This is a genomic window from Ochrobactrum sp. AN78 (assembly GCF_029909885.1).
Classification (GTDB): domain Bacteria; phylum Pseudomonadota; class Alphaproteobacteria; order Rhizobiales; family Rhizobiaceae; genus Brucella; species Brucella quorumnocens.
In genome coordinates this window covers 112,857-228,199 of sequence record NZ_JASAMU010000004.1, presented here as the reverse complement: position 1 = coordinate 228,199, position 115,343 = coordinate 112,857, and the positions used below count along the sequence as shown (strand labels likewise).

Sequence of the window (115,343 nt, the reverse complement as noted above, 5' to 3'; positions counted from 1 at the left end):
TGCAACAATCCTCACGGCATGATTGCGAGGGTGAGGAGAGCGCCAGCGACAAAACCGGTCAAGACGGCGGCGAGCACGAAAAGGACTTTGATATCTCCGCTGCTTCTTTTACGCACGTCTTCCATACGCTGTTCAAGACCGGCAACGACGCCGTCCATGCGCATGATATGCACATCAAGCTCGGTCATGCGCTGGTGCAGATCGGTACGCAGGGTATCGACTGAACCAGCAATGTCGAGGAGGTCAGTGGGCGAAGTATTGCCGGTGCTGTCTATGGTAGGGGCTGCGCGTTGCAGCGAGCGCTGATTCACTTGCAACTGGCGCTGGGCTGCCATCAGCATGTCGAGCTTATCGAGAATGCGTGTCATTGGCGCTGCGATCAACGCTTCTGCCGCCTGCTCATCGGGCTTTGGTACGCGCAGCTTCTGTTCTATGCCCGCTGCATTGGCAGCAATCACGACCAGTTCACCTGCGCGGGCTGCTGCAAACTGAGGTAACATCACCTCAAATGCGTGCATTCCGTCGCCGATGCCATTGCGCTTCAGATCAGGCCTATCCTTGTCCGCAGGCGCTTCGGCAATTGGCTTGTCATCAAGTAGAACCCGAATAATGAGCCGCTCGGTCGGGTAGGAAGGATCGAACGCCCAGCCGTAAAGGCGGCCTTCTTCGATGGCGTCAACGCGTCCTTTCATGGCTTCGGTCCTTTGAGGTGTCGGCGAAGCACTCTGTGCTTCAACCGGCTTTTGTGCCCCCTCGGATGGAATTTGGGTCGCGATGTTCATGATCTACCTCTCATGCTGCCTCGACACGAGCCGCGCGCAATGCCCCGATCATGTCGAGATAGCGGACTGCTGTGGTGTCGATGGTGTCCGGGTGCCGCGCATTTTCGCCAAGCGATTGGCGCAGGTCCGGGTTTTCCGCCATGCGTCGCATTGCTTGGGCAAGCGCCAGCGGATCATTGGGCGGAACAGTGAGGCCATTGATGCCATCAGTGATCATCTCGGCCATTCCGCCAATATTGCTGCAAATGACAGGGCGGTTCTGTCCCTGTGCTTCCTGAATGACGAGCGGCGCATTCTCCCACCAGATCGAGGGCATGATTGCGCAATCGACAGACTGGATGAGTTGAGCGATGTCTTCGCGGCGATAAGCGCCGCGACGCTGCACGACCGGCCATGTATTCGCAAAAAGCTGGTCGATTTCGCTGACAAAGCTTTCGCTCTGAAAAGGTGCTGCTCCGTGAACACGCAGCTCGAAATCAAAGCCTTCGGAAATCAGTTGTTGAGCTGCCTCCAGCAAGACTGTTGCGCCCTTCCATGGGTTGAGATTGCCGAAATAACCGAAGGTTGGCTTTGTCCATTCCTGCTGTCGAAATTCGACTGCTGGCCGTTCGGGCTGGCCATTGGGAATGACCTCAATGCGATCTTCTGCAAGACCCCATTCGACATAGCGCTGTTTGAGAAATTCACTTGGTGAGACGAAGGCATCGACGGCGCTGAGCAGCGATTTGATGTGCCTTTCCCGCAATACGAACTTATCGAGTGCAATGTCTTTAAAACAGGCATGGCAACGGTCGGGGCTTGCACCATGGCACAGCTCTTTGCCGGTGGTGCGTACCATCAACCCATCATGGTGGCAGATGGGATAATAGTCATGCAAAGTCAGAACGATGCGGCAATCTGGCAGTGTGCGGCGCACGATATGTGGGAACTCTGCACCCAGCAGCAACAAATGATGCAGATGCACTACGTCCGGCGTGAAATCGCGCAGCAGTTCGACGATATCCGGCACAATGCCGTAAAGATCGATCTGGCTCATGTAGAAGCGATCGAAGTGCCCCGACCAGAGCAGAATTTCATCGCTGCCATTGCCGATGCTCTGAAAGCTTGTGCCGGGACGTGCTTCACGATGCACCTTGTTGGTGGCACCCATAAACATCGCTTCGCATCCTGCACGCTGATAAGCGCGGAACAGGTCATGGGCGAAAATTTCCGTTCCGCCCGGATGAAGCGATGGATGATTGTGAGCTGCGATGAGAACGCGAGGAGCCATCAGGCGGCACCTCCGCGCGAAGCGATGAAAATATCCTGATAATGATCGGCATCGATGCCACGCCAATGCCCGAAGGATTTCGTTTCAAGTTCCAGCTTGGCACCTGCAAGAGCGCGGTCGAGAAAGCCGTTCTCAAAACCAACAGCTGCAAGAGGAGGAAGCTCTGGCACAAACCAGCATGGCCCGACTCCATGACGTTCAAAGGCGAGGCGCTTGTCACGCTTACCGAAACGGTCGCGGGCGGCGATATCATCAACGACAAATGCGGTCATGAAGAGCTTGCCGCCCGGTGCAAGTACGCGTGATACCTGCTCGAGGTAAGTCTTCACTTCATCAGACGGCAGATGCGTGACCACAGACGTCATGATAACAAAGTCAAAGCTTCTGTCCGCAAACGGAAGTGTTAGGCTCAGACCGTTCACAGTGCCTTTCGGATTGTAGAGGTCATGCGCGATATCGATATGACGGAACTCGAAATTCGGGTAGCGCACGGTGATATTCTGACGGCACCAGTTGACGCCGCCAGATACCGGATCGATACCGGCATAGCGCGCTTTCGCCATATCGAGATATTGGGTCAGTGGCACCGCCATGCGGCCAATGCCCGATCCAATATCAAGCACGCGTGCGTCGGGCTTCAGGCCGCCTTTGCGGATGAAATGGCCAAGAAACTCCGCGCCGACCGCACGATAATCTCCATCGCCAACGAAAACGCTGCTCGGGTCGGGTGAAGGCAGAAAGCGGTTCTTCAAAACAGATTGCATCAGCCAGTCAATCTGTTCTTCGGGTATTGCTGGTTTGGCTTCAGGTTCTGGCTGTTTCAGCATTACCACTTCGGTCAAGCGGCGCTCCTTTCAGATTTGGCCACGATCACATTCGAAGGAACCGCCATTGGGTTCTCATCTTGGGGTGGCGTCATCAATTCTGTGATTTCTTGGTCCCAGCGCTGCGTGTGCAGCCAGGAATTATATTGGCTGGCGAGGCCGCGCATGTAGTCGACGCTGCGGCGGATGGAGCGGCGCTCGAAATGGTAAAGGGCGACACCTGGTTCGTAGAATATCTGGAAGCCAAGCTGGCGGATTTTCAGACACAGATCGCTGTCTTCGTAGTCACCAATGACATAATCCTCGCTATAGCCGCCCACGAGATCGAAGATATCCTTGCGGGTAATCAGGCATGCACCGGTGACGCCCGGAACGTAGCGCGCACGGCGCGCAGGTGCATAATTACCGGGCATACCCTTGTGATAGTGATGATTGAGCCAGATGCCCTGACGATCACGGGCGAAATAGAGCCCGGCATGTTGCAAAGAACCATCTTCGAACAGCAAGCGCGGGCCGATTGCGCCGAGCTTGGGTTCATCAAACAAGGGCTGGATCAGCTGCTGTAACCACCCATGTTCGGACGGCACCACATCGGAGTTCAACATGACGATGGTGGCGCCGGTTGCAAGGCTTGCGCCCGCATTACAGGCGCGAGCATAGCCACTATTGCGGTTCATGATTGCAAGCTTGAAGGGCATATCATGAAGGATGTGCAGGCCACCCAGCATGTGCTCGCTGTCATCCTGAATTTCAGGAGAATCGAGCACGAAAATGAATTCGGCGTTTTCCATCAGCCAGGGATCGGTTGCCATCGACGAGAACTGAAACCGCAGAAAATCGAGATTTCGATAAAGTGGGATGACGATGGAAGCGAGCGGAGAAGCGGGCGTCTCTCCAAACTCTTTGATTTCAGCAATTCTTACTGTCGCGCCAAGCTTCTTCTCAATTTCCGTCAGGGCAGGAGCCAATATCTGCTCAAACACATGGGGCCGCGCGTGCTGTGGCGGAACCGAACGCAAAATTCTGTTGCGTTGGGTTGAAGCTTCGAAGGGTTGCGGCGCAGGGACCAGAGGTGCGGTTGCGCCGGATGAGAGACGCATCTGAAAGCGCGGCTGTAAAAGCGGCCCGAGATTTTTAGCCGATGGCAACCAGGCAACAAAGCCCGTTACATCTTGCTGTGGCGTATCTTCACGCTTTGCAATCTTGACCGCGAATTTATGGAAATGCGGCTTCAAGGAAACTGCGCTACCGCTTTCAGGCAGATATTCGATATCAGCAAGCAAATTGGCAGGATCGTGCATCCAACCACCAACGATCAGCCCGCCATCCAATGCCAGAGCAAGGTCGATTTCGGCTGCCGGATGGGTTGCTGATTGTGCGATTTGACGAACAGGGAGCGGAGAACGTGTCTGCAAATCAATCGCCACGGCAGTGCCCGCAGCACTGAGTTTTCCCAATTGGCGAACAAGGAACTCGCGTAAATCGCCATTTCCCTGCCATTTGCTCCACCATTTGGCGAAGTTTGTCTGTTCAGCTGAGCGTGCCGCCAATTTGCGGACGGCGACACCTTTTTGCCCCGCCAGGATCAGCAACAGTGAAGACGGCAGATCCTGGGGAGCTTCCACCAGCAAATGGCACGGTTGCCACGCGTTGCGCGCTTGCTTACCCGCGACAAACCGCGGTGGGATCACCATCACACTGCCGGCTGTAACGCCGTAAATAGCTGAAACTTCGCCGAGCATCGGATCAACAGCGGTCTCCAGCAGATGATGCCCTTGAACAGGTTCGCCGCAATATTGCGCTTCACGCGGTTCTGGTGTTAGCGCGAAGGTCAGATCACGCACGAGGGATGCAAATGTCTGATTACGCGAGAGCCTGAATGTGCTGCGCCATGTCGTAAGAACATTGGTCAGAAGCTTGATATGGCCGAGCAAAGTGAGGTCGCTGACGACGTGATGCACGTCGAAAGCTGCAAGTTCATTCGCCGGATAAAGGATCGCTTGCGCCGTAGGCCCGAGTGAGCCTGCCGACAGCGATAATTCGATTGGTTCGGTGCCAGTCCGCATGGCCCAGAACATGCGCACACCACCACTTTCGAGCGGAATGCCAATGCTGAGTAGGGGAACGGGCTGGACAGGCATGTCCAGCGTGCATTTGGTCGTTGAGCGAGCCGGGCCGGGAATATCCCAGATGACCACAGCCACATCGGCGCAAAGACGGCAAATGGAGAGGTTCTCAGTTTTGCTTTCAGTGTCCGCCGAATGGTCGAGGTTCAATGCGAGCGCCCTTTCATTCTTGTTGGAAATGCAAACCCGGACGCATTGCTAGGCAGAATGCGGCAGGCCAAAGATTGAGGTCAGAAGGCAGTTGAGGAAGGAACGTGCCCGACGGGAGGATGTCGGGCACGAACTCAATCGTTCAATCAGTGAACAGTGAAGTACTGGTCGGGATGAGCCTGTACGTCGTCTGCACTGGTATTCACGAGGGTAACGGTGTCGCCGTTGCCGAGGTCGACAACAACATTTCCACCAACCTGCGTGACGCGATCTGCGAGGTCATCCGCCGAATTGACATCAAGGCCGTTAATGCCCTGCTGAATCTGGAGGATGTCTTCACCTGGGTTGAAATCAAGGATGACGTCGTTTCCGCCGCCGCCATTGAACAAGAAGACGTCACTACCGGCGCCGCCGATAAGGATGTCATCTCCGGCACCGCCATCAAGGATGTCGTCGCCGTTTCCACCTTGCAGGACATCGTTTCCGTCGCCGCCAAAGAGGAGGTCCGAGCCGTTGCCGCCCTGGAGAACATCGTCTCCAGCACCGCCAAACAGCACATCATTCCCATTGCCGCCGCTTAGGACGTCATTTCCTGCATCACCGAATAGAACGTCATTACCATTTCCGCCGAAAAGGAGGTCATCACCGTTTCCGCCGAAGAGGATGTCATTCCCGTTATCGCCGAAGATGGTGTCATTGCCATCACCTCCGAAAACGAGATCATCACCGCCATGGGCGCGGATGAAATCGTCAAAGCGGGAACCGAACAACACGTCGTCGTAGGCGCCGCCTTCTAAAGTGGCCATCTGCTTCTCCTTGTGTTCCTGTATGGGGTGTTCCTGTATGGGTTTACAAAAAGGCCGGAAAATGGTCCGACCATTATGCTTGTAGTAGTCTGCGCCGCATCATTTACAATTGCAACATTATTAGTTGGTATAAATTTGGCAGCTGTAAGTAACAAATTATTACGAATAATTTATATTACAGTTCTATAAACAGAAATATAATGTATATTTAAAATCATTATAATTTCTATTTACATTGTATTTCGCTGTAAATTATTTCCAAATTTGAAATATCGATCATGTGAAATAATAATTAATATATTTCAATAGCATGGTATAAGGCGCATCGCGTCACATGCTAACTGAGCGCGGCGGAGAATTTCAACCTATGGATGATCTGTATTGTGAAATACTCTTCCTGACGGGCTATCGATCTGAAGCTCAGAACAGTAGCCTGATTGAGGTGAAGCATTTCCAGCAAAGGTGCGTAGCGGTCATCGTCAGCACAAAGGCTTGAACAATCGGGCCTAGAATTCTCATCAGCCGATACGACGGCGAGAGCGGATTATGAAGCGCTTTAAATCATCACGGTATGTGCAACGGTTTACGTCGATACATGATCCGATTTACGACCTAAATTACTTCCCGCGCAAATGCCGCTGATCACCGTGAATTACGACAAGCCGCCAATAACATGTGGCGTGAAATCGCTTGCCTGAAGTCCTCATAAAAGAGGCGTCAAAGTATGAGTTACGTCTACACTCTCGTTAAAGTAACAGTGCCGTTCAAGGTCATCAGTGAGCGTCGGGATGATTGCCGATCCTCATCTTCTTGACTGGCATCAACGCATCGCGAAAGTGTCTGAATGGCTAGTTGGCCGGTACCATTCTGTGCGACGAGGACAGCATTGATGTACTCATTTTTTATACGACGCATTAGATCAAAACCTAAAAATTCTCGATCGATCATCATGCATACCATTTGAAAAACGGTACTACTCTTACGTCCCTGCGGATGATAACAACTTTCAAGGCTTATCAGTTGTGAAAGTGGCATGGCTCAGAAATCGACGACCCTTAAAGATGTGGCGGCACTGGCGAACGTATCGCGCGCCACTGCCGCCCGCGCACTCAACAGTTACGGCTATGTTGGTGATGAAACGGCACAGAAGGTTCAGGCTGCTGCGGAGAAACTGGGATACAGAGGCAATCGACTGGCCCAGGCTTTGCGCAGCGGGCAGTTACCGATTATTGGCTGCGTTCTTGGTGACATACAAAATCCGTTTTTTGCAAAAATTGCCCATGATGTCGAAGTGCTGGCGCGAGAAGAAGGGCACAATCTCATCATTGCGAGCAGTGAAGAACAGCTGGATCAGGAAAAGTCGCTTCTGGCCAGCCTGCAGTCGTTGAGCATTCGCGGTTTCATTGTGGCGCCGACATCAGCCGAAGACAGTTCGCATCTGCAACGTCTGATCGACGAAAACGTACCCTTGGTCCTGATCGATCGCGCAGCGCAGGGTGTCGAGTGCGACAGTGTTGTGGTCGACAATGAAGGTGGCGCGCGCAAGGCCATTGAATATCTGATCGAAATGGGACATCGCGATATTGCTCTTTTGCAGGATGATGCGCGCATCTTCACATCACGTGAGCGTTTCAACGGCTATAAGACTGCGTTGCTTGCCCATGGCATTGAGCCTGGTGAAAAAATGATATCAGTCGCGCAGTCGACGGTTGAGCACGCCATTGATGCGACCATACGTCTATTCAGTCGCAGAAATCCTCCGACGGCGTTGTTCACCGTCGACAGTTTGATGACGCAAGGTGCGCTTTTGGCGTTCAGATCCATGGGAATAACGATTCCCTACGATGTGTCATTGATTGGTTTTGACGATTTTAATCTGGCCACTTTTACCGATCCGCAGATCACTGTCATATCTCAACCGGTGTCGGAAATTGGCCGGGCAGCAGGGCGGCTTTTGCTGGAAAAAATTGCAGGAAAAAAGAGGCCTTCTCAGAAAATAAGCTTTGAAACCAAGCTGATAATCAGGGGTTCAGTTAGCCGTCGATGAGCTGACGACGTCGAAAAACCGGTCTTCAAAAAAATTCAAAAACCTACTTGTCATGAGAAAATTCTTGTGCGTTAAATATATATGAGATCGATCTCATATTGTCGCAACGGGTTACAGGCGCAAAACCGGTTCGGGCTTGTCCCGAGGTTTCAACTGCGCAAACGGGAAGGTAGTAATGCTCAACTTTGATAAAGATCGCTTTGTGAAAATACAGGGCGGCGCGGTCGCAATTGCAGAGGATGTACGCGCTCTGATGCGCGGGCTGCTCGATGATGGCCTGGAACGCATTTTTTTCATGGGCACGGGCGGCGTGCAGTTTCTGACCCAGCCCGCAATCGAGATTGCCCGCAACGCAACCGTTTTCCCAGTGTCATCGGCATTTTCGGCGCAAGTTGTTTTAGAAGCACCCGCCGGGTTGGACGAAAAGGCGCTTGTCATCCTTCCGTCATTGTCCGGAACGACCAAGGAAAGCGTGCAGCTTCTGGCATTCTTGAAAAAGAAGGGTGTCAAAACGCTCTCGCTCACCGGTCACAAGGATACGCCCCTGGGCCTTGATGCCGATTACAACTTTACCAATTTTGCAGAGGACGACACGTCTTCAGAATCGTTTTACCTGCAGACCCTGTTGATCGTGCTTGCACTCCTGGCCGAGCGCGGCGAGTTTGAAGACTTCGATGATACCGTCTCCGAATTGAAGCGCCTTCCAGAACTACTGGCTTCGGTGAAGGAGGACTTTGAAACGAGCGCAGCCGCACTCGCGCAGGAAATCAAGGACGAGAAATATCACATCTTCACCGGCGCTGGCACTGCGTGGCCAGAGGCTCACTATTACGGCATGTGCATTCTCGAAGAAATGCAATGGATCCGCACGCGTCCGGTTCATGCTTCCGACTTCTTCCACGGCACGCTCGAACTGGTTGAGCCAGGCGTCAGCCTATTCATATTCAAGGGCGAGGATGCATGCCGTCCGTTGACGGACCGGGTCGAGAATTTCGCAAAGCGTTACACGGATAAGGTTCGTATTCTGGACGCCGCTTCAGCGAGTCTTCCAGGCATCTCCCAAAAGACACGCAGCCTGATCTCCCCAATCATCCTGGCAACCATGCTGGAACGGTTGAGTGCTCATCTGGAAGTGCTGCGCGATCACCCGTTGACCACGCGGCGCTATTACAAACGTGTCGAGTACTAAGAGCCTTCCCCGATCTGGTTCCACCGGATCGGTTTCCTGCATTCTGACGAAATAAAAAACAATAGCTAAAAGAGAGGAACTTCGAGATGAAATGCAAAACGTTTTTGAGCACAACAAGCCTTGCGTCACTCCTGATGTTTGGATTGTTAGCTGTCAACATAAATGCTGCTCTCGCCGGTGATGCCGTCGTTGCCCAACTTGATGCTCCCGTCGAATATTCTGGCACTTTGAGCATTTTGACGAAGTTTGGACTTCAGCAGCTTTCGCCCTATTTCGTCAATGCCGCTAAGGAATATGAGAAGCTTCACCCTGGCGTCAAAGTCGAGCTTATTCAGGAAAGCGACGATAGCGTGAAGGGCAAAACCAAGGCTCTCGTTGCATCTAACTCATTGCCAGATATCTACTTCACCTGGACTGGGAGCTGGGGTGAGAATTTTGTGCGAGGCAATCGAGCTGTCGATCTGTCCCAGATTATTGGTCCTGACACGCCATGGGGCAAACAGTTCGCCCATGCTGCCGTCAGCGCCTTCCAGTATAATGGCAAATTATACGGTATTCCTCTTTATCTGGATGCAAAGTTCATGGGTTATAACAAGGCCCTCTTTGACAAGGCCGGTGTAGCAGAACCGAAGAGCTTCGATGAACTAATCCGTGCGTGTGCTGCCCTGCGTAAGTCCGGTGTAACACCCATTTCGTTCGGTAACAAAGAAGGCTGGCCTGCTGTGCATTTTGCCGGACAGTTGCTCGCCTATAACGTGCCGCAAGCAACGCTGGAAAAAGATTTCAACCCAAAGACAGCCGAATATTCGGATGCAGGCTATGTTGAAAGCCTGACACAGTTGAAGAACCTCATCGACGATTGTTCGGACGGCGCAGGTACAAACGGCTCATCCTATGCTTCTGCGTTGCAGCAGTTCAGCAACGCCAAATCCGCAATGTACTATCAAGAAATTATCGAATTTGATCAAAGCACGGCCGATGGCGCACTGAAGAAGGAAGACTTTGGTTTCTTTAAGCTGCCGGCAGGAGAAGACGCAAAAGGTGATGTCAATTCAATCGAAGGTGCACCTGAAGGCTACATGATCAATTCAGCGTCGAAGAATATTCCGCTGGCTTTGGACTTCATGAAGTTTGTCACCTCGCCCGAAAATGGGAAGGTTTTGTCAGCTCCACCTTATGGGCAGCCAAGCGCCACTGTTGGTGGCTACTCTGCTGAAAGCATGAACCCTTCTGTTGTTGAAGGTCTCAAGGTTATCGCGGATTCATCTTATCTGATGCCGTGGCTTGATACCGCTAATCCACCGCGGGTTGCATCTGTCTGGCTTTCGGGCCTCCAAGCCTTGATTGGTGGATCCATGACACCGGAGCAAGTCATGGAAAAGGTTAAAAAGGCTGCCGCCTCTTCCCGATAAGGATGTTATTGGCCGATGACTGTCATGAAGCGTGAATATAGAGGGGAGGCGGCCAAAAACGGCTTCCTCCTGCCGGACGGGTCGCAACTCGACAAGTCCGGTTTGCTGGCGAAGTTGCTGTCGTTCCGCTGGGTTCTGATCGCGTTCGTTTTGATCCTATGGTTTGTCTACTATCCCATTATCGACAATTTTATCGTTAGCACGACAAATCAGGATATTTTTACTGGTGAAACTGCATTTGTCGGATTGGATAACTATAGGCGTCTTCAAGATGATCCGGTGATCTGGACGGCAATCTTGAACAACACGCTTTATGCGGTTGTCTCGGTCGTGTTCCAGGTGTTCGGTGCTTTCGTGCTCGCAGCGATTATTGAAGGTCTGCAGCATGAGGCCTGGCGCAGATTCTGGCGCGCCGTTTATTTCATACCATCAGCGATATCGATTACAGTCACGGGGCTGCTGTTCTACTTTATTTATCAGCCCGATATCGGCCTGCTGGATTCCGCTTTTAACCATCTCGGACTTGGCGCGTGGTCTCGGTCATGGCTTGGAGAAGAACAGACCGCGGTTTACTCGATCATTGCCATGAGCCAGTGGCAAGGCTTTGGTTATTCGACCCTTCTATTTGCCATAGCGATCCAGAAGATTCCGCGCGAACTTTACGATGCGGCGACTATGGACGGTGCCGGTATGTGGCGTCGGCTGTGGAACATAACCTTTCCACTGACACGCGAAATGACCGGTCTCATGGTTATCGTTACGATTACCGGAGCATTTCAGGTCTTCAACGAAGTCATGGTTATGACAGGCGGTGGCCCCAACAACAGCAGTCAGGTGTTGGGAACATGGCTCTATCAACAGGGCTTTATTGAAAATGACTTCGGGTATGGCGCTGCTATCGCTTCGGTGATTTTTATCATCACACTGCTGACGGGCTTTGGACAGCTCTGGTATACCAGAAAGCGGAGGGTGGAACTATGAGCAACGCCTCCTATCAGTCGCGCGAGATGCAACCCACGGATTTTGTGCAGACGCTTGTACGTGTCTGTCTGGTTACTTTCCTCATTAGTCTTGGTATCGTTGTAATCTATCCGCTGGTGTGGATGGCCCTGAATGGTTTCAAGACTAACTCCGAGATATTTGGTGAGCCCTTTGCGCTGCCAACTGGCTTCACGCTCGACAACTATATCTCAGCCTGGAACCAGGGCATCAGGAACTATATTGCAACCAGCATCATCGTCACGCTGGTTTCGGCTGTCTGTACGGTACTGGTAAGCGCCTGGACTGCTTATGGCCTGACGCGTTCCAAACTGCCGGGCAAGCCGTTCTTTGTCGGTCTGGTGCTTGGCGGATTGATGTTGAGCCCAACGGTTGCGGTCATTCCGCTGGTGCGGATCATGCAAAAGCTTGGTCTCTACAACACCTATTGGGCGCTTATCATTCTCTACACCGCGTTTCGCATCCCGTTCACCACGTTTCTTATTCGCGCCTATATGCTTGGTCTTCCGCGCGATCTGGACGAAGCCGCAGTTATGGACGGAGCAAGTGAAGGTCAGATTTTCTGGCGTGTGACCTTACCTCTTTGCAAGCCGATACTCGTCTCGTGCGTAATCTTGCACGTCCTGTTCGCCTGGAATGAATACCTCTTCGCCATGATCTTCACCAGCGGTGCGGATGTGCAGACCCTGCCCGTCGGCCTTACATCGATCATGGCAAAACACGGAACCAATTATGCCGTTGTCTTTGCTGCAATGACACTTTCGGCACTTCCGATCCTGATCGTCTTCTTCGCCGCACAGCGTTTTTTCATTCGCGGGCTGGCGGAAGGCATCGGCAAATAGCGTGGTGGAAAATGTTAAAACGTGAACAGTTGATCGGTGCCAACTTTTCGTTCCAGCACCATCCCTTTCAATGGGTTGTCGAACAGCTTCGGCTGATGGGCTTTCAACGTATGGAACTATGGGGAATAGCGCCCCATCTTGATCTATTTCATTCTGACCGGGCACGGCTTTCAGGTGTCCGGTCAATTCTGAATGATAACGGGATCAGCGTGCATTGCTTCACTCCGGAACAGGTTCTCTATCCGGTCAACATAGCCTCAGGCGACGAAGCTTATCGTGAAAAGAGTGTTGAATGCTTTCTGCGAGCAGCCGATTTAAGTGCCGAACTGGGTGCGAACTACCTCTTCTTGACACCCGGACGGGGTTTTGAGTGCGAGAGCCGCGAAAGCGCGTGGAGCCATTCCCTTCAGTCGTTGGAGAAAATTACGGCACATGCGGCAAATCTGGGGCTTCGATGTTTGCTTGAGCCCCTACAGCGCACTGAAAGCAACATCGTCAATAATGCCGCCGCTCTTGAACGTCTCTGGCAGGATCTGAATGCGGAAAATGTCGATCTGGTACTTGATCTGGTTGCCATGGCAGCGGCCGAAGATAAGGTCGGTGATTACTTTTCGAGATTTAGCAAACGTCTTGTCCATGTTCATGTCGTCGATGGAACACCGACGGGACATTTGGCATGGGGGGACGGAAATTTGCCACTTGACGGCTACCTTGCTGAAATCACCCATCATTCATTCCAGGGTACATTGACCTTCGAGCCATTTGGCAACGGCTCATATGCACTGGATCCGGTTGCAGTCTGGCGGCGCTGCCTTGATGCGATTTCCCCCCACTTTGATACTGCGGAATGATGATGAAGAACGCAAATCTCAATCTTGTTGCTGTGGGTGACAACTGCCTTGATGCTTATTTGAATAAGGGGGTCCTTACTGTTGGTGGAAATGCCCTTAATGTTGCTGTGCAGTGGAAACGGCTTGGGGTCGGCGCCCGTTATATGGGCGCACTGGCACCCGACAGGGAAGCAGAGATCATGCTTGGTGTGATCGAAGATGTCGGACTTGCGCCAAGTGATATTGAAACTATTCAGGGGAATTCAGCGGTCACGCTTTTGACCGATAATGACGGTGAAAGGCATTTCCTGTTTGAATCTCTGGGTGTCGGCGAAAGCTACATTCCAGACCAGCAGCGATATCAGGCATTGCTCTCATCCGATTGGACCCATCTTGGGACCAATTCCAGTGAAAAACTGGTGCGTCAGCTTGTAGAGGATGGTGCCAGGTTCAGTGTGGATGTCTCTACCCGGCATTTTGACTTGACGCTTGAGGGCGTCCCGTTGGTTTTTGCATCAGGACCAGACGATCCGAACGAGCCGGTGCAGCCATTGATTACACAATTCAAACGGGCTGGGGCTCAACAGGTCGTTATTACCTGCGGCAAACGCGGTTCTTTCTATGACAATGGACGCCAATTGTATTCCGCAGGTTCCGTACCCGTGAACGTGGTCGACACTTGTGGAGCTGGTGACAGTTTTATCGCCTCATTTCTGGTGGCGCTTTTCTTCGAAGGTTGTTCTGAAGAAGAGGCGCTGCAAAAGGCAGCTGTCAGTGCGTCTGAAACATGCACACATCCGGGGGGCTTTCCCCAGCCCTTGCAGTCAATCCCGCAATGGCTGCTCGACAAATACCACGAAGTGATTGCAACAGCGCAGAAGGTCTGACTATGAGCTCTATCACAATGAGACCCCCCGTTGTCGCGGCGAAGCAGGATCGTTCCTTCTGGCTGCAAAGTATTGGCGCCGATCCTGTCACCGCACCTTTAACGGGTGAGCAGCAATGCGATATTGCAATCGTTGGCGGGGGATATGCCGGGCTTTGGACGGCACTGCGGATAAGAGAACGAGAACCAAATGCGCGTATCACAATCCTGGAAGCAGATTTTTGCGGTTCGGGCGCATCCGGGCGTAATGGCGGGCAAGTCCACAGCTGGTATGCTGAAATCGATATGTTGCGGGACCTTGTGGGCGACGAAGATGCGCGCATGCTTTGTCAGGCAACCTGCGATGCAATTGATGAGCTGAAAGCGCTGCAAGATTGCGGAACCATTGACATGGATCTGCGTCTTGATGGCTGGCTGTGGACCGCAAGTTCTGTCGCACAGGAAGGTGCATGGGCGGAAGCACTGGATATTTGTCAGAAATCCGGGTTCAACCCGTTCCAGACACTGAACGCGCACGACATTGAACGGCGAACTGGCTCTAGCGCATCATATGTCGGTATTGTCGAGGAGCGGGCAGGGACTGTCCAGCCCGCCAAGCTTGCTCTTGGCCTTCGCAAGCTCGCGCTTTCCAAGGGGATTGTCATTCATGAAAAAAGCCCTGTTTTGGAGATCGTTCCGGGCGAGCGGCCCGAACTTAAAACACCAGACGCGACATTGATTGCCACCAAAGTTGCTTTAACGGTCAATGCTTGGGCCTCCGCGATCCCTGAGCTTCATCCCTATCTTTATGTGGTGAGCAGTCAGCTCGTTGCGACAGCGCCTGCTGGAGATATACTCAAGCGTATTGGATGGACTGATGGTGCTTCGATCTGCGATGCGCAGCATCACGTGCTCTATTATCAACGCACGACGTCGGATCAGGTCGTATTTGGACGGGGAACGGGTGGAATTGCCTATAATGATCGGATTGACGAGCGTTTTAATCGCAGCGGCGACGGCGGTGCAGACAACAGACGTGAACTGCACCGCGTATATCCTCAGCTAAAGGACGTGCCGATCCTTCATGACTGGAGCGGTCCGATTGACTGTATGGCGCAGCATCTGCCGGTGTTCGATCATTTGAGACACCATTCGAATATTTTCTATGCTCTGGGTTTCAATGGGACCGGCATTGCCCAGACGCCTGTCGCAGGTCGGATCCTCGCAAGCCTGATCCTGGGACGCGTGGATAAATGGAGCAGTTGTGGTTTGGTGGGGATCAAAAACCGCACCAAGCTTCCGCCCGAACCTGTGCGTTATCTGGGTGCTAAAATCGTCCGCGCGGCTATTCGAAGAAAGAACGATACCGAAATCCTCAACCGAGTCCCGGGTCCCATAACAAGGCTTCTGGCAAATTTGGCTCCGTGAGCAACACAACCCAAGCGAAATAATAATAAAAGGAACGGGAACGATGGCCGACCTGTCGCTGAAGAATATACGTAAATCCTACGCCAATCTGGAAGTACTCCATGGCATTGACCTTGATATCACATCGGGGGAGTTTGTCGTTTTCGTCGGGCCGTCCGGTTGTGGAAAGTCAACGCTGTTGCGCTCAATTGCAGGCCTTGAGACGATAACGTCGGGTGATCTTGTCATCGCCGGGGAACGTATGAACAACGTCGCTCCGTCGAATCGGGGTATTTCGATGGTCTTCCAGTCATATGCACTTTATCCTCATATGACAGTTTATGAGAATATGGCTTTCGGTCTGCGTATTGCCGGCGTGACGAAGGCAGAGATAGACAAACGGGTCAAGAAAGCCGGCGAAATTCTCCAGCTTAGTGGATATCTGCAACGCTTGCCAAAGGCTCTCTCGGGAGGACAAAGACAACGTGTTGCGATTGGACGTGCAATTGTCAGAAACCCGCGTGTTTTCCTGTTTGACGAACCCTTGTCCAATCTTGATGCAGCCCTGCGGGTGGCCACACGCATCGAGCTGGCAAAACTCAAGCAAAGCATGCCCGATGTCACGATGATTTATGTGACCCACGATCAGGTGGAAGCGATGACACTGGCGGATCGGATCGTTGTGTTCAAGGATGGCAATATCGAGCAGATTGGAACACCGGTAGAGCTTTACAAAAAGCCAGCCAATCTTTTCGTAGCACAGTTTATCGGTTCCCCAGCAATGAACATACTCGCGGGCACCATAGCGGAGGCCTCGGGACGTAGTTATACCTGTCATCTTGATTGCGGGACGAAACTTGCCCTTGAAGCCAGTGATGGAACTTTCGCACTCAATGATAGAGTTAGCGTTGGAATTCGACCCGAGAATACCAGGATTGCGAGCGAGGAAACTGGCGGCCTCCTCTTTTCGGGAACCGTGGATCTTGTAGAGCATCTGGGCGAGGCGCAAATCCTTTATATCGACATGGTCGGTTCCGACACCAAATATCTGATCAAAACCCCTGAGGAAGCGGATTTTAGGCTATCAGATACATTAACGTTTACAGCTTCGACGAAGGACATGCATATTTTCTCCGTCAACGGAACAGCGGTTTCGGCCCAAGTAATATAGGGTTTAGAGTGTCAACTTTGGGCGTTGAATTCGGAGCAGCGGCGTGTAGTGCGGTTTTGCAAAGGTATTGCAGTGATCTCTGGTAAACGCAATTGATTGTCGTACGTTGCCAGTTGGTCGGAAAAGATCGTAGACGGCGAGCTCTGCATTATGGAGGACGTTCATCAAATAGCGAGTAGCCAGCCATGGCAACGTCGGCTAAGTTTCCTATAGCCGTTTAGATTAGTATATAAGGGGACTTGCCCTTATTTAGTGGAGAGGATCTGTCTCAAAATTCCGGTTCATGATCTCGAACTGGATCGGAGATTTATACCCGAGGGCAGAATGTCTGCGCACGGGATTATAGAACCCGTCAATATATTCGCCAATGGCTTTGGTTGCGTCATTTCTGTTCTGGAATACAGTGCGCCAGATCAGTTTCGACTTGATCGTTTTGAAGACGGTTTCCACCATTGCATTGTCATAGCAATTTCCTTTTCCACTCATGGATGGAAGCATTTTGTGAGCTTTGAGGATTTTGCGATACTCATAACTGGCATATTGGCTTCCCCTGTCCGAGTGCTGGATCAGCCCCGGCTTTGGTTGCCGGATTGCAATAGCTTTCTTTAAAGCACTTATCGCCAGATCCTTTTTCATCCGATCCCGCGCTTCCCAGCCGATAATGCGACGAGAATACAGATCGACAACGATTGCCAGATATAACCAGCCTTCGGCGGTCCATATGTAACTGATATCGACACCCCATTTCTGATCCGGTGCATTACAGGTAAAGTCCTGATCCAGAAGATAGGGAGCGACGGGTTCACCATGATTGCTGTCGGTGGTGCGTTTGAAGCGCGTTTTCTGCCGGGCTTTAAGGCCGTTTTCGCGCATCAGTCGCGCCGTGCGGTGACGTCCTGCTCGAATACCTTCTTCATTCAGTTCAACATACATTCGAGGGCTGCCATAAGTTTCACGTGACAGCTCAAACTGATTACGAATGTGAGCCAGAATGATCATATCGTCGAGTTGCGACGATCGGGCAAACGATGCTTCCATGCATAATAACCGCTGATACTGACGCCTGCCAAAGCACATAGCCGTGACAGACACATGTGGGCCTTCTCCGTGTCGATAACGCAAACTTCATTGACTTGTCTCCCGAGCGAAGAAGGCCGTCGTTTTTTTGCAGATCACGTTCCTTTCGCAAAAGTTCGTTTTCTTTACGAAGACGGGTAAGCTACTGGCTCATGTCCTCATGCGGACCAGAAAGCAGACCCTTCTCAGCAAAATTACGACGCCAGCGGTCAAGTGTTGATTTGCCAATGCCAAGGTCCTCGGCAACCGATGAAATGCTTCGATTACTCGTCGTTAAAATCCGAACAGCTTCGCGTTTGAACTCTTCTGTAAATTCTCGCTGCTTCAACTCTATGTCTCCTGTCAGTCTTATCTAACAGATGCCCTCCACTTTTGAAGGGGAAGTCCAAGGAACCTGGGAATTCAAACGGGGCAATCGTCTCCTGCATTACCAGCTCACAGTTTCAGACATGGGGTGATGGCCGGGTGCGCGGCCCGACGACACTCCGCTTAAAGAACCAGTCATGACCGAAGATTCTCATCAGCGATGGAACAATGCCAAAATTCGAATTCCAGCTGAAAACAATCATTTTCTGCGTGGCGCTAGGCTCGTCGACGGTGGTCCATGCCAGCGGCCAGTTGTCACTGCCACCGGTCGGCGAAGAATACGGGTCCCACAGTGCGTGCGTCGTTGCTCTCGACGCCTATCACAAGGAAAATCTGGCACAGATCAGGTCAAACAGAACCGCGCCTAACGGTGACGTGTCGGAGGTACGCCTGATCACTGACGGAGTTCGCCACACTGCCCATGATAGTGCGACTTACGACGCCACCATCTGGTGTCACAACGGCCACCGCCGTGACGATCTCAAGTAAATGGAATACAACAACAGCTATGCACGCCGGTTGCGCATCTGTGAGGGCAACGTCATGCGGACGACCGGGAGGATGGCTATACGCAGAGCACGTTCGGGCCGCTACCCGTCGCAGCAAACCCTGGGAACGATTAATACCACATTCAGGAAATATCGATGCGACTGTCTTGGGATGCGCAGGGCAGAAAGATATTTTCTGCAATAATGGATGACGTGTTAATCAAGGACCAAGTGTTATCGAATTCTCACAGACAGGAAAGATCCAAATTGAATCGTGCCTTTCGCTCATTTTTTGTTTTTGGATTACGCGGATTGTTTTTGGCGTTGATCTTTTTCGCTATCGGTTCTGGTATTCCAGGTTACGCCGCAGGGCAGACAGCCCCTGATACCAAAGTCATCGGTTCCAAGCCTCCTTTGCGCAAACTCAATCCGAACCCGAAGCGCGCTTATGAAATTCGCATGAAACTTGAAAATGTTTCCTATATCTCGTCTGCGGATCGAGGTGGCGCGCTGTTTGCAACGGTAGAGGGTACTATGCAGTTCGATGTCAGCAATGCGGCTAGATGTGGTAAGACCCGTTGGCTCGCCGGCAACGTACCCGTTATATCGAGCCACGAACCATTCCGCCTTTCGCCGATTTCGGCGACCGAATATGTCGGTACAGTGTATACCGATATGATTCTGGATGAGGATTACTATGGGCGTGGCGTGTGCCACTGGCAAATGACCGAGGCTCGCGTCGCGCTCTCAGCACGCAATCAAGCAAATGCCACCCGCTTTGTCGCTGGCTTGTCTGCGCAAAAGATGCGCGCCGGTGATACGCAGCGGCGCTATTTCTGGAAAGGGTATTATCCGCAGTTTGAGCAGGGGGAATTCGCCGATTACGGCATATCCCAATTGTCGACCGTTGAGAAAAACAAGCGCGATCAGTACTTCACGATTACTTTGTCGGCCAAGGCGGTGGGCCCGTAATTGGATTTTTGTACGACTGGTACCAAGGCAAAAATGGCGACTGTCGATGCGACAGCCGCCATTTTTCTTTTAACCTCTAAAGTTCTGATTTGTGGCCGATTTGCAGGCCTTGGCTAAATTCCGCTCGCTTCATGCATGACGGTGCCATTAAAATCGCAGCTGGCACCATGGTAGTAAGAGCAACCGGAAACTTCTTCCAGCTTCAACGTGTATTGATCCATGAACGTAAAATTCACCTTGCAAAAACGACTGTTCTGCAGGGTTTCTTTTTTGCTTTCAATGAACCCTTCGTTAGGGATCGACATGGTCGCGCTGGCACCGGGAATGGTGACATTGCCTTTCAGACTTCCACCGCAACCGGGCAATTTATCGGTCATTTCAACCGTCGTCGAAATAGCGGCAGAATAATCATTGCCCGACTTATGGGTCAGCTCCACGGTGAGAGACGCTCCACCTTCGCTTTCGTAACGACCTGAGCGATTGTTTTCGTCACCCTGAGCCAACGCTGGCATGGCAAGGACCGCAAGCGATACAGCCAATATCGATGTTCTGATCATGTAATCTCCAAAACCAATTAGAATCGGGGCAGATGAGGTGTTTTCCCGAGTTGTCCGCCCAAATTACGCTGTATCATCAAACGTTCAAGTCTGAACTTCGCCTTTACAGCCCCTCAATTTTGGCTCGCGGGTATCCAGCCGTTCCACAACTCCCATCGCTCCCAGGCACAAGAAGCACCTGGCGAATACAGCCGCTAACTTCTTTTCCAGAGTGGCGACCGCATCTGCGGGACCTAGTCCTATTTCGCCTCCGGCCAGGCGTTTGAAGGCAGGGTGTAGCGTATGCCAGCTCGGAGACCAAAGCGCAGCGCACGCAAGTTTGCGGCCGACCGGGCTCGGAGACCGACAGCGACTGCGCGGAAGGCTGGCAACAAATTGATAAGACCCTGGAGCTTTGTGGCGGCAAGCTCAGCGACATGGTGGGAGCAGACGGAACCTGTTTCGCAAACTATGAAGCTTTTCCCGCGTCACAGGCCGAGCTTGCAGAGCTGGAAGTGCAGCCCTGGTTGAAGACCTCTCTCGCAACGCCCCCCTGACGTTAACAGGCCCGGTTGGCCCGAAGCTGGGAAAATGGCCAACTCACAGACCAAAGATAGAATCTGATCGATTACGGCCTGGCTGCCTGCCGTACGTTAGGGGCTATATCGGGCGTCAGGTCTCAACCTCGTCGTCAACGCCATTATCCTGTGGAACACCATCTATCTCAGCCGCGCTGTCGATTATGTGCGCGCCCAAGGCATCGATATCCCCGCCGAGCTGCTCTCCCAGGCCGCACCGCCTCCCTGGGCGCATATCGCACTCACCGGCGACTATCTCTGGAACGAAATTGACCGCCCCCTCGAACGCTTCAGGCCACTCCGCACTAACCGATTCAATCCAAACAACTTCGCTCTCCCTTACAGCGCGACTCAAAACTCGAGCTTTGCGATACGGCGTGTCATTCGCCTGATGGATGAGATGAAGATCCATGCCTCTGACGATGCAATGGAGGTCTCCCAATCCTTTGCCAGACGCCGACAGCGGTTGAGCCAGGCAAAGGTTCGCTCCACGATCCACCGCCTGGATAGAATTACAAAGCCTTTGGCCTGATCGGAGCGCTTGACGATTTCGATTGCCAGCTTTTCGCCAGCATAGCCGCCATCGGCAAAGAGCTTCGCCACGGTGGGATAAGTCTGGCAGGTGCGCTCGATCAGATCGGGCGCACCGTCACGGTCCTGAACGTCGCCACCATGCACGATGCCTTCCAGCATATCGCCGCTCATATCGGTGACGATATGACGCTTGCGCCCTTTGATCTTTTTGCCTGCATCATAGCCGCGTGGTCCGCCAGCTGCCGTCGGCTCGACCTTGCGGCCTTCCGCCAGCCGTGTCACCGCGACCAGCATTTCATTGATAAGATCGAGCAAGCCGTTATCGCGCATCCCGTAGAAATGGTACTGCACCGTCGTAAATTCCTTCGACAATTGCGCCCATTGGCAACCCGTCGTGGCAATGTATTGGATTGCGTTCCACAGTTTGCGTGGATTATGTTCGCGCGGACGGTCGACCTTGCCCATCGGCTGTAAAAGCGGGGCAATAATAGCCCATTCATCGTCCGTGCAGTCACTTGCATAGCGCAAACCTCGTCTGGCATAGTCCCGTCGGGCGGTTTCAGTCCAGGCCATCTGATCCTCCGTAGTCTTTGCAAACACAGAGAATCATAAACTCCTGAAATCGCTCGACTTAATTTTCGGTTCGGCTCTTAGCGGGTATTATTGCAGAAATTCCCGCGGAGCCCCACATATCCCGCACAACGCCCCGCAAATGGGGCCAAATTATTGTTAGGCCGCTATGACAAGACATAGAATCTTTGCCGCTATTGTTGCGCTGCTATCCGCCGGATGGATCGCCCCGCTGCTTCTCGGCGTAAACGCATATCTGTCGTTCTGGCAGGCCGAGGGCTGGCCATTGCTACGGGGAGAAGAGCCTATGAACTCATTCCCGTTCCTGAGTTTCTCAGCCCAGTGCATCCGTGTAGCGCTAGTTTGGTTCGGGGTTGTTGTATTTTTCTGGTCATACCTGGGCTACAATTATGCAGGGACAACCGGTCGCAAAAATCAGGTGCGAAAGTCAAACTTGGTCGACTGATTTTTGCGACACGTCGCGGCCCGGATTCCGGGTCGCTGCGGACGTGGCGCAGGTTTCAGATTTTCGCGCCCCCTGCTATCGAGAGCGATCTTTACAAAAAGGTTACCTCACTACTCAACGTGTCCCGTTTCCAGGAGATCGCATAGCCGCTGACGTAGGATTTCGCCGTCTCCCGCAAACGACCCCAACTGGAATTATGAGAAGCTCGGGATTATACGCAGGTTCACAGTCTTACGAGTAAGTATCCCTGGGTTTGCGGCAGTCACAGAAACAGCGTGACGAATTCAACTAGGCATAATTTCATTCTCCCTGTTCCAATCAAAGGAAAGGGAGCTTTTCCATGAAGCCTGTTATTTTGCAGCCCGGACCTCAAGCATGGCTGTCGTCCAGTGTTTTATCCGCCTATCGGGACAGCTACGTCACTCGCTTGCCAGAAGATCGATATGCGCACAATGTAATCCGCGTCTATCTTGCAAGGGTCGCCCATTTCGCACGCTGGCTTGGCGAAGAGCGAGTCGATCTTTCATCGCTCGGCACTGCGGTGCTTGATCACTTTCTTAACAACCGTCTACCGGTCTGCAGTTATCCTCAGCCAGTGCGCCGGACACGTATGAACTGCGAACCGCCATTCGCCACTTATTGAGGCTGCTGGAGTCCGAAGGGGGCATTCGATCTGCCGGCAAGCAGGAAGGGTTAAGGAGGGAATTGGCTGCATTCGATGCTTACATGCGTGATGTTGCAGGACTGGCTGAGACCACGCGACGGCAACGCGGATTGATTGTCGGAACGGGGACTATCAGAATCGCTCGCTCCAAGACGCATTTCACGGATTGCCTTCCGCTGCCAAAGATGACCGGAGAGGCAATCGCCGACTACCTGAGGCATGAACGGCCCGAAACGGTAAACCGGGCAATTTTCGTGCGCGATGTTGCGCCCTATGATTGTCCTGTTCAGGCAGGTGTAGCCAAGCGGGCAGTCATCGCGGCGCTTCGCCTATGCGGTTGGGATCGATGCGACCCGCATGTTCTGGGCCATAGTGTGGCGAGCAGACTGCTTCGAGAGGGCACACCGATGAAGCACATTGCAGATATTCTACGCCATCGCAGTCTCAACCTCAAAGATCTATACCAAGATCGATCTCGACCGTCTTTCGGCTGTTGCTCTTCCTTGGCCAGGGAGGGAGTGATGGTGATGCAGACAACAATGACGCAGCATGTCGTTGCCTATCTGGCGGAACGCTCCTTGCTCGGCTTCAACGTAGACGGGCCCGACGCTCGCCAACTGAGATCCTTTGCAAGTTTCGCTGACGAGCAGGACAGCGGAACGGTGACCAACGAACTTGTCACCCAAGGGGTAAAGGACTGGTCGCGCATCGCTAACCCTTTCACCTGCGCTGGACGGCTATCGGTCGTGAAGCCTTTTGCGGCCTACATGAAGTGCCTGGTCCGATGACCGCGTTTCCGGAAACACAGATATTCGCCTACCTGACCGCCACACTCACTGCCATCGTCAACGGCCACAAGCAGGGCCAGATGCATGAGCTTTTGCCTTGAAACAATTTACCCTTAGAGCGGAGCAACAGGCAACAGTAGTAGGACAGAGGGCTGCGCACGAAGGTACGCAGCCAAATTGTTCAGTGTAGTGAGGCGCTTGCCGCAAGCCGCTCATCCTTGTCGTGCAGCGCGAAGCGGTCAATCATATCAGCACTCGCTTCGTTGAAGCCGAGAATCTCGACCTCGTCGCCCGCCTGACGGAACTTCAATACGATCTTGTCCAACGCACCAATTGCGGTGATGTCCCAGAGATGGGCCTTTGTGAGATCGATGATGATCCGCTTACCCTTATCGGTGAAGTCGAACGCATGGATAAAGGCTTCCGCCGACGCAAAAAAAACCTGCCCCACCACTGCATAGGTGACACTGTTTTGTTCGGGCTTCTCCAGACGCGTGACCCTGAACAGACGGGCTACCTTGCCAGCAAAAAAGATACCGGACAGCAGGACGCCAACGATCACGCCTTTCGCCAAATCATGCGTTGCGACGACGGTGATGACCGTCGCCAGCATGACGACAGATGATGGAAGCGGATGGCGTCTCAGGTCGAGGATCGACCGCCAGGAGAAAGTGCCAACGGAAACCATAATCATAACCGCAACAAGAGCGGCCATGGGGATGATCTGGACGAGGTCATTAAGGACGACGATTAGGAACAACAGGAAAGCACCCGCGACGAACGTTGAAAGCCGTCCTCGACCACCAGATGTTACGTTGATGACCGACTGTCCGATCATGGCGCATCCGCCCATGCCGCCGATCAGTGCCGAGGCGATATTGCCCGCGCCCTGTCCAACGCATTCCTGACTCTTGTTGCTGGGCGTATCCGTCATGTCGTCGACGATCTGCGCGGTAAGCAGCGATTCTAGCAGTCCTACGGCAGCGAGCGTCACTGAGTATGGGAAGATGATCTGCAGCGTTTCCCAGGTCAACGGAATCTGCGGAAGCATCAGGTATGGGATCGAAGACGGAAGTTCGCCGAGGTCGCCGACGGTGCGTAGGTCCATGCCAAACCACCATGCCATGGCCGTGAGGACCGCGATGGCCACGAGCGGCGATGGGATCGCCTTGGTCACGTATGGAAAGAGGTAGATGATGGCGAGGCCGCCCGCGATCATCACGTAGGTGAGCGTCGGGACCCCAATAAGTTCAGGCAACTGGGCCATTAAGATCAGGATCGCAAGTGCGTTGACGAAGCCCGTGATGACCGACCGTGAGACGAAGCGCATCACGCGACCGAGCCTCATCCATCCCGCGACGATCTGGATGACGCCCATCAAGATGGTGGAGGCGAACAGATACTGAAGGCCGTGCTCTTTGACCAACGAGATCATGACGACAGCGGTCGCGGCAGTCGCAGCAGAGATCATGCCCGGTCGACCGCCCACAAAGGCCGCCACGCAGGCGATTGCGAAGGAGGCGTACAGGCCGACCTTGGGATCGACACCCGCAATCACCGAGAAGCCTATCGCTTCCGGGATAAGCGCGAGAGCGACGACGATACCCGAAAACACGTCGCCACGGATGTTGGAGAACCACTCCTGACGGTAGTTTGAAAGAGTTCGCATGGGAGATTTTTCACAGTTGAGGCAACGGGCCGAGCAAAACTCGGTCCTCGAAAATGGAATAGGTTGCGTTGCTGTGTTGTCTGGCGGATCGGCGGCCAGAAGAGCCACCCGGAGTTTCACCGGGTCCTTGTGGATGACGCTAAGTAGCCCACGCAGACCAGTTTTGCAATTATGTCTCGGTCTGAACCAGCCACAAAACATAGGACGCGGCGGTGAAGGTGCGGATGCGACACCGGTTACATCACAGGTAAAGTCCTGATCCAGAAGATTGGGAGCGACGGGCTCACCATGATGGCTGTCGGTCGTGCGCTTGAAGCGCATCTTCTGCCTTGCTTTCAAACCATTCTCTCGCATCAATCGCGCTGTGCGGTGACGTCCTACTCGAATACCGTCTTCATTTATTTCGACATGCATGCGAGGGCTGCCAGAAGTTTTACGCGACAGCGCAAACTGATTGCGAATGTGCGCCAGGATAATCATATTATTAAGCTGATGGCTGCTGGGGCCGCGATGCTTCCATGCATAACAACCGCTGATACTGACGCCTGCGAAGGCACATAGCCGTGACAGACACATGTGGGCCTTCTCCGTGTCGATGAACGCAAACTTCATCGACTTGTCTCCCGAGCGAAGAAGGTCGTCACTTTCCTAAGAAACACTCACTGCATCGGGGATGGGATAAAGTTGATATCCCAAAGCTCAAGCACGGAGCTGGAGGTTTTCCGGGCATTTGCGGGAGGGGGCGAAATGACACCCTACGCGTTTGACTGCCGCAAAGATGGCTACTCCGAAAAGTGAAATTGAAGCCTGTCTAAGGGTGGCGTCAGAAGACAAGCATCATGGCAACCCGACGAAGCGGGTCCAGCCCTTGGGTCTTTTCCGCTGCGAGAATTGCGCCAAGCCGTTCAGGACATGCATCGCCTTCAATAGCATGGAACCCGATCGACGTGTAAAACGGCGCATTGAAGGGCGCCAGGCGATCGGTCGTAAGAGTTGAACCTCTGAGTTTCTTTGTGCGGCCTTCATTCAGCATAACATTCATTATTTGCCTTCCAAGGCCCTTTCGCTGCCAGCTTGGATGCACGTCCACTTCGCCGATATGCAGCCAGTTTTCCGCTATATACCCTCCGCCATAGCCAACCGGAATGGCCGCCTCATCGAATGCGGCGTATAGGAAGTCGGCATCGAGATATTGTTGCAATTCTTCGTCACTACTGGCTGTCGCTTTCCCAGTAACAGCACCGGCTGCGAGCAAGGTCTCAAACGAAGATAATTCTATCGCGCGCAACGCCGAAAAGTGATCTTGGTTGGCTTTTCCGATACGGATATTCACATCGACCTCATCTATTTGTAACTTTTAATAATATCGCCAACGGTGTTTTTTTACTGATGCCTAGATCGTATGCGACCCAGCGGTAGCTGCGGCCCTCAGCAATTAAGCCATAAGCCCTGTCGGATTTGGGGCGTTCTCCGGTTTGACAACCGAGCGCTTTACCCATCACCTTTGCAACGGCTAGCCCGGACTTGACCCCTTGACTGATGAGGTCACGTTCGTACTCGGCGATTCCAGAGAGAACCGTCGCAAGCATGCGGCCATGTGGCGAAGACAGATCTAACGCCATTCCGTTCATGGCTATCACCCACACTTTCCACCCTTCAACTCGCGAAGAGTGTTAAGCAGGTCGACCGTGGAGCGGCCCCAGCGCGGAAGTTCGGTAACAAGCACCGCGTCAATCTGCCGAGCTTGCGCCAGTGCCATAACCTTGCGGCGCTCGGCACGGTCGAGCTTAGTGCCGGAACCGGTCTCCTTGAATACCGCGGCCAACTCATAATCTGCGAGGTCGGCGAACGCAGTCAAGTCGCGCTCTTGGCGCTCGCATGACTGGTCGGCGGTCGAAACACGGCAATAAAGTGCGGCGCGCTGTCCCAATTGAACCCTCGTGATGCCGGAAGGCCTTCATTTTTAAGGGGCAATTGTTGTCCAAAACAGACTATACTTCAACAGGGGCAATCCTGCATGCCAAGACGACAAATTCTGACTGACCGGCAACGTTCTACCCTTCTGGACCTGCCAACAGATGAGGCTTCTCTGCTTAGATTCTACACATTGGCTGACGATGATCTGGAACACATTCATCACCGCCGCCGCCCCGAGAACGGGTTCGGCTTTACTCTCCAGCTTTGTGCTCTGCGTTTCCTTGGCGCGCAGCTTGGGCTGCCTGAAGAAGCGTTGCTTGATTATGCGACACGTCGGCAGACGCGCTGTCAGCACTCGGTAGAACTGCAATAGATTTACGGATTCCGCCCATTCGAAGAAAATGTCCGCTGTGCATAACTGTCAATGCGGTCGCGCCAGGACCAACGAAAACGGAACTCTTCGCAAACTCGACCTGTCGCTGGTAAAGCGGAGAAGACCATAATAGCTACAATTCCGATGCGACGGCTGGGAACAACGGATGAAGTTGCAGCCGCGATCCGCTACTTTCTTTCCCGCGATGCCAGCTTCGTGGCTGGACAGATTCTGTCAGTCGATGGCGGTGGGAGCCTAGGTGGACGACGAAGTGTCTATTGATAAGGCATTACCGCCCATCTATGGAGTGGCATAGGATAGTGCAACGCATCGGTCGCGATTGATCCTAACGATAAAGTTCGATGGTTGTCCAATGTCGCCATCAGCTGCCCATTGCAAAGCAGCCGCAAGCCGGGCGGCACCGAGTGGCGATCGAGACAGCGGATGCCGCCCTTCTGAACAGTCGTGTCACCGAGGCCCAATCCTGCGATTCAATTTTATGCAGAAACCGGTTTCGCGATGAACGGACGATTCAAAATCCACGTGAGCAAGCCCGTCATTATTTGCCGTGTGACCCGGCTTGGCCGACCGCATTCGCTTAGATCAGGGATGAAGTCGTTACGGCCCGCCGTCCACCGCCCAGAACAGAATCAGATTTCGGCCTTCTTCGGAGTCGTTGCTGATTAGATGAGCATTGCTCTGGTACCGGTGCGAGTGAGGCAGCTCGTAGATCAGACCGAATTCGGGCTCAACAGCGCCATTTCCGTCGAACAACGCGAGATAGCGATCATGATGTCGGGGTTTGGCCAGATGAATAAATGGCGGTTCGGTTGCTATAAGGTCTTCCAGCTTTGCGACGAGATTCTCCGGCAAATCGGCGCGTACCCCGAAGATATTGCCCTCCGCGCATCCGCCCAGCCAGAAACGTGGTCCGGGCGAACAGTCTGGATCGTTTTCTCGTTCTATCCGCCCGTCCGATTTCCTAGCTGAAGCTCCATAGGTCAGCCAGTTTCGCCTTTGTGCCCGTTCTAAATATTTTCCGGTTCTCGCATGTCTCCGCTAAATAGGCGACGTCCGCATTTTCGTTGCTTGTCGCGAAGGGGAGTGGTTGACATCATGATGTCATGATGTCATGATGTCGCTATGAGCAGTGAATATGACCGCAGCCCACTATATGCAAAACTCGAAGCGGCCCTGACCTCCGACATTTTAACTGGAGTCCTTCCTTTAGGGGCCCAGCTCCCGCCCGAAGATCGCTTGATCGAGCGTTTCAACGTCAGCCGTACGACGGTGCGCAAGGCGATTGAAAACCTTGTGGCACGCGGTCTGGTCGAAATCCGGCGCGGCAAGGGCACCTTCGTTGCGCCACCCAAGATCACCCAGGAGTTGACCGAGCTGACCGGCTTTGTCGAGGACATGCAGGCGCTCGGCCGCAGCCCGACCGCCAAGCTGCTCGATAAACGGCTTGTGCCTGCCGATGCGGACGTTGCCCGGCAACTGGCCGTGCCACCTGGCAGCCTCGTCATGCGGATACAACGCGTCCGATTGGCCGATGGCGTCACTATGTCCTTTGATGAGACGTATTTACCCCGCGAAATTGGAGAGAAGGTCATCACGCATGATCTGGACGCCGAGCCGATCTTCTCACTATTAGAAGATAAATACGCCTTGCCGCTCACAGAGGCGGAGTATCGGCTTGAAGCCGTCACCGCCACACCAGATGTAGCGCATGCCCTTGCCGTCGATTGCGACAGTGCGGTCTTCCTGATCGAGCGCACGTCCTACACCGAGGGGCATCGGCCCATCGACTACGAAAGGCTCCACTATCGCGGTGACCTGATCAGATTCGTAACTCGCTTGGCCCGACGTCCGCGCGAACGTTCGTAACGCGGAGGCCGGCAATGGAAACCTTATGGCTGTTTGTGGCCGCTTTCGGCGCAAGTGCCCTCGGCGGGGTGCTTGGCATGGCAAGCGGCATCTTCATCGTGCCGATCCTCACGCTGCTTTTCGCCGTTGACATCCATGTCGCGATTGGCGCGAGCATCATTTCGGTAATCGCCTGCTCCTGCGGCAGCGCGGCACTGTTCCTGAAAGGTCGCCTGACCAACATCAGGCTTGCCATTGTCCTTGAGACAGCCACCACGCTCGGCGCGCTGACTGGGGTGTTTCTCATAGGCATCGTCTCGACGTCGGTTCTGTTTGGCCTGTTCGCGGCCATCCTCGTGCTTTCGGCGAAGCAGATGCTGGCTCGGCGGCGCGAGGTGATCGACGCGAGCGCTCCGAACGCAAGGAGCTGGGCTACGGTCCTGCGCCTGCACTCCAGCTTTCCCGACTATGTGTCGGGACAGGAGGTACCCTATCAGGTCGGTCGCGTCCCGCTCGGCCTTGTGCTGATGTACGGGGCGGGCCTGATCTCTGCGCTGTTAGGAATCGGCTCCGGCGTCCTGAAAATTCCGGCGATGGACACCGCCTTGCGGCTCCCCATCAAGGTCTCCTCCGCCACGTCGAACTTCATGATCGGAGTGACAGCGGCCGCCAGCGCGGGTGCCTATTTCGTGAGGGGAGATATCGACATTAGCATTGCCGGTCCCATCGCACTTGGCTCGGTCGGCGGTGCGCTCGTCAGTGCACGCCTGCTGATGCGGCTTCCCGCTGACAAGTTGCGCATTTTCTTCGTGATCATTCTCACTTTGTTGGCGGTTCAGATGCTTCTGAGCGCCTTCGGTATCCATATTCTCGGAGGTTCAGCATGAAGCCGACAGTAGACAATTTTGAGCGTTGCGACCAAATAATCGCGGGGCTGCTCTGGTACGGAACTTGGTTTGCGTCCGCGCTGATTGCTGCCGGCTTGCTCTTAACGTTTATCCCGCCGTTTCCGGTTGGGCTCGCCCTTCCGCTGAGCGGGTACGACGCGGTGAAAGCTGGCGTTGCGGTGTTCATCCTCCTGCCGGTTGCCCGGGTTGCACTGATGCTGACCATCTTTATGCGCGAACGCGACTACGCCTACACCGCTATTGCGGCACTTGTACTGGCAATCATCGCGACCGGTATTCTCGTTGAGGTATGAGCATCTACGACAGCTTGGGATTCCGCAGCGGCGCTCCCGAGTCCGACCGCCTCATCGATGTTGCCCATCGGGCAAATCTGTACGCGTCGCCGCACGCATAGCAGGCGCTGAGGTTAGGTTCCGGGATGATCGGTGTGAAGGGCAGGATCCATCGCGAGGGGGAAGTGGTGCACATTGTAGCGCACGAACTGACCAAATTGGCCAGCGTCGCCGAGCGGGGGGCGACACACCACCCGGCGGCTGTGAATCCGATGAAGCATCGGTGGGGCCGGAGCCGCGCGGTGGGAGAAGGGCAGCGATCTTGGGGCTCACCCGCAGCGACCGTGACCGGCGTATTCGTTCTCGGAGAGATTCCAACATTCACCCAATTTTTGGCCATCGACCATGGTTGCGGGCATGGCCCTTCCTGCATTAGAACGGTCATGAATTGTCGCATAAATTCTACAGACTGTGTGGAAACTCGTAATCGGCGCTGGCTAGGGGCGAATCTTCGGCCAATCCGTCCAGCTCTACACAAAGAGGTGCTGGGACTCGTCAGCCGCCCCACATTTCGCCACTTCATGATTTTTGCGCGGGCGCGGGGTTTTCACTGGCCGCAATCATAACTTCTCACGCCGTCAATGCGGAAATCATCCCCGGAACGGGGACAACGTTGATATTGTAGGCTAGCGCCGTCAGATTGAATTCGCCGCGGACATTCTCCAGTCTTCGCATCAGGAGCGCGCCCCGTTTCATCCATTGTTTTATCGTGCCGAACGGATGCTCGACTCTCTCCCGGCGTCGGGGGCCGGAACAAGAGCAGTTATAATTCGCTCATGAGAGGGTATGATTTATAACTGCTCATGTGCCGACCCATTTAAGAGGTTGCGCGAAAAGTCTATGCCAATGAGGTCTCACAACCAGATAGCTAGTCTTCACGGAAGGCCCTGTTGAGGCTGTCGGTAATCGGCGAAACGAGGTAGTCAATTGCCCGACGCTCTTTGTGAACGATAATGATTTCGGCAGGCATCCCAGGATAAAGCCTCGCCGTCGGATTGGCAGTCATCGCTTCAGGTGTAATCTCGGCTCGCGCCACGAAATAAGCGGTATCTGTCTTTTCATCGAGCGATTGATCGGCAGCTATATAGGTCAGTCTGCCATCAAGTGGAGGCATTGAACGCTGGTTATAAGCGGTCAGACGGATCTGCGCGCTCGCGCCTACCGAGATACTGTCGATATCCCGTGGGCTTATCTTCATCTCAACGACCATCGGTTCGTTTTCAGGCACGATATCCATGATGGGTTCGCCCGGTGCCACAACGCCGCCTGGGGTACGAAGCCGGATATTGGCGACAAAGCCTTGCTGTGGAGAGCGAACTTCGACACGGCGCATGACGTCCTTGGCTGCAACGATCCTCTCTTGCACGTCCGAAAGCTCAACCTGACTTGAGGTGATTTCGCCTGCTATTTCTGACTGCAGGTCGCTCTCGATGCCAGTCAGTGCAAATTCCGCACCGGCTTTTGCCTGTCCGGCTTTTGCCTTGTCGCCAGCATATTCGCCGCGATCACCTGCAAGCTGGCTCAAGCGCGTGTCGATTTCGGTGAGCTTCGACTTCTGAGCGAAACCTTTTTCGACAAGGCTCGCGATTGCCCGCCGCTGTTCACTGATAAGCTCGATCTGGCGATCGGTGGCTGTAATCTGCGAGGTCGAGGCTTTCTCCTGTTCGGTATATTGTTCAATGGTTTTCTGCTGAATGTCGATTCTGCTCAGCTTCTGAGCAAGGCGCTTTTGAAAGAAGATATTCTCGGCACGAATTGCGTTTTCCGCATTTTCCCCGCCCTCGGAAAACTTGTCCGGAAAGGTGATTTCCCTGGCACCTGACTGTTCAGCACGAAGACGTGCAAGCTTGGCAATTAATCCGATGCGACGGCTTTCAAGCGATTGTAGTTCTGAGCGTGCTTTGGTTGCATCAAGCCTGAGAAGTGGCTGGTTAACGGTGACGATATCGCCTTCCTGCACCAGCAGTCGATCAAGAATTCCGCCCTCGAGATGACTGATGGTCTTTCGCTTGGAATCAACAATGACGGTGCCAAGCGCTACTGCAGCACTGCCCAGATTTGCTGAATATGCCCAGGCGAAGAAGCCACCAAACGCAACGCCTATCGTGGCAAGACCTGCGATGATGAGACCCCGCAGAGGCGATTTGGAGTCTTCCTGTTCAATGTCATGCGCCCATTCAGGCTTTACGGAGCCAAATCGGGTGAGCGACTTGTGATCGGATGATTCTGCACGTGGCGCGAGCAGACTGGAAATACGACGCGGAATAACGGACTTGCCTATCATGCGCTTGCCGCTCCCATTTGAGGGCCATTGCTGGCCGGTGTGAGTGAGGAAACCACATCCGTTCTTGGACCGAACTGCGTGATACGCCCATTGTCGAGCACCAGAAGCTTGTCTGCCACCTGCATGATAGACGGGCGATGTGCAATCATGATGACGATAGCGCCATCGTCGCGCGCATGTTCAATGGCGCGCATCAACGCGCGTTCACCGACCGCATCGAGATTGGAATTCGGCTCATCGAGAACGATCAGTCGGGGGCGATTGTAAAGGCAGCGTGCTAGTCCGATGCGCTGACGTTGTCCGCCGGAGAGTGTCAACCGGCCATCGCCAACCGGGGTGTCATAACCGAGCGGCATGCGCCCGATCATTTCATGCACATCGGCAAGGCGCGCTGCTTCAAGAACCCGTTGCGGATCGCTGTCGCCCATGCGTGCGATATTGTCTTTGATCGTTCCGTCCAGCAGAGAAACCGATTGCGGAAGATAGCCCGCAATCTCACCAAACGAGCCGCGTTCCCAGAGATAGACGTTGTTGCCATCCAGAAAGACGCCGCCTGACGTTGGTTTGACGATGCCAATCAACAGTCGTGCTAAGGTGGATTTGCCTGCGGCAGAAGGCCCAACGATCCCCAGAACCTCGCCGGGTGAAATGGCGAAGGAAATCCCCTTGATGATCGGGACATCGACGCCGGGGGCCGCATAAATCAGCTTGTCGATAACCAGATCACCATTGGGGCGAGGAGTCGGCATGGTCTGGCGAACAGCGAGATTTTCAGAAAGCAGCGATTGAACCCGTTTCCAGCTCGCGATCGCACTCACCCACTGGCGCCAGTTTTCGACGATGCGGTCGAAAGGCATCAGCAAACGCCCGATGATAATGCTGGTCGCGATCATCGCGCCCGGTGTGATTTCCTGCTGCATGGCGAGCAGTGTGCCAGCGCCCAGCGAGCCGATCTGCACGATGAAACGTGCGGTGCGTGCGATGGACGACATGGCGCGTGCGCGTGTTCCACCGAGATCAAGCACTTCCAGCGCCTGCACCTGCATCGTGCGCCAGCGTCTCGCCAGTGCGGGGAGCATACCCATGGCTTCGATTGCTTCTGCATGACGAAGGCTGCTGCCAATTTTGGCAATGGATTCGACATTCGCCTGATTGGCTTCCTGAATGAGATTGCGGGTCAGAAGATCGGTCAGTACGCCGCAAGCGACCAGAATGATCACTGCAACAAGGCCGATCAGACCGAGCAGTGGATGCAGCATGAACAGCACGCCAAGGAAGATTGGCGACCAGGCAGCGTCGAGCGGCGCGTTAATCGCAGGCGAGGTCAGAAAGCTGCGCAGTTCCGTCAGATCGCGCAGTGTCTGGGTGGCTTTTGGCAGTCCCTGATTGACCGAAGCCTGAACGGCTGCCGTGAGAACTGCGAGGTTTAGCCGGCGAACAAGTGCGCTGCCCATAGCCTGGAACGACAGGGCCCGGATGTACTCCAGCACACCAAACACCAGCATGGCGCCGACCGCCAGAATCGTCAGCATGGTCAGTGTGTCCATGCTTCGGCTGTTCAGCACCCTATCATGAACCTGCAACATATAGAGGGGCACAGTGAGTTGTAGCAAATTGATACAGGCACTCAAAAGCACTGCATAAAGAAGACCTGACAGGAAAACGCGCCGGGCCTTGAAAATAAGGCTTTTGGACGTAGTTACAGAATCGTCTGGCCTTTTTTTATCCGCCGGGCTCTTGCCAATTGGATTGTTTTCGCGAGTATCATTCATACGCGATCTGCCTTGTAATGGTCACAGGTGGCGGATATCCCTAAAAAGTGTGGTCTAGTTCTCAAGATCAGTAAAGTAATACTGCAGAGAATGTGACAGAAAAAAGTTTTTGCGGCGGGGAAATGCGAAAGGAGCCAAATAAATATAACTGCAAATTTCTTCAAAATTTGAAGTAAAATTGAAAAATGGAGAGCAAGAGATGCAAAAACTTCTGCACGAGGGAGTGGAAGTCGAAACATCAGTTGATGGATTTACTTCCGTTGACTTTCCTGAAGTTACCGCCGAAAAACAGGAACGCAGACATCCGGTCCATACTGTCGTAATTACGCATTTCGAACTGGCGCGGATGATAGAGCGAGTGAACCGCCGCTTTGTAAGCCTTCTGAAAACGGAGCTTACCAAGTTGGGCGTGGAAGATATCGGGCCTGCTCAGACATTGGTTCTGATGGCTATTGGTGATGTCGAGCTCACTGTGGGTGAACTACTGGATCGTGGGCATTATGTTGGATCCAACATTTCCTATTATCTTAAACAACTTACGGACGGCGGATATGTCGATCGCGTTGCCTCTCAGAGGGACAAACGATCGGCCCGAATTCGCCTGACAGACAAGGGTGAACGGCTGTGCACAAGCTTGCGAAATGCGAGCAGAACTTACAGCCATGTACTGGCCCGTGATGACGACGATCTTCGAAATCTTGAGATCGCTTACCAGACCTTGCACAGGCTTGAGCTCGTGTGGGGCAATGCTGCTCGTTATGGCATCTGATGCATAACGGCAGGTTTTTGGCCGATAACCGGACACTTTTTGTGACATGCGTATAGCTTTTGTGCACAGACGCGGTTTTGGTCAGTTTGCTGCGTTAGCCGAGCATCTGGCTACCAGCGGGCATGATGTCAGCCTGATTTGCGAGACAGTGGACCGTCGCCTCCCAGCGGTCCGTGTCATCCGCCACCGAGTAGAATCTGCTCCTCGCACCAAGGGTGTGATGGCCAGATATCTGGAGGTGCCCGATCATCACACCAGGATCGGGCATCGGGTGGCTGAAACATTTGAGTCCATGGCACGCCATGGTCAGGCACCTGACATCGTAATCGGTCACATAGGTTGGGGCAGTATGATGTTCGTCAAAGACGTACTGCCCACAACGCCCGCGCTGGGCTATTGCGAGTTTTTCTATCGCGCTCACGGTGCCGATGTAGGTTTTGCACCAGACGACAAGCCGGATGCCGAAATGCGCAAGCGTCTTCGTCTTCGCAATATGGCTCAGCTGGTGACGCTTGATGGCATGGACGGTGGCTTCAGCCCGACACACTGGCAGAAGAGCCTTTATCCAAAAGCCGTTCAAAACCGAATTGCCGTTGTGCATGAAGGCGTCGATACAAAGCTATTTTATCCTGACAAGCATGCCTCAATCCTGTTGCCAGACGGGCGGACGTTGAAGGCAGGGTCTTCACGCGTCATCACCTTTGTCGCTCGCGATCTCGAACCCTACAGAGGATTCCCGCAAGCGCTTGAAGCTGCGGCAAAGGTTATCCGGCAAAATGATGATGCAATCTTTGTTTTCGTTGGTGGTGATGGCGTAAGCTATGGAACACCACCGCCCGGAGGTGGCTCATGGCGGGAACATCTGCTGAGCAAGATGGATTTGCCACCTGATCGCTCCGATCGCATTGTGTTTCCCGGCACAGTTTCCCATGCGCAATTGCGCAAGCTCTACCAGATATCCACCGCACATATTTATCTCACATATCCGTTTGTTCTGTCATGGTCGTTGGTGGAAGCCATGGCCTGTGGAGCACTCATTATCGGCTCGGACACGCCGCCAGTGCGCGAAGTCATCAGGTCGGGCCAGAACGGTCTGCTTGTTCCTTTCTACGATACTGATGTGCTGGCACAAACCATTCTCAATGTCCTCAGAGATCCTGATGCTTGTCTTCAGATGCGCGCAGCGGCGCGCCGAACGGTCGAAAAACGCTTTCGGTTGTCGGAATGTTTACAGCAGCAAAAAACCTTGATCGATGCAGTATTAAACGGCAGATAATTAGTATGTGGCGACAATCGGGCATTCAAGACCTAATAATATAATATAAAAGCCCGTATTTCTGCGTGTTTATCGCATATATCCAATATACAATCAGATTGTTTCAAATTTTGAATTAAAACAGCTCAAAATATTCGTAATATTATCATATAGGCTTCGTTATATTACTGTTGACAATACATGGTCTGTATTTTCTGATTGCGCATAGAGGCCGAACCTCCCAAGTTGGCTCTTACACAATGGATGACTATGTTGAGCACACCACTTCCTGCGATCTCGGCGCGGAAAGCCCGCCGTTATGCCATTGCTTCGATGCGTGATCGTGAAGCGCTGGAATCGACTGCTCTTGGCGCATTGACTAGTTTTGTCGAAAACGATGGCAAGCCTCTGCGGATGGCGAACACGTTTCCCCTTGTTGCTGTCGCGGCCTCCGAAGAAGGTGCGAAAGAACTGAATTCCGTTCTGCAGCAGCTCTATCGGATGCGCACCATTCCCGAGGTACCTGTGGTGCGGATTGATGAGGGATCGCCTGAAAGCATTCCTCTGCTGGTTTCGCAACTGCTTGAAAGTAGCCTTGATCGCCTGGTCAGTCATGTCAGCAAAGTTCATACCGAACTTGCCATGTTGCGGCGTGAGCGCGAAACCATGTTCGAGAATTACCGGGCCATCGAAGATGCATTCCACGCACGCAACTGGGACTCTTCGACAGAGCTTTTCTCTCATGCGCCTTTGGTTGATCCGAAGGATGAAGGCTTTGCCAAGTTGCTGCGCGAATCGGAAATTGAGCAGCTGTTCCCGGTTTCGAGCTATGCGGTTTCTGGCTTTGCACTGCATTTCCGCGATCTGCCCGCCAATCGCAACGGTCAGCTGATCGTAACACTCGACTATCTCGAAAATGGCGAAGGCATCGCTGAATGGCTCGTACCTTACGCCACGCTGCATTCGGAATGGAATTTCTTCTCGCTGCCAAAGGCTTGCGATGGTAGTCACCGTACCTTGCGCCTGCGCATTTCGGCGACAGGCGGTGTGCCACCAGAACTCTCGTTGGGCAATGTGATTGCCAATGAACGCTATGCGGCACGTGCCCGCATCCCGCATGGCGATCTTGATATGCGTCCGCTGGCACTTCGTATTTTTACGGGGCTTCCGGGCGTTCGGCCTGCATCGTTGCCCAACGCCATCGTGCCGACTTCGCTCATTAATGGTCGCAAGGTCGATGATTATCGCATGCCCATTGAGCTGTTGCGCAATGTGGCCAATGTGTCTGTTACCCCGCTCACACCAGATTTTCCGACTGTGCGGTTTCTGGAGCACGAAGATGCCATCGGTTGCCATCCGCTCGAGGAAGGTATTACCGCAGCAGCGATCCGCAGGGTTGTCGCTCCCGGAACAGTACGCATTTCCGCACGTGCGGTCATTGATCATCCGGAAGGCCAGCCCTGTGTGGCCGGGCTATTGCTGGTCAACCTTGCTTCCGACGTGAAAGAAGAAATCGACGCGATTTCCAACCTTGATCGCCGTCGCCAGCAGGTTTTGTTCAGCGGTTGGTCGGAAGTGGCACCCAATCGTCCGATTGATATCAACTTCATGCTTGAAGAGCCGATTGATCGAACGATGGATTTAATCGTGCTGAGTAAGGCTGCAGGAGATTCTGTCGATTTCTCCTGGCTGAAACTCTTCAATTTCCGCCTCGTGAAACATGTTGAAGCGCGCGCCGTGCAGACAATAGTCAAAGAGGTTGCGAATGTACGATAGATCCAAGGATTTGATCGTCGTCGCAATGCCGCTCTACGGCCACGCGGCGCTGGCACTTGAGGCGCTGGAAACTCTGCTGGCATCGGAAACGGTATTCCGTACGCAGATCGTAGTTTCGGTGGATGGTGACCCACGCCGCGAGGTTTTTGATAGCCTCGCGCTTTATGCAGCAGCGCATCCGAATATCCATGTCATTTTCGGCGAGAATGCGGGACCCGGTGGCGCACGCAATCGCGCTGTCGAATACATTTTGGAAGAAATGCCGGACGTCAAAGCGGTCTATTTCGTGGATGCCGACAATCGGGTTCATCCGCACACGATCGACACGCTCTACCGCAAACTTTTATCGAGCGGCGCTGGTTGGGTTTACACAAACATCGACACGTTCTCCGTCAACTGGCGCGCCCATTATGGTGACAGTTACTCACGGCTGATCCACTGCATTACCGACAATATCTGCGATACCGGATCGATGATCTCGGCCGAGGTTTTCAGAAGCGGTGTACGTTTTGATGATGATAGGCAAAACGGATTTGAGGATTGGGAATTCTGGCTTTCAGCGATTGAAGCGGGTTTTGTCGGCGCGCCATGCCACGATACCGGGTTTGAATATCGACTGCGTGCTGAGAGCCGTTTCAAGGAAGCCAATCGCGACCGTTCAGGATCAATCAACTTCCTGCGCAAACGGCACAAAGCTTTGTTTCGCCGCCCGACACTTGTGGGTTTTGAGCACGAGGAATGCCCGCGTTATGGCGTGATCCGCGCAGGCGAGGGGACTGTCAGTCTTTTCACTGATTTGAGCCTCGGAACGAAAGATCTCAAGTTTGACGATGCAATTCGCGCCTTCTGGGGCAGTGTGTCCGAGCCGGACAATTTTCACTTCCCGCCGTTTCTGGCCTCGTCGAACACGGAGACGCTGAAGCTTCTGGCGCGCTCAAGGCTGCTGCCAAATATTTTATCACGATTGGAGACGTTGGCCGAGCAGGCCAATATCGTTTTTGTGGAACTCACCAATGTCGAGGACGAGCGGCGGATTGATACTGAGATCATGCCGTCGGGTGCGCGGCAGGCACCTGCCGATCTGATCTTTGTTTCAACGCGGCTCATGCGTGAGATTATCGAAAACGATGCTTTGAGCTGGTTTGCCTCGCTTGGTACGCAGCAATTGTGGCCGACATCCGCGCGCATGAAAGTACGGTTCCCGTTTCCAAGGGTGCGTCAGCGCCGCGCTTTGTCACGGCCTGAGCAGTCGATGCTCAATCTGGTGACGTCGATTGCCACAAGTCCGCTCAAACAAAGTGCGGCGATGCGCTGGACATGGCGCCCACGTCGTCTGCCAGCCCTTTCTGAAATGTATCAGGTGCTGCGCGATGAGCTTGGCGGCGGGCCGGTGCTGCCGCTTGCCCATAACAGTGCAAAGAAAAAGACAGCGGCCGTTCTGGTTCCCAATGCCTCTTTCGGGGGTGCTGAGAAAGTCGCTTATGCTGCTGGACGCGAGTTGAAAAACCAGGGTTTTGAGACCCATCTTTTCGTTCTCGGCAATGAACGCATGGATGTGCTGGACGAATTTGATCAGGCATTCGACTATCTTCATTTCTGGAAAGATGGCATTCCGGCATGGGGCGATACCAATCGCTTCCTAGGGCAGGATTTTATCACCGACGAACATCCGCTTGATTGGGGTATTCTGCGCGGTCAGCTTTCAGGCTTTGATCTTGTGGTGAACAACCACGTCATGGCAGCGCACCCGCTTATGGGTAAGTTGCGTTCTGAAGGCACGCGCACTGCGTGTTATCTCCATGTGGTTGACGAGACGGTTTTCCGCCGTCAGGCAGGACAGCCCTATGCGGCAATTGCCTTTGAACATGCCTATGACGCTTTTCTCACCTGTTCGGACCAGCTCAAAATCTATCTGCACAGCTTTGGTGTTCCGTTCGAGAAAGTGTTCTCGGTCCCCAATGGTGCGAGTTTCTCCATCGATGCGAAGCTGCGCGCGCAAGTCACATCGGCGCGTAAGGAAGAGCGCAAAGGCCAACCAATACGCATGCTCTATATGGGGCGCCTTGATCGCCAGAAAGGCATCGATCGCCTGCATGATGCGATTATAAAGCTTAAAGAACAGGGCATCCTGTTCGAGGCTCAGGCGATCGGAGGTGAAATTCTCTCTGACGATCCAAGTGCTTCATGGATGACACGTCTCAAAGATGCAGGCGTGAAGGTTTCACCTCCGGTTTTCGACGGCAGAGACATCGCAAATCATCTCGCATGGGCTGACGTTCTTTTGATGCCGTCGCGCTGGGAAGGCGCGCCTTTGATGATCGCCGAAGCGCAGCAACTTGGCTGTGTGCCGGTAGCCACTGCGGTTGGTGCGGTTGATGAGCTTATCAATCATGGTCGCGACGGTATTCTCATACGCAATGGCAATGATGCGCAGATCGTTGCTGATATGACCCGCATCCTCACAATCCTTGCGCAGGATCGTGAGGCACTGAAGCGGACTGCGGAGGGTGCACTCGCTTCGGCAGCACACCGCACATGGTCATCCGCATTTTCCGAGTTCACGGACTGGGCCAATGAAATCAGCCCGGTCTATCCGCAATCCCGGCCCTCCCAGCCGGAAACACCCAATGATGCACGCTCTGTCACCATCCTCCCAGGTCGCGCAGTCGCTTAAGTGCATTTTATTGAAATTCAGAAAGGCCGCCTCATGAGCAAGAGCCCACGTATTCTTGTCACTGGTATTCCAAGCTATCTGACGCGTTTTATCCAGCGCGCCGACAAGGCACAGATTTACTATTCCGAAAAGCAGCCGATTTCAGAGCCAAAGGAAAAGTTTATTCAGGAGCTGAAAAACATCAGCAATACCGGAAATTATCTGATCGGTGAGGGTGCAATGACAGCCCTTCTGCCATCGGCCAAGCATGTCCCCTTCTGGCATCTGTATAATTGCGTCAACAACGGCACTGGCATGGAGGAGATCAACAAGGAGTACGATATCTGCGTCTTCACCTGCGCCAATCTCTTGCGTAAGGGCCTGTCAGCAGATGCGGAAGCGCTTGTTTTGTCCAAGCTCGATATGCCGGTTGTGATGCTCGGCATCGGCATCCAGAACCGACCTGACATCGAAGCAGATGACGGCTTGCCAGAAGGCACAAAAAAGCTTCTGGAAGTGCTGAAAACCCGCGAACATTATTTCCTCACACGTGGGGAAGATGCAGCCGGATATTTACGTGATCAGGGCTTCTCCTATGTCCGACCCGTTGGCTGTCCGTCGCTCTATTTCCGTCCCGACAATATGCGCAAGGCTATTCATCGTCTGCCGGACGTCAAGGTTGGCGAGGGACGCACTGTTTTCACCGGCTATATGGGTGCGGAGCTTGAAACCATTGGCGATATGAATGCGCTGAGTTCCGATGACGGGCGTTCAGCCTATGTCATTCAGGACGAGCTGCTGCACTTCGACATGCAGATCGAAGAGGATGCAAACGGCCGCGCTTATGATTCCACAACCGGCGAGCTCGTTGGTCCGCTCACTTACAAGGGATCGGGTGATCTCAAGAAGAAGCTCAGCATTCATGCTTTCCTTGATACCAATCAATGGCGTGCGTGGTGTTCAACGATGGACTTCTCGTTTGGCCGTCGTTTCCATGGGAACATCATCTCCATGCAGGCAGGTGTGCCAAGCCTGATGGTCGCCGTCGATGATCGTATGCGCGAGATGCTGAATTTCTCAGGCCTTCCGAAAATTGATGCGCGTGATCTCAACGCTGCCAATGATCGCCGCGCCTTCGTCAGCGATCATATCGCGGCAATCAACATTCCTGACGTGATCGAGAAATATTCCGCACGCGAACGCAATTTCCGAAGCGTGCTTTCAGAGATTGGCGTTGGATAACTCCCATATCCGACAGTCATTTTATAACTCCAGCGAAGATGGATCACCATGCGCATAATGATCACCGGCATTCCGTCCTATTTGATGCGGACAGTCGAAAGCGTTTCAGGGGCGAGTGTCAAACACCGCCCATATTTCGAGCCCATTCGCAGCAAGAAAGATGTGATCGATCAGGTTAAGAAAATCGCCAATACCGGCAATTATCTCATTGGTGAAGGTGCCGCAAATGCCGTGCGCGGTCATGATGTGACCTATGTGCCGTTCTGGCATCTGGCCAATAGTCTCAATTCGCCTGATACGTATGCGAAGCTCAATGAAAGCTTCGATCTCTGCTTGTTTGCTTCGGCAAATCTGCTGCGTCCCGGCTATGCGGCAACGACTGAATCCTTCGTCTTCGAAAAGCTGAACATGCCGATTGTGGTCATGGGAATTGGTATCCAGAAGAAGGAAAATCTGAAAGCCGAGCTGCCCGAAGGCACGCGCCGGTTCCTCGAAATTCTGCGCCGCAAGGAAAGCTTCTTCCTTACGCGTGGTCATTTCACGGCTGAGTTCCTCAAGGATGCGGGCATGAAATATGTTCGGTCGACGGGCTGTCCATCGCTTTACTATGCACCCGATCAGATGAAGCTCTCGTTGAGCCGCCTTGCCGATCCAAGCCTTGCAGACGCGCAGAAAATCTCGTTTGGCGGATATCTCGGAAGCGTTGCAGATACGATTGTGGACGCGCACGCGCTGCTCGAAAAAGACAGTGTTGCAAGCTATGTCATTCAGGACGAAGTCATTGTCTACAATATGAACATGGCGGGCGAAGACCATTCAGAAGCCTATGATCAGGCTGCGAGCCGCATCACGGCACCTGTCGATTACAAGCATATGGAAAAATGGCAGCGCAAGAATGAGCTGCTGGTGTTTTTTGACACGCATAAATGGCGTAGCTGGATTTCCAGTCAGGATTTTGGCCTGAGCCGCCGCTTCCATGGCACGATTATCGGCATGCAGTCGGGTATTCCGGGGCTGATGATCGCTGTCGATGACCGTATGCGCGAAATGCTGAGCTTTGTCGGCTTTCCACATATTGATGCAAGCGTCTGGAACCGTGAGCCGCAGAAGAAGGCCTATCTGCGCGACTTCCTTTCCAAGATCGATGTGCCTGCTGCCATCAATCGCTATTCGGAATGTGAAGCCAATTTCAACGGCGCTCTCAAGGATATAGGCATCCGATGATGAAGACTCGCAAGAGCATCGGGGGTGGGATGGTGGCAGCGGTTGCGCTTTTAGGCGGCATGTTGCTAACGGCCCTACCTCAGAGCGCTCTTGCCGATACGCGCTTTGGCGTCAACCGGGTCAATATGGCCTGGCTCAAACCGGCAGAGCGCGAACAGATATTCGATCAAATGGTCAAAAACGGCGTGGTGTCAGTTCGGCTGTCGCTCACGCGACCGATTGATCAGAGCATTGATGCTGTGCGTCTTGCGCATGAAAAAGGTCTCGCCATCCTGCTCGAAATCTCGCTCAACAACGCGGATTTTTATCCCGAAGGAACCAAACCCCGTTCTGGTCGCGGGCGTATATGGGACATGTATCGGCTTTCCGACATATCGCCCGAGCGCTTTCAGCAGGCAATAGGTGATGCCTTGCAGAAGGTCGATGCGCTGGGCGTGCCGCTGGTCGGGGTTGAACCCGGTAATGAGATTAACTGGGGCGCTTATAACGGCGATCTCGCCATTCTGCCCAAGGAAAAGATGAAGACTGCACGCTCTTTAAGCGAGATGGAAGAGCTTCCGCTGGTTGAAAAAGGTACCGAGAAATACGTCGAACTTTTGCGTATTGTGCGCGGGGAGCTGGCAACAACCAAACACAGTGCCAATGCAAAGGTCATATCGGCGGGTCTTTCGGATATCCCCTTTCTCGATGCCGACCGACGCGGAATAGACAGCGTCGATCCAGCCGTCTTTACCGATCTTCTCAAGAAATATGGTCTAGACAATGCCGCCGACGGCTATGGTATTCATATCTATCCTGGCAGCAGCGGCACGCGCGCGGCGCGCGCAAAACATATAGGCAACGCGCTTTCTTTCTGTGGCGGAGCGGATGGCAAGCCATGCTGGATTACGGAATGGGGCTTTGCAAACACGTCCAAAGCTTGTCCGGCCAATGACAATAATCGCGAACAACTGGTCGAGAAGGCGCGCGACCGTTTCCGGCAGATGATGGATAGCGGCCAGATTGCTGCGGCTTATTATTTTGATTGGGATGCAAGCGCTTACGGTGTGTGGCGTTGCGGATCGCTAACGCCTGCCGGGAAAGCCGCAACCCGAGCTGCAACGGGGACAAAATGAAACTCAAGACTGTAATTATCGGCGGTTCCAATACCGTCATGCTGCCCGGTTATCTGCCGACACTTTTATCGACGATGGCGCGACGCGGCGTGGAGCTTGATATCGTCGCTGACCTCGCGGTGGGTGGTACAACAAGCGCGCTCGGCCTTTATCAGCTCAAGCAGTTCGAACAGCTCGAAGACTGTGAGCTGCTGCTGATCGAATATGCCATCAATGACGCCTTCGTTTATGGTGATGAGCGGCGCCCGTTCCGCCATTGGGCACGGTTCTATGAAGGAATTATCCGCTACGCTCTCGAGCGTAATCCGAACTTGCGGATTGCGACGCTCGTGTTTGGTGCACGCAACGGTTCGTTCCTGAATTCTGTTCCTTCGATTGACGCTGGCATCAATTACATCTCGCAATGGTACGGCACGATCTCAGCGGATGTCTCGCGAATGTTGATGCAGCAATATGGCCGCGATGTCGTGAGCAATCCGGCTTTCTATCTTGATCAGGGACATTATGCCCGACCAGTTTCGACGACGATTGTTGCGAACCTGATTGCCGATGTTCTCGAACCGGCTTTGTCTGTTCCGCATCGTCCCAAGGCGTTGCCATTCGCCATTGATCCGGACAACTTTGCTAATGCGCGCGCGCTGAGTGGCGAACAGCTTTGCAAACGGCTGGGGCGCGTGCCGATCCAATACAGCAATCGCCGGTTTTCAATTTCAGCGCTTGACCTTGGTTCAGACAGGATGCGGTTTGAGGTTGATAACGGGCAATTGCTTGCGCTTGGCTATGTCTGCGATCCGCGCATTCCACCGTTGGATGTGACGATGGGCGAGGATGTCCATCGCGCCGCCATGATGAAGGGAGGCGTACGCGATGGAACCTATAAATTCCTCGTTTCGATGCTGAGTTTCGAGTTTCTTTATGGAGCGAAACTTCTGGAAGCACGCGGGAATGTGTCACTTGTCATGTCTGGTGCTGAAGATGGAACCGAGTACAAGCTGCATGTTCCCAAAGACAGCATCCATCATGAAGCGCTGCCTGCGGAACCGGTTCTGCCTATCACCGGCATTCTCTTTTCAGGCAATCTCAAAACCATGACGCTCGAGAGAAAGGCCCCTGCGATACCAATCATCGCAGAAGCCGCCCAGTAACCTAGAGCGCATCCCGAAAAATATGAAACGGTTCTCGGAATAAGATGCGTTTAAAAACAAATAAATAGAGCATTTCTAACGTTTCATCTTCAAAAGGAAATGCTCTAGCTTAGTAATTTAAAAATCTAATTTTTATGCCGCCTGGTTTGAAAGAGCCAGAGCACAGTCTCTCCAGTCGCTGACTGCAGTTCCCTGAGTTACATTTTCTACAACAATGTGTTTCCCACCAAATACACCGGATGCGATCCAGTGACGTGCTTCTCGCTGATATACATCGATCGTAATACCCAGCTGTTCTACTTTGGCTTCTGCCAGCATATATTTTGCTCCACGAATGATGAATCTTGGGCGAAGGTCGCAATATAGACCAAATCCACGACAATCCGATGTCACGTTTGTGCTACCGGATTGTGAATGGCAATTTCAGTGCAATACAAACTTCTATTATGGAATATTGGTTCCCAGTTGCGGAAACAAACATTCAACAAAACGCGCAGCTGTGGGCTGCGGTTCATGATTGGCCAAGCCAGGCCGTTCATTAGCTTCAATAAACACATATTCCGGTGTCTCGGGTGATTTCACCATGAAATCGATGCCGACTACCGGAATTTCAATTGCACGCGCTGCCTTGCACGCAGCATCAACCAATGTCTTGTCCACGATTGTCGTGACATCGTGGATTGTGCCGCCGGTGTGTAGGTTAGCCGCTTTACGAACGGTAATTTCGCGTCGGTCTGCGAGCACGTCGTCTAGTAGCAGACCTTGCTGCTCAAGACAACGCTTGGTTTCAGCATCTATCGGAATACGGCTTTCACCACCCGTTGCGGCAAGGCGACGGCGGGACTGCGTTTCAATAAGCTTGCGTATGGTCAATTTTCCATCGCCAATCACGCGGGGTGGGCGGCGGACGGCGGCAGCAACCAGCTTGTAATCAATAATCACCAGCCGCAAATCTTCGCCCTCGAAACAGGCTTCGAGCAGAACATTTTCGCAGACCTCTCGCGCCTGCCTGATCGCTGCCCGCAGGTCTTTCATAGTCGAAATACCAACCGAAATTCCGCGTCCCTGTTCCCCCCGTGCAGGCTTCACAACCAGCTTTCCGTGCTTTTTAAGGAATGTCTCGAGCGTTTCGTCCGAGCCATCAGCAGGGATTTGCTCAGGCACGACAAGCCCTGCCTTGGCCACCGTGCGGCGCGTGACTGCCTTGTCATCGCAGATTGACATGGCGACACCTGACGTCATTTCAGACAGGCTCTCGCGGCAATGGATTGACCGCCCGCCATGGGACAGTCGAAAAAAGCCACCCTTGGCATCGGTGATGTCCACATGTACGCCGCGCCGTAGTGCTTCATCGACGATAATGCGCGCATAAGGGTTGAGTGCCTCCACCGAGCTGGTTGGGAGTGCGAAGAACTTCTCGTTGATCGCATTCTTGCGCTTGATTGCAAAAAGCGGAACGCGACGAAACTTCAGCTTCTCGTAAAGTCTGATCGCATTGTCATTGTCATAGAGAACCGACAGATCGACGTGATTGAGCCCGCGCGCCTGAAAATGTTCGGCGAGCTTGCGCACGAGTTTTTCACCGATACCGGGTTGTCGTGCCTGCGGGTGTACTGCAAGGCACCAGAGTGAGCCGCCCTGATCGGGATCATTGAACAGTCGCTGATGATTGATGCCCGTAACGGTGCCGACGATTTCTCCGGTTGCATCGTCTTGCGCCACAAAATAGGTGACGGCGCGATTATCGCGCTCGCAGGAAAAGAAATCGGCACGCAACTGCACCATACCGCAGGCGGCGTAGACAGCATTGATGCCGTCTGCGTCTATTTCAGATACAGCGCGGCGAATGCTGATGCCGCGTGTCTGGCGACCACCGGCGCGATAATTGGAGAGTTCAAGCCGAAAAGTGTGCGATGGATCGAGAAAGATTTCCTGTGGCGCCTGTGAGAGCAGCACATGCGGATCGCTGACATAGAACAGGATATCGCGGCTTGCGGGGGCCTCGGCACGCAGCGCTTCGATGATTGCTTCGTTACCTTCAAAGGTTTGCGCGAAAAGCAGCCGCCCCCAACCGCAATCGAGAACCACGTTGCGGTTGGCGGAGCTACCTTCTTCCTGATTACCCCCATGCAAATGGTCCTGGTAAAAACCAGCGCTTTCAGGAGTGCGCAGTCTCGTGAGCCTGTGCGAGAAAGCGTTTCTGCCTCGTGCTTTCTGCCGGGTCATTTCAATCTCACCTGTCTTTTTCATTTCAGGCTTCCCCAACTTGGGCTTCCTGCGTCTGCAGCCACATTTCCAGAAGTCCGGCCTGCCAGAGTTCTGAACCGCGCAGAGGCGTGATGTGATCGGAAGGATTTGCAAACAGACGATCAAGGTAATCGCGCTGAAATAGTCCTCGTTCGCGCGCCTTTTGTGATGACAGCGCATCGCGCAGCATGTCGAGATAGGGTCCGGCGATGTATTTGAGCTGCGGAACCGGAAAGTATCCCTTCTTGCGGTCGATCACGGCACTTGGCACGATCTTGCGCGCAACATCTTTCAAGATACCTTTGCCGCCATCGCGGAGCTTTTCTTCAGGCGGCATACGGGCAGCCAGTTCGACCAGTTCATGATCAAGGAACGGGACGCGGGCTTCCAGTCCCCATGCCATGGTCATGTTATCGACGCGCTTGACCGGGTCATCGACCAGCATGATGTTGCTGTCGAGACGCAGCGCGCGGTCAACCGGCGTATCGGCGCCATCGCGTAGCAGATGCTCTTCGAGCAGCTCGCGGCTATAATCGCGATCCTGCATCCATTCGGGCGCAAGCTGAGTTCTGAGCACGTCATGCGAGCGATCACAGAATGCTTTCGCATAATCGCCGACCACATCGTTGGAATCGACCAGAGGAGGATACCAGTGATAACCGGCAAAGACCTCGTCGGCACCCTGGCCGGACTGCACGACCTTGATATGCTTGGAAACTTCCTTCGACAGTAGATAAAAGCCGACATTGTCATAGGAAACCATTGGTTCCGACATGGCGGCAATGGTGCCGGGAAGCGCATCCATCAGATCAGAACTCGGCACAAAAATCTTGTGATGGTCCGTGCCGAAATGCTTGGCAATCAGGTCAGAATAGACAAATTCATCGCCCTTTTCGCCGTTGGCTTCTTCAAAGCCGACTGAAAAGCTCATAAGCCCGGTCTGTCCAGCTTCCGCCAAAAGACCGACGATGAGGCTTGAATCGACGCCGCCCGACAACAGCACGCCAACAGGCACGTCAGAGATCATGCGGCGCTTGACGGCAACGCGCAGCATGTCGAGAAGCTGTTCCTGCCAGTCTTCGCGGCTCATGGTGCTGTCGCCAGCCAGTCGACTATGCGGCGGTTGCCAGTAGATACGGTCATTGAATTCGCCATTGGCCTGATAGACGCGGATGGTAGCCGCCGGCAGCTTGCGCACGCCATTGTAAATGGTACGCGGCGGCGGAACCACAGCGTGAAAACTCATATAGTTGTGCAGTGCTGCGCGGTCGATTGACGTATCAACGCCGCCAGCTTTTACCAGCGCGGGCAATGACGAGGCAAAGCGCAGAGCGCCGCTGACTTCTGCTAGATAAAGCGGCTTGATGCCAAAACGATCGCGGGCAAAGATCACTCTGCCGGTATCGCGCTCATGGATGGCAAAGGCGAACATACCGTAAAAACGGGAAACACATTCCTCACCCCATGCGTGCCAGGCCTTGATGATGACTTCCGTGTCGCCATCGGAAAAGAACCGATAGCCTTGAGCTTCGAGTTCAGCGCGCAATTCGCGGAAATTATAAATGCAGCCGTTGAAGACAACACTGATGCCAAGATCGGCATCAATCATGGGCTGCTGGGATTTTTCAGATAGATCAAGGATTCTCAGTCGCCGGTGTCCGAAGCCGACATTACCACGCACCACGATGCCAGACGCGTCTGGACCTCTGGGGGCAAGAATATCCGCCATTTTCGAGATTGCCGTAACCGACGGCATACCGCCATCGAACCTGACTTCTCCGCAAATTCCACACATAAAAAGGGTCAAAACCTCCATTGTCATTCATAACAAGCAAGGCCGTCGCGTGAGTTTTGGCGGCGGCCTGTATATTTGCTAATGCATGCGCGTCGGGATGGTTCCGAAATTTCTAATTTTTATGCCGGTGGAGCTTTTTTCAGCTCATTTTCCTTGGAAAGCATATATTTTTCGGCAGAAATCATGTGTTCCAGCGCGATTTTATGTGCATCTTCGGCTCTGTTTTCGATCAGAGCGGTCAACAGCCGATGCTGAAAAAGCAGACCTTCTTCACGCGACGCAGGCGTCGGGTCGGCATAGATCGAGCGAGCAACCGGCATGTTGCGCAGCAGATTGTGCGTGAGGCCACTCATAAAACCGAGAAGCCGGTTCGGGCAGAGTTGTGCAAGCTGCGTGTGAAAGTCCAGCTCTGCCACGCGTTGCTGAAACTGATCATCCAGATTGGTCGGTGGGCGATCATAAAACCGCATCGTGTTGTCTAACTTCTCCAGATCGTCCTGGCTCAGTTTGCCCGCAAGCGAGGCTGCAACTTCCGGCTCAAGCAGCTTGCGGATGGCATAAATTTCCTGAAGACCCGGCTGGTCGAAGAAGAAGTAATTGCCCAGCATCTCCATCGCATGTTGCGCAGATGGTTCGGCTACGAAGACGCCGCCACCGGGGCCGGTGCGGGTGAAGAGCAGCCCTTGGGTTTCGAGCGCCTTCATCGCCTCGCGCACAGTGCCTTTGGCTGCCTTGAACTGGTCAATAAGATCTTTTTCTTGTGGCAACCGGTCGCCGGGTTGCAAATGATCCGTCTGAATGACTTGCCTGATGCGGTCAGCAATAATCTCCGGTCGTCGCTTCGCTTTGGTCAGCGATGCAGGTTCTGGTTTGCTGCGGCTGTTCCGGGCCATGCCTAGTTACTCTCTTTTCATACGCGGTGCGCTGTCTATCAGCTGACGTGTATAGGCATGTTGCGGGTTGGCAAAAAGAGCCTCCGCCGTGGCTTCTTCGACGATTTCCCCATAATACATGACGGCGACGCGGTCACTGATCGCTTCCACCACTGCAAGATCATGGCTGATGAACAGATAAGAGAGGCCGAACTGGCGTTTGAGCTCCTCGAGCAGCAAAAGCACTTGCGCCTGAACAGAAACATCAAGCGCGCTCACCGGCTCATCCAGCACTATAATTTCGGCATCTGCTGCAAGTGTGCGCGCAATGGCGATGCGCTGGGCCTGACCGCCTGAAAACTCGTGCGGATAACGCAACAAGGTATCTTTTGGCATCTGCACCGCATCGAGCAGTTCTCCCATGCGCTTCTGGCGCTGGTTGTGATCAAGTTCGCCGAGCAGTTTCAGTGGTGTTTCCAGTATTTGCCGAATGGTCTTGCGCGGGTTGAGCGAGGCCACGGGGTCTTGAAAAACATATTGGATGATTTTGCCAAAAGCGCGCGGGCCAGAGCGGCGAAGGGCACTTGCATCCTGACCGGCAATTTCCATCGTGCCATCACTTGGCTCTGTCAGCCCTACCAGCATCCGCGCCAAGGTGCTTTTGCCGGAGCCGCTTTCGCCAACAATGGCCAGCGTTTCACCGCGCGCGAGGTTGAGCGACACGGATTTGACCGCTTCAACAGTATGGCGCTGTTTGCCGAAAAGTGTGCGCCCGCCGCCGAAGGTTTTGCTCAAGTTACGAACGGTGATTGCTGCTTCGCTCATGTTGCGGCCTCCGTCTCATTGCGACTGAACAGCTTTGACACGCGTTCATAGAAGTTCTTGCCCTGACCAAGTTCCGGCACAGAGGCAATCAGCCGCTTGGTATAGCTGTGTTGTGGGTTAGCGAGCACGGTTTCGGCTGTTCCGGTCTCGACGATCACTCCGTCCTTCATGACGGCAACGCGATCACAGATTTCAGAGACCACGCCAAAGTCATGGGTGATGAACAGCAGCGCCATGCCACGCTCGCGCTGCAGATCGCGCAGCAACTCCAGAATGCGCGCCTGCACCGTCACATCAAGCGCTGTGGTTGGTTCGTCGGCGATGATGATGTCGGGATCATTGGCGAGTGCCATGGCAATGCCGACTCGCTGGCGCTGGCCGCCCGATAGCTGATGCGGATAATGATCAGCACGTTCTTTTGCGTCCGGAATGCCAACCTTTTCCAACAATGCGACGGCTTCGGCCCGGCGTTCGGATGAGCTGATCGATTTATGCGCTGCAATGGCCTCCTCAACCTGTTTGCCAATCGAGTACATCGGGTGCAGCGTCGTCAACGGGTCTTGAAATACATAAGCTACTTTGCTGCCGCGCGTTGCCGTCAGCTCGGTTTCTGTCATGTCGAGCACGTCTTTACCGTCAAGATAGATGGCGCCGCTGCGGATCAGCCCGGGCGGAGAGGCGACCAGACCCATGATGGACAGTGCAGTCACGCTTTTGCCCGAGCCGCTTTCGCCGATCAGGCCAAGGCATTCGCCACGATTAAGATGAAGCGAGACATTGCTTACTGCTGGGGTATAGCTGCCATTATTGACGAAGCCGGTCTCAAGTTTCTCAACGGCCAAAGCTGCATCCAGCATCTTGGTTTTAGGGGTGGTTCTGTTCCTGGCGATTGCCGTTACAGAACCGGGGCGGGCCAGAGCGCCGGAACGCAAGCGGGGATCAAGCACATCGCGGATACCATCGCCCAGTACATTGAGGCTGATGACGATGAGAAAGATCATCAGGCCGGGCACGATGGAAACATGCGGTGCTGTGAACATCTGCGCGCGGCCTTCGCCCAGCATCGAGCCGAGATCGGCCTGCGGCGGCTGCGCGCCAAGGCCCAGAAAACTCAGCCCCGCTGTTTCAAGGATCATCCAGCCTGCAGTGGTCGACATGGTGATGACGATCACCGGCAGAACATTCGGCAACACTTCGCTGAGCAGGATTGAAATATGTCCTTTGCCCGAAAGCCGTGCAGCATCGACAAATTCGCGATTGGCAAGGCCAAGCGCTGTGCCACGCACATTACGCGCAAAGAACGGAATGTTGACCACGGCAATCGCATAAAGCGCATTCATCAGCCCCGGTCCAAGCGCTGCGACGATTGCCAGCGCCAGCAGAATATAGGGGAAGGCCATCAGCATATCGATGCCGCGCATCATGAGATTATCCGTTCGCCCGCCCACATAGCCGGCGACGAGACCAATGGCCGAGCCGATGACGGCGGCAATCAGGGTGGCTGCAAAGCCGACAGCGACCGATACACGTGCGCCCCAGAGAAGGCGGCTCAGAATATCGCGCCCAAGCTGGTCGGTTCCAAGCAAATGGCCAGCAGAGAAGACCGGTTGCAGCCTGCTTGCAGGTGCCGTTGCATCCGGATTGGGCAATGGCAGGATAGGCACAATGAGGATCAGCACACAGATCAGAGCGAGTAGAAAGAAGCCGAAAGCTGCAAGACGATTGCTCATCAGCAGGCGCCATGAAGAAAGGCGTGCAGGCGTTGCGGGCGTGTAGGTTTCCGAAAGGGCGCTCATGTGCGTATCCTCGGATCAAGCATGGTTTGAAGAACATCGGCGAGTAGATTGAACAATACATAGCTGGCTGCCACGATCAGCACGCCGCCCTGAACAAGCAGAATATCGCGGGTAGAAATGGCCTTCACCAGCATCGCACCGATGCCGGGCCATTGAAACACGGTCTCGATATAGACCGCACCGCCCAGCACAAAACCTGCCTGAATGCCGATGACGGGAATGACACTGACAAGGGCTGCACGGAAGGCGTGGCCGTAAATCACGCGACGCTCGTTCAGCCCTTTGGCACGGGCGGTGCGGATATAATCCTGACGCAGCACTTCAAGCATTGCGCCGCGCGTCAGTCTGGCAATTACACCGGCCGCAACCACGGCCAAGGTGGAGGCAGGCAGGATCAGATGCCAGATCAGATCTTTGAGATCACCGCCGCCATAGACCGCATACATGCCGGATGCCGGAAGAATACGCCAATGAACGGCGAAGAGATAAATCAGCAGAAGTCCAAGCCAGAATGACGGGATCGAAATGCCAGCCAATACAATGAATGTGATCGTGCGATCTGCCCAACCGAACTGACGAACGGCTGAGATAATACCTGCGAAAAGCCCGAAGATCGAGCAAAGCACGAGGGCTACACCCGCCAGAATGAGCGTAGCCTGAAACCGTTCCAGCACCTCATCGAGAACTGGGCGGTTGAGCACGAAGGAGCGACCGAAATCGCCGTGCAACAGATTGCCGATCCAGATGAAATATTGCTGCACCAGTGGCTTGTCGAGACCGAGATCGCGGTTGATCCGCTCGACATTTTCCGGCGTCGCGTAAGAGCCGAGCAGGGCTGTGGCGGTATCGCCGGGAATTGATGCCATCACCAGAAAGACGATGACGGATAGTCCGAAAAGCACGGGAATAACTGCGACGAGCCGCTTGAAGATATAGGCTGGCATTGGCCCTCCTCCGCTTCGTTTAGAGCGCGTTTCGATCTGACGGAATCAAATCAGCGCTCTAACCCTTTTTGTTTTTGCGCACATCTTATCCCGAAAACCGGTTCCCAGTTTTCGGGATATGCGCCATCGGCTTTGATTGCTGGCGCAATGCTTTATTGTTTAGTCACTTCCTTGAGGTTCAGCAGGAATGACGGCTGGAGTTTGAAGCCTTGCACGGCTGCTGTTGTGACCGCATTCTGCTTCCAGTTGGCAACGAAGAGCCAAGGCGCATCGTCGTGGACGATCGACTGGATTTCACCATAGAGTTTGCCTCGTTCCGCCTGATCTGTTGATGTGCGGGCCTTGGTCAGCAATTCATCGACCTTCGGATTGGAGTAATAGCCGGAATTGAAGCCGCCTTTATCCGGCAGCGCTTCGGTGCGCAGCGTTAGAAACGGAACGGTGTCGGGATCATTGGTCATCCAGGCCATTTCGGCCATATCGGCTTTGCCATCGAGGCCCGAGTTCACACGACCAAGGAAGGTGTTCCACTCATAGGTTTCAATTTTCACCTTGAAACCAACCGCCTGAAGATCAGCCTGAATGGCAGCACCCATATTGATCGGGTCCAGCATCCCCGAGCCGCCTTCTGTCACATAGAATGTGAGTTCAGGATTGGTGACACCGGCCTCTTGCAGTAGTGCTTTGGCTTTTTCAGGATCGTAAGCGTAAGGCTCGGTTTTGTCCTCAACCCAATTGAATGCGGGCGGCACAGGACCGGCTGCGACAGTGGCCGAACCTTGCAAGACATTATCGACCAAGCCCTGCTTGTTGACTGCATAATTTGCGGCCTGACGTATCTTCTTATCCGCGAATGGTCCGCTTTTGGTGTTGAGAATGCTGAACCAGACGTGTGGCCCGGCCTGTTCTGCAACGGCGAAATTCGCATCCTGTTTGAAAGTTGCGAGGTTGTCTGGCGGCACTTCGACCATGATGTCGATGCCGCCAGCCATCATTTCAGCAACCCGCGTGTTAGCATCGGTGATCGGTCGGAAAACGACAGCGTTCAGTATAGGCGCTGTATCCCAATAGTCTGGATTACGCTCGACTACGACACGTTGTCCTGACCGCCATTCAGCGAATTTGAATGGGCCGGTGCCAGATGGATGGCGGCCAAATTCAGCGCCATATTGTTCGACAGATGCTGGCGAAACGATAAGGCCAGTCGGATAGGCAAGGTTTGAAAGAAAGGGCGCAAATGGCTCTTTCAGCTTGAATTCAACCGTCCTTGCATCAATGGCATTGACGCTTTCGATGGATTCAAAATTGAAGGAAAGCGGGAAAGGGCCTGTATTGTAGAAAGGATGATCCTTGTTCAACATGCGCTCGAAGTTGAACTTGACGGCTTCAGCGTTGAAATCGGAACCGTCGTGGAACTTTACGCCCTGTCTCAGCTTGAACGTATAAGTCTTACCGTCGTCGGAAATCGTCCAACTTTCAGCGAGCGAGGGTTCTATTTCGAGCGTGCCGTCCTTGTAGCGAACCAGACCATCATAAATGTTGACGAGGATGCGGAAATCGTTCGTCGCCGTGACTGTATGCGGGTCAAGCGATTGAGGCTCCGCAATCTGCCCGACAATCAGTACATCGGGCGGTGTCTGCGCGGCAGCTTGAAAAATCGCTGTGCCCAGAACCAGAGTGGCCGCTGTTAAAACGGCGCGAAATAACCTCTTCATCAGCGGTTCCTTTCGTTGAGGCCAAATCTGTCAGACTTTAATTTATAGGGAGAAAATGACGTATATCAATAAATTATCATAATTAATTTGCGCGCATAGAAAAGGCGGGGTGAACCCCGCCTTCATTTTCCATACGTTTGGAGCCTATTCCGTCGGCATATCTTCCGGCTTCAAATCCTGCTCGGCGGTTGTCGACTTCTGATGTGTGAAACCCTTGATTCCCTTGGCTGTTTCCTCGGCGTCGCGCTTGATCTCAACGTCGCTCATTGCATAGTGAACGGTGAGTTTTGCAATTGATGTCAATGCGCTCAAGTGAATACGCTCATAGCCATGTGAGGCATCGACGCCAAATGTCAGCAGAGCTGTGCGAACGTCGTGTCCAGCCTCTACGGCTGACGCGGCATCGGAGCGGTAATAGCGGAAAACGTCCTTTTGTACGGGTATTTCATGCTCACCGCAGAGCTCGTAAAGCTTTTTCGTCAGGTGATAATCGAAGGGGCCGGTCTGGTCGGCCATGGCCAGGGTTACGCCAAATTCCGATGAGTTCTGTCCAGGCGCGGTGGTGCCATTGTCGATAGCAACGAGTGAGGCTATGTCTGGCACCACAACCGCTGACGCACCGACACCGACTTCCTCTCCGATGGTGAAAAGCCAGTATGTATCGACCGGTGTTTCGACCTTGAGGCGTTGCATGGCTTCAAGAGAAGCCAGCATGATGGCAACCCCTGCCTTGTCATCGAGATGCCGGGAAACAATGAAACCGTTATCAATAAATTCCGGCATTGGATCGACGGCAACAATATCGCCGACATCAATCCCCAGCTCGATCAGATCTTCCTTGTTGCGGGCGAGCGCGTCGACACGCAACTCGATATAGGTCCAGCCAACTGGCAGCGTGTCCACTTCGTCGTTGAAGGTGTGGCCGGAGGCTTTCAGCGGCAGGATCGAACCGCGATAAGTGCCTTTGGATGAGAAGATCGAAACACGGGCACCTTCTGCAAAACGTGCTGACCAGTTTCCGATGGAAACAAGCTCGAGCCGCCCGTTTGATTTGAGATATTTGACCTGCGCGCCGAGTGTATCGAGATGGGAAACGATGCCGCGCGCTGGTTTGCGGGAATTGCCGTTGCGGCGGGCACGAATAGCACCACGCCGCGTCAGCATCACCTCAAGGCCGAGCCTTTCCAGTTCGCGTGCAACATAGTGCACCGCTTCATCTGTAAAGCCCGTGGGACTTGGAATTGCCAGCAGAGCGCCCAGTTTTTCGAGCAGGTAATTTTGATCAATCGCAATATTTGTCATGGTGAGTCAATCTACGGCCCGGATATTCAACGTCAACCTCAGGCGTGGATTTAAACTGAAATCCTGAAACTAAGACGATATCATTCGTGCGGCAGGCTTGCCGATTGGTTTGATTTTCTTGATAAATTCGGCACCTTAAGCATTGGCTTCGCGCTATGACTTGTGTAGCTTTGCTAAAACAACGGGGGCGTTGATTTGCTGCTTGGGGACATTCATCCTGATGATAAAGCTGCGTACCAACGGGGATCGGTGGTTTGTTGCATTCGTCGCGTGTATCGGCGTCGCAATAACCATTCTCTTAGGACAGATGGAACTTGTCCGGCTTTCATATATCCGGCTTAACGACTATCGGGATAATCTTCTGTCCCATTCTGTGAATGTTGCGAAATCTGGCCGTGATACTCTGAGCATTGTGAATGATACGAGCCAAACCTTGTGCTCCGATGACAACCTGAAAGAGTTGCGCCTTCTCACATTCAAAGCACATTACCTGCGCGATATAGGTCGGGTGCTGAACAATCATATTGTCTGCACCGCACTATGGGGACGGTTGTCTCCACCTGCTGAACTGCCCACGGCAGACAGGGAAGTGGACGGTGGCCATCGTTTGTGGGGGCAGGCCGCAGGTATCGGTAGCCATCTGACTGCGGTCGATATGGTTATGCATGGGTCAGCAGTGGTTTTCACATCGCCGGTTGCTTTTGCCTTATACGAACGTGCGCAGCCCAATCTGAGCGCGCATGTCATCAGCCAGGACGGTCAGTATATCTACCGGACATTTGGGGATGCGAGCCAGTTAACGACACAGCGGCCGGAAAAGCTCGCCTGGTACGATTTGCGCTCTCACCGGCTTGCGTCACGATGCTCCAATGACCTCGATATTTGTGTGATCGCAGCGCTTACAGGCGTCAGCATATTGCAGCAGGCACCGGGTGTTTTGTTGGCACTTGTTGCATTTGGTGGCCTCGCGGGCAGCGGGTTAGGCGTGGCAGCTGTCCAATGGCGGCGCGGCCATTCTTCACTTCCGCAACAGGTTAAGCGGTCTATTGCGGAGGGGCGAGTAAGTGTCGTTTATCAACCGTTGGTGCGATTGCATGACGGGCATGTGAATGGTGTCGAGGTGCTGGCGCGTTTGTCGGACGATCACGGAACTCCGATTGCGCCTGATGTATTCATTATGATTGCAGAAGAATACGGTGTTATCAAAGACCTTACGGGCATCATTGTACGCAAGGCGCTCGATGAAATGCAGGTGCGCTTGCAGAATGACACGAATTTTTATCTCAGCCTGAATTTCTCGGTCGATGATGTGATCGATCCGGAAACGCTTGAGTTTTTGGATAAAGAGGTCAAGCGACACAATCTTTCATCACGACAAATCGTGTTGGAAATCACCGAGCGCTCGACTGCCCATCATGAACGCCTCATTGAGAGCATGAAATCATTTCGGGCAAGGGGTTATGAGTTCTTCATCGATGATTTCGGGACCGGATATTCCAATCTTGCCTATCTGGCAAAGCTGCCGATCAGCGGTATTAAAGTCGATCGCATGTTCACGCAGGCCATCGGAACCGAGGCTGTCAGTTCCGAGATTGTTGAGAACATCTGTAATATAGCTGGACGACTTGAGCTTAAGCTCATCGTTGAAGGCGTGGAAACACAGGAGCAGGCAGATTACGTTCTGGCCCTACATCCAGAGGCGGTGGGGCAGGGTTGGCTCTTTGGGCGGCCAGTGCCTGCTTGGGGTCTGCCCCAGGTCGCCCCGAACGTTTGACGGCGGGATATAGCAATTTTAAGTTGACTATTTTAATCATATATAACAGTAAGAGATAACACTGCTGCAACAGGCGTGTCAGTGGATTGAATTCGGCGTTTGAATCCCGACTGACACAGATGCCGGTCCGCTGCGGTGATATTTGTGCGTTTCGAATGAGTTTCGATTGATGTGGAATCTGCAACGCCTTTTCCAAAACCATGCGCGGGAGTTGAACCGCTTTTTCCGGCGTCGAGGACATAATGCTGAAACGGCTGCTGACCTGACGCAGGATACCTTCGTCAGGGTTATGTCTGCATCTTCATCTGGGCCATCGGGCAAGGATAACAATCCTCGTGCATATCTGCACCAGATCGCGCGCAATCTCTCCATCGACCTTTATAGGCGTGAGCGTATTGTCGAATATGTCAATATGCCGGACGAGGAATGGCGTCGCGTTGCCGATGCGACACCGACGCCGGAGACAATCGTCTATGACAGGCAGCGCCTTATGATTATAGAAAAAGCGCTGCTTGAGCTGTCTGAACAGACACGTCGGGCATTTGAGCTCCATCGTCTCGAGGAAAAGACGATTGCCGAGGTGGCGAGCGAATTGGGGCTTTCTGTGTCGCGGACATGGACGCTGATCAAACGCGGTTACGTGCATTTGAGAGCGCGTTTGCTGGATGTTTCTTCCGACACATGAGGGAGAAAATTCTCGCTCTTCATTCGTTATAATCAATAAGAGTTGTTTTATGAGAAGCTGTTCAGCTGTGTGAAGCGGCTGAATCATGAGGATCGCCGCTGAATGGATGACAAACTATCGGAAAGCGAAAAGCTGTTCGAGGAAGCTCTGGATATTGTCATCCGCATTCAGGATGACCCGGACAATCCGGTCGCGCTTGAACTGGTCCAGCGTTGGCGTGCGCGCAGTCCCGAGCATGAAACAGCGTGGCGTGAGGCTATGGATATTTATGGCATGACTGGCAAGGTCATGCAGGATCAGCGCCGTGCGAGCCGTGGCTCGAAGATGTCGCGTCGCTCGATTTTGACTGGCGGGGCGGCAGGACTTACCGTTGTCGCAGGCGGAGCGCTTTTCGGACCACAGCTCATTTTGCAGGCACAAGCCGATTATATGACTGCGTCTGCTCAATTGCAGGATGTTTCACTCTCAGATGGCAGCCGGGCAACTCTGGGCCCTGATAGTGCCATTCGCTTGAAATTCGATGCAAATGCCCGTCATGTCGAGCTGTTGGCAGGGATGGCTTTTTTCGACGTAAAGCCCGATCCCGCGCGCCCCTTCAGCGTCGAAACCGGAAATCTGGTTGCGACGGCTTTGGGGACTGCCTTTGATGTCAGCAGTGATGCCGGCTATCTCACAGTTTCCGTCGATCATGGGCTGGTTGCGGTCAGACCAACTGGTGCGCGCGACACGCTGACCCCGCTTGGTGAGGGCGACTGGCTTACGTTCAATGAGCGAAACCATGATTTTGAGCGTGGTAATCGCGATATATCGCAAATCGCTGCCTGGCGTCAGGGCATCATCGTTGCTGAACGCGATACCATTTCCTCTGTTGTGGCCCGCATTGCACGTTGGCAGTCGGGTCGTGTGCTGCTCGCTCAACCAGGCTTTGGGGCGCAGAGGATCAGTGGTGTGTTTGATCTCAATAATCCTGTTTCTGCACTTGAAGCTGTTGTCGAGCCTTATGGCGGAAAGGTCCGCCAGATATCGCCTTGGCTGACTGTCATCTCTTCAATTTGAGAATTACATTTTTTCCTGATTTTTTTGTAGCGGGGGAGAAAATCGCCGCGCTCCATTCGTTTTAAGCAACAGGGTCGGAAGTTAGCTGCTGCCATGCAACCGCCTTTTCACAAATTGATGGAGTGGTTGAGCGATGGGGCTTCGTGTCGGTAATAATGTTGTGCGGCGGCTGGGAATGCGAGTTCTGACGGCCGCGCTTTTAGGGTCGACATGCATTTATGCCTTGTCACTTTCGGTGGCAACAAATGCTCAGTCACAGGCCCAACGACAGGTTTCATTCAATATTCCCGCAGGTTCGCTGGCCTCGGCACTGGCAAGCTTTGGTCGTCAGGCCGGAATGCAGGTCACTTATCAGCCGCAAATTGCCGCTTCCAAGCAGGCTCCAGCTGTATCGGGAATGATGTCGCCACAAGATGCTTTGTCGCGCATTCTTTCGGGATCTGGTGTTTCCTATCGTTTCACCGGAAGCAATACGGTTGCACTTTCCGCTCCATCGGTAGCCGTTCAAGCCCCGCTAGCAGCTGATGGAACAACGTTGCTTGATACAATCACCGTCACGGGCGGAAGTGGGGCGGTGGCAGCAGATGCTCCATATTATACTGCTGCTCCGACATCTTATATTTCCTCGGAGACCATCGAGCGTTTTCGCGGCTCAAGCCCTGCCGATATCTTCCGTGGCACACCGGGTGTAATGTCCGGCGAGGCGCGCAATGGCGCAGGTTCAGTGGACGTCAACATTCGCGGCATGCAAGGCATGGGCCGAGTTGCGACCACCATCGATGGTGCTGAAAACAGCGTGACTGTTTATCAGGGTTATCAGGGCCTTTCTAACCGCACCTACATTGATCCTGATCTGATTGCCGGCATCGATATCAACAAGGGGTCGGACGCATCCTCACGCGGTATTGCAGGCAATGTCGCCATTCGAACCCTTGATGCCGACGATATTGTCAAGGAAGGCGATAATTGGGGTATGCGTGTGAAAGGTGAGTATGGATCGAACTCCTCCTCGCCTCATGCGGGTGCGAAAGGTGGATATTCATGGCCCTATTCGCCAAGCGATGTCCCGGAAGTTGTTGGATCGCCGGACGGCATGGACCGACCGTCTTTCCTGACGCCGACCAACGGTTCAACAAGCGTTGTTGCTGCGATTAAGGAAGAAAATTATGATATTTTCGCGGGTTATGCCTATCGCAAGCGCGGTAATTATCACGCCGGTAAGCATGGTCCATCGGCTGATCCGGTGAATATCGGACCTGCCAGGACGTGCAATACCTCTGGCTCCTGGTGCCAGAACTGGCCAGAATATATCGAAAACGGTGGGCTTACGAATTACCGTGCTGGCGAAGAGATTCTCAATACACAGCTTGAGACAAAATCCTTCCTGACAAAAGCGACGCTCCGCTTTGATGGCGGTCACACGCTTAAGCTCGGCTATACCGGCTTCCGGGGCGAGGCAGGCGATCTGCTGGCATCCCGCTTCACAGGGGATCGCAGTCAGCCGATGCAACAGGAGCTGACATCCGGTTCCAAGCTCGATACCGGCACTATGCGTTATTACTGGAACCCGGATGACAACGAGCTGATTGATCTGAAAGCCAATCTCTGGGTAACAAAACTGGAACTGCGCAATCCGAGGCGCGGCAACATGATACCGACATCGGAGTCACTTGGCCTTTCGCCCAACTTCCGTACGGGGTCGAATACGATCATGTGGGGTGGTGATGTTGCCAATAAATCCAAGTTTTCGTTTGGCGATTATGGCGATCTCGATCTGAACTATGGCATCTCCTATCTCAGGGAGGATACCCGTCCGAGCGCCTACACGAACGAACTTGAAGGCTGGCTTAATCTACGTGACGCCTATCGTGATGAAATGGGCATCTTCACCAAGGCAGCCTATAAGCCGGTTGACTGGCTGACACTGAATGCTGGCCTGCGTTATTCCCATTACTGGTCGCATGACCGACGCACGCAAGCCAATGACTCGGCACAGCTAAACCCCGAACCAAATCGGGATTCGGGCGGCTTCAGTCCATCAGTCGGCGTAACGGTTGAGCCATTCGACGGTAGCCAGCTCTATGTCAATTATTCCCACGCGCTGCGTTATCCGAGCCTGTTTGAATCTGTTTCTGCGTTCACCGTCATTCCCAATGCCGGACTGCAACCGGAGCGTTCCAGCAACTGGGAAGTGGGGGCCAATTTCACCAAGGACGGTCTGCTCAATGACGATGATCGCGGCATGGTCAAGTTTGGTTATTTCAACTGGGACGTTAAAGATTACGTTGCACGGGCATTCCGCGATTTCTACGATGACAGCGGGAAATTTGTCTACAGCGGTATGCAGGTCTACAACATTGATCGCGCACGCTTCTCAGGTCTTGAATTCTCGAGCCGCTATGAGGCTGGCGGGTTCACTGCCGATTTCTCAGCCAACTATTATCTTGATGTAGAGTTCTGCCGTACTTCTGATACTTGCGGAGCCAAATCGCTTTATGGCGACTATGCAACCAATCAGGTGCCGCCAAAATACAGTGTTGATCTGACACTTTCGCAGAAGATGTTGGAAGACAGACTGACGCTCGGCGGGCGTGTTTCCTATGTTGGCCCGCGCGCTATCGGCCATGGCGATGTTACAGCGGTTGGTGCAGGTGAGTTTATCTCGCTGACCCGTTGGAAGCCTTATACGCTGGTCGATATTTTTGCCGAATACAAAATTACTGACAGTTTGACTGCGACAGCGCGGATCGAAAATCTGACGGACCAATATTATGTCGATCCGCTCGGTCTGGTGAATCAGCCGGGACCAGGTCGCACTTTCTATGCCGGGCTCACAAGCAATTTCGGTGGTGATCAGCGTCTGCCGCAGCTTTCGCCATTCTCGCGCTCGCAAACCGGTGCGCCCGGTATCGATTGGAGCGGTTTCTATGGTGGTGTTCATGCGGGCATGACGTCGGGTCGTACATGGGGCACCACGACCGCGTTAGACGGCACAGCTGATCCGATTTCAAACAGTGAATCTGCCGACCGTGGCTTTGGTAACTCTGCGCTCTTCGGTGTGCAGGCTGGCTATAACTATCAGTTCAGCAATCGCGTAGTGGTGGGTATTGAAGCCGATGTAAGCAAGACCCGAATGAAGGGTGCGCAGGCAGCCTTTATGCAGGAAGACTGGATTGCAGCACAGAAGGACATTGCCGGCATTCAGGCCAATACGCACTACGATATCGACTGGACCGGATCTATTCGCGGTCGCCTCGGTTATGCGTTGGATAATCGCTGGCTCGTCTATGGTACTGCAGGTATCGCCTTCGCCCATGAAAAAATGACCCGCGACCAGTATCGTTATGCGGAAGATATCATGGGCAAGCCGCAATCGAGTCTTTTTTCAATCGACAAACAATCGGGAACACGTGCGGGTATCACTGTTGGCGGTGGTGTGGAATATGCAATCAACGACCGCTGGTCGGTAAACGCCGACTATACCTATAGCCGCTTTGGCAATCGCAGCTTCAATTTCGAAAATGCACGTGCGGGAACGGGTGGCAACTACACGACCAGAGAGCAGACAGGTATAGAAATTACACCACCCGATCCATTCCTGTGTGAATTTCTGGGAGATACTTTCTGCGATCCAACCGAAACACCAGTCTACAAATATACGGATCATACGGGCAGTTCGAATATCGTAAACGGTCGTAAGGCGTCTAATTCACTCGATACCCATACGGTCAAGTTGGGGCTTAATTTCCACTTCTAATGCGTTCGGGATGCGTCATTTTGTGCAAAGACAGATTTTTCTGCCTTTGCACTGCAAAAAACAGCTCCCTCAATCGTCTTAGTAATGAGAAAGGCTAGCGTCTTGTTCATACTGATCAGACCTCGCCTGCCAACAGGGATACACTAAATGACTGACGCCACTGTTCTTGAGCAATCGGTTGCTCTTCCTCGCTCTAAGCGCCTGAAGGCACGCACGACTGGAACGCATGAACGCCTTGATCAAAGCATTATGGCAAGCGACCCCTTTGCGAGCCGTGAGCGCTATGCTCTGTTTGTCGAAGTTCAGTATCAGTTCCATCGCGATATTGACGCTCTTTACGATGCGGCGGCACTTGATGCGTTGCTGCCCGATTTGCAGGGGCGTCGTCGCTTGGCACTGGTGGGACAGGACCTGATTGATCTCGGTTACGATCTGCCTGCAGCAGACGCAGCGCCTGCTTTCCCAGTTGGCAACGATGTCGATTTGCCGACTGCACTTGGCTGGCTCTATGTGGCTGAAGGCTCCAACCTCGGTGCGGCCTTCCTGCTCAAAGAAGCGCTGAAGCTGGGCTTGTCTGAAGAACTTGGTGCGCGACATCTGGCCGGTGCTCCTGAAGGTCGCGGACTGCATTGGCGGACCTTCACTGGGCCGCTTGATGAGATCGAGCTTTCTGACGCTGAGGAAGAACGCGTGGTCGCTGGTGCGGAAGCTGCTTTCCGCCGTGTTCATGCACTGGTGCGGACAATCTTTCATGACCGTCTCTGACATAAACTCAGTGGACGGCAGGACTGCCCCGAATTCTCGATCACGCGCCTATCCCGATGAACGTCAGCGGGCTGGTTATCTCGCGTTGGGGTTGTTGCTGATCGCTGCAGCCTTGGTCGGTTGTCAGGTACGGCTGATGCCCTCTGCCTTGTTTGTATTTGGTGCGTTGCTTTGCTTCGTACAGCTTTCGCCCAAAGCATTGTGCTGGCTGGAAACAAACAGGATCACGCGCCGCGTTATGGGCGCGTGGCGCAGGCTCAATGCATGGCCGCGATTATATCGGATCTATCTGCTTGCCATCTTTGCTGTGATTTGTCTGACGATGCTCATGTTTGTCCCTCAAGCGCTGTGTCTGGAATTTGCAATCAACGGAATACTTTGCGCAGGCCTGTTGCTCTTTGTGGGGCCTCAAAGCCGTCAGCTTAAACACGTTTCAGAATAAAGATTGTTGCGATGCGATTTACCCGACAGGCTGAGCTATCGATTGAGTTTCTCGTTCTTTGCGCTCGGGCATCAGCAGGCAGTGCTGTGACGACACGCACCGCGGCAGAAGCAACGGGTACGACGAAAGATCATGCTGCGCAGATCGTATCCGAACTTATCCATCATGGTTTTCTGGTTGGCTCACGCGGGCGCGGGGGCGGCATTCGCCTTGCGCGGCCCGCAAAGACAATCAATGTAGGAACGGTTTTGCGGCTGATGCAGCCGGGCTTCAACGAGCAGTCGACAAAGCAATCGGGATCAGACTCAGCATTCGGCATGTTGTTGCAGGCGGCGATGCGCTCCTTTGTGGCGGCGTTCGATGATTTCACCATTGCCGATCTTGCGATTGAAAGCAGCGACGGGCGGTTAGCGTGTCTTGATTGCGATCTGCGTAGTCTGATCCATCACGGGCAGATGCTGTCTGAGTTGCGTCGCAGAAGCGATCACGCAGAGGTGCCTGCTTGGGCCAGCATATCATGAATGGCGATCTCGATAGCAGCACTCTGCACGGGGGTGTGAGTGAACTCGCACTTTGGGCGGGCGCAAGCCTTCTCGTGCTTTCCTTGCATGTGGGGGGCGCGATGTGGCTTTTGCGTGAGCCGGAAATGATAGCGGCCGACAATGCACCACCAGCCGCTATCATGATTGAACTGGCTGAAACACCGGAAGCAACTGAGACTGAAGAAAACGAGATAACACCCGACGAGGTGATGTCGGATGCGAGTGCTGCGGCTGAGAAGGTTGAAGAACCGGTCGATGAGCCGGAGGTCGAGCAGGAAGTGGTTCAGGACGAGCCAGAGCCTGTTGAAGAGGAAACTCAGGAAGAACTGACCCAACTCGACAAGGTCGAGGTTCCGCTGCCCGTGATAAAGCCAAAGCCGCCAGAGCCCAAAAAGGAAATCGTCAAGAAGAAAGAACCAAAGAAGCCGCCCGTCAGGCAGCGTCAGCAGGAACAGGCATCTTCCAAACAAGCAGTCAAAGCACAGGCGCAAGCTGTGCAAACGAATCGCAATGCAGCACGGCAATCGGCATCCGGTTTGTTTGCCTCATCAATGACGCCGGCGCGTTGGCAGTCGCGTCTGATGGCGCATCTGGAACGTCGCAAGAAATATCCTTCTGGCGCGAAGTCTCGCCGGGAAGAAGGTGTTGTCTATGTCCGCTTCCGCATCGACGACACGGGCAAAGTGCTGTCCGCTTCGCTTGCGCGATCCTCGGGCTGGCCAGAGCTTGATGAAGAGGTGCTTTCGCTTGTAAAGCGTGCCTCTCCGGTTCCCGCTCCGCCACCGGATGTCCATAAGACAATCACGGCACCAGTCAAATTCAGCAGGCGATAAGCAAGATGCGCTGGAAGAGTTTCCAGCGCATCTTCATTTTCTGAACTTGATTTTTAGAACTTGCGGCTGAAAGAAACTTTCAGATTCCGGCCCGGCATGGCCGATATGCCGTCGCTAAGATAAGGCTCGTATTCCTTATCGAACACGTTTTCCAAAGCGAGCCGCAGCTCAGAATCCTTCATGAAGCCCTGTGTCGGTGTCCAGTTGAAAAACAGATCGTGCACAGCGTAGCCGGGGGTCTTTGGCCGATTATAGCTCAAATCACCTTTGACGTATGAGGTTCTGTCCTGCTTGTCGACAAAGGTCCCCGTCCAGCCAAAATTGATCTCCTGATCGGGAAGTTTATAGCCCAGCGTCGTTACGACTGTCGTCGGCATGATGTCATTGATGTAGCTGTCTGGCCCATAGATATTGTTGAGCGTGCCCTGACGTCTGCCGATCATGTAAGTGAGGCTGGCATCTGCGAACATGAAGTCGTTCTCATAATGGGCTTCGAGTTCCACGCCGCGTGAATAATAGGAAGGCATGTTCCAGTAAAAGGGTACTTCGCCGTCCTTCAGTCCGACCTTGTTTGCGCTGCCCACACGCCGCGCTACGGGATTGCTGACGTGGTTGTTAAAGAACGAGCCACGCACCATCAACACGTCGCTGCCAGTGAATATGCCACTGAATGAAGTGTCGGCACCGATGTTAATCGTATTGTTGCGCTCGACTTTAAGATCGGGGCTGGTTCCCGATGTTTGGGTGCGTCCGCTCTGTACCGAATAGATTTCATCAATGTTGGGCGCGCGCATGGCGTAAGCCCAATCGGCAAACAGCCGGGTGGTCGGCGTTATCTGATACGATGCGCTGAGAGCAGGCGTGAAACCATGATGTGACGTCGCCGAATAGTCGTGCCCGGCTTTCGGATCGTTATAGATCGCCGCCGCATTTGGCACGCCCTCGGAGCGAACATAATCATAACGAACGCCAGGCGTGACAGTCAGCTTGTCGGTAAGAGCCATGCGATCGCGAATGAAGAAAGATGTAACGTCCTGTTTGCCGCCCGGCATGATCCACGGCGCGTAATAGCCGTAATTATAGTTCTTGTCGTTCTTTTTGGTGATGTCGAACATCGTTACATCGCGAACGTGATGATTATATTGCACACCGTAGTTCAGGCTGTGGTCGATGCCGCCTAGTTCAAAGTTGGAGGTATTTTCGGCTTCAATATGGAAATCTGAATATTTCGCATCATTCTCGGTGCCGCCAAGAGAGGCCGTCCCATTCACACCGGCTGCGCGCTCAGCATGCATATCAGTTGACGAATAGCTTGCCATGATGCGGGTGTTTACGAGGTCGCTGTCGCCATCATAGGTGTGCTCGATAACGGACGTGAAGTCTTTCAATTCGCGCCATGCGAGAAGTCTGCGCATGGCTTCCTTGTAGGCTGGTGTGCCGGGAACGAGGCTGTTGCTGCTTGGCTGAAGCTGGCCGCGAATTGCTGCCAACGGTCCCCAATTAGCACTTTCACCGTAAAGAACCGAAGCCTTTACCTTGTGACCGCCATACTCGCCGGAAAGCTTGCCGGAAAAGGATGTCAGTTCCGAACTCGAGTAATTATAGACCTCGCCGCCGCCGACGCGCATGTTATCGCCCTTGCGCCAGGTCAGGCTTGCGAGGCCGTCGAAAGTTATGCCGGTGCCGAGATTGGAGCGACCATAGACAGCGCCGGTTTCCAGAAACTGCTTGTTGGCCGTCTGATAAGCTGTCTTGCCCCAAGCGCCCCAGCTTTCGCCTTCGCGCAGCATATCGGCCGCGTCTTTGCTTTCGAGCTTGATCGTGCCGCCAAATCCGCCATTGCCGTAGCGAACGGAAGTCGCGCCCTTTTCGATTTCGACGCGCTTGAGCAATTCAGGTTCAACAAAGATTGTGCCCTGATCGTATTTCTCAAAATTCTTCGGCGCACCGTCCAGCAAAATGCGCACGTCAGTCTGGCGTGAGAAACCACGGATCGAAATCGACTGCCCTTCGGTGCGAACGCCACCCTGCATTGTGACACCCGGCGTCTTTTTGACGAGTTCCGGAATTGTCGAAGCCTGAGCCTGCTGCAATTGTTCCGATGTAATCTGAGACACACGGGGGTCGAGATCAACAAAGTTCACGCCGGTAATTTGCGAAAAGCTGATTGTATCGAGCTGCACAGCACCTTCGATTGCAGGTGAAGCCGCGTTGTTTCCAGTTCCACGCTCCAGCCGCACTGTGCGGTTGCCGGTGAAGCGGTACTGGATATCGGTGTTACGCAGCAAAGCGGAAAGAGCATCGGCTGGCGCCATGGTGCCGCTTACGCCCGAGGTGTTGAGCCCACTGGTGACGGATGCATCAAATGCGATTTGCAGACCCGTTTGCACAGCAAGACGGTTAAGAGCAGTTGAAAGCGCACCTGAGGGAATGTTGACAGCGACAGATTGTGCTGCAGCCTGTGCAAATGCGGGTGTGGTCAGGATGGGGCTTAAAACCGTGCCGCTCAAAAGCAATGATGCAAACAGAGGGCGTGCGCAGGCACTGAGAATGCGCGAGGATGGGCTTTTCATGTCGTTTCCAGTCTCAACGTTCAAGGCGTTGGTATCGGGCGTTTAGGTGTTGAGGCTTTCGCACGGGTTGCGCAAATTGCCTTTCACCAACTGGACGAATGAATTGAGGTATTTGGGACATTTGGCCGAAAATTAATTATGCAGCACTGTCAGCAATGAACCCACCCGTACCGCTTTCAAATCGAAAGCCTTGATAAAATCATCAAGTGCTGTCGATGGGGCAGACAAATCGAAGGTGCCGGTAATCCGACGTTCTGCGAGATCACTGCTTGCAATCATCACCCGACCCGGGAGATGTCTAGCAATGTCCTCGACCACATGACCAAGCGGTTGATCTTCAAAGATCAAGCGGCCACTGCGCCACGATGCGGCGAGTTCCGGGTCGATTACGGCGACCTGTCCGATGCCGTTCTCATTATCGTAGACAACGCTATGACCCTGTTCAAGGCGAAGCGTGTCTAGTGGGCTTTGTGTTGATGAGGTGGCGCTGGTCTGCACCTGAACGGCATGTTCAGTGACCACAACATCGGCACCGCCATCTTTCAGCTTCACGTCGAACTCGGTGCCGAGTGCGGTTACCTCACCATTGGCAGCTCGGACGGTGAATGGCCTCTGTGGATCTGGCGCAACGATGAAATAGGCTTCGCCGCGAAGCAGCTGAACCTGACGTTCACCCTCTGTCATGTCGAAAGCGATTGCCGAGCCTGCGTTGAGCTGGACGGTCGAGCCGTCCTCAAGTTTGATGACCGGCATTTCGCTGCTGGCGGACATGGCGTTTGCGCGCAGACGCATCGGGCCATCAAAAGCAATAAATCCGCCTGCGAGTACGCCAAATAAAAGCATGAAACTTAAAGCCGCGCGTACCGGATAACGCGGCTTTCTTGCAGCGGTTCGAGCGAAATCTGTATCCTGCAGGAGTAGAAAGCGGGAATCGCTGAAAACGCGCGAGGCTTTGGCAAACGCCAACTCATGCCGCGCATCGCTGGCACGCCAGAGTGCACACGCTTCGACAATTGCCATGTCTTTGGGTGAAGCCTGAAGCTGCATCAGCCAATCAACAGCCTGCTCCTGAATGAGGGGCTGGGTCTTGTCTTGCTTCTTTGCCGCCGCGCGCATTATGCCTGATCCAGTTCGTCGAGCCGAATGAGGCAGTGCATAAGCGCTTTCCGGAGATGTCTGTCCACCATATTGCGGGTGATTCCGAAGCGTATGCCTATTTCGTCCGGCGACAGATTGCCAATTCGGTTGGCGATGAACACGCGGCGTTGGCGCAACGGCAACTCCATTATCGCATCGCGCAGACAGGCGAGACGGCGCGGCATATCCAGTGCCAGATCAGGGTTTGCATCCTTGCTTGCGATATTTGAGGCTTCGTCTTCAGTGCCACAAAAGAGCTTTGCCTCGAAGTGCTCGCGACGAAAGCGGTCGAGACCAAGATTGATCGCGGCGCGTGTGAGAAAGGCGCGCAGCGACGACTTGCCTTGAAGATCTGTTCTGCGGTCCTTCAATCTCACATAAAGATCGTGGACGATTTCGTTGGCGTTTGAAGATACGTGTCCGCGTCGACGGACTGCACGACACAGTTCGTCATAATAATCTGTAATGGCAGCATCGATGTCAGCGATTTCCTGTAGAGGAAAAGCTGATATCAGCTTGGATTTGTCAGATTGGTTCACGGCTCGCACCACATTTTTGTGGCGGCACCATAGGCATGCGCTTATTCAAACGCAATAATATATGAGCATTATACTCATCTTACGTGAGCGCTGTTGCATTTCGCCTACAACTCCTGTTTCGCCGCAACGGTGGAGAGCACTCCACCACTGCGAACGAGAGCGAAGTTTTATTTCGGCAACTGAGCTGCGGCTTGCTTGATGGCCGATGTGATCTGTTGGCAGAAAGGCTCAACGCTCTTGCCAGAGGTCTTGGCGTAATCCTCGACGTCGGTCTCCTGACCCATCGACTGAACAACGCCCTTTTTGCCAGCGGCCTGCGCCTCTTCAAGACCGGACTTGTCGGCAGGAGCCTGCATAATCTTCATAATGGACTGCTGGCTGTCGATGTCTTCCTGTGTAGCGAAGCCTTTGTCCTTGCAATATTCGACGATACCCAGCTGGTTCTGTGCTGCTTTATAGAGCGCTTCCGGTGTCATCTGCTGTGTGGCCTGGCCTTGCGCCATGGCGCTGCCTGCGGTGACCGATGCAAGAATAAAAGCGCAGATACCTGCATTTTTCATCGTTTCAACCTTTCAATTATATCGCATTTCCCACCCGAACGAACAGATAGAGCGGGTTTGGAAAAACGGAACCCGCTTTGAAAGGCTTAAAGCTCATAAAAGGCATCGCGAAATAAAGACCTGCTAATCGGGGTAACAAGTTTTTACTGCTCTTGGGGTTTCCGAGGCTTTGTTTCGTCACATTCGGGTTTGGAAGAGTTACGCCCAGAAGTAGCGCACGATATGAAAGAAGACGGGAGCCGAGAAGACCAGACTATCGGCGCGGTCGAGCATTCCGCCATGACCTTCGATCATATGCCCCCAGTCCTTGACGCCGCGATCCCGCTTGATGGCAGAGGCGACAAGCCCGCCGAAAAAGCCCATGACACAGGCAGTTGCAGCTAACGCACCCGCCTGAAGCGGCGAAAACGGCGTCAGCCATGCAAGACTGGCACCCAGCAATGATGCAGCCGCAACTCCGCCGACGAAACCTTCCCACGTCTTTGAAGGAGATATATTGGGCGCGATGCGATGCTTGCCGAACAATTTTCCGAAAACATATTGCAGCACGTCGCTGCCCTGAACGGTTGCCACCAGAAATGCGATCAGCAGTAGTTTTTTGCCTTCGAAGCCCGGAATATCCAGTGTCATCAGCGCAGGCACATGGCTGATGCAGTAAACCGAGAGCATGATGCCCCATTGCTGTTCACTGATGCGTTCCAGAAAGCGCGACGTATCGCCGGAAAGGGCAGTCAGAACGGGCATGGCGAGGAAGCAATAGACCGGAATGAAGATGGAATAGAGACCGTACCAGTCGATCCAGATCAGATAATATTGCACCGGAATGACTAGCAGGAACATGCCAAGCAGCACGCGGTGGTCGGCGCGACGGGTTTGGGTGAGCGTGGCGTATTCGCGCAATGATGCAAACGATATGAGTGCAAATAGTACGATCACGCCGCCTTTACCAAACAAGAAGGCGATGCACATGGCGCCGACCATGATCCACCATGCCTTGATGCGGGCATTGAGGTTGACCAGCGTGGATGAAAGCGGTTTTGGCGCACGCCATGACAACACGCCGGCAACGGCGCTGGCTGTGACCAGCACACCCATGAGGCCAAGGAAGAGTTGGGTCGTTTCGCTCATGGATGATTACCGTTTTGAGGCTGAATATCGAGAAGGCTTTGCCGCGCGCGCGTAAGAAATTCCTTGCGGTCCTCGCCCTCGCGGAGCTGAACAGGTGCACCAAAAATGACACGGCAGAGAAGCGGCACAGGCAGCATTGCGCCTTTGGGCAGCACGCGTGACATGTTTTCTATCCAGCATGGAACAAGTTCAACATCGGGCCGTGTCAGTGCCAGATTATAGATGCCGGAACGGAAGCGCAGCAGCGCTTCGTCGGTCATGTTGCGGGTGCCTTCCGGGAAGATGATGAGAGAATGGCCGTCGGCCAATGCTTTCAGCATCACTTCCATTGGATCTTGCGTCCGCTCCACCCAGTTGCGCTCAACAAGCACGGTACGAAGCAACACTTCCGCCATGAATTGGCGCACACGGTTTCCGCGCCAGTAGTCGGCCCCGGCGACTGCTCGTGTGCGCGCACGCTCCTCCTGATTGAGACAGGAAGAAAGCAAAATGAAATCGCCATGGCTGGTGTGATTGGCGAAATAGATACGCTGGTTGAGCGATGGTCCAGTGCCGGTCCAGATTGGCCGCACGCCGGTTATCCCGCGTGAGAGAATTGCCAGAAGCGAGCCGAAAATCGATTGCACATGGTGGCGGATCAGTTCGCGCATACTACAGCTCCACCCCGATCGGCAAGACAGCCATCAGGATTGTTAAGACGATTGCGGCTGCCAGAAAGACGCGAAGACGACCAAGAATGCGTTTCGACCCTGCGATGCGGTCGTTGAGTGGGCGCAAGGTCTCGGTCTTGGCGCGCAGACCCATCCGCGCAAGAATGGTGTCTAGCTCTGTGAGGCCTTGCTTTTCATCCGTACTGGACGCGAGTAGTCGAAAAAGTGCGGCATCAAAAAGCAGATGCGTCGCGATGCCCATAACAATCAGAACGCTTACAAACAATAGCGGCCAGATAAGCCAGAATGCAAGGTCGTGGATTGAGCGTAAGAATGGTGCGGAACTGAGTATCACCACTGCAATACCAATGCCGAAAAACGCATTTCGGCGCAAACGGCCTGCAATGTCGAGGGCCTGATCGAGTACTCGCGAATTCATGTCAACACCTCGACGTGGTGTAGATGTACCGGCCACCCTTTGGCGCGAATAAGCGCTTCGGCTTCACGTGCGTTTGCAACGCGCCCTGTCCCGATCAACCAGTCCACGGCAACTGTTGCGCTGCGTTGAAAGCCGAGCGCACAGCAAATAAGAACCGGGCCGTGATGCCGTGCAGCTTCAACTGCGCTGGATGCCAGATGCACGGTTTCAGGAACAGGCGCAACAAGATCCATTGTGCTGAAGCTTTTCCATTCGACAGCATTGCGCGCTGCCACGATTTCAGCCGCGAGGTCTATGACTGTCTTAAAATGATTAAGCTCTGAAGCTTTCGGGAAACGTCCGAGAAACACACCGTCGGCCAGCTCGATATGTGGAGGCAGTTTTCGCGTCCAGAATCTGATGTTCAATCGCGCAAAGAGGCGATAGGGAGCCAGAAGCCAGCGACTTGCGAGGCTGACGGTTCCATCTGTCTGTTTTTGGAATATCACAACGCCGGCACCAAGATAACCGAGCGCAACAATCGTCAATGCGGTGGCAGGCCAGAACCAAAAAATCGCGTAGCCAGTCATACTGAGGCCATGGATGCCGAGTGCGAGTAAAACAACAGCGCCTGCCAGATAATATAGACCCAGTCGGCGCGCCGTTGGGTTTGACGTCAATTGAAAACCGGCAAGTGGTGATGACCCATTACGTGGGAAAAGCCATAGGGCAAAAAAACCGAGCAAAGCGCCTGCAGGTATATCGACTGCATGATGCTGGTAGGTGGTCAGCACCGACAATCCGATCAACAGACACCAGATATGCCAGACAATCCGTATTGCATCGCCCATCACGCGACGCATCTGATCCCAGATAATGATCAAAAGCGCGATATGCAGCGAAGGCGCCTGGTTAAACGGTTTGTCGAACCCGCCCAGCACATCGAACATGAAACCCGGCAGGCCGGATGTCTCAGGTTTGACAAATGTGGCTGTCAGCGGAAAGGCGACAAAGCAAAGTACGGCGATAATCTGCGCGGTGAGATAACGCTTAGCCAGCCGGTCCACCTGTTCCGGGCTGTCATTGACGAAAAGTGCTATCGCGTAAAACAGATTGACCGACCAATAGGGAATGATGCTCCACTCGATAAAGGGAACATGGCCTTCCCAGTTGAAAGCGAGGTTCGGCACGTCATCATGGAGCGATGCAAGCCAGTTTGCTGTACCATATGTGAGATAGAAAAATGGGCCGAGAAACAGCAACCACAGGATCGCGCGGCGGATTACTAGCCGCCGCGATGCTCCATCGATCCTGTCAATGGTCGCTGTCACGCTTGATCGTCTCCGACCCGTTCGGCAATCGATACGGTAAAGATGCCCCGTTGATCGGTGCGCTGTTCGATTTTGCGATAGCCCGCCTTTTCAACAAGCTGATCCATTTCGCCTTGCGTACGGCGACGCATCACCCAGGCCTGCCCGCCGCGATGTGACGTCAGCGCACGCGCAATCATTTCGAGCTGCGGATGCCATGGTTGGTTGGTGTAGATCAGCAGCGATCCCGGCTTTTGAACGCGTGCAAGACCCGACAAGGAACGAGCGATCAGCGCGTTGTCAGGAAACAGTTCGTAAAGCCCGGAGACGATTGCGAGATCGGGTTGCGGTGTCACGGTGGCGAGATTTTCCTCGTCAAACGCATCACCCTCTTCCATATGAGCGATTGCCTCAAGTCCGCGATCCTTGATCAGCTTGCGCCCGGCAAGAACATTGATCGGCGAATAATCGCGCAAATGAATGCTGTCCGGCATATCGCCAGCGCGGGCCACAGCATCAATCACATAGCGACCATGGCCGCAGGCAATATCGAGGATATTGGTCGAACGCCCTTCACTCTTAAGCCGTCTGATGGCCTGCCCGATCAGCTCTTCCAGATGCACCTTACGCTGGCGAATACCGCGCCAGCCAATGGCTTCGAGAAACTGCTTGTCGATGAGTTTGCCGCCGGGGCCTAAGCCACGCGCTTCGTTCTCGTAGACATAATCAAGTGTGGAGCCGGAATCGAAACCAGTACGACGACCGACTTTCAGGCCGTTGGACAAAAGCGAACCGAAGCCGATTGATGCGCGCGTTGAAGCCCAATAAAGACCGCGCGCCGAGAGAAGTGGCAAGGGGCTCGACAATTTGTCAGCCTCGTCACGCGTGTATCCAACAATATGGGCGTCAGTCAGATCGGCGGGTTGCGGCTCCTCAGCGAAACGCGCTTCGATGAAATCATGGATCAACGCGAGTGCTGGTTTGCGATCTCGCTCGCCCAGCGTATCGTGATAAAATCCTTTGAGAACATGGCGCTCTTTGATGCGGCTGCCGAGGTTTTCAAAGAAGCGATGCTGCGGCGTTGGCCGCACGACAAAATCGCTGCCGGAAATGAGCAGCTGTGTTGGAACGGTAATGGCCCGTGCATCGTCCACCACGCGCTTTGCCGCCTCATAAAGCTGAAGCAGAATATGCGAGGCGATGGGACGTGTGATCAGCGGATCAGTGCGATAGGATTCAATGCGCTCTGGATCATGGGTGAGAAACTGCGGTTTGACATAGGAATTGACGTAGAACGTGCCCTTTAGCTTTTGCCAGAGCGCAATACCCTCTTTGGCAAAAGGAACGTAAAGCTTGATGTCAAAGGCAGGCGACGCCATCACCAGCGCGCGGATATTGGGCGCATAATCATGCACCCATGCGGCCGCGAGAACTGCGCCAACGCTTTGTGCGATCAGTGCCACGTCTTCAATTCTGACGCCGGTTTCAGTACGGATATGCGCGACGAAACTATCGAGGTCACGGATCGATGCGCCAAAGCTTGGCGAAAAACCACGCTCGCCCGGCGAGCGACCATGGCCGCGTGCGTCCCAGGCATAGAAAGCATAATCGTCAAGGCCGAGTTCATCAACGAGATGCGCCACGCGTCCGCTATGTTCATGTCCTCGATGCAGGAGAACAATCACGCCTTTTGGCGTTTGCAACCGTGCAGGCCAGAAGCGATAGAACAGCGATGTACCGTCATGGGTGATGAATTGGGATTCAGCCGGCTCACGATGTGAAGCCGTTTCATGCCCCGGCATGTCTGCACGCTGGTTCATCAGTTCTCCTCTCAACAGGCCTTCTCCCGCTTTTCGGGATGCACTCCAAGTTATTCGACCCAATTACTATTGAGTAGAATAGAATGTTTGAATAAACGAGCTAGGGCCGGTCGCAAATAGCTGATTTCTACATAATCGTCATTTCCAAGAGTTTCGCGAAAGTTTCTTATGTCAGTTTATCAACTTAAGTCCCACTTCCAGAACTTGCTGAGACCTCTTGTCGTGCAGCTTGCAGCAAAAGGTGTGACGGCCAATCAGGCCACGATTGCAGCTGCACTGGTTTCCATCGTTCTGGGTGCTTTTCTTGGCTGGAGTGGAAATGCGATCTGGTTTGTGCTGGTGCCGATCTGGCTTTTCCTGCGCATGGCGCTGAATGCAGTTGATGGAATGCTGGCGCGCGAACATGGTCAAAAGTCGGTGCTGGGCGCTTATCTCAATGAGATCGGTGACGTAATTTCAGATGCCGCGCTCTATGCGCCCTTTGCGATCATCGCGCCGTTTTCTGCGGTTTGGATTTTCGCGATTATCTTTATCGCCACTTTGACCGAATTCGTCGGAGTGACTGCGGCTTCGCTCGGATCAAGCCGCCGTTACGATGGCCCCATGGGCAAGAGCGACCGCGCTGTGGTATTCGGTGTGCTTGGTGCTTGGATCGCCATTGATGGTATGCTGCCTCAATGGATGTTCTGGTTGCAACCGGTGCTTTGTGCGCTTCTGGTTCTCACCGTCGTCAAGCGTATCCGCAACGCAATGAAAGAAGCCCCGATCTCGTAAGTTCGGGGCCATATTCTGTTTCAAATGCTCTCGGCTTATTAGTGCGCCGAAACGAAAGCCGACATGCTGGTAATCAGCAGCATTCCGACAGTTGCGCCTGCGTCCTGAAGACCAATGGTCTTTTCCTGGAAAGCGGCTGCCTTGCCGTGCTGGGCGACCATGGTCTTGGTCGCTTCGAGCGCATCTTCGGCCGCCTTTGCTGCTGCGGCAAGCGCATCTGCAAGTGATGCACCCGCTGCGGCCTGTGCTTCAAGTGTTACGGCGATTGGATCAAGCACATCGAGAAGCGTCTTGTCGCCAACCTTTGCCTTGCCGCGCTCGGCAATACCATCACGATAGGCGCGCCAGAAGGCGGCAATTTCTGAGGCTCCCAGTTCGTCGATACCGTCACAGGCCTTGCTTGCCCGCAAAAAGCCGGTTGCGGTCAACGTACCCATGGTTGATGGCGCAACGCGGGCCATGGTGGTGCCAGCGACACGCAGGAGCTTGGCGATGCCTGCAGCTTCACCTTCCGCATGGACAGCTTCTGAAGCTGCTGCAAAGGCCTTGCTCATGGTGATGCCGAGATCGCTATCGCCAACCTTGCCGTCCAGCGCGATAAGGAATTCGCGCTGTTCTGCAAATAGCTGCTTCCAGCTGTCGAAGAGGTTGATCAGATCAGATGATGTAATGACGTTCATGACCGCACCTCAACCCGCGAAATGCTTGAAGAAAGGGGTATTAGCGGAGGCGGCAACGAGTGGCTCCAGTTCTTCATCCAGATGCAGCACGGAAACCGATGCACCAGCCATTTCCATCGAAGTAGCAAATTCGCCGATCCAGACATGCTTGACCTTGACGCCACGTTCGTCGAAGAGCTGTGAAACGCGACGGAACATGATGTAAAGTTCTTCCAGCGGCGTGCCGCCAAGACCGTTGACCAGAACGGCAACTTCATCGCCCTTGGCATAGGTCTGCTCAGCGAAAATACGTTCCATCAGTTCATCGATGACTGCATCTGCACTGGCAAGCTTCTTGCGGCTGATGCCGGGTTCGCCATGGATGCCCATGCCGATTTCCATTTCGTCTTCGCCAATGGAGAAGGTTGCATGGCCAATTTCCGGCACAACGCAGCTTGAAAGCGCAACACCCATGGTCCGTGTGCGCAGGCGTGCCTTGTCGGCAAGGCGTGTCACTTCATCAAGCGACAGGCCATTGGCGGCGGCTGCACCAGCTGCCTTGTAAACAAAGAAGATACCTGCAACGCCGCGACGCTTGTGTTCTTCACCGACGACTGAGGAAGCCACGTCATCATTGCCGACAACCTGCTTGACTGCAATGCCATCGAGATCGGCAAGTTCTGCAGCCATATCGAAATTGATGATGTCGCCGCTGTAATTGCCGTAGATGTAAAGAACGCCAGCGCCTTGATCGATAGCCTTCGTCACCTGATACATCTGCTCAGAGCTTGGCGACTGGAAGACGCCACCGACAGCTGCGCCATCGATCATGCCTTCGCCGATATAGCCGAGGAACAGCGGCAGGTGGCCGGAGCCGCCGCCTGTTGCAATGCCGACCTTGCCGGATTTGATATTGGCTGTGACCATACAACGCTTGTCATTATCGACAAAGGTAAGCTCGGGATGTGCCCGATAGATGCCTTCGAGCATCTCATCCACGAAATTGACGGGATCGTTCAGGAATTTCTTCATGATTTCCTCTTGAGAGTATCGGGTTATTTCTTGCGTTGGCGGGTGACGAAGAAGGCGGCAGCCAGCAGGATGAAGCAGCCTACGACGAGACGCTGCCATGTGCTGGGGATGCCCACGAGCACCAGAACACTGTTGATGACGGTGATAAGCAGCACACCGAGCAGGGTGCCGAAGACTGTGCCGGTGCCACCGGTTATGCGCGCACCACCGAGAACCACAGCGGCGATGACCGCAATTTCTGTGCCAACAAAGTCGAAAGGGCTTGACTGGCGATTGGCGCAGACATGGATGATGCCTGCAAGTCCGGCCAGACCACCTGCATAGCCGAACAGGAAGATATGGATGGTGCGCAGATTATAGCCGAGGCGGCTTGCGATCTGGCTGTTACCACCCATCGCAAAAATCGCCCGGCCCATCAAAGTGCGGTTCAATATCCACCAGGTTAGGATAGCAGCCGCAGGCAGCACCAGAAAATAGAATGGCATGGTGATGGTGGCACCGGTTGCCGATTCAAACTGGAACAGCGGAAGGCGACCGAAAGCACCCATTGTCGGAGGCAGGGACATAATCCAGACCGTGCCGACAAAAGCCAAGAGGAAGCCGCGGAACAGATATTGCGTGCCGATGGTAACGATCAATGATGGCACATTGAGGTAATGCACCAGCAGACCGTTGAGAACACCAAGGAAAATACCGCCAGCAATGGCCATCAGAATGATGAAGATGATCGGCAGTTCCGGCATATAGGACTGCACCAGAAGCGTCAGCGAATAGACTGTCGTGGCTGCAATCGCGGTGAAGGAAACGTCGATGCCGCCCGCTGCGAGAATGATGAAAACGCCAAGCGCAAACAGGCCCATCACCACACTGGCACGGCCAATATCGATCAGTGTCGAGGGTTGCAGGAAGGCTGGGTTGACGATCGACACAATGGTGCAGATCGCGACCAAAAGAAGGAAAGTGATCGATTCAGGGCGCCTGCGAATGAATTCACCCGGCTTGAAGGATTGGGCACGGCCTAAATCTGGATCATATTGCGACGCGCTCATTGGGCAACTTCCTTCTGCGACGACATCATGGCTTGATAGAGCTGGTCTTCTGTGGCCTTTGCCGCATCAAATTCTTCAACGATGGTGCCAGCATTCATGACGAGAATGCGGTCCGCATTTTGCAGGAGCTCCGGCAGATCATCGCTGACGATGATGAGGCCCATTCCAGCTTCAGCCAGCGCCTGAATTGCCCGATAGATCGTATCTTTCGATCCCACATCGACGCCAACGGTCGGCCCGTGAAGAACAAGAAGCTTGGGTGCGATGCTGAGCCAACGACCAATCAGAACACGCTGCTGGTTGCCGCCTGACAGCGCGCCAACAGGCAGATCGAGATTGGTGGTGTTGAGCCGCATTTCCTGCATGAGCGAAGCGGCGATATTCCGGCCCTTTTTCTGATCAACAATGCCGAGACTGTTGCAGAGCTTTCTAAAGATCAGCGCGATCTCATTTTCAAAGATCGACTTGTCGAGGAACAAGCCTTCCGCAAGTCGGTCCTCCGGCACGTAGCCAATGCCACGCTCAATCGCTTCTGCCGGGCTTTTAACCTGAGTGGCCTTGCCGTCGAGGCGGATCGTGCCGGAATTTGCCGGAGCGACACCTGTGATCGCCATGGCAAGCTCATTGCGCCCTGAATCGGCAAGGCCGGTGATACCCAGAATTTCGCCCTTGTGAAGGCTAAACCCGATATCCTTGAAGCCAGAAGCCGTCAGCCTGTCGAGTTTCAGCAGTTCTGCTTCACCCGGTTGGCCCGTGCGGTAGCGTTCGGCATCGATTTCTCTACCGATCATCAGCTCGGAAAGCTGCTTCTTGGTATAGTTTTCGATTGGTCCCTGTGCCACGCACTGGCCATCGCGAAAGACAACCGCGTTTCCGCCGATGCGGTAGCATTCATCAAGTTTATGCGTCACGAAAAGCACGGCAACGCGCTCAGCACGCAGACGCTCGACCACCGCAATCAGATTGTCCACTTCGCGTCGGGTCAGCGATGTGGTTGGCTCATCCATGATGACGAGTTTGGCGCGGGTCGCGATGGCGCGCGAGATGGCAACCAGCTGGCGCATCGCAAGCGGCAGCTCTGATACGATTGTATTGAGAAAAGCCTTGTCGGTCGGAAGACCAACCGTGCCCAATGCACGTTCTGCCGTCTCACGAAGCTGCGAAAGCTTGACCCTGCGAAACAGTCGGCCATTGCCTTCAACAAGCTGCTCATTCAGCGCTACGTTTTCGGCCACGGTCTGGTTGGGAATAAGCGACAGGTCTTGATAGACAGTCTCGATACCAGCGGCGAGCGATTGGATCGGGTTCAACGACGGATAGGTTTTTCCATCGAGAATGATCTCGCCTTCGCTTGGTGCGTGGGCGCCGGACATGATCTTGATGACGGTGCTCTTGCCACAGCCGTTCTCGCCCAGAAGGTGATAGGCTTGGCCGAGATCAATGGTCAGGTCAATGCCGCGCAGCGCGTGAACACCGCCAAACCGCTTATGGATGTTGCGCAATTCGAGAAAGCGATCCTGAGACCGGTCATTGCCCGTTGTATGGCCCATCGCATTGTTCATCGTAGTTGACACGTTAAATTCCTTTGTCGCTGCACCGTCGCGCGAGGTTACGATTGGCGCTACAGCTGTAGGATCGGTCGGCTTTGGCTTGCCGCGCTAACTCTTTGAAGCGCGCTCTAAGCAAATGATTTGCCGTGATAAATTAATCGACAATCAGCCGGGTTCAGCCACCCGGATGCGGCTCCAATCAGAGCGCATCCGGGCTTTTGACACTATTGCGCGAGGCTGAACGATGTCCCCGCACGATAGTCAGTCAGCCTGTGCAGAAACGCCTAGAACAGGTGTTCCTTGTAAGTGCTCTTGTCAGCGATAACCATGCCGTTACCGATGACGAGAAGGCCTTCACCGGCACCCTTTTTAACGCTGACCTTGTTGTAACCGTCAACGCCGAGATCGGTGCCTTCTGTGACTTCCTTCTTTTCGAGTAGAAGCTTGGCAACCGCATTCATCGCCATGCCAGCCTTCTGCGGATCCCAGAAGCCGATTGCGGTGATCGCGCCTGATTCAAGAAGATCAGCCGATGGATTCGGCAGGCCGGTGCCGACGAGGCAAACCTTGCCGCTCAGGCCAGCTTCATCGATTGCACGACCAACGCCGAGAACGTCGTTACCGGCAGAGGTCTGGAAGCCCTTCAGGTCAGGGTGCTTGCGCAGGATTTCCTTGGCCTTTTCATAGGTGCCGTTGGCATCGTCGAAGGATTCGTTGTTTGGATCGACGAGCTGCATGTCAGCGTATTTCTTGGCATTTTCTTCAGCCGAACCAACCCACTGCATGTGGGTGCGGCTGCCGAGCGAGCCGACGAAAGTTGTCCACTTACCGCTCTTGCCCATGCATTCTGCGAGGCGCTCATTGAGTGCCGTGCCGTAATCCGCATTGTCGAAGGCTTCAACGTCGGCCATTGTGTTGACCTGGTTGTCGGCTTCATGGGTCACAACAACGATGCCGCGTTCGATTGCGCGCTTGAAAGTGCCTTCAAGAACAGCCGGGTCCATGGGGACGACTGCAAGTGCGTTCACGCCCTTGGCAACGAGATCCTGTACGATCTGAAGCTGCTGTGCTGCGTCTGCCGTTGCCGGTCCGCTCTGTGTCGCAACCACATCAGGGTTGGCCTTCTGATAAGCTTCAACGCCGGTGTTCATACGGTCGAACCAAGGAATACCGCTGATCTTGACGACAGTTGCGATGACCGGCTTTTCCTGTGCGACGAGCGCACTTGCACTGCCTGCTACAATCGCTGCGCCAATGACAGTTCCAGCGAGCAGTTTTTTCGTTACTGATTTCATGATTTCCTCCACGCTAACTTTCCCCCAATGTCTATGTTCGGGTGCCTGAGGGTTGAGCACCGATATTTCCCTTTTGGCGATTGCCGAGGGTAAAGAAGCCCGCGATGTCGTATTTGCCGACTGCGAGGAAGGCGAGCAGCAGCAAGCCCCAGGCAAAGTCGCGGACGAAATTGGAAAGACCGCCGAAGTTGAGCAGGCTCGACATGAGCTGCAACGCAATGGCACTCAGCACCACGCAGATCACACGGCCATAGCCACCTTCAGGCTTTACGCCCGCCATCACCGCAATGAGAATGGCGACCAGCAGATATGAGCTGCCATAGTCGAACTTCACATTGACGTTGCGTGCCGCAATGATGATGCCCGCGATGCCTGCCAGCAGACCGCTGGTTGCATAGGTCGCAATCAACACGCCATTGCGTGGAAAGCCTGCAAAAATTGCAGCTTTCGGATTGGTGCCCATCAACATCAGCCAATAGCCATAAGGCGTGAAACGCACCACTGCAGCAATCAGCAACGCAACTGCGATGAAGATCAGGAAGCTGATCGGAACAGCCAAAAACATGTCATTGCCAATGCGCGACAGAAGATCTGGGCTACCAACCATGACAGCGCGACCGCTCGAAACGACAACTGCCAGACCCGTAAAAGCCATCTGAGTGCCAAGCGTACAGAGGATCGGCGTGATATTGAAACGCGCAATCAAAACACCGTTGACGATGCCGCCCGCAAGACCGATCACCAATGCCAGTCCGATGAAAGCGAGGCTGAAACCAAGCTGGTTCTCGGCACTGGAGATGAATGTCGAAACAACGACTGCGGAAAGCACACCGGAAAGATTGGCCAGCGCAATACCCGAAAGGTCAATCCCACCATTGCCAGCGCACATGGCCAGCATAACGCCGATAGCCAGAAGCCCGATTTCGGGTACCTGACCTGCCATCGATTGCAGATTGAACAGGGACAGGAAAGATCCCCCCGAAATATACGCGCCAAGCGCGAGCAATCCCAGATTGATGACAACAAGCATAGCAAGCTGATTGCTTGTCTTCTGCATGGTCTCCTCCTACCATGTTTAGTAAACAAAACTGTTATTCACTAAATAAATGACCAAGAGGTTGGGGCTTGTCAAGCGTATTATCGAGGAATTATGGTTGCCTAACACAGGGAATTACCCTAATCGTTTTAAATCGCGGCGTTTCTGTTTACTAAACGACAGTCCAATTCGCCCTTAATATCGAAGTGCCGCCCGGAAAATATGAAAAAGAAAAAGTCCTTTACGATCAGAGATATTGCTGAGAACGCGGGTGTTTCACCTGCGACGGTGTCGCTTGTTCTGAACGGCAAAGGCGAGATTTCAGGGGAAACGCGTGCGCGTGTTCTTGAGTCGGTGTCCCGTCTCAATTACGTGCCGCGCGCAGCCAAAACCGGGTCCGGCGGCGGCGAGACGATCCGTTTTCTGAAAATTGCCAAGCATGGCGAAACGGTCAATCGCGATCACAGCGTTTTCGTTTCCGATTATATCGACGGCATGTCGTCGGAAGCGACACGCCGCAATTACACGCTTGAAGTGGTGAGCTTTGAAGGGCAGCCGATCAGTGCGGTTGCTGAATCGCTGGCCGGTGCGCCGATCCGGGGCGTGATTGCGCTTGGAACCGAGTTGTCTGCGGCAGATATCCACATGATTCAGGGGCTTGGTCTGCCCACTGTTTTCATCGATACGTTTTACGAGGTCATCGAAGCCAATTTCGTCGACATGAACAATGAAGATGCGGTGTTCAAAGTTCTGTCACGCTTTAAGCAGCTTGGCTTTTCGCGCATCGGTTTTGTCGCCAGTCATACTGAGACCACGAATTTCCGTCTTCGCCGCGATGCGTTTTTCAAGAATATGCAGCGTCTGGACTTAAACGTTCAAGAGCGTGACATTCTCTCGGTCGAATCAACTTATGAGGGCGCGCATCGCGATACTTGTGCGATGTTGCATTCGGGGCTCGATCTCGCTGAATGCTATTTCTGCACCAACGATATCATAGCCTATGGCTTCATCCGGGCGCTGAAAGGTAAGGGCATTCGCATTCCAGACGACGTTTCTGTCATCGGTTTCGATAATTTGCCGCAAAGTGCGACCATGGAGCCGGGGCTTACAACGGTTGAAGTTTCTAAACGCAAGATCGGTAATCTTGCAGTGACCGTTTTGGATGATCTGATCAATACGGCTGATACGCAACCGCCGGTCAAAATCCTGGTCGGAGCGAACCTCGTCATTAGATCAAGCGATTCCGGTGTTGCTACAAAGATTGTGGCCCCAAAGACCGGCGCTTTTACAAGCTAACCCGATAAAAAATCGATAAAACTCAATCGGCGGCAGGTGCAAACCAGTCGCTGATTTTGCGCGTCTTTGTGCTTGATGCCTCCTTTCATGACCGAGCGATCCCTCCGGTGCTTTGTCCAAAGTGCTGCGCAGTCCACTGTCCACACCTCCCTATTACGTAGATAATTACTCTTGTAATTCTAATTATACATATGTATTCAAGAGTCGAGTTCGCTATGGGCTGGAGGCAGAGGAGCCTTCCCGGGTGATCTTTCAAGCGGCCAGGCGGGAGGATGTTTCGTCTGGTTTCCAAGGGAGGAATTTATGAAAAAGCTTGCTACGCTGGCGGCTCTCGCTGCCTTTTCGCTGCCTATTTCCGCCATGGCACAGGATGCGCCAGGTACGGTGAAGAAAGACAGCTATCGCTTCGTGATCGTTCCAAAGGTCGTTCATCCCTGGTTTGACAAGGTGAATGACGGTGCCCAGCAGGCAGCTGCCGCACTGAAGGCTCAGACCGGCGCGAATGTTGAAATCGTCTACTCGGCACCACAGAGCGCAGACGTTGTTCAGCAAAACCAGATCATCGACAGTGCTCTTTCCACGCGTCCTGACGGCCTTGCTCTCGATTTGCTCGATCCATCGGGCAATCGTGCTTCGCTTGAGGAAGCGCAGGGACAGAAAATTCCGCTGGTTCTGTTCGATTCCGTGCCACCTGAAGGCATGACAATCACCCATATCGGCTCCGATTTCTGCGAGCAGGCAAAGATTGCTGCGCGTCGTCTGGTCGAAGTTCTGGGTGGTGAAGGCGAAGTCGCGATCATGATGGGCGTGCCAACCGCACCAAACCATTCGATCCGCGCCGACTGCCATCGCGAAGTGTTCAAAGAACATCCGGGCATCAAGGTCGTTGCTGAAGGCATCGACAATGACAGCATCGAAATTGCTCAGCAGCAGGCTGCAGCAATCATGCAGGCCAATCCTAACCTCAAGGGCTGGGTTGCATCGGATGCGGCTGGTCCAATTGGCATCGGTCAGGCAATCGTAGAAGCTGGCAAGCAGGGCAAGGTCACGCTGGTCGGTCTCGATAATCTGCCGGAAATGCTCGACATGATCCGCAATGGCGTGGCAGACAGCTCGTCTGCCTCGCAGCCCGAACTTCAGGGCTACTGGTCGGTGATGACGCTTTGGGCACAGGCAACCGGCGCACCGGTTCCAGGCTATATCGACACCGGCAATGCATTCCTTACCAAGGAAAACGTAGGCAACTGATCTGATCCCGTTCAGGTCCGATCTTGTTGCAGGGGCACGGGTTCTCCCGTGCTCCATTCTTTCCTGTCCTATCGGCTTTGACCGGCAGCTTGCCGGACACGCAGCGATAGCTTCCCAAGGTGTCCATCATGGCTTATCTTGAAACAAGCGGATTAGGCCGGGACTTTCCGGGCGTAACCGCGCTGGACGGTGTTGACCTGAAAATCGAGCTGGGTCGCACGCATATTCTTGCTGGCGAAAACGGCGCCGGCAAATCCACACTCGTTAAAATTCTGACCGGAACCGATAGCGCTTCGCGCGGTCAGGTGTTGATCGATGGTCGCGACCCGACGACCGATCCTGCTCTTTATAAAAACGTTGCCTATGTTCCGCAGGAGCTGACGCTTTTCCCGCAGATGAGTGTCGCTGAAAATCTGTTCATGCCATTCAGCCGAACCGGCCATGGCGGCTTTCTCGTCAACCGCAAGACGTTGATGGAAGAGGCTAAATCCTATCTTGACCGCTTCGGCATCGAAGCGCAGGCAGATGATCTGGTCGCCAATATTTCGGTGTCCGATCAGCAGCTTTTGCAGATCGCGCGCGCCTGCACCAATGAGCAGATGAAAGTGCTTATTCTTGATGAGCCGACCTCATCCTTGACGCGTGTCGAGGTGGAGCGCGTCTTCAAGGTTATCCGTGGTCTGCTTGATCGCGATCATGCCATTGTTTTCATCAGTCACAAGATGGAAGAAGTCTTCCAGATTGGTGATGATTATACCGTTCTTCGTAATGGCACCAAGATCGAAAGCGGTCACATCAAGGACGTGACGGAAGCCGATCTGATCCGCGCCATGTCTGGCCGCGATCTTTCTTTTGATGAGCATTTCCGTCCAGCTGCACCAACAACTGAAACCATCATGGAAGTGCGTGGACTTTCCGGCTCTCGCTTTGAAGATATCAGTTTCGATCTGCGCAAAGGCGAGATTCTGGGCTTTGCCGGTCTGGTTGGGGCAGGGCGCTCTGAGGTTATGCAGACGATCTTCGGTTTCCTTAAAGCCAAAGCAGGCGAAGTGAAGGTTGAAGGCGAAAGCTGGACGCTTAACGATACGTCGCGCTCAGTTGCGGGCGGTATGCTTTATCTTTCGGAAGAAAGGAAGCATCACGGAATTTTCCCGCTTCTGTCGCTGCGCGAAAATATCGGCATTTCTGTACTCTCTCTAACGAGTGGCAAACTCGGTATCAGCGATAGCCGTGAGCGCAACATCGTGCAGAAAATCATCGATGATTACGGTATTCGCACCTCCGGCATGGGCAAGCGTATTTCGCAGCTCTCCGGTGGCAATCAGCAGAAAGCGATCATCGGGCGCGCTATGGCCACCCGCCCGCGTGTGCTGATTTTTGACGAGCCGACTAAAGGCATCGATATACGCACCAAGTCCGAGATTTATCGCATCATGAAGAATCTCGCCGAAGAGGGCGTGGGCGTTATCCTCGTTTCCTCTGAACTCAACGAACTCCAGAAATGCGCGAGCCGGATCATCACCATGCATAACGGTCATATCACCGGTGAGTTCTCCACCACCGATACCAACAATGAAACACTCGTGGGCGCGATCTTTGGAACAGAGGTAAAAGCCGATGCAAACTAGAGCCTTTTCCAATCTCATTCGCACACCTCTCGCAGGCGTTTTCGTAGCCTTGTTGGTGATATTTGCCCTTTCGGCGATCCTGTCGCCATATTTTCTCACGCCGTACAATCTGTCGGTGGTCGCACGCGGTCTTGCCTTCGTTGGCCTCATTACCATCGCCCAGTCCATGCTTATGGTGCTTGGCGAGCTTGATCTTTCGCTCGGCGTGATTGGCGGATTGAGTGGCGTTGTGTCCGGCATTCTGATGATGCGCATGGGCTTTGAGCCTTATTCGGCGATGCTGCTGGCCATTCTGCTCGGGCTTTGCCTCGGGCTGTTCAACGGCTTTCTCGTCACTTTCCTGCGCCTGCATTCGCTGGTGCTCACGATTGGTACGGCCGGCATTTTCGGAGGCGCCAATCTGGTGCTGACGCGTGGTGTTGCCATCACCGGCATTCCGCGTGAAGTGCATTTCCTTGGGCGCGGTGATTTCTTCGGCATTCCAGTGCCGTTTATGATCATGTTTGCCATGCTGCTAATTGCGACTTTCGTAATGCTGAAAACACCCTTTGGTCGCTATATGTATGCCATCGGCAACAATCGCGATGGCGCACGCATGCTGGGCATTCGCGTGGATCGCGTGCGTCTTCTGGTGTTTGGTGCTGCGGGTGCAATTGCGGGCCTTGCCGGTGTGCTGATGGTTGCGCGTCTGGGTACTGCACAGCCTTCCATTGGTGACAGCTGGGTTCTGGCTCCGATTGCTGCATCCGTCATCGGTGGCGTTGCCACAACGGGTGGTATCGGCAGCCCGATTGGTGCGATCCTCGGTGCAGGTATCATCGCCATTATTGAAAACATTATCGTTCTGTTCGGTGTCTCCCCCTATTGGCAGGGCATTGTTTCAGGTGCAATCGTCGTGCTGGCTATCTCGTTCGATGCCATATCGCGTCGTTATCTGCGCCGGGATGCCCACTGATCTGACGACCTGACACGTTTTAGAAAGCCAGTAATATGAATGAACAAGTCAAAACCAAAAAGCTGATCAACGCGCCGGAAAACATCATTGCAGAAATGATCGAAGGTATGGTCGGCGCGCATCCCGATATGCTGCGTGTTGAAGGCGAAACTGGTCGTGCAGTTGTGGCAGTTGATGGTCCGCGCGAGGGTAAGGTCGGTATCGTGGTGGGCGGTGGTTCGGGTCACGAACCCGCGTTTGCAGGCTATGTTGGACGCGGCCTAGCGGATGCTGCAGCCGTGGGTAATGTGTTTGCCTCACCGTCACCCGCTCACATTGCGGAAGCGGCACGTGCTGCTGATGGCGGTGCTGGCGTGCTGATGCTTTATGGCAATTACACGGGCGACGTTCTCAACTTCACCATGGCTGCGGAAGAGCTGGCGCAGGACGGCATGGATGTGCGTCATGTCGCGGTTGCGGACGATGTCGCTTCGGCTCCAATTGATCGCAAGTCGGAACGTCGCGGTATTGCCGGTGATTTCTTCGTTTTCAAGGTAGCAGGTGCTGCTGCTGATTTGGGTGAATCCCTCGCGCGCGTTGAAGCGTTGGCACAGGTGGCCAATGAAGCGACCCGTTCGATGGGCGTAGCATTGAGCCCCTGCTCGCTGCCACAGACCGGCAAGCCGAATTTCACTATCGGTGACGATGAGATGGAAATCGGCATGGGGCTGCATGGCGAGCCGGGCATCCGTCGCCAGAAGCTTGCGCCGGCCGATGAAGTTACCGACGAGCTGATGGATGCTCTTATTGGCGAATTGTCACTCAAGGCCGGAGATCGCGTAGCAGTTCTCGTCAACGGGCTTGGTGCGACCTCGCAGATTGAGCTCTATCTGGTGTTCCGTCGTGCGAAGCAGTTGCTGGACGCCAAGGGCGTTCTCATTCACGCGTCATGGGTTGGCGAATATGCCACCTCGCTTGAAATGGCAGGCGCGTCCATCACGCTCATGAAGCTTGATGATACCTTGCAAACACTGCTCGATCACCCTTGCCGCACTCCGGCGCTGACAGTTGGCGCGGTACAGGTTGGCGACAGGGAGCCTGCGACCCATCGCAAGGCAGTCCGGGCCACCGAGCACAAGGAAGCAGCGCAGGAAGCGCCGCGCAAGCTTATCACCGATGGTGATGTCACGCCTGCACTTTTCAAGGCGATGATGATGAATGTCGGCAATCAGATTATCGCCGAAAAAGACTGGCTGTCTGAACTTGATGGCGTGATTGGGGACGGCGACCATGGCGTGACCATGGAGATCGGCTGGAAAGCCGTTCAGCATGCACTTGAAGATGAACAGGGCGACGAGACAATCGAGGCCATCTGCAAGCGTATGGCCAAGGCGTTTCTCGATGCAGTTGGTGCGTCTTCTGGTCCGCTTTATGCGACAGCCTTCCTGCGTGCAGGAACAGCGGTCGGCAATCGCCTTAATCTCGATAGCACTGGCATGGCCGATTGGCTGGCGGCAGCTTCGCAGGGAATTCGCGATCGCGGTCGTGCCGATCCGGGTGACAAGACGATGATCGACGCATGGGTGCCTGCGGTTGAAGCTGCAACTGCAGCTGCCCAAAACGGTAAGTCGACACTGGAAGTGTTGATTGCAGCGCGTGATGGTGCAGAAGCTGGCATGAAGGCGACGGCTGCGATGGAATCCCGCCGCGGTCGATCAGCGAAGCTTGGCGAGCGTTCCATCGGTCATATCGATCCGGGCGCAGCTTCAACGTTCGTGACGCTGCGCGCCATGGCAGAAGCCCTTCAAGCACAGAAATAATCTAATCGCAGGGGCCGTGTCTAACGCGGCCCCTGTAGCAATGCGCGCGCCACACCTTCATTGGTGACAAGGCGATTGACATAGCCGCCGCGCAAAATTGCCCGGATAATGGGGATTTTGTTCAACCCACCTGAAACCAGAACCGATGCTGGTTTGAGCTTCAGCTTGTCCGGTGGCAGAGCAATGATTGAATCATTGAGAAAATGGTCAATCGGACGGCCCTGAGCGTCAAGAAAATATCCCAGAAACTCACCAACGGCGCCAAGTTTCAGCACAGCGTCGAGATTGTCCTTGACGACGCGAATATGCGTGAGCGAGGTTTCTGACGTCAGCGGCCCGCAGGATACGAGACCGATATCGGCGATTTCAGTTCTTGCCAACACGTCTGTCAGCTCGTCGCTTAGCAGGATCGCATTGCGGCTTTCGCGATTGGCGCAATAAATCGGTGCGGTTAGATAGTGACACTCGACACCTAGTGCTCGTGCAAAATCCGTCGCGACTTCAAATGTATTGGTCGATGAGCCGCTGGTGACACCGCCAGTCAGTCCGACCACCCAGCTTTCGGGTTTGGGTTTTGCGCGCAAACTGCGCACGGCAAAACTCAGCGTTCTGCCTGAAGCAATCCCGACGCCCATATCGCGCCCGTCAATCAACTCGCCAGCCATGGTTCCGGCAGCTTCACCGATAACGCGTTTCTGCTCGAGAAAATCATCGAGATCAGGAACGACAACAGCATCTGCAAGACCATAGCGTGCTGCGACTTTTTCCGCCAACTCGACGCAGTCTGACAATGGCAGGCTGACACTGATCTGGATTTGACCGGATTCCCGAACCTGCCCAATGATCTTGTTGACCTTGAGCCGGGTAATGTTGAGCCGCTGTGCAATTTCCTGCTGGGTCTGCCCACCGATGAAATAAAGCCAGGCTACGCGCGCGCGTTCCTGTTCTTCATCGACAGACACGAATTTCTCGTTCATTCACTGACCCTTAACAGTCGCTTCACGCAGCAGAACATCCTTGAGAGCATGACTGCAAAGCAGCATATCCTGTCACTTGTAACTCATTTCATAATTAGGGGCGAAGCTGCAATGTCTTTTGGCAGAACTGGATTTTAATTGTGGTTTCCGCTGTCGAAATTGCAGCCTGTTTATGCCTCCCATAAATTAGGAAAATCTTAGCAATTTAACTTGACTCAAATTATCATGTTAACTAGAAGTTGCGCCGGGGAATATCCCTGACGGCGGGTAAGATCATGTATAACAAAGATAGTCAGAAGTCGGCGCTCCATCGCTTTGTCGAAGGAGACGCGTTCTGGGTGGCCTATGCAGGTTTATTTGCAGGGATCGTTATCGTTGCAAATCTTTACCTTTGAAAATTGTCAGTCTGCAACTGCAAACAGCGTTTTGTAGACCGACCAAGCATATCAGCAGCAAGCAATAGTTCTCAGGTAGCCAGCCACTGATTTCCACTTTCGCGAGGAAACAGTGAAGAAAATACACTCAAAACACTACAGCGTTCTTTTAATCGGTGTGGCCTATAGCGCTTTCATAGCGGGAACTATCGCGTCCCATGCGCAATCAGCCAGTGATACTCAGCAGAATGCACAGACGAGCGACACGACGCAGGCAAAGAAGGCGGCGGGCTCTGTCGAGCTTCAGCCAATCATCATCAGCGCTGGCGTTGATATGGACGCACCTTATCTGACACCGGGCGGTGTCAGCGTTATCGATGGTAATATCGTTCAGGAAAAATATGGCGGCGATGCGAATGCGATTGTGCGTTCCATGCCGGGCACATTCACGCGCATATCGTCGAGCCAGCCGGGCGTTGCGGTCAATATTCGTGGTTTTGAATCGGATGGGCGCGTCAATACCATGATCGATGGCGTCCCGCAGATGTTCAGAAACACGGCGGGTCATGCTTCGACCGGTGGCGAACTGCTTTACATGGATACGAATCTCCTTGCAGGCGTGGGTGCCGAGCGCGGTGCCGTCAACGGTGCGCACGGCATGGGTTCTCTTGCGGGTGCCGTCAACTTCAGAACCATTGATTTTGATGATGTGGTTCTTGAAGGGCAGGATCAGGGCGTCAAGACCATCATGAAAGCCGGTAACAATGGCTATGGTCTTTCCGGGATGATTGCCGGTGGTGCGCGGACAAATATTCCGGGATCAGGAACGGCGTCGATTGTGGGTGCTTTCAGCTATAGCGACCACGAGAATTACCGAAGAGGCGATGGTGTTTACAACATACCTGACGCGAGCAATAAGCCGGGTTCGGGTTTGTTGAAGTTCCGTTTCCAGCCGGACGATGTGCATGATCTGAAGCTCGGCGCACGCTGGTACAAGAACAACTTTCTGGTTTCCGGCTATGAGTGGGGCGTGACCAATTCCACCTACACCGCCAACTATTCCTATAACCCGGATAGCGACTGGATCGATCTGAAGATCAACGCTTATTACAATCGCACGGACATGTCTTATGACCCCACAACTGGTGGCTCATACCGGCAGCGTGATACGCGGGATAATGGCTATGGATTTGATGTAACCAATACGAGCCGCTTCGACATTACCGACGAGCTCAGTGCTCGATGGGAATATGGTGCGGCCTATTCGTCTGATGATTACAAGGTCAATAACTATCGAGGCGCCAACCCTCCCGGCAGAATGCAGAAGGCGCGCGCCTTTACCGACATTACATTGGCGCAGGGTATTTTCGAACTGAGCACGGGACTGAATTACGATTATTGGACGCTGAGCGGGCATCAAAGCCCATGCACGGCCAATGTTGGTTTCTGCCCGCCAACGGGTGGTAATGTGGACGTTTCGCGCAATGAAAACGCACTCAACCCAAAGGTCACACTGTCTGCGAAGCCGGTCGACTGGCTGCAGCCCTATGTGACCTATGCCCACACATTCAGACCACCATCTGCGCGAGAAGCGCTTTGGGCATTGGTTCCGATTGGCGCTGGCATTGGTGGTGGCCAGTTTTCCAATTTCTATCTTGACCCAGAAAAATCCAAGGGATGGGAGTTTGGAACGAATGTCATCAAAGATGATCTGCTGATCGCTGGTGACGCGTTGCGGTTGAAGGTCAATTATTTCCGATACGATATCGAAAATTATATCGTGAACAACCTCTTGACCTTACCCGGTGATCCTTATGAAAGGGCGATCTGGGTCAACGTACCTGGAACCACGAAGTCACGTGGCTTTGAGATCGAGGGTGGTTACGATGCTCGATTTGCCTATGTGAACCTCTCTTATACCCATGCAAGCAACGATCAGCCGGTTGGCTGGGGCGCTGGCATCGGCAATGGCGACTCGACTTTCCTGCCGGAGGATTATGTCACCGTTGATGTGGGTGTTCGTGCGTTTGAGGAAGCTCTGACGGTTGGCGGGTCGATGAACCATGTCGGCGGTAGCCGTTATGCGGTTGGCTTTGGCGACACTGAGAAAAAGGAATCCTATACGCTTTACAATCTCTACGCCTCGTACAAGTTCAACAAGCACGCGACTGCTTTCATGAATGTCGAGAACCTGACGGATGTAGCCTACAGTCCGGCAGTGTCCGGCGAAATGGCGGAAAAGACTGGTCGCGGCCGTACCTTTATGGTCGGCCTCACGACACAGTTCTGATTTGATCGTGGTGTAAAAAATCAAATGGCTGGAACATTCCAGCCATTTGTATCTAAAGCTCGATAGGTACCGTCACCACGACCTTCAGGCCCGGATTGTTGTCGAGTTCTTCCATCTCTCCACCAAGCCCCAGCACGATGGCATTGAGCATTTTGCTGCCAAAGCCAGTCCTGTTGCGTGTTTTACCCGAGCCGTTATCTGCCACCACCAGACGGGCTTGATTGAAATGCTGATCGAGCGTCACACTTGTTGGTCCGGGAGCGCCATCATAAGCATATTTATTGGCATTGGTGACGAGCTCCGAATAGACCAGTCCGATATTGATCGCTCGATCGGCATTGATCAGGACATGTGAAAGCTTGCTGGTATGGTGGCTGCGCCATTCCTCGCCCATCGACTGGAAGAGTTCGTTCGATAGCTCATCGAGATAACGGGCAAGATCGACCGATCCGACATAGCTGTCGGAATAAAGACGGCGGTGCACGAGCGCCACGGCAGCGATGCGGCTGCGTGCGTCGGTGAGATACTGCACGATCAACGGGTCATCGGTTTCGCGCATCTGCATACCGAGAAATGTCGAGACAAGCTGAAGACTGTTCTGCACCCGATGATTGATTTCCTTCATCAGAAAATCTTTCTGTTCCAGAAGCTTGTCCTGCTGCTCCAGAGTTCTCTGTAATTCGCGGTTCAGTCTGTCGATCCGGCGGCGTTGATAGGCTTCATGAATGACACGACCAATGCGGTGCATTGCATCAGTTTTGTTGAAGTTCCAATAGCGCGATCGGCCATGCACCTCTTCTGACCATGCTTCAAACGACGCGCGGGGCGTCAACGGTGCAGACGTCGAACTGGATGCGTCCTTATGAGGGTTTCCGGCCCATTCAACGATCTGCACTTTTTCGGCGCGCGACCAGACCAGAAAAACATCCTCATCCAGATGCAACTTGAATACTGCAATGCCGCTGGCAATCGATATGACATGCGCGGGCAAATCTTTATGCCGGCCAAATTCGTGCGAATAGAAAAGGCCATCCTTGAACTTGTTCTGGATCAAACCGAGGATAGTACGAAGATCGGAGATGTTCGGTGACGTTCCGGACTGTGCGACCAATTTTTCCTTGGAAACGACGGCAAAGCCATCTGCAATCATCATCTGGCGCAGATTTTCAGTGGTTTCTGCAAGGCGCTCTTCAAGTGGCGCGTTAATCAGCAGCGTTTCGACAAGTCGATCCTCGTGGGAGCGCAGCCGGAGTCGTTCACGCGCGTTCTCAGCCTCGTCTTTGGACTTCATCTGTCGGGCAAGGCTCGCAGCCAATGCGCGTGCCGCGGCGCGCGTAGCAAAGGGCATGGCCAGCGGTGCCACATTGTGACAGGCGATGAGGCCCCATAGTACACCATCTTTGATGATGGAGACAGACGCGCTCGAGCCCACGCCCATGTTCTGCAAATATTGCAGATGTATGGGAGAAACACTGCGCAAGGCGACATCACTCAAATCAAGCGGTTGTTGCGGTTCATCCTTATACCATCGCAGCGGTGCCGGAATGTAGGTGGAATCCGGTATGACGCGGACACGATTGCGCAGATAAAGCGCACGTGCCTGTTTGGGAATGTCGCTTGATGGAAAATGATGATTGAGAAAGGTCGGATAGTTGTCGTTGCCATCTTCAGCCAGCACAACGCCAGATCCATCTTCAAGAAATTGATAGATCATGACACGGTCAAAGCCTGTCAGCTTGCGAAAAGCCACGACGGACTTCTGAAACAGCGTTCGGACATCCGGTGCCGCTTCAAACTGGTGCGCGACGGCTTCAAGGCCGGACAGCGACTGTTCTGGCGTTATGAACGACTGTAATGCTGGCTCGATTTCAACGAGCAGATATTCATTGAGAATATGGCCGAGCAGATCAAAGGCTTCATCCCCAATGATAAGTTTGCCAAGAATGATTTCATCGGCTCTTGGAGCTTCTGCAGCCATCGCCAGCACATCAAACTGCAACAGATAATTGATGTGCTGGCCGGGCCAAGCCTCGCCGAAATAGTTTTCGAGATGTCCGGCACCGCCGACGATCTGGCCACTGGTCAGTTCCGCAACCAGTAGCATGCCATGAGGTTGAATAGATCCGGGTATGTGAATGGGTTCGCGGTCGCAGGCAGTCTGATCAAGCGGGCTGTCTGGCGACATGGTTGAAAACCTTCTGATAATTATACTCAAAGGCACCGAATGCAGCGATGGCTGCAAACGTGCAACGCTCTTCATCGTCGTCATCAAAAGGCGTGATATCGATTAGTTTAAGGGTCTGATTCCATGAACGCAAATTGCTGATCCGTCTGGCAACGTGCCGCGCTCCGAACTCTCCGGTGAAGCCGAGCTTATTGACTTGATCGGCCCGCTCCTGCGCGAGAATTGCGAGAGCTTCCAGAGCATAAAACGTTCCAATAATAGTTGGCAAGTCGACGGGCTCAGTTGCTCGTTTGAAGCGCAGCATATCCGAACCGAGATCAACATTGAGGTCGTCGATGTCACGAGCAAGGGATGGTTCGAGCTTGCGTTCATTCCAGTCTGGTACGAGCGCTTCGATATGGCTCGTTTCCAGCATCGATTCCAGAAGCAGGCAGCTTGCGAGGGTAGCGTGCAAATAGATTTTGTATGAAGCTTCTGTGCCGAGCATGGCCAGATCGCTGTACAATATATCAACTCGATTATGGTGCGGGCTGGTTGCCGATTTCAATCGCCAGTACCGTCCCGACATTGTTTTTTGGAACATTAAAGAAATTCACTCCGCTTCAGAAAGGATCATGTGCATGAGCAATATTCAGGCGCATATCTCCGCGCGCAATAACGCGGTTGACGGCTCTTGGTTCCAATTAATTTAAGAGATAGCTGAAAATAAAGCTGCTTTATGCAGTGCGCAAATTGCAAAAGGGAGGGCTCATCTCAAAGCCGATAATAAAACGAGCCTTGGCACTAGCCACGGACTAAGCGCTTCATTCCTTTTAACAATTTCAGTCCTGGAGATCGAATGGTGGGCGTAACAGGGATTGAACCTGTGACCCCTACAATGTCAATGTAGTGCTCTCCCGCTGAGCTATACGCCCATTCGATGTGGCGCATACACCATATCGCGTTGCGCCCGTCAATGCCCTTTTTTGAAGTTTATTCGTCTTTGTTGTTGAATAACTTATCGACTGCCGGGAAAGCCGCTGATCGCCTTAAGCGGCGATCAGCATTTTTTCGATTTCGTTCACCAGATCGCGCAGGTGGAAAGGCTTGGAAAGCACTTTCGCATCGCGCGGCGCGTCCGAATCGGGGTTCAGCGCGACAGCTGCAAAGCCGGTAATGAACATGATCTTGAGGTCGGGATCGATCTCGGTCGCGCGACGCGCCAGCTCGATGCCATCCATCTCCGGCATGACAATGTCGGTCAGAAGCAGCGAGAAAGGTTCTTCGCGCAGCCTTTCATAGGCGCTGGCGCCATTGTCGAAATGGGTGACGTGATAGCCCGCTTTTTCCAGTGCTTTCACGAGGAAGCGACGCATATCGTTGTCGTCTTCAGCTAGCAGAATTCTTTTCATTGGTCCGTCCGAATTTCATGTCGTTCGTTCGCGCATTTCGGCGCAGGTAACGACTCAGCTCTCGCACTAGAAAACGCGTTTTTGGTAAATATGAAATGAATGCTCTCGCAAATGTTAATTGGTATGGCCACTGTTTGGCAACAAGCTGTTATGTGTTACAGCTTTTCACAGTTTTGCGGGCTGGTCCATAGAGGGAGTGGCGAGCTCTGCAATTTCGGATATTGTTTCTGGCCGGACTGACATAAGATGCTGCTTTTAAAGCAGAACTACAATATGGCAGGTCAAAAAAAGACAGTCGAGACGGGTTGAAGTATGAGTCTGGAACGCGATTTTCATCTGATGCCCCCTTATGAGGTTTGCGCGCCTGCGCAGCAGCGCATTCCCTTCGTTTTTAATTCACCTCACAGCGGACGTGCTTATCCGAAGTCGTTTCTTGAGGAATCACGGCTCGACTCACTGGCAATCCGATACTCGGAAGATTGTTATGTTGATGAGCTTTTTGCAGACGTGCCGCGTCTGGGTGCGCCTTTGCTCAAGGCGCATTTCCCGCGTGCTTTTCTCGATGTGAATCGCGAGCCCTTTGAACTTGATCCACGCATGTTCGTGGAGCCGCTGCCACCGTTCGTAAATAGCCAGTCTGCACGCGTGGCAGGTGGCCTGGGGACAATTCCTCGTCTGGTTGGCGAAGGGCAGCTTATTTATCCGGGGCGCATATCACTGCAGGAAGCATTCTATCGGATTGAAGATCTTTATAAGCCATATCACAATGCGCTCGACACTCTGTTGCACACGACCCATGAACGTTTTGGCTATTCCGTTCTTATCGATTGCCATTCCATGCCGGGCGGCACGCGATCGGGCGATATTGGCGGTCGGCCTGATTTCATCATTGGTGATCGTTTTGGCCGCTCTTGCAGTGAGCAGTTGACGCAAGCTGCTATCGAACTGCTTCAGGGGCTCGGCTATACGGTTGCGCATAATAAGCCATATGCAGGCGGCTTCATCACCGAGCATTATGGCAGGCCAGCAGCAGCTTGCTATGCCTTGCAGATTGAGATCAACCGCAGTCTCTATATGAATGAACAGAGCTTGCAGAAGCTGGCTGGATTCGATGCGCTTTGTGCGGACCTTTATCAGTTCCTGAGCGATCTGACGTCTTTGCCTGATGAGCTTCTGGTCGTGCCGCCGCTTGCGGCTGAATAGCCGCCTCGCGCTTTTCATCTTCAGCTAAATGCGAAAATCTATCATCAACGGAAGATAAAAAGAGCCGCGCTCCAATGAAGAAAGCGCGGCCAAAGACTAGGGAGGAAATGCCCCGAAAGGCATCGACAGGACAGCCTGTCTGACCTTTAAGCTACGCTGCAAAGCCTTATGCGTCAAGGAATTACGCATAATTATTGAGCTAAAAAATAGACAGCTCAAATTATGGGCAATATTAGTACAGGTTGCATATGAATGCATCATCTTATGGAAACGGGAGATTGGGATTGCTGATCGATAGGGCATTTTTTTCCGAAGTCGCTTCGGTTGCTGCAGCTGAAACCTTGCCGCGATTCCGCCAGTTCACGGCGATCGACAATAAATACACCTCTGGCTTTGATCCGGTGACCGAAGCTGATCGCGCAGCGGAGCGCGCGATTCGTGCTGTAATTGGACGCGAGTTTCCCGACCACGGCATTCTTGGCGAAGAATATGGCCCTGAAAACGTTGATCGCAGTCATGTATGGGTCATCGATCCGGTCGACGGCACGCGTGCGTTCATATCCGGCCTGCCGGTATGGGGAACACTTGTTGGCCTGACAGTCGATGGTGATGCCAAGGCAGGGATGATGTCACAGCCTTTCACGGGTGAGCTATTCTACAGCGACGGTGACGGTTCCTATCTGGTGCGCGATGGTGGAGAGCAACGTCGACTGACAGTGCGTTCTCAAGCCAAGCTTGAAGACGCAACGATGTTCACGACAACACCTGAACTCTTCAAGGGCGATCTGCGCAAAGGTTTTGATCGGTTGGAAAGCTCGGTGCGTCTGTCGCGTTATGGTGTCGATTGCTACGCTTTCGCGATGCTTGCAGGTGGCTTTGCCGATATTGTGGTAGAAGCAGGCCTCCAGCCTTATGACATCGTGGCACTGATCCCGATCATCGAGCAGGCTGGTGGTATTGTTACAAAGCGCGATGGTGGTCCGGCGGAAAAGGGTGGCGATATTGTCGCTGCCGCATCTCCCGCCTTGCATCAGGCAGCGCTTGAACTCATTAACGGGTAATTACGTCTGATCGGGATTTGCAGGTTCTGTGGTTTCTGGTGGTTTTTCAATTTCCGAGGTTCCGGGAATGAAAGCATCAAAGGCCGCCAGAACTTGCTCCCGATAGAAATCGGCTTCCTGCAACAATTCATGGCGTCCGCCATCAACGACGACCAGCGAGATATTGCGTGTGCTTGCAGCAAAGCGCTCAATGGCCGGTGTGGAAACGACCTGATCGGCACCCGCCGCGATTATCAATACCGGGATGGCCGGTCCTTGATAAAAATCGGGTCGGCTGATGAGCGACGCAGTTTCGAGTGCACCGGCAAGCCAACGCACTGTTGGGCCACCAAGCGCCAGATCAGGATTGTTACGAACAACTTCCATATTGCGCGTGAAGCGCGCGGTATCGCTGGTCAATGGATTGTTTGCAAACGGCCGGTCAATCATCTTGCGTCCAGCCGCAGCATAGAGCCTGCCGAAGCCGAACCAGCGCAGGCCGGTCGTGATGCGGCGCATCTTGTCATCGCTGGACTTCGATCCCCCAAGCCCCATCAATGGTGCACAAAGCACCATACGGGTAATTCGCGAGGCAAGCTTCGGTATCGACGAATAGGCAATCAATGCCCCCGCAGAGTGCGCAAATACGTAAAATGGCGGTGGGCAATCGGGCAGAACGACATCTGTCAGGAACTGGTCGAGATCACTGGTATAATCGCTAAAACGACCGACATAGCCGCGCAAGCGATCTTTAAGCAGCCTGTGCGAACCACCTTGTCCGCGCCAATCAAGTGTGGCGACGGTGAAGCCACGATTTGAAAGGTCTGACATGGTCTCGAAATATTTCTCGATGAACTCATTGCGACCTTGCAGCAGTATGATCGTGCCGCGCGATGGCTTGGTTTGTGACTTGACGAGCGCATAGCGCAAGCTCTTGCCGTCCCGCGTTTCAAGCATGCCAGATTGCGTTCCGGGCGGTATGGGATTCGCATCGGTCTCAAAAAGAAAATCTGGCATTCAGGCTGTTGTCCCACGTTACATTTCGCACAGCAATATAATGGGACAAAGGATGATAAAAAGTAACCGGAAGTTTGCTCGCAAACTTCCGGTTCAGGAAACAACCTGTGCAAGGGACGTTGCACAGGTTGATCTGTTCGTTCTGGCTGGAATTACCAGCCGCGACCAGCACGGCGTTCATCAATGATACGACCGCTGAAAGCATCAACCACCACGATCACACGACGACCATTCGGACGCGTAGCCTTGACGAAATAGGCACCGCGATCACGGCGAATATCGCCAACATCATAACCACGGCGTTGCAGCGAACGAGCAACCTGACGGGGGCCGAGCGTGTCGCGGCGTCCATAATCGCCACCCCAGCCGGGTCCACGACCTGGTCCACGATCATATCCGCGATCAGGTCCACGATCTGGGCCGTCCCAATCCGGACGTGGTCCACCACGTGGCGGCATAGGCGGACGATAGCCATCATCGTCGTAGTATTGAACCTGAACGCGCAACCCATTATCGGCTGCGTGGGATGTCGTCGCGATCCCTGTCGCGACGGTGGCAAGTGCGGCAAAAGCAAGAAAAGCTTTTTTCATAACCGTAATCCTTTGATGAACCCGCCTCTCAGCAGGCATAGTGGGACATCAGAGCGCCGTGCGTCCTTCCAGGCGCACAAAGGAAGCTCTGACGTTTGAAACTACACATCGAGCTTTCCAGAAATCGACTTCGATTTCTGGGCCGATATGTAGCCCCAAGCACCTGAACGCTCGCCGAAGATGATGTTCATTTTGGGTTCATTGCATGCCGAATCCCCCTATTTCCGGGTCCCAAGCGATCAGGAGTTGTTACGGCAGGTGATAAGCCGTGTAACTATATTCTACGGTCATACGAGCAAGGCCGGCGGTGTTTTCTGCAACGTACATTCAAATCAGCCTTGAAATGAAAAAGCAGCATTCCCAAATGAGTTTTGCGGTTGCCGACAACGGGGCCGCCGGCACCTAAGAATTCGCCAAAACGGGAATTCTGCCGCCAATATAATGCATTCTTGTCGCTCTTAAGGAGGGCTTACATATGCGTCACGTTGATTTTTCCCCTCTCTATCGTTCCACCGTTGGTTTCGACCGTCTCTTCTCCTCGATGCTCGACACACTCGCATCGCCAGAAGGATCGCAGTCTTCCTATCCGCCATATAATATCGAGCGGACCGGTGAGAATACTTATCGCATCACTATGGCCGTTGCCGGTTTCTCGGAAAGTGAACTCGAGATAGAAGCACACCGCAATCAGTTGACCGTCAAGGGTCAGAAGGCCGAAGACGACGCATCGGAAGCCGGTGAAGTGCTTTATCGCGGCATTGCTTCGCGCGCCTTTGAGCGTCGCTTCCAGCTTGCAGACTTTGTTGAAGTTGCCGGTGCCAGCCTTAAAAACGGCTTGCTCCATATCGATCTCAAGCGCGAAATCCCTGAACAGATGAAGCCGCGCAAGATCGAAGTAAGTCAGGCATCGACGGCTGATGCCCAGCAGATTGAAGCGAAGACCGCCCACTAACTGCTTAAAGGTCTATAAAAAGAAAGCGGCGCAAAATGCGCCGCTTTTTTGTTAAGTGCATTCCGGAAAGGGTGATGCGGCTTTCGACAAAGATGCGCGACAAGAACGGATGCTAGGCGATCAGCTTGCCGAACTGATCGACCTCTTCTTCCGTGTTGGCAAAGCTTGTCACGAAACGTGCAAAAATCTCGCCTTCGCTGATGCGATTGACTTCTGAATGCGGCGGGTTCCAGTCGTAGAAGATTGCACCTGCATCGCGCAGGCGATCATAGACGGACTGCTTCATGATCGCGAAAACCTCGTTGGCTTCCGGCTTCCATGCCAGTCGCATCTGGCTCGATGCATCGATATGTCGGGCAAGGCGCGCAGAAAGAGCATTGGAATGCTTCGCCAGTTCAATCCAGAGACCATCTGTGAGATAGGCATCAAACTGGGCCGCAATAAAACGTGTTTTCGAGAAAAGCTGTGCGGCACGCTTGCGAATGAATGGCAAGTCCTTGGCGCGGGCAGGGTCCATAAACACCAGCGCTTCTGCACACCAGCAGCCATTCTTGGTGCCGCCAAAGGAAACGATATCGACGCCCTGCTTCCAGGTCATTTCTGCAGGTGACATGTCCAGTGATACAAGTGCGTTTGCAAAGCGTGCACCGTCCATATGCAGCGGCAGACCGGCGCCACGGCAGATTTCGGAAATCGTGGAAATATGCTCAGGCTGATAAAGCGTGCCAACTTCCGTTGCTTGCGTAATGCTGACAGCCATCGGCTGACCGGCATGAACGAAAGCAGGATTGAAGCGCTTGAGTTCGCGCTTCAAGAGTTCAGGATCGATACGTCCCATCGCACCGTCGATCGGATGCAGACGTGCGCCGCCGGTGAAATATTCTGGCGCGCCGCATTCATCTTCGATCACATGGGCTTCGCGATGTACCAGCGAGACGCCACCGGGACGATTGACGCTGGCAAGTGCGAGTGAGTTGGCTGCCGTGCCTGTGCCGACGAAGAAGACCGCGACTTCACGCTCGAACAATTCGTTGAAACGCTGCTCTACACGCTTGTCGATTTCGCTGGCACCATAGGCAGCTGCAAAGCCGTTGGCGTGAAGTGAAAGACTTTCAGCGATTTTCGGGTGGGCGCCTGCCCAATTGTCTGAAGCAAAATGCACGATGTTCTCCGCTGGCGGTAGGACCTTATAGCAAAGGTCTATAACCGGACTCGGTAACAGGCGTAAGGCCTGTTGACGCTAAAAAGCGAGCAGCGTCTGTCACTTTTTAGAGCTTCCTGTGAGCAGCGCCAGGCGCGCCAAACTGACGCAACCGGCGTCAAACGTAATTAAATAATGCAATAGTGAACGTCTGCGACACTTTGTTTCGCAAGCGGCTCGAAAAAATCATGTTTCCATCTTGTGAGCGAATTTGAATTCTGTCATACGTGATTAGGACAGCAATGCTGACTAATTCACCCTTGCTGTCCAATTCATCACTGTGATCGTCAGGTTTCTTGTCAAAGCTTCCGTCAGTTGCAGAAAGAAAGTGCCGCGCAGATCGGGATAACCCGGCAGAATGCGATGCTTAATGAGACAGGGGAGTTTGGTGCGCCGCCATGGTGGGCCGAGGTCGCTTGTCGAGCCTGAAAGACTAAGGCGAGAAAGCAATATTCCTCTCGATGGTTCAGCCATCGGCCATGGAACGTCGTCCACCGCCTTTTCGATAAGGCTTTCCATACACAGAAGTCAAAGCGCATCCCGAAAAGTGCAGAGCGGTTTTCGGATGAGATGCGCAACTAAAACAGTTCGGAACGAATAGCCGTTCCGGTTCATTATCGTATCGCGCAGGGTTGCGCGCTCACTGGAGGGAATGACGATGCCGCATTTGACGCCATCTGTATCGCATGTGGATTTACACAACGGTCAGAACGGAACGGTCAAAGCTGCGACCAATTCCACCAACGCAACCCGAAAAACGGCGCGAACTTCGGCAGGTACTCCCCCCGCCCAAGGCCTTTATAACCCGCGTAATGAACATGACGCCTGCGGCGTCGGCTTCATCGCGCATATGAAAGGCCAGAAGTCTCATCAGATCGTTGAAAACGGTCTCAAGATGCTTGAAAACCTCACCCATCGTGGTGCGGTTGGCGCCGACCCTTTGATGGGCGACGGAGCGGGTATGCTTGTCCAGATTCCGGATCGTTTCTTCCGCGAAGAAATGGCGCGTCAGGGCATCGACCTGCCACAGCCGGGCCATTATGCCGTAGGCTATCTCTTCATGCCGCGCGATGCAGAATTGCGCGCGCACATCGAAGAGATCGTCAAGGAAGTCATTGCCGCTGAAGGCCAGACGTTCATCGGTTTCCGTCAGGTTCCGGTCGATAACTCTTCGCTGTCAAAGGCACCCGATATCGCCGCGACAGAACCATTCCACGTTCAGGTTTTCATCGGACGCAGTGCAACAATTGAATCCGATGATGATTTTGAACGTCGACTGTTCGTGTTGCGCAAGGTCATTTCCAACCGCATCTATCAGGAAAACGATGGCGACGATAAGGGCTTCTATATTGTCTCCATGTCGGCGCGCACGGTTGTCTATAAGGGCATGTTCCTGGCCTATCAGGTCGGCAGCTATTACAACGACCTGAAGGATCCGCGCTTTGAAAGCGCTGTGGCGCTGGTTCACCAGCGCTTCTCGACCAACACGTTCCCATCATGGCGTCTGGCGCATCCATATCGCATGGTCGCGCATAACGGTGAAATCAACACGCTGCGCGGTAACGTCAACTGGATGGCTGCTCGTCAGGCATCGGTGGACTCGGAGCTGTTCGGCAACGACATTTCCAAGCTCTGGCCTATCTCCTATGAAGGTCAGTCGGATACGGCCTGCTTCGACAATGCGCTCGAATTCCTGCATCAGGGTGGTTATAGCCTTGCGCATGCAATGATGATGCTGATCCCGGAAGCATGGTCGGGCAACAAGCTGATGTCAGATGAACGCCGCGCGTTCTACGAATATCATGCAGCGCTCATGGAGCCATGGGACGGCCCTGCTGCGGTTGCTTTCACCGATGGTCGCCAGATTGGCGCTACGCTTGACCGCAATGGTCTGCGTCCTGCCCGTTATCTTGTGACGGATGATGATTTTGTCATTCTGGCTTCTGAAGCGGGTGTTCTGCCAGTCGAAGAAAAGAAGGTCGTCAAGAAGTGGCGTCTTCAGCCGGGCCGCATGCTGCTTATCGATATGGAAGAAGGCCGCATTGTCTCGGACGAGGAAATCAAGTCCCAGATCGCGCAGAAGCATCCTTACAAGCAGTGGCTTGCTAACACACAGCTTATTCTGGAAGATCTGAACCCGGTCGAACCACGCGCTCTGCGCAAGGATGTGAGCCTGCTCGATCGTCAGCAGTCATTCGGTTACAGCCAGGAAGACACCAAGCTTCTGATGTCGCCAATGGCCACCACCGGCCAGGAAGCCATCGGTTCGATGGGTACGGATACGCCGATTTCGGCCATGTCCGACAAGTCGAAGCTGCTTTACACCTATTTCAAGCAGAACTTCGCGCAGGTTACGAACCCACCGATTGATCCGATCCGCGAAGAGCTTGTGATGAGCCTTGTCTCGTTCATCGGCCCGCGCCCGAACATCTTCGATCTGGTTGGCACCTCGCGTCGCAAGCGTCTGGAAGTGCGTCAGCCAATCCTGACCAATGGCGATCTCGAAAAGATCCGCTCCATCGGTCATACGGAAGATCGCTTCGATACCAAGACGCTCGACATTACCTATAACACAGGTGAAGGCGCGGCTGGCATGCATGGTGCGATTGAGCGCCTTTGCGACCGCGCAGAAGCTGCCGTGCATGGCGGTTATAACATCGTCATCCTGTCGGATCGTCAGGTCGGTCCGGATCGCATTCCGATCCCGGCTCTGCTGGCAACGGCTGCGGTCCACCATCACTTGATCCGCAAGGGTCTGCGTACGTCGGTCGGTCTGGTTGTTGAATCAGGCGAGCCGCGAGAAGTGCATCACTTTGCTTGTCTTGCAGGCTATGGTGCAGAAGCGATCAACCCATATCTCGCCTTCGACACGCTGCTCGACATGCATCGCCGCCGCGAGTTCCCACCGGAAGTCGATGAATATGAAGTGGTTAAGCGCTACATCAAGTCGATCGGCAAGGGCATTCTCAAGGTCATGTCCAAGATGGGCATCTCGACCTACCAGTCTTATTGCGGTGCGCAGATTTTTGATGCTGTCGGCTTGCAGACGCGCTTTGTCGATCAGTTCTTCTTCGGCACGGCTACGAGCATCGAAGGCGTTGGTCTGGAAGAAATCGCGGAAGAAACAGTTCGTCGTCATACCGACGCGTTTGGCAATGACCCGGTTCTGCTGACAGCACTCGAAGTGGGTGGCGAATATGCCTACCGTATGCGTGGCGAAGCGCATCTCTGGTCGCCCGATGCGGTTGCAAAGCTGCAGCACGCCGTTCGCACGTCAAACCCGGAAACGTTCACCGAATATACTTCCATGCTCGACTCCAAGTCGGCACAGGCAAAGACCATTCGTGGCCTGTTCGATATTCGCTTTGCAAAGGGGCGTGGCAAAGAGCCAGTGTCCATTGACGAGGTTGAATCGGCGGTCGATATCGTCAAGCGGTTCTCTACTGGCGCCATGTCTTTCGGCTCCATCTCGCGCGAAGCACACACGACGCTTGCACGCGCCATGAACAAGATTGGCGGCAAGTCGAACACGGGTGAAGGTGGCGAAGAGCCAGATCGGTTCTATCCGTTGCCGGATGGTACGCCAAACCCTGAACGCTCTGCGATCAAGCAGGTAGCATCGGGCCGTTTCGGTGTGACGGCAGAATATCTCGTTAATTCGGACATGATCCAGATCAAGGTTGCGCAGGGTGCAAAGCCTGGTGAAGGCGGTCAGTTACCGGGCCATAAGGTCGATGCGACGATTGCAAAGACCCGTCACTCGACGCCGGGCGTTGGTCTTATTTCACCTCCTCCACACCACGACATCTATTCGATCGAAGATCTGGCACAGCTCATCTACGATCTGAAGAACGTCAACCCGGTTGCCGATATTTCGGTCAAGCTGGTGTCGGAAGTGGGTGTTGGTACGGTTGCCGCCGGTGTTGCTAAGGCACGCGCCGATCACATCACCGTTTCGGGTTATGATGGCGGCACGGGTGCGTCTCCGCTGACCTCGCTCAAGCATGCCGGTTCGCCATGGGAAATCGGCCTTGCCGAAACCCACCAGACATTGGTGCTGAACGGCCTTCGTTCGCGCATCGCGCTTCAGGTCGATGGCGGTCTTCGTACGGGTCGCGACGTGATTATCGGTGCGCTGCTCGGTGCCGACGAGTTCGGTTTCTCGACTGCTCCGCTGATTGCAGCCGGCTGCATCATGATGCGCAAGTGCCATCTCAACACTTGTCCTGTCGGCGTTGCCACGCAAGACCCTGTTTTGCGCAAGCGGTTCAAGGGCACACCAGAGCATGTCATCAACTTCTTCTTCTATCTGGCTGAAGAAGTGCGCGCATTGCTGGCTGAAATGGGCTTTACCAAGCTTGAACAGATTATCGGTGAAACCGATCTTCTGGAAAAGCAGGACATGATCGATCATTGGAAGGCCAAGGGTCTCGATTTCAGCCGTATCTTCTACAAGCCGGAAGCCGAAAAGCACGAAATCTACTGGACCGAACGTCAGCATCATCCGATTGACGACGTTCTCGATCGCACGTTGATTGCACAAGCCATGCCTGCGCTGGAAGACAAAACACCGGTCAAGATCGACGTCGACATTAAGAACGTCGACCGTTCGGCAGGTGCAATGCTTTCAGGCGAAGTGGCCAAGCGTTTCCGCCACAAGGGTTTGCCGGAAGATACGATTGCCGTTACCCTGCGCGGCACGGCTGGTCAGTCCTTCGGTGCATTCCTTGCCCGCGGTATTTCGTTCGAGCTGATCGGTGATGGTAACGACTATGTCGGTAAGGGCCTTTCGGGTGGCCGTATTGTCATACGTCCGCCAGAAGATACGCGTATTGTAGCCGAAGACTCGATCATTGCAGGCAATACCGTGCTTTACGGCGCGCTTGAAGGCGAGTGCTATTTCCGCGGTGTGGCAGGCGAGCGTTTCGCAGTGCGTAACTCCGGTGCCGTTACGGTTGTTGAAGGTGTGGGCGACCACGGCTGCGAATATATGACCGGTGGCGTCGTCGTGGTTATAGGTCAGACTGGCCGTAACTTCGCAGCAGGCATGTCGGGCGGCGTTGCCTATGTGCTTGATGAAGTCGGTGACTTTGCACAGCGCTGCAATATGGCGATGGTCGAGCTGGAGCCGGTGCCGGAAGAGGATGATATCCTTGAAAAGCTGCACCATCACGGCGGCGATCTGATGCACAAGGGCCGTGTGGATGTCTCGGCAAACATGACGCGCCATGACGAAGAACGTCTGGTGCAGTTGATTGCCAATCATCTGCATTACACCGGCTCAACGCGTGCCAAAGACATTCTCGATAATTGGGAGAGCTATCGCCCGAAATTCGTGAAGGTCATGCCGGTCGAATATCGCCGTGCTCTGGAAGAGATGGAGCGCATGCAGATCGGCGTTGCAGCTGAGTAATTATTATTAAAAGCGGTGCTCGTGCGCCTGAAATGGCGAATAGCCCCCTGAATCTCACGCTGTGAGAGGAGCATAAAATGGGTAAGGTAACTGGTTTTCTTGAGATTGATCGGCAGGTAGCAAAGTACCAGCCAGCATCGGATCGCATTCGTCACTTCCGCGAATTCACTCTCCCAATGACGGATGGTGAAGTGCAGAAGCAGGCGGCCCGTTGCATGGATTGCGGGATTCCGTTCTGCCATGGTCCAACGGGTTGCCCTGTGCACAATCAGATCCCTGACTGGAACGATCTCGTCTATAACAACAACTGGGATCAGGCGATCCGCAACCTGCATCTGACCAACAACTTTCCGGAGTTCACCGGCCGCGTTTGCCCGGCTCCTTGCGAGGAAGCCTGCACGCTGAACCTCGAAGATACGCCGGTGGCAATCAAGACTGTTGAACAGGCGCTGGGCGACAAGGCCTATGAGCTTGGCCATATCGTGCCCCAGCCAGCAGCCCAGAAGACGGGCAAATCAGTTGCGATCATCGGTTCTGGCCCTGCAGGTCTTGCTGCCGCACAGCAGCTTGCACGTGCTGGTCACATGGTCGATGTCTATGAACGCGAAAGCCGTCCAGGTGGTCTGCTGCGTTATGGTATTCCTGACTTCAAGATGGAGAAGCACCTGATCGACCGCCGCGTCACGCAAATGGAAGGTGAAGGCGTTCGCTTCCTTTGCGGCGTGAATATTGGCGTGGACAAGCCGTTGCGCGGCCTGCTCGATACTTATGATGCCGTGCTTTATTCAGGTGGTTCAGAAAAGCCACGTCCTGCTGGCATTCCGGGTGCAGACCTTGAAGGCGTTCATGATGCTATGCCTTATCTCGTTCAGCAGAACCGTCGCGTTGGCCGCGAAAATATTGAATCGGTCGCTTGGCATGAAGCACCAATTCTCGCCGGTGGTAAGCATATTGTCGTTGTTGGCGGTGGTGATACGGCTTCCGACTGCGTCGGAACAGCTTTCCGTCAGGGCGCTGTAAATGTTACGCAGCTGGACATTCGTCCGCAGCCGCCTGAAAGAGAAGACAAGCTTAGCGTCTGGCCTTATTGGGCCACAAAAATGCGGACTTCTTCCAGTCAGGCAGAAGGTGCAAACCGCGAGTTTCAGGTGGCGACACTCGAATTCATCGGTGAAGACGGCAAGCTTACCCATGTGAAGTGCTGTCAGGTCGATGACAAGCGCAAGCCGATTGCAGGCTCTGAATTCTTCATTAAGGCTGATCTCGCGTTCATCGCTATCGGCTTCTTCGGTCCGGCAGAAAACAGCGTGGTGAAGGAACTTGGCGAGAAGCTGGAGATCGCAACGGATCGCCGCGGCGGAACTTCCGTGAAAGCCAATGAGCAAGACTACCGCACCAATGTCGACAAGCTCTATGCAGCAGGCGACGTCCGTCGCGGCCAGTCGCTGGTTGTCTGGGCGATCCGTGAAGGCCGTCAGGCAGCCCATGCTATCGACGCCGATCTAATGGGGTCGTCTGTTCTTCCTCGTTAATTCGAACCGCATTTCAATAAAAAGCCCGGCTTCGAGCCGGGCTTTTTTGTTATTTTTTTGTACGCGCATCTTGGTCCGAAAACCGGTTTCCACTTTTCGGGACGCGCGTTAGCTTCGTTGGCGTTTCTTGCGAATTATCAGATAGACGACGCCAAGGAATACGAACCAAACAGGCGTTACTTTCAGAGCGACAGCGGTATCAGGTTCTTGTGCCAGTGCCCAAAGGATGAAGGCGAAGAAGGCAAAGACCATCACAACGGAAGCTCGACCACCAGGCAGCTTAAAGGTCGACTTTTCATGCAGGTCAGGACGCTTGCGGCGATACTGTATGTAAGACGCCAGAATGATCGACCAGATGAAGATGAACAGAAGCGCTGAAATCGTCGTAACGATTGTAAAAGCTTCGATGATGCTTTTGCCTGCATAAAGCAGAACAACGCCTGCAAGCAGGAAGATGCAGGAAAAGAACAGCGCATTCACTGGTACTTTGCGGCTGTTAAGCTTGCCGAGCAGGCCCGGAGCCAGACGCGAGGTCGCCAGACCATAGATCATGCGCGAGGTCGAGTAGATCCCGGAATTGGCGCTCGAGGTTGCCGAGGTCAGCACCACGAAATTCACGACATGCGCGGCGATGCCAAGTCCTGCCAGCGAGAACATGGCCACGAACGGGCTGGAGTTTGGATCGACCTGATCCCACGGAATGACCGTGATGATCACGAACAGCGCACCTACATAGAAAAGCACGACACGGATCGGGATCGAATTGATTGCCTTTGGCAGATTACGCGTCGGGTTTTCGGTTTCAGCCGCAGCCGTACCAACCAGCTCGATACCCACGAAAGCAAAAACCGCGATCTGGAAGCCTGCCACAAAGCCGAAGAAGCCATTCGGGAAGAACCCGCCATTCGCCCACAGATGCGTGACCGAAGCCTGCGTACCATTTGGCAGCGTGAAATTCGTGATCAGCATATAAGCGCCAGCTAGAATAAGCGCGACAATTGCAACGATCTTGATCAGCGCAAACCAGAACTCGATCTCACCGAAGTTGCGCACGTTTGGCAGGTTCAGCAGCAGTAGCACTCCAATCAGGCCAAGCGCTGGGACCCAAAGTGCCAATTCTGGATACCAGAATGATACATAGCCTGAAACAGCCACCACATCGGCGATGCCGGTCACAATCCAGCAGAGCCAGTATGTCCATCCGGTGAAGAATTGCGCCCAAGGGCCGAGATAATCGCCTGCGAAATCGGCAAAGGAGCGATATTCGAGATTGGACAGAAGAATTTCACCCAACGCGCGCATCACGAAAAACAGCATGAAGCCGATGATCGCGTAAACCAGCAGAATGGATGGTCCGGCGAGCGAGATGGTCTTGCCTGAGCCCATGAAAAGGCCAGTACCAATAGCGCCGCCAATGGCGATCAGCTGGAGGTGTCGATTGGACAGATTGCGTGCAAGATGGGGTTCCTCCTCCCGGTTGTTCTCAACGGGAGGCTTCGATGCAATATTCATTCAGATGCCTCTTATGCAATGCAGCGACGCGCTTGGAGCAATTCCAGTTAAGACTGAATCTTTGGAACCGCGTCTCACTGTTTATTTTTACGCATTATCCAACGCAAAACCGCTTCGCACTTTTGCTGGAAATGCTTCACGGCCAGATTGGACTGCGCGATCTTCTGATAGACGAGGAGATCTGAAATGTGAACCTCGAGAAATATAGCATTTAGGCTGAGAAACACCGCATATTTCACGGCATTTGTTGTCCCAGAATGAGAACTTGGTCGATAATAATCTAATTATTCAGGGGTTTACGCTTTTTTGTGGCCAGGAAAAATCATCAGCGCGGCCGGGGGCAGTTTTGTGCTCGCTGGACGGCTTTTTATCATCCTTCTTGCGAGAGGCCAGCGCTCCACCCAACAAAACACCGCTATTGTCTCGATCAATGTCGCGCAGACTCACCGGCGCAATGCGGTCTACAGGCTTTGAGGGGTCCTGTTTTCCTGCCGCGGGGAGCAATTGTTCGCTATCCTTATTGCCCCCGAACAAAGCTTTCAAAGGCTTCTCTGCGTAGAAGGCAAGTTTGCGTTTGCCAGCAGATGTGGTGTTGATGCCGTCATTGCCGCGCAAACGCGCGGTCTGGCCGTTGATATCAAACCCGGTCTGGCTGAAATTGCCTTCCTCATCGACAAAGCCATCCCAAACATCGATAAATTTGGCGCCAGCCTTTTCGGATGTGGTGCGGTAGATTTCATTAAGTGCCAGCATATCCTGCGACATGCCGCGAGGACGGAATGGTGGCTGTCCAACCCAGATCAGCGGATAGTTTTTATCCGTGATTTCCTTCATGAATTTGGAAACGCGACTTTGATATTCGGCAGTCCATTCCGGCGAACGAGCGGCCAAACTCTGCCCTTTGACGGTAATCGCTTGGCGGTCGTTTGACCCAATCATCACGACCACGGCTGCAGGCTTCTCCTCGTCGAGAATTTTACCGATACTTGCAGGCCAGTCAAAATGGTCATCGCGCACAAAGCCGGATGAACCATTGATGCGGCTCAGGATCCGCATGTCGGCGCTGGACGCAAAGGCGATGTCCAGCCCTTCCGCCAAACCATTGCCAATGAAGTCGCCGACAACCAGTACCTTTTTGGCATCGGGATTCTTTTCAACGAAATTCACTTCGGGCTTCGGAGCGGGAACATTCGCAGATCGCGCAGCCGGAGTGGTGGCCTTGGGCGCACGTTTGGGCTTTGCGGGGCGCACGCGTTGCGGGCGCGGCTGTTCATATTGGCGTTGCGGCTGGACTTGCTTTGGTCCGAACAGAAGATCAAAAATCGTGCGGGGTCGTTCCTGTGCCGATACGGAAGACAAGGTGGTCAGTATCATTGCGAAGGCAACAAGCGCTGTCATTACAACGCTGCCTGCTGAGCTTTTGAACTGCCTTGCCTGCATTGGTTTCACCTTCCTGCGTTGAGGATTGTAACGCCCTTCGCCAAAAACAAAAAGGAGCGTACATCCAATGTACGCTCCTTTGCTTTAAAGCGGCTGTTAACGGCGGCGGAGAACCGAAAGCACTTCCGCGCTTGGATGACCGTCGGGTTGCAGGCCATTTCGCTGCTGGAAAGCTTCGATGGCTTTGCGTGATGTCGAGCCAATCTTGCCGTCGATCTTGCCATCGTAATAGCCGAGCGCTTTGAGATGCGTCTGCAGTTCTTCGCGCTCATTCATCGTGATTGGCGTGAAAGGACGGTTCCAGTCCTGACGCAGGCCCTGATAACCACCGATACGATCTGCAAGCAGGCCAACGGCAAGA

At 53.8% G+C, this 115,343-nt stretch carries 94 protein-coding genes, 1 tRNA gene, 7 pseudogenes and 1 other annotated feature (2 of these 103 cut by a window edge); of the genes and pseudogenes, 49 read left to right on the top strand and 53 right to left on the bottom strand.

The annotated features are described in order from the left end of the window. The 6 genes from QBD00_RS10380 to QBD00_RS10355 all read right to left on the bottom strand — a co-directional run. Position 1: a 1-nt sliver of a hypothetical protein gene (locus QBD00_RS10380; protein ID WP_318579386.1), read on the bottom strand. The gene continues 2,246 nt to the left of window position 1, outside the view; just 1 of its 2,247 coding nucleotides falls inside the window; its start codon straddles the left edge of the window (only 1 of its three bases is visible, at position 1); its stop codon lies off the left edge, out of view. A gap of 10 nt (positions 2–11) precedes the next feature. Beyond that, a complete protein-coding gene (locus tag QBD00_RS10375) occupies positions 12–782 on the bottom strand; it encodes a hypothetical protein (RefSeq protein ID WP_318579385.1) in 771 nt (256 codons plus the stop codon). Positions 783–792: 10 nt separating this feature from the next. After that, positions 793–2,052, bottom strand: a complete 1,260-nt coding sequence (locus tag QBD00_RS10370) for a glycosyltransferase family 4 protein (RefSeq protein WP_318579384.1) — start codon at positions 2,050–2,052, stop codon at positions 793–795. Continuing rightward, positions 2,052–2,894 (bottom strand): class I SAM-dependent methyltransferase, encoded by an 843-nt coding sequence (locus QBD00_RS10365; protein WP_318579383.1) that lies wholly within the window; start codon positions 2,892–2,894, stop codon positions 2,052–2,054. The genes QBD00_RS10370 and QBD00_RS10365 overlap by 1 nt, the downstream gene beginning before the upstream one ends. Then, positions 2,891–5,152, bottom strand: a complete 2,262-nt coding sequence (locus QBD00_RS10360; RefSeq protein ID WP_318579382.1) for a glycosyltransferase family 2 protein — start codon at positions 5,150–5,152, stop codon at positions 2,891–2,893. Before QBD00_RS10360 ends, QBD00_RS10365 begins: the two co-directional genes overlap by 4 nt. Positions 5,153–5,298: 146 nt before the next feature. After that, positions 5,299–5,958 (bottom strand): calcium-binding protein, encoded by a 660-nt coding sequence (locus QBD00_RS10355; RefSeq protein ID WP_095445278.1) that lies wholly within the window; start codon positions 5,956–5,958, stop codon positions 5,299–5,301. Between the two features lie 474 nt (positions 5,959–6,432). On the opposite strand from QBD00_RS10355, the pseudogene QBD00_RS10350 reads away from it, so the two are divergent. The 10 genes and pseudogenes from QBD00_RS10350 to QBD00_RS10305 all read left to right on the top strand — a co-directional run. Continuing rightward, positions 6,433–6,667 (top strand): annotated as a pseudogene (locus QBD00_RS10350) (IS6 family transposase); the annotation flags it as partial. Between the two features lie 324 nt (positions 6,668–6,991). Next, complete coding sequence (locus QBD00_RS10345) at positions 6,992–8,005, top strand: LacI family DNA-binding transcriptional regulator (RefSeq protein ID WP_318579381.1); 1,014 nt, start codon at positions 6,992–6,994, stop codon at positions 8,003–8,005. 175 nt (positions 8,006–8,180) lie between these two features. Then, a complete protein-coding gene (locus tag QBD00_RS10340) occupies positions 8,181–9,194 on the top strand; it encodes an SIS domain-containing protein (protein WP_318579380.1) in 1,014 nt (337 codons plus the stop codon). A gap of 86 nt (positions 9,195–9,280) precedes the next feature. Then, a complete protein-coding gene (locus QBD00_RS10335) occupies positions 9,281–10,606 on the top strand; it encodes an ABC transporter substrate-binding protein (protein WP_318579379.1) in 1,326 nt (441 codons plus the stop codon). A 15-nt stretch (positions 10,607–10,621) separates the two neighbouring features. Beyond that, entirely contained in the window at positions 10,622–11,587 is a 966-nt protein-coding gene (locus QBD00_RS10330) for a sugar ABC transporter permease (protein ID WP_318579378.1), read from the top strand. Continuing rightward, entirely contained in the window at positions 11,584–12,447 is an 864-nt protein-coding gene (locus tag QBD00_RS10325) for a carbohydrate ABC transporter permease (RefSeq protein WP_151091289.1), read from the top strand. Before QBD00_RS10330 ends, QBD00_RS10325 begins: the two co-directional genes overlap by 4 nt. Positions 12,448–12,458: 11 nt before the next feature. Beyond that, positions 12,459–13,298, top strand: a complete 840-nt coding sequence (locus QBD00_RS10320; RefSeq protein WP_151091290.1) for a sugar phosphate isomerase/epimerase family protein — start codon at positions 12,459–12,461, stop codon at positions 13,296–13,298. Between the two features lie 2 nt (positions 13,299–13,300). Further along, entirely contained in the window at positions 13,301–14,164 is an 864-nt protein-coding gene (locus QBD00_RS10315) for a PfkB family carbohydrate kinase (RefSeq protein WP_235901675.1), read from the top strand. Positions 14,165–14,181: 17 nt separating this feature from the next. Then, complete coding sequence (locus QBD00_RS10310; protein WP_318579377.1) at positions 14,182–15,570, top strand: FAD-dependent oxidoreductase; 1,389 nt, start codon at positions 14,182–14,184, stop codon at positions 15,568–15,570. A 43-nt stretch (positions 15,571–15,613) separates the two neighbouring features. Next, entirely contained in the window at positions 15,614–16,720 is a 1,107-nt protein-coding gene (locus tag QBD00_RS10305; protein ID WP_151091293.1) for an ABC transporter ATP-binding protein, read from the top strand. A 249-nt stretch (positions 16,721–16,969) separates the two neighbouring features. On the opposite strand, the pseudogene QBD00_RS10300 reads toward QBD00_RS10305, so the two are convergent. After that, positions 16,970–18,143 (bottom strand): annotated as a pseudogene (locus QBD00_RS10300) (IS3 family transposase). A 188-nt stretch (positions 18,144–18,331) separates the two neighbouring features. Between QBD00_RS10300 and QBD00_RS10295 the strand changes: the two are divergent. Together QBD00_RS10295 and QBD00_RS10290 are read left to right on the top strand one after the other, a co-directional pair. Next, entirely contained in the window at positions 18,332–18,652 is a 321-nt protein-coding gene (locus QBD00_RS10295; RefSeq protein ID WP_318579376.1) for a hypothetical protein, read from the top strand. A gap of 155 nt (positions 18,653–18,807) precedes the next feature. Then, positions 18,808–19,623 (top strand): hypothetical protein, encoded by an 816-nt coding sequence (locus QBD00_RS10290; RefSeq protein WP_318579375.1) that lies wholly within the window; start codon positions 18,808–18,810, stop codon positions 19,621–19,623. Between the two features lie 113 nt (positions 19,624–19,736). On the opposite strand, the gene QBD00_RS10285 is transcribed toward QBD00_RS10290, so the two are convergent. Beyond that, a complete protein-coding gene (locus QBD00_RS10285; protein ID WP_318579374.1) occupies positions 19,737–20,180 on the bottom strand; it encodes a hypothetical protein in 444 nt (147 codons plus the stop codon). Between the two features lie 642 nt (positions 20,181–20,822). On the opposite strand from QBD00_RS10285, the pseudogene QBD00_RS10280 reads away from it, so the two are divergent. After that, positions 20,823–21,041, top strand: a pseudogene (locus QBD00_RS10280) (Tn3 family transposase); the annotation flags it as partial. A 47-nt stretch (positions 21,042–21,088) separates the two neighbouring features. Here QBD00_RS10280 and QBD00_RS10275 read toward each other — a convergent pair. After that, positions 21,089–21,844, bottom strand: a complete 756-nt coding sequence (locus QBD00_RS10275; RefSeq protein WP_318579373.1) for an IS5 family transposase — start codon at positions 21,842–21,844, stop codon at positions 21,089–21,091. Between the two features lie 803 nt (positions 21,845–22,647). Here QBD00_RS10275 and QBD00_RS10270 point away from each other — a divergent pair. From QBD00_RS10270 to QBD00_RS23615, 3 genes are all read left to right on the top strand, one after another. Beyond that, complete coding sequence (locus tag QBD00_RS10270) at positions 22,648–22,950, top strand: hypothetical protein (RefSeq protein ID WP_318579372.1); 303 nt, start codon at positions 22,648–22,650, stop codon at positions 22,948–22,950. A gap of 62 nt (positions 22,951–23,012) precedes the next feature. Continuing rightward, complete coding sequence (locus QBD00_RS10265; protein WP_318579371.1) at positions 23,013–23,759, top strand: tyrosine-type recombinase/integrase; 747 nt, start codon at positions 23,013–23,015, stop codon at positions 23,757–23,759. Beyond that, the gene (locus QBD00_RS23615) at positions 23,756–23,860 is read left to right on the top strand and encodes a transposase domain-containing protein (protein WP_412535011.1); all 105 of its coding nucleotides are present in this window, start codon (positions 23,756–23,758) and stop codon (positions 23,858–23,860) included. Before QBD00_RS10265 ends, QBD00_RS23615 begins: the two co-directional genes overlap by 4 nt. Positions 23,861–23,940: 80 nt before the next feature. On the opposite strand, the gene QBD00_RS10260 is transcribed toward QBD00_RS23615, so the two are convergent. From QBD00_RS10260 to QBD00_RS23610, 4 genes and pseudogenes are all read right to left on the bottom strand, one after another. After that, complete coding sequence (locus QBD00_RS10260) at positions 23,941–25,428, bottom strand: SulP family inorganic anion transporter (RefSeq protein ID WP_318579499.1); 1,488 nt, start codon at positions 25,426–25,428, stop codon at positions 23,941–23,943. Positions 25,429–25,502: 74 nt separating this feature from the next. Next, positions 25,503–25,558, bottom strand: a sequence feature (sul1 is cis-regulatory element that is thought to sense ions involved in sulfur or methionine metabolism; They are found in Alphaproteobacteria). Positions 25,559–25,668: 110 nt separating this feature from the next. Further along, a pseudogene (locus QBD00_RS10255) lies at positions 25,669–26,058 on the bottom strand (IS3 family transposase); the annotation flags it as partial. 193 nt (positions 26,059–26,251) lie between these two features. After that, positions 26,252–26,761 carry a GNAT family N-acetyltransferase gene (locus QBD00_RS10250; RefSeq protein ID WP_318579370.1) on the bottom strand — a complete coding sequence of 170 codons (510 nt, stop codon included), beginning with the start codon at positions 26,759–26,761 and terminating at the stop codon, positions 26,252–26,254. Between the two features lie 7 nt (positions 26,762–26,768). Beyond that, positions 26,769–27,286, bottom strand: a pseudogene (locus tag QBD00_RS23610) (recombinase family protein). Positions 27,287–27,445: 159 nt separating this feature from the next. Here QBD00_RS23610 and QBD00_RS10235 point away from each other — a divergent pair. Both QBD00_RS10235 and QBD00_RS23605 read left to right on the top strand, forming a co-directional pair. Next, positions 27,446–27,715 (top strand): annotated as a pseudogene (locus tag QBD00_RS10235) (DUF4158 domain-containing protein); the annotation flags it as partial. Between the two features lie 54 nt (positions 27,716–27,769). Then, positions 27,770–28,000, top strand: coding sequence for an SDR family oxidoreductase (locus QBD00_RS23605; RefSeq protein WP_412535010.1), 231 nt, complete (start codon positions 27,770–27,772; stop codon positions 27,998–28,000). Between the two features lie 336 nt (positions 28,001–28,336). Here QBD00_RS23605 and QBD00_RS10230 read toward each other — a convergent pair whose 3' ends face one another. Then, positions 28,337–28,591 carry a hypothetical protein gene (locus QBD00_RS10230; RefSeq protein ID WP_151093180.1) on the bottom strand — a complete coding sequence of 85 codons (255 nt, stop codon included), beginning with the start codon at positions 28,589–28,591 and terminating at the stop codon, positions 28,337–28,339. A 270-nt stretch (positions 28,592–28,861) separates the two neighbouring features. On the opposite strand from QBD00_RS10230, the gene QBD00_RS10225 reads away from it, so the two are divergent. Genes QBD00_RS10225 through QBD00_RS10215 form a run of 3 tightly spaced genes read left to right on the top strand, consistent with a single transcriptional unit; the run spans position 28,862 to position 30,785 of the window. Continuing rightward, positions 28,862–29,605: a GntR family transcriptional regulator gene (locus QBD00_RS10225; RefSeq protein ID WP_191792899.1), complete on the top strand. Its 744-nt coding sequence runs from the start codon at positions 28,862–28,864 to the stop codon at positions 29,603–29,605. Positions 29,606–29,619: 14 nt separating this feature from the next. Continuing rightward, positions 29,620–30,471 carry a sulfite exporter TauE/SafE family protein gene (locus QBD00_RS10220; protein ID WP_191792900.1) on the top strand — a complete coding sequence of 284 codons (852 nt, stop codon included), beginning with the start codon at positions 29,620–29,622 and terminating at the stop codon, positions 30,469–30,471. Continuing rightward, the gene (locus tag QBD00_RS10215) at positions 30,468–30,785 is read left to right on the top strand and encodes a DUF1634 domain-containing protein (protein WP_151093174.1); all 318 of its coding nucleotides are present in this window, start codon (positions 30,468–30,470) and stop codon (positions 30,783–30,785) included. The genes QBD00_RS10220 and QBD00_RS10215 overlap by 4 nt, the downstream gene beginning before the upstream one ends. A 609-nt stretch (positions 30,786–31,394) precedes the next feature. Here the strand turns inward: QBD00_RS10215 and QBD00_RS10210 are convergent. The 3 genes and pseudogenes from QBD00_RS10210 to QBD00_RS10200 form a co-directional block, all read right to left on the bottom strand. Beyond that, positions 31,395–31,565 (bottom strand): annotated as a pseudogene (locus QBD00_RS10210) (transposase); the annotation flags it as partial. A gap of 127 nt (positions 31,566–31,692) precedes the next feature. Next, complete coding sequence (locus QBD00_RS10205; RefSeq protein WP_151093172.1) at positions 31,693–33,108, bottom strand: HlyD family type I secretion periplasmic adaptor subunit; 1,416 nt, start codon at positions 33,106–33,108, stop codon at positions 31,693–31,695. Continuing rightward, entirely contained in the window at positions 33,105–34,880 is a 1,776-nt protein-coding gene (locus QBD00_RS10200; protein WP_191792901.1) for a type I secretion system permease/ATPase, read from the bottom strand. Before QBD00_RS10200 ends, QBD00_RS10205 begins: the two co-directional genes overlap by 4 nt. A 199-nt stretch (positions 34,881–35,079) precedes the next feature. Here QBD00_RS10200 and QBD00_RS10195 point away from each other — a divergent pair, with 199 nt between their 5' ends. The 8 genes from QBD00_RS10195 (at position 35,080) to QBD00_RS10160 (ending at position 46,059) form a co-directional block, all read left to right on the top strand. Further along, entirely contained in the window at positions 35,080–35,649 is a 570-nt protein-coding gene (locus QBD00_RS10195; protein WP_100557449.1) for a MarR family transcriptional regulator, read from the top strand. 46 nt (positions 35,650–35,695) lie between these two features. Beyond that, a complete protein-coding gene (locus QBD00_RS10190) occupies positions 35,696–36,925 on the top strand; it encodes a glycosyltransferase family 4 protein (protein WP_264232559.1) in 1,230 nt (409 codons plus the stop codon). Positions 36,926–37,174: 249 nt separating this feature from the next. Next, complete coding sequence (locus tag QBD00_RS10185; RefSeq protein ID WP_191792903.1) at positions 37,175–38,680, top strand: DUF6212 domain-containing protein; 1,506 nt, start codon at positions 37,175–37,177, stop codon at positions 38,678–38,680. Next, entirely contained in the window at positions 38,670–41,354 is a 2,685-nt protein-coding gene (locus tag QBD00_RS10180; protein ID WP_318579369.1) for a glycosyltransferase, read from the top strand. Before QBD00_RS10185 ends, QBD00_RS10180 begins: the two co-directional genes overlap by 11 nt. Positions 41,355–41,387: 33 nt before the next feature. Further along, entirely contained in the window at positions 41,388–42,575 is a 1,188-nt protein-coding gene (locus QBD00_RS10175) for a polysaccharide pyruvyl transferase family protein (RefSeq protein WP_191792905.1), read from the top strand. A gap of 48 nt (positions 42,576–42,623) precedes the next feature. Further along, positions 42,624–43,799: a polysaccharide pyruvyl transferase family protein gene (locus tag QBD00_RS10170; RefSeq protein ID WP_318579368.1), complete on the top strand. Its 1,176-nt coding sequence runs from the start codon at positions 42,624–42,626 to the stop codon at positions 43,797–43,799. After that, complete coding sequence (locus tag QBD00_RS10165; RefSeq protein WP_318579367.1) at positions 43,796–44,914, top strand: glycoside hydrolase; 1,119 nt, start codon at positions 43,796–43,798, stop codon at positions 44,912–44,914. The genes QBD00_RS10170 and QBD00_RS10165 overlap by 4 nt, the downstream gene beginning before the upstream one ends. Then, a complete protein-coding gene (locus QBD00_RS10160; RefSeq protein WP_191792908.1) occupies positions 44,911–46,059 on the top strand; it encodes an SGNH/GDSL hydrolase family protein in 1,149 nt (382 codons plus the stop codon). The genes QBD00_RS10165 and QBD00_RS10160 overlap by 4 nt, the downstream gene beginning before the upstream one ends. A gap of 132 nt (positions 46,060–46,191) precedes the next feature. Here the strand turns inward: QBD00_RS10160 and QBD00_RS10155 are convergent, their stop codons facing one another. The 9 genes from QBD00_RS10155 to QBD00_RS10115 form a co-directional block, all read right to left on the bottom strand. Next, positions 46,192–46,377 carry a hypothetical protein gene (locus tag QBD00_RS10155; RefSeq protein ID WP_095445287.1) on the bottom strand — a complete coding sequence of 62 codons (186 nt, stop codon included), beginning with the start codon at positions 46,375–46,377 and terminating at the stop codon, positions 46,192–46,194. A 126-nt stretch (positions 46,378–46,503) separates the two neighbouring features. Then, positions 46,504–48,309, bottom strand: coding sequence for an N-acetylglutaminylglutamine synthetase (gene ngg / locus QBD00_RS10150; RefSeq protein ID WP_318579366.1), 1,806 nt, complete (start codon positions 48,307–48,309; stop codon positions 46,504–46,506). Position 48,310: 1 nt separating this feature from the next. Beyond that, on the bottom strand, positions 48,311–50,101 hold the full coding sequence (locus tag QBD00_RS10145) for an N-acetylglutaminylglutamine amidotransferase (RefSeq protein ID WP_318579498.1): 1,791 nt from the start codon (positions 50,099–50,101) through the stop codon (positions 48,311–48,313). Between the two features lie 119 nt (positions 50,102–50,220). Next, entirely contained in the window at positions 50,221–50,994 is a 774-nt protein-coding gene (locus QBD00_RS10140; RefSeq protein ID WP_191792910.1) for a FadR/GntR family transcriptional regulator, read from the bottom strand. 6 nt (positions 50,995–51,000) lie between these two features. Beyond that, positions 51,001–51,798 carry an ATP-binding cassette domain-containing protein gene (locus tag QBD00_RS10135; protein ID WP_318579365.1) on the bottom strand — a complete coding sequence of 266 codons (798 nt, stop codon included), beginning with the start codon at positions 51,796–51,798 and terminating at the stop codon, positions 51,001–51,003. Continuing rightward, complete coding sequence (locus QBD00_RS10130; RefSeq protein WP_318579364.1) at positions 51,795–53,594, bottom strand: dipeptide/oligopeptide/nickel ABC transporter permease/ATP-binding protein; 1,800 nt, start codon at positions 53,592–53,594, stop codon at positions 51,795–51,797. Before QBD00_RS10130 ends, QBD00_RS10135 begins: the two co-directional genes overlap by 4 nt. After that, entirely contained in the window at positions 53,591–54,538 is a 948-nt protein-coding gene (locus QBD00_RS10125; RefSeq protein WP_318579363.1) for an ABC transporter permease, read from the bottom strand. The genes QBD00_RS10130 and QBD00_RS10125 overlap by 4 nt, the downstream gene beginning before the upstream one ends. Before the next feature lie 152 nt (positions 54,539–54,690). Beyond that, positions 54,691–56,253: an ABC transporter substrate-binding protein gene (locus tag QBD00_RS10120; protein ID WP_318579362.1), complete on the bottom strand. Its 1,563-nt coding sequence runs from the start codon at positions 56,251–56,253 to the stop codon at positions 54,691–54,693. Positions 56,254–56,397: 144 nt separating this feature from the next. Next, entirely contained in the window at positions 56,398–57,555 is a 1,158-nt protein-coding gene (locus QBD00_RS10115) for an osmoprotectant NAGGN system M42 family peptidase (RefSeq protein ID WP_264232542.1), read from the bottom strand. Positions 57,556–57,775: 220 nt separating this feature from the next. On the opposite strand from QBD00_RS10115, the gene QBD00_RS10110 reads away from it, so the two are divergent. The 8 genes from QBD00_RS10110 to QBD00_RS10075 all read left to right on the top strand — a co-directional run bounded on the left by QBD00_RS10110 (position 57,776) and on the right by QBD00_RS10075 (position 67,409). Continuing rightward, complete coding sequence (locus tag QBD00_RS10110) at positions 57,776–59,329, top strand: EAL domain-containing protein (protein ID WP_318579361.1); 1,554 nt, start codon at positions 57,776–57,778, stop codon at positions 59,327–59,329. 169 nt (positions 59,330–59,498) lie between these two features. Then, a complete protein-coding gene (locus QBD00_RS10105; protein WP_318579360.1) occupies positions 59,499–60,014 on the top strand; it encodes an RNA polymerase sigma factor in 516 nt (171 codons plus the stop codon). Positions 60,015–60,116: 102 nt separating this feature from the next. Further along, positions 60,117–61,070 (top strand): FecR family protein, encoded by a 954-nt coding sequence (locus tag QBD00_RS10100; protein WP_191792918.1) that lies wholly within the window; start codon positions 60,117–60,119, stop codon positions 61,068–61,070. Positions 61,071–61,203: 133 nt separating this feature from the next. Continuing rightward, positions 61,204–64,827: a TonB-dependent receptor domain-containing protein gene (locus QBD00_RS10095; RefSeq protein ID WP_318579359.1), complete on the top strand. Its 3,624-nt coding sequence runs from the start codon at positions 61,204–61,206 to the stop codon at positions 64,825–64,827. 147 nt (positions 64,828–64,974) lie between these two features. Continuing rightward, a complete protein-coding gene (locus QBD00_RS10090) occupies positions 64,975–65,592 on the top strand; it encodes a biliverdin-producing heme oxygenase (protein ID WP_318579358.1) in 618 nt (205 codons plus the stop codon). Next, entirely contained in the window at positions 65,579–66,034 is a 456-nt protein-coding gene (locus QBD00_RS10085) for a DUF454 family protein (protein ID WP_318579357.1), read from the top strand. The genes QBD00_RS10090 and QBD00_RS10085 overlap by 14 nt, the downstream gene beginning before the upstream one ends. Before the next feature lie 11 nt (positions 66,035–66,045). Next, on the top strand, positions 66,046–66,555 hold the full coding sequence (locus QBD00_RS10080; RefSeq protein ID WP_264232529.1) for an Rrf2 family transcriptional regulator: 510 nt from the start codon (positions 66,046–66,048) through the stop codon (positions 66,553–66,555). Then, positions 66,537–67,409: an energy transducer TonB gene (locus QBD00_RS10075; RefSeq protein ID WP_318579356.1), complete on the top strand. Its 873-nt coding sequence runs from the start codon at positions 66,537–66,539 to the stop codon at positions 67,407–67,409. Before QBD00_RS10080 ends, QBD00_RS10075 begins: the two co-directional genes overlap by 19 nt. 53 nt (positions 67,410–67,462) lie before the next feature. Here QBD00_RS10075 and QBD00_RS10070 read toward each other — a convergent pair whose 3' ends face one another. From QBD00_RS10070 to QBD00_RS10030, 9 genes are all read right to left on the bottom strand, one after another. Next, positions 67,463–69,982, bottom strand: coding sequence for a TonB-dependent receptor (locus QBD00_RS10070; protein WP_318579355.1), 2,520 nt, complete (start codon positions 69,980–69,982; stop codon positions 67,463–67,465). Between the two features lie 132 nt (positions 69,983–70,114). Beyond that, a complete protein-coding gene (locus tag QBD00_RS10065) occupies positions 70,115–71,098 on the bottom strand; it encodes a FecR family protein (RefSeq protein ID WP_318579354.1) in 984 nt (327 codons plus the stop codon). Then, positions 71,098–71,658 (bottom strand): RNA polymerase sigma factor, encoded by a 561-nt coding sequence (locus tag QBD00_RS10060; protein ID WP_318579353.1) that lies wholly within the window; start codon positions 71,656–71,658, stop codon positions 71,098–71,100. The genes QBD00_RS10065 and QBD00_RS10060 overlap by 1 nt, the downstream gene beginning before the upstream one ends. Before the next feature lie 167 nt (positions 71,659–71,825). After that, positions 71,826–72,218 (bottom strand): hypothetical protein, encoded by a 393-nt coding sequence (locus tag QBD00_RS10055; protein WP_151093129.1) that lies wholly within the window; start codon positions 72,216–72,218, stop codon positions 71,826–71,828. Between the two features lie 198 nt (positions 72,219–72,416). Further along, complete coding sequence (locus tag QBD00_RS10050; RefSeq protein WP_151093128.1) at positions 72,417–73,346, bottom strand: phosphatidate cytidylyltransferase; 930 nt, start codon at positions 73,344–73,346, stop codon at positions 72,417–72,419. After that, positions 73,343–73,996: a lysophospholipid acyltransferase family protein gene (locus QBD00_RS10045; protein WP_151093126.1), complete on the bottom strand. Its 654-nt coding sequence runs from the start codon at positions 73,994–73,996 to the stop codon at positions 73,343–73,345. Before QBD00_RS10045 ends, QBD00_RS10050 begins: the two co-directional genes overlap by 4 nt. Position 73,997: 1 nt before the next feature. Continuing rightward, positions 73,998–74,435: a hypothetical protein gene (locus QBD00_RS10040; protein WP_151093124.1), complete on the bottom strand. Its 438-nt coding sequence runs from the start codon at positions 74,433–74,435 to the stop codon at positions 73,998–74,000. Beyond that, complete coding sequence (locus tag QBD00_RS10035; protein ID WP_318579352.1) at positions 74,432–75,745, bottom strand: phosphatase PAP2/dual specificity phosphatase family protein; 1,314 nt, start codon at positions 75,743–75,745, stop codon at positions 74,432–74,434. Before QBD00_RS10035 ends, QBD00_RS10040 begins: the two co-directional genes overlap by 4 nt. Further along, positions 75,742–77,544: a bifunctional alpha/beta hydrolase/class I SAM-dependent methyltransferase gene (locus QBD00_RS10030; protein WP_318579351.1), complete on the bottom strand. Its 1,803-nt coding sequence runs from the start codon at positions 77,542–77,544 to the stop codon at positions 75,742–75,744. The genes QBD00_RS10035 and QBD00_RS10030 overlap by 4 nt, the downstream gene beginning before the upstream one ends. Positions 77,545–77,712: 168 nt before the next feature. Here QBD00_RS10030 and QBD00_RS10025 point away from each other — a divergent pair, with 168 nt between their 5' ends. Beyond that, positions 77,713–78,318 carry a CDP-alcohol phosphatidyltransferase family protein gene (locus QBD00_RS10025; RefSeq protein WP_318579350.1) on the top strand — a complete coding sequence of 202 codons (606 nt, stop codon included), beginning with the start codon at positions 77,713–77,715 and terminating at the stop codon, positions 78,316–78,318. Positions 78,319–78,356: 38 nt separating this feature from the next. On the opposite strand, the gene QBD00_RS10020 is transcribed toward QBD00_RS10025, so the two are convergent. From QBD00_RS10020 to QBD00_RS09995, 6 genes are all read right to left on the bottom strand, one after another. Continuing rightward, the gene (locus tag QBD00_RS10020) at positions 78,357–78,998 is read right to left on the bottom strand and encodes a dihydroxyacetone kinase family protein (protein WP_151093116.1); all 642 of its coding nucleotides are present in this window, start codon (positions 78,996–78,998) and stop codon (positions 78,357–78,359) included. 9 nt (positions 78,999–79,007) lie between these two features. Beyond that, positions 79,008–80,009, bottom strand: a complete 1,002-nt coding sequence (locus QBD00_RS10015; protein WP_151093114.1) for a dihydroxyacetone kinase subunit DhaK — start codon at positions 80,007–80,009, stop codon at positions 79,008–79,010. 23 nt (positions 80,010–80,032) lie between these two features. Then, the gene (locus tag QBD00_RS10010; RefSeq protein ID WP_151093112.1) at positions 80,033–81,058 is read right to left on the bottom strand and encodes an ABC transporter permease; all 1,026 of its coding nucleotides are present in this window, start codon (positions 81,056–81,058) and stop codon (positions 80,033–80,035) included. Continuing rightward, positions 81,055–82,608 carry a sugar ABC transporter ATP-binding protein gene (locus QBD00_RS10005; protein WP_318579497.1) on the bottom strand — a complete coding sequence of 518 codons (1,554 nt, stop codon included), beginning with the start codon at positions 82,606–82,608 and terminating at the stop codon, positions 81,055–81,057. The genes QBD00_RS10010 and QBD00_RS10005 overlap by 4 nt, the downstream gene beginning before the upstream one ends. Before the next feature lie 284 nt (positions 82,609–82,892). Next, positions 82,893–83,903 (bottom strand): substrate-binding domain-containing protein, encoded by a 1,011-nt coding sequence (locus QBD00_RS10000; RefSeq protein ID WP_151093110.1) that lies wholly within the window; start codon positions 83,901–83,903, stop codon positions 82,893–82,895. Positions 83,904–83,934: 31 nt separating this feature from the next. Continuing rightward, on the bottom strand, positions 83,935–84,960 hold the full coding sequence (locus QBD00_RS09995) for an ABC transporter permease (protein WP_191792932.1): 1,026 nt from the start codon (positions 84,958–84,960) through the stop codon (positions 83,935–83,937). Between the two features lie 201 nt (positions 84,961–85,161). Here QBD00_RS09995 and QBD00_RS09990 point away from each other — a divergent pair, with 201 nt between their 5' ends. From QBD00_RS09990 to dhaL, 5 genes are all read left to right on the top strand, one after another. After that, a complete protein-coding gene (locus tag QBD00_RS09990; RefSeq protein WP_191792933.1) occupies positions 85,162–86,235 on the top strand; it encodes a LacI family DNA-binding transcriptional regulator in 1,074 nt (357 codons plus the stop codon). 303 nt (positions 86,236–86,538) lie between these two features. Beyond that, positions 86,539–87,483 (top strand): substrate-binding domain-containing protein, encoded by a 945-nt coding sequence (locus QBD00_RS09985; protein WP_095445319.1) that lies wholly within the window; start codon positions 86,539–86,541, stop codon positions 87,481–87,483. A 128-nt stretch (positions 87,484–87,611) separates the two neighbouring features. Beyond that, positions 87,612–89,111, top strand: a complete 1,500-nt coding sequence (locus QBD00_RS09980) for a sugar ABC transporter ATP-binding protein (RefSeq protein ID WP_318579349.1) — start codon at positions 87,612–87,614, stop codon at positions 89,109–89,111. Further along, positions 89,101–90,066, top strand: a complete 966-nt coding sequence (locus tag QBD00_RS09975; RefSeq protein WP_151093101.1) for an ABC transporter permease — start codon at positions 89,101–89,103, stop codon at positions 90,064–90,066. Before QBD00_RS09980 ends, QBD00_RS09975 begins: the two co-directional genes overlap by 11 nt. 35 nt (positions 90,067–90,101) lie before the next feature. Continuing rightward, on the top strand, positions 90,102–91,865 hold the full coding sequence (gene dhaL, locus QBD00_RS09970) for a dihydroxyacetone kinase subunit DhaL (protein ID WP_318579348.1): 1,764 nt from the start codon (positions 90,102–90,104) through the stop codon (positions 91,863–91,865). Positions 91,866–91,885: 20 nt separating this feature from the next. Here the strand turns inward: dhaL and QBD00_RS09965 are convergent, their stop codons facing one another. After that, positions 91,886–92,842, bottom strand: coding sequence for a sugar-binding transcriptional regulator (locus QBD00_RS09965; RefSeq protein WP_151093097.1), 957 nt, complete (start codon positions 92,840–92,842; stop codon positions 91,886–91,888). A 507-nt stretch (positions 92,843–93,349) separates the two neighbouring features. On the opposite strand from QBD00_RS09965, the gene QBD00_RS09960 reads away from it, so the two are divergent. Beyond that, positions 93,350–95,506, top strand: a complete 2,157-nt coding sequence (locus QBD00_RS09960) for a TonB-dependent receptor domain-containing protein (RefSeq protein WP_318579347.1) — start codon at positions 93,350–93,352, stop codon at positions 95,504–95,506. Between the two features lie 52 nt (positions 95,507–95,558). Here QBD00_RS09960 and QBD00_RS09955 read toward each other — a convergent pair whose 3' ends face one another. The 4 genes from QBD00_RS09955 to cpdR all read right to left on the bottom strand — a co-directional run bounded on the left by QBD00_RS09955 (position 95,559) and on the right by cpdR (position 99,082). After that, positions 95,559–97,691 carry a histidine kinase dimerization/phosphoacceptor domain -containing protein gene (locus tag QBD00_RS09955; protein ID WP_318579346.1) on the bottom strand — a complete coding sequence of 711 codons (2,133 nt, stop codon included), beginning with the start codon at positions 97,689–97,691 and terminating at the stop codon, positions 95,559–95,561. Further along, a complete protein-coding gene (locus QBD00_RS09950; protein WP_318579345.1) occupies positions 97,669–98,196 on the bottom strand; it encodes a hypothetical protein in 528 nt (175 codons plus the stop codon). Before QBD00_RS09950 ends, QBD00_RS09955 begins: the two co-directional genes overlap by 23 nt. 334 nt (positions 98,197–98,530) lie before the next feature. After that, positions 98,531–98,605: transfer RNA gene (locus QBD00_RS09945), tRNA-Val, on the bottom strand. A gap of 114 nt (positions 98,606–98,719) precedes the next feature. Then, entirely contained in the window at positions 98,720–99,082 is a 363-nt protein-coding gene (gene cpdR, locus QBD00_RS09940; RefSeq protein WP_007877205.1) for a cell cycle two-component system response regulator CpdR, read from the bottom strand. Between the two features lie 312 nt (positions 99,083–99,394). Here cpdR and QBD00_RS09935 point away from each other — a divergent pair, with 312 nt between their 5' ends. Both QBD00_RS09935 and hisN read left to right on the top strand, forming a co-directional pair. Next, positions 99,395–100,285: an N-formylglutamate amidohydrolase gene (locus tag QBD00_RS09935; RefSeq protein WP_191792937.1), complete on the top strand. Its 891-nt coding sequence runs from the start codon at positions 99,395–99,397 to the stop codon at positions 100,283–100,285. A 284-nt stretch (positions 100,286–100,569) separates the two neighbouring features. Next, positions 100,570–101,346, top strand: coding sequence for a histidinol-phosphatase (hisN, locus tag QBD00_RS09930; RefSeq protein ID WP_318579344.1), 777 nt, complete (start codon positions 100,570–100,572; stop codon positions 101,344–101,346). On the opposite strand, the gene QBD00_RS09925 is transcribed toward hisN, so the two are convergent. Both QBD00_RS09925 and QBD00_RS09920 read right to left on the bottom strand, forming a co-directional pair. Further along, the gene (locus tag QBD00_RS09925) at positions 101,347–102,342 is read right to left on the bottom strand and encodes an alpha/beta hydrolase (RefSeq protein ID WP_318579343.1); all 996 of its coding nucleotides are present in this window, start codon (positions 102,340–102,342) and stop codon (positions 101,347–101,349) included. 152 nt (positions 102,343–102,494) lie between these two features. Further along, entirely contained in the window at positions 102,495–102,932 is a 438-nt protein-coding gene (locus tag QBD00_RS09920; RefSeq protein ID WP_264232025.1) for an antifreeze protein, read from the bottom strand. A gap of 475 nt (positions 102,933–103,407) precedes the next feature. Here QBD00_RS09920 and QBD00_RS09915 point away from each other — a divergent pair, with 475 nt between their 5' ends. Further along, entirely contained in the window at positions 103,408–103,884 is a 477-nt protein-coding gene (locus QBD00_RS09915; protein WP_095445359.1) for an Hsp20 family protein, read from the top strand. A gap of 112 nt (positions 103,885–103,996) precedes the next feature. On the opposite strand, the gene QBD00_RS09910 is transcribed toward QBD00_RS09915, so the two are convergent. Next, positions 103,997–105,046: a low specificity L-threonine aldolase gene (locus QBD00_RS09910; protein ID WP_318579342.1), complete on the bottom strand. Its 1,050-nt coding sequence runs from the start codon at positions 105,044–105,046 to the stop codon at positions 103,997–103,999. 288 nt (positions 105,047–105,334) lie between these two features. Further along, positions 105,335–105,604, bottom strand: coding sequence for a hypothetical protein (locus QBD00_RS09905; protein WP_151093079.1), 270 nt, complete (start codon positions 105,602–105,604; stop codon positions 105,335–105,337). Between the two features lie 139 nt (positions 105,605–105,743). Here QBD00_RS09905 and gltB point away from each other — a divergent pair, with 139 nt between their 5' ends. Then, positions 105,744–110,498 carry a glutamate synthase large subunit gene (gltB, locus tag QBD00_RS09900; protein ID WP_151093077.1) on the top strand — a complete coding sequence of 1,585 codons (4,755 nt, stop codon included), beginning with the start codon at positions 105,744–105,746 and terminating at the stop codon, positions 110,496–110,498. A 77-nt stretch (positions 110,499–110,575) separates the two neighbouring features. Next, entirely contained in the window at positions 110,576–112,030 is a 1,455-nt protein-coding gene (locus QBD00_RS09895) for a glutamate synthase subunit beta (protein WP_151093075.1), read from the top strand. Positions 112,031–112,138: 108 nt separating this feature from the next. Here the strand turns inward: QBD00_RS09895 and QBD00_RS09890 are convergent, their stop codons facing one another. From QBD00_RS09890 to QBD00_RS09880, 3 genes are all read right to left on the bottom strand, one after another. Continuing rightward, positions 112,139–113,542 carry an amino acid permease gene (locus tag QBD00_RS09890; RefSeq protein ID WP_318579341.1) on the bottom strand — a complete coding sequence of 468 codons (1,404 nt, stop codon included), beginning with the start codon at positions 113,540–113,542 and terminating at the stop codon, positions 112,139–112,141. 288 nt (positions 113,543–113,830) lie between these two features. Then, a complete protein-coding gene (locus tag QBD00_RS09885) occupies positions 113,831–114,982 on the bottom strand; it encodes a DUF459 domain-containing protein (protein ID WP_412535009.1) in 1,152 nt (383 codons plus the stop codon). 96 nt (positions 114,983–115,078) lie between these two features. Then, positions 115,079–115,343, bottom strand: partial view of a lytic murein transglycosylase gene (locus QBD00_RS09880; RefSeq protein ID WP_318579339.1) — the final stretch only. It continues 974 nt past the right edge of the window; only the last 265 of its 1,239 coding nucleotides appear in the window; the start codon falls outside the window, past its right edge; its stop codon occupies positions 115,079–115,081.

What these genes read in the sequence shown, in the direction of transcription:
- QBD00_RS10375 (WP_318579385.1), bottom strand. Translation starts at nt 782, where the DNA reads ATGAACATCGCGACCCAAATTCCATCCGAGGGGGCACAAAAGCCGGTT.
- QBD00_RS10370 (WP_318579384.1), bottom strand. Translation starts at nt 2,052, where the DNA reads ATGGCTCCTCGCGTTCTCATCGCAGCTCACAATCATCCATCGCTTCAT.
- QBD00_RS10355 (WP_095445278.1), bottom strand. Translation starts at nt 5,958, where the DNA reads ATGGCCACTTTAGAAGGCGGCGCCTACGACGACGTGTTGTTCGGTTCC.
- QBD00_RS10345 (WP_318579381.1), top strand. Translation starts at nt 6,992, where the DNA reads ATGGCTCAGAAATCGACGACCCTTAAAGATGTGGCGGCACTGGCGAAC.
- QBD00_RS10340 (WP_318579380.1), top strand. Translation starts at nt 8,181, where the DNA reads ATGCTCAACTTTGATAAAGATCGCTTTGTGAAAATACAGGGCGGCGCG.
- QBD00_RS10335 (WP_318579379.1), top strand. Translation starts at nt 9,281, where the DNA reads ATGAAATGCAAAACGTTTTTGAGCACAACAAGCCTTGCGTCACTCCTG.
- QBD00_RS10330 (WP_318579378.1), top strand. Translation starts at nt 10,622, where the DNA reads ATGACTGTCATGAAGCGTGAATATAGAGGGGAGGCGGCCAAAAACGGC.
- QBD00_RS10325 (WP_151091289.1), top strand. Translation starts at nt 11,584, where the DNA reads ATGAGCAACGCCTCCTATCAGTCGCGCGAGATGCAACCCACGGATTTT.
- QBD00_RS10320 (WP_151091290.1), top strand. Translation starts at nt 12,459, where the DNA reads ATGTTAAAACGTGAACAGTTGATCGGTGCCAACTTTTCGTTCCAGCAC.
- QBD00_RS10315 (WP_235901675.1), top strand. Translation starts at nt 13,301, where the DNA reads ATGAAGAACGCAAATCTCAATCTTGTTGCTGTGGGTGACAACTGCCTT.
- QBD00_RS10310 (WP_318579377.1), top strand. Translation starts at nt 14,182, where the DNA reads ATGAGACCCCCCGTTGTCGCGGCGAAGCAGGATCGTTCCTTCTGGCTG.
- QBD00_RS10305 (WP_151091293.1), top strand. Translation starts at nt 15,614, where the DNA reads ATGGCCGACCTGTCGCTGAAGAATATACGTAAATCCTACGCCAATCTG.
- QBD00_RS10295 (WP_318579376.1), top strand. Translation starts at nt 18,332, where the DNA reads ATGCCAAAATTCGAATTCCAGCTGAAAACAATCATTTTCTGCGTGGCG.
- QBD00_RS10290 (WP_318579375.1), top strand. Translation starts at nt 18,808, where the DNA reads ATGCGACTGTCTTGGGATGCGCAGGGCAGAAAGATATTTTCTGCAATA.
- QBD00_RS10285 (WP_318579374.1), bottom strand. Translation starts at nt 20,180, where the DNA reads ATGATCAGAACATCGATATTGGCTGTATCGCTTGCGGTCCTTGCCATG.
- QBD00_RS10275 (WP_318579373.1), bottom strand. Translation starts at nt 21,844, where the DNA reads ATGGCCTGGACTGAAACCGCCCGACGGGACTATGCCAGACGAGGTTTG.
- QBD00_RS10270 (WP_318579372.1), top strand. Translation starts at nt 22,648, where the DNA reads ATGAAGCCTGTTATTTTGCAGCCCGGACCTCAAGCATGGCTGTCGTCC.
- QBD00_RS23615 (WP_412535011.1), top strand. Translation starts at nt 23,756, where the DNA reads ATGACCGCGTTTCCGGAAACACAGATATTCGCCTACCTGACCGCCACA.
- QBD00_RS10260 (WP_318579499.1), bottom strand. Translation starts at nt 25,428, where the DNA reads ATGCGAACTCTTTCAAACTACCGTCAGGAGTGGTTCTCCAACATCCGT.
- QBD00_RS23605 (WP_412535010.1), top strand. Translation starts at nt 27,770, where the DNA reads ATGCGGTCGCGCCAGGACCAACGAAAACGGAACTCTTCGCAAACTCGA.
- QBD00_RS10225 (WP_191792899.1), top strand. Translation starts at nt 28,862, where the DNA reads ATGAGCAGTGAATATGACCGCAGCCCACTATATGCAAAACTCGAAGCG.
- QBD00_RS10220 (WP_191792900.1), top strand. Translation starts at nt 29,620, where the DNA reads ATGGAAACCTTATGGCTGTTTGTGGCCGCTTTCGGCGCAAGTGCCCTC.
- QBD00_RS10215 (WP_151093174.1), top strand. Translation starts at nt 30,468, where the DNA reads ATGAAGCCGACAGTAGACAATTTTGAGCGTTGCGACCAAATAATCGCG.
- QBD00_RS10205 (WP_151093172.1), bottom strand. Translation starts at nt 33,108, where the DNA reads ATGATAGGCAAGTCCGTTATTCCGCGTCGTATTTCCAGTCTGCTCGCG.
- QBD00_RS10200 (WP_191792901.1), bottom strand. Translation starts at nt 34,880, where the DNA reads ATGAATGATACTCGCGAAAACAATCCAATTGGCAAGAGCCCGGCGGAT.
- QBD00_RS10195 (WP_100557449.1), top strand. Translation starts at nt 35,080, where the DNA reads ATGCAAAAACTTCTGCACGAGGGAGTGGAAGTCGAAACATCAGTTGAT.
- QBD00_RS10190 (WP_264232559.1), top strand. Translation starts at nt 35,696, where the DNA reads ATGCGTATAGCTTTTGTGCACAGACGCGGTTTTGGTCAGTTTGCTGCG.
- QBD00_RS10185 (WP_191792903.1), top strand. Translation starts at nt 37,175, where the DNA reads ATGTTGAGCACACCACTTCCTGCGATCTCGGCGCGGAAAGCCCGCCGT.
- QBD00_RS10180 (WP_318579369.1), top strand. Translation starts at nt 38,670, where the DNA reads ATGTACGATAGATCCAAGGATTTGATCGTCGTCGCAATGCCGCTCTAC.
- QBD00_RS10175 (WP_191792905.1), top strand. Translation starts at nt 41,388, where the DNA reads ATGAGCAAGAGCCCACGTATTCTTGTCACTGGTATTCCAAGCTATCTG.
- QBD00_RS10170 (WP_318579368.1), top strand. Translation starts at nt 42,624, where the DNA reads ATGCGCATAATGATCACCGGCATTCCGTCCTATTTGATGCGGACAGTC.
- QBD00_RS10165 (WP_318579367.1), top strand. Translation starts at nt 43,796, where the DNA reads ATGATGAAGACTCGCAAGAGCATCGGGGGTGGGATGGTGGCAGCGGTT.
- QBD00_RS10160 (WP_191792908.1), top strand. Translation starts at nt 44,911, where the DNA reads ATGAAACTCAAGACTGTAATTATCGGCGGTTCCAATACCGTCATGCTG.
- QBD00_RS10155 (WP_095445287.1), bottom strand. Translation starts at nt 46,377, where the DNA reads ATGCTGGCAGAAGCCAAAGTAGAACAGCTGGGTATTACGATCGATGTA.
- ngg (WP_318579366.1), bottom strand. Translation starts at nt 48,309, where the DNA reads ATGAAAAAGACAGGTGAGATTGAAATGACCCGGCAGAAAGCACGAGGC.
- QBD00_RS10145 (WP_318579498.1), bottom strand. Translation starts at nt 50,101, where the DNA reads ATGTGTGGAATTTGCGGAGAAGTCAGGTTCGATGGCGGTATGCCGTCG.
- QBD00_RS10140 (WP_191792910.1), bottom strand. Translation starts at nt 50,994, where the DNA reads ATGGCCCGGAACAGCCGCAGCAAACCAGAACCTGCATCGCTGACCAAA.
- QBD00_RS10135 (WP_318579365.1), bottom strand. Translation starts at nt 51,798, where the DNA reads ATGAGCGAAGCAGCAATCACCGTTCGTAACTTGAGCAAAACCTTCGGC.
- QBD00_RS10130 (WP_318579364.1), bottom strand. Translation starts at nt 53,594, where the DNA reads ATGAGCGCCCTTTCGGAAACCTACACGCCCGCAACGCCTGCACGCCTT.
- QBD00_RS10125 (WP_318579363.1), bottom strand. Translation starts at nt 54,538, where the DNA reads ATGCCAGCCTATATCTTCAAGCGGCTCGTCGCAGTTATTCCCGTGCTT.
- QBD00_RS10120 (WP_318579362.1), bottom strand. Translation starts at nt 56,253, where the DNA reads ATGAAGAGGTTATTTCGCGCCGTTTTAACAGCGGCCACTCTGGTTCTG.
- QBD00_RS10115 (WP_264232542.1), bottom strand. Translation starts at nt 57,555, where the DNA reads ATGACAAATATTGCGATTGATCAAAATTACCTGCTCGAAAAACTGGGC.
- QBD00_RS10110 (WP_318579361.1), top strand. Translation starts at nt 57,776, where the DNA reads ATGATAAAGCTGCGTACCAACGGGGATCGGTGGTTTGTTGCATTCGTC.
- QBD00_RS10105 (WP_318579360.1), top strand. Translation starts at nt 59,499, where the DNA reads ATGTGGAATCTGCAACGCCTTTTCCAAAACCATGCGCGGGAGTTGAAC.
- QBD00_RS10100 (WP_191792918.1), top strand. Translation starts at nt 60,117, where the DNA reads ATGGATGACAAACTATCGGAAAGCGAAAAGCTGTTCGAGGAAGCTCTG.
- QBD00_RS10095 (WP_318579359.1), top strand. Translation starts at nt 61,204, where the DNA reads ATGGGGCTTCGTGTCGGTAATAATGTTGTGCGGCGGCTGGGAATGCGA.
- QBD00_RS10090 (WP_318579358.1), top strand. Translation starts at nt 64,975, where the DNA reads ATGACTGACGCCACTGTTCTTGAGCAATCGGTTGCTCTTCCTCGCTCT.
- QBD00_RS10085 (WP_318579357.1), top strand. Translation starts at nt 65,579, where the DNA reads ATGACCGTCTCTGACATAAACTCAGTGGACGGCAGGACTGCCCCGAAT.
- QBD00_RS10080 (WP_264232529.1), top strand. Translation starts at nt 66,046, where the DNA reads ATGCGATTTACCCGACAGGCTGAGCTATCGATTGAGTTTCTCGTTCTT.
- QBD00_RS10070 (WP_318579355.1), bottom strand. Translation starts at nt 69,982, where the DNA reads ATGAAAAGCCCATCCTCGCGCATTCTCAGTGCCTGCGCACGCCCTCTG.
- QBD00_RS10065 (WP_318579354.1), bottom strand. Translation starts at nt 71,098, where the DNA reads ATGCGCGCGGCGGCAAAGAAGCAAGACAAGACCCAGCCCCTCATTCAG.
- QBD00_RS10055 (WP_151093129.1), bottom strand. Translation starts at nt 72,218, where the DNA reads ATGAAAAATGCAGGTATCTGCGCTTTTATTCTTGCATCGGTCACCGCA.
- QBD00_RS10050 (WP_151093128.1), bottom strand. Translation starts at nt 73,346, where the DNA reads ATGAGCGAAACGACCCAACTCTTCCTTGGCCTCATGGGTGTGCTGGTC.
- QBD00_RS10045 (WP_151093126.1), bottom strand. Translation starts at nt 73,996, where the DNA reads ATGCGCGAACTGATCCGCCACCATGTGCAATCGATTTTCGGCTCGCTT.
- QBD00_RS10040 (WP_151093124.1), bottom strand. Translation starts at nt 74,435, where the DNA reads ATGAATTCGCGAGTACTCGATCAGGCCCTCGACATTGCAGGCCGTTTG.
- QBD00_RS10030 (WP_318579351.1), bottom strand. Translation starts at nt 77,544, where the DNA reads ATGAACCAGCGTGCAGACATGCCGGGGCATGAAACGGCTTCACATCGT.
- QBD00_RS10025 (WP_318579350.1), top strand. Translation starts at nt 77,713, where the DNA reads ATGTCAGTTTATCAACTTAAGTCCCACTTCCAGAACTTGCTGAGACCT.
- QBD00_RS10020 (WP_151093116.1), bottom strand. Translation starts at nt 78,998, where the DNA reads ATGAACGTCATTACATCATCTGATCTGATCAACCTCTTCGACAGCTGG.
- QBD00_RS10015 (WP_151093114.1), bottom strand. Translation starts at nt 80,009, where the DNA reads ATGAAGAAATTCCTGAACGATCCCGTCAATTTCGTGGATGAGATGCTC.
- QBD00_RS10010 (WP_151093112.1), bottom strand. Translation starts at nt 81,058, where the DNA reads ATGAGCGCGTCGCAATATGATCCAGATTTAGGCCGTGCCCAATCCTTC.
- QBD00_RS10005 (WP_318579497.1), bottom strand. Translation starts at nt 82,608, where the DNA reads ATGGGCCATACAACGGGCAATGACCGGTCTCAGGATCGCTTTCTCGAA.
- QBD00_RS10000 (WP_151093110.1), bottom strand. Translation starts at nt 83,903, where the DNA reads ATGAAATCAGTAACGAAAAAACTGCTCGCTGGAACTGTCATTGGCGCA.
- QBD00_RS09995 (WP_191792932.1), bottom strand. Translation starts at nt 84,960, where the DNA reads ATGCAGAAGACAAGCAATCAGCTTGCTATGCTTGTTGTCATCAATCTG.
- QBD00_RS09990 (WP_191792933.1), top strand. Translation starts at nt 85,162, where the DNA reads ATGAAAAAGAAAAAGTCCTTTACGATCAGAGATATTGCTGAGAACGCG.
- QBD00_RS09985 (WP_095445319.1), top strand. Translation starts at nt 86,539, where the DNA reads ATGAAAAAGCTTGCTACGCTGGCGGCTCTCGCTGCCTTTTCGCTGCCT.
- QBD00_RS09980 (WP_318579349.1), top strand. Translation starts at nt 87,612, where the DNA reads ATGGCTTATCTTGAAACAAGCGGATTAGGCCGGGACTTTCCGGGCGTA.
- QBD00_RS09975 (WP_151093101.1), top strand. Translation starts at nt 89,101, where the DNA reads ATGCAAACTAGAGCCTTTTCCAATCTCATTCGCACACCTCTCGCAGGC.
- dhaL (WP_318579348.1), top strand. Translation starts at nt 90,102, where the DNA reads ATGAATGAACAAGTCAAAACCAAAAAGCTGATCAACGCGCCGGAAAAC.
- QBD00_RS09965 (WP_151093097.1), bottom strand. Translation starts at nt 92,842, where the DNA reads ATGAACGAGAAATTCGTGTCTGTCGATGAAGAACAGGAACGCGCGCGC.
- QBD00_RS09955 (WP_318579346.1), bottom strand. Translation starts at nt 97,691, where the DNA reads ATGTCGCCAGACAGCCCGCTTGATCAGACTGCCTGCGACCGCGAACCC.
- cpdR (WP_007877205.1), bottom strand. Translation starts at nt 99,082, where the DNA reads ATGAAAAGAATTCTGCTAGCTGAAGACGACAACGATATGCGTCGCTTC.
- QBD00_RS09935 (WP_191792937.1), top strand. Translation starts at nt 99,395, where the DNA reads ATGAGTCTGGAACGCGATTTTCATCTGATGCCCCCTTATGAGGTTTGC.
- QBD00_RS09925 (WP_318579343.1), bottom strand. Translation starts at nt 102,342, where the DNA reads ATGCCAGATTTTCTTTTTGAGACCGATGCGAATCCCATACCGCCCGGA.
- QBD00_RS09920 (WP_264232025.1), bottom strand. Translation starts at nt 102,932, where the DNA reads ATGAAAAAAGCTTTTCTTGCTTTTGCCGCACTTGCCACCGTCGCGACA.
- QBD00_RS09915 (WP_095445359.1), top strand. Translation starts at nt 103,408, where the DNA reads ATGCGTCACGTTGATTTTTCCCCTCTCTATCGTTCCACCGTTGGTTTC.
- QBD00_RS09905 (WP_151093079.1), bottom strand. Translation starts at nt 105,604, where the DNA reads ATGGAAAGCCTTATCGAAAAGGCGGTGGACGACGTTCCATGGCCGATG.
- gltB (WP_151093077.1), top strand. Translation starts at nt 105,744, where the DNA reads ATGCCGCATTTGACGCCATCTGTATCGCATGTGGATTTACACAACGGT.
- QBD00_RS09895 (WP_151093075.1), top strand. Translation starts at nt 110,576, where the DNA reads ATGGGTAAGGTAACTGGTTTTCTTGAGATTGATCGGCAGGTAGCAAAG.
- QBD00_RS09890 (WP_318579341.1), bottom strand. Translation starts at nt 113,542, where the DNA reads ATGAATATTGCATCGAAGCCTCCCGTTGAGAACAACCGGGAGGAGGAA.
- QBD00_RS09885 (WP_412535009.1), bottom strand. Translation starts at nt 114,982, where the DNA reads ATGCAGGCAAGGCAGTTCAAAAGCTCAGCAGGCAGCGTTGTAATGACA.